Raw genomic sequence first — 113,316 nt, 5'->3', positions numbered from 1 at the left:
TCGATCGCCGGATTGATCGACTGGCCCGCGTCGTGCAGCACGTCCGCGCGCACGAGCTTCCACTCGCCGGTCAGCGTATCGACGACGACCTCCGACACCGCCGCGCCATACGCAAAGTAATAGAACGGATGACCGGTCAGCGTCTTCGCATCCCAATGCACTTTCGGCGTCGCGTAGAAGCCGTCCGACCATAGCTGCACGCGCGCGAGATACGCGGCGTTGACGAGCTGTTCGAACGGCAGCGCGCCGCCGTTCACAGTTACGCTGCCGTGCGCGAACTGCACGTCGTTCGCGTCGCCGCCGAGCTGGCGTGCCGCGACCTCGGCGAGCCGCGCGCGGATCGTCCGCGCGGCGTCTTCGGCGGCCATGCCGTTCAGATCGCTGCCGGTCGAAGCCGCGGTCGCCGACGTGTTGGCGACTTTCGACGTATCGGCGGCCGTCACCCGCACGCGCGATAGCGGCAAGCCGAACTGGTTCGCGACCACCTGCGCGACCTTCGTGTTGAGGCCCTGGCCCATCTCGGTGCCGCCGTGATTGACGAGCACGGAGCCGTCCTTGTACACGTGCACGAGCGCGCCGGCCTGATTCAGGAACGGCACGTTGAACGAGATGCCGAACTTGACCGGCGAAAACGCGAGGCCGCGTTTGAGCACCGGACTTTTTGCGTTGAATTCAGCGAGCGCCGCGCGACGCGCACGGTAGCCGCTCGAATCGAGCAACGCGTCGGTCAGCGCCGCGATGATGTTGTCTTCGACGCGCTGTCCATACGGTGTCGTATCGCGCTCGCCGATGCCGTAGTAGTTCGCGAGCCGCACGTCGAGCGGATCGAGCTGCAACTCGCGCGCGATGCTGTCGAGCAGCACCTCCATCACGAGCGCGCCCTGCGGTCCGCCGAAGCCGCGAAACGCGGTGTTCGACTGCGTATTGGTCTTGCAGCACAGCGCGACGATATCGACGTCGGACAGGTAGTACGCGTTGTCGAAGTGGCACACCGCGCGCGTCGCGACCGCCCCGGACAGATCGGCCGAATAGCCGGCGCGCAAGGCGATTTCGACGCGCACGCCAAGCAGCCGGCCTTGAGCGTCGAAGCCCGCTTCGTATTCGTAGACCGCGTCGTGGCGCTTGCCGGTGATCAGGAAGTCGTCGTCGCGATCGGCGCGCAGCTTGACCGGCCGGCGCAAGCGTTGCGCCGCGAGCGCGGCCACGCACGCGAACAGCGCCGATTGCGATTCCTTGCCGCCGAAGCCGCCACCCATGCGCCGGCATTCGCACACGACGTTATGCGCGGGCCAGTCGAGCATATGCGCGACGACCTGCTGCATCTCGCTCGGATGCTGCGTCGAGCTGTAGACGAGCATGCCGTCCATCTCCTTCGGCACCGCATACGCGATCTGGCCTTCGAGATAGAACTGCTCCTGGCCGCCGACCTCGAACGTGCCGGCGAGCCGATGCGGCGCGGCGGCGATCTTTGCATCGGGGTCCCCACGCCGCAGATGCAGCGGGGGCAGCACGAACTGCTTCGCGGCTTTGGCGTCGGCGGCGGTGAGGATCGCGTCGAGCGCCTCATAACGGATCACGTCGTCGCTTTTCGCGAGCGCGGCCGCGCGGCGCGCGAGTTCATGACTCTCGGCGATTACCGCAAAGACCGGCTGGCCGAGGTACAGCACTTTGCCGTCGGCGAGAATCGGATCGTCGTGCAGCACCGGGCCGCAATTGTTCTCGCCGGGGATATCGTCGGCGCTCAGCACCGCGATCACGCCGGGCGCGTTTCTAACCGAGTCGAGATCCATCGACACGATGCGCGCATGCGCATGGCGCGACAGGCCGAGCGCTGCATGCAGCGTGCCGTGCAGTTCGGCGATGTCGTCGGTGTAGGTGGCTTCGCCGCTCACGTGCAGCGCGGCGGATTCGTGCGGCAGCGGCACAGCGATGGCCGCGTCGCGTGGTGCGGCGTGCTCACCCGCGCGTTCGATAAAGGCATCGGTCCGGTTCATCACGGCGACTCCTTCGCGACGATTGCGTCCGCTTCGAACGCGAATGCGTTCACGTCGCAAAGCGCGAGCGGCGCGTCGTCGCGCGTTTCGAGGTAGAAGCGCCACAACAGGTTGCGCGCGACCTTCAGCCGATACGCGCTCGACGCGCGCATGTCGGTGAGCGGCTGGTAGTCGGCGGCGAGCGCGTCCATCGCGCGTCGGGCGGTCGCTTCGTTCCACGCCGCGTCGTTAAGCATGGCTTCGGCGTGCGCGGCGCGCTTCGGCGTCGCCGCCATGCCGCCGAACGCGACGCGCGCCGCGCGGATCGCGCCATCTTCCGCGACGTGCAGCGCGAACGCCGCGCATACCGCCGAGATGTCCTGGTCGTAGCGCTTGGCCACCTTGTAGGTGCGAAACCGCAGCGCGCCGGTCGGGCGCGGCACGCGCAGCGCGCTCACGAATTCGCCTGCCGCTAGTGCGGTCTTCTGATAGCCGAGGTAGAACGCATCGAGCGGCAGCGTGCGTGTCGTGCGATCGTGGCGCAGCACGACCTCGGCGCCGAGCGCGAGCAGTGCCGGCATCGAATCGCCGATCGGCGAGCCGTTCGCAACGTTGCCGCCGAGCGTGCCCGCATTGCGGATCGGCAGCGAGGCGAAGCGCGTCCACATCTCGGCGAGCTCCGGGTAGTCGGCGGTGAGCGCCGCGTACGCGTCTTCGAGCGTGACCGCTGCGCCGATGGTCAGCGTTTGCGCGTCGCGCGCGATTGTTTTCAACTCCGCGACGTTGCCGGTGTACAGCAGTTCGCCGAGATCGCGGAACTGCTTGGTGACCCAAAGCCCGACGTCGGTGCTGCCCGCGACGATGCGCGCGCCCGGATGCCGCGCGCGCAGCGTCGCGAACGCGTCGAGCGTGAGCGGGGCGTGGTAGGTGGATGAGCCGAACGCGGCGCCGCGTGTGTCGGGCGCGCTGTATTCGAATGTGTCCTTGCGTTGCAGCGTGCGCAGCGTGGCCGCGATCGCGTCGCGGTCGAGCGCGACACGCGGATATCGCGCGTAGTCGAACATCTTCTGCGCGGCCTCGATGATCGGTCGGTAGCCCGTGCAGCGGCACAGATTGCCGGACAGCGCGGCGTCGATTTCGTTACGGCTCGGCGGGCCGGCGTTCGCGGGCTGGTTCTCGTAGAGCGCCCACATCGACATCACGAAGCCGGGCGTGCAGAAGCCGCATTGCGAACCGTGACAGTCGACCAAAGCCTGTTGCACCGGATGCAGCGCGCTGTTCGCGGCGCGCAGGTCTTCGACGGTGAAGAGGGCGCGGCCGTCGAGCGTCGGCAGGAACTGGATGCAGGCGTTGACCGCCTTCAACGCGAGGTCGCCGCGCGCATCGAGTTCGCCAACCACGACCGTGCACGCGCCGCAGTCGCCTTCCGCGCAGCCTTCCTTGGTGCCGGTGCAGCGCAGATCCTCGCGCAGGTGCTGCAGCACGGTGCGCGTCGCCGGGACGCCCGCGACCTCGCGGACAGACCCCTGGTGATAGAAGCGGATGGTTTGCGGTGTCATGGCGATTCGGAAGACAGTGCGGACCGGGCGCGCGTTACGCAGGGGGTCGCAAAAGCCGGCCTCGCGCACGTAGATCGCCATCCATACCCGAAGATAGCACTACCCCGTTCCGAGAATATTTTCCGCGTCACATGAAGCTTATGCGGCAGGGGGCATGACAGAAAAAACGCCGGACTACGGTCGCCCGGCATGGGCAACACGAAGTCCGGCGTGATTGGCAACGCGGATCGGCCAGCAGTCTGGTGGCGGGTTCGGGGCGTCGAACGCGTTCAGAACTCGCTCAGGCCGGCGCAACCGCCGTCAGGACACCCGATGGCGATTGCGCACGAGGCTCAGCACCAGCGCGACGAACGCGACGATAAACGCGACGCCTGCCCACATCGGAATGGTCAGCCCGAGAATCGGCGGATAGGCGGTTTCGCACAGGCCAGCGACCTTGAACACGCTCGGCAGCCATTGTGCGGGGGGCAGGCTGTCGACTACCGGCTGCAGCGTGTCGAAGCCGCAGCTGAAGCCCGGATTCGCCTGGATGTACACGTGGCGCGCCGCGGTCGCGATGCCGGCGAGCGCCGACAGCGCTGCCATCACTTCGAGCAGGCGGACGCCGCGCCAGCTCCTGAAGCGCGCACCGAAGAACGCGAAGATCGCGATCAGCAGGAAGAAATAGCGCTGGATGATGCACAGCGGGCATGGGTCTTCGCGCAACCCAAACTGCAGGTACAACGCGCCGCCCACCAGGGCGACGCAGATCAGGCCCAGCAGAACCAGCAGGGTGCGCTCGCGGCGCAGCATGGCGGAGTCGTTGTTCATGGATCTTCGATTTGTCTGGAGACGAAAGGGCGGGTGCCCGCGATTCTAGCGTGAACCCCCGCCGCGCATTAGCGGATTGCGTTCAGCACCGCCTCGGCTGCGCGGCCGATCGCGAGCAGCGCGTCGTCGGCGTGCGGGGCGCCTGCCAGCATCAGGCCGACCGGCGCGTCTCCGCGCAGATGGCACGGCAGCGACAGCGCGCAGCTATCGAGGAAGTTGAACGCACTCGGGTTGCGCAGGATCAGCGCATTAGTGTGGCCAAACGTGTCGTCGTCGTGCAGCAGGCCGGCGAGGCGCGGCGGCACGACCGGCACCGTCGGCGCGACGACCGCGTCGAAACGCTGCCACAGTGTGCGTGCGGCCTGGTCGAGCATCGCGTCGCGCTCGGCGAGCAGGTCCAGATAGTCGACCGCGCTGGCTGGCTGCCCCTTCATGATGCGCGCGAGTACGCGCGGATCGTACTGCTCGCGGTGCTTGTCGAGGAGCGGCCGATGCCACGCGTACGCCTCGATCGACGCAAAGCCGAAGCGGTTGATCTGCGGCAGGCGGTCGAGCGGCGCGAAGCGCACCTCGCTGACGACTGCGCCGGCCGCCTCCAGATGCTTGAGCGCGGTATCGATCGCGCGCGCGACTTCGGGCTCGACGCTATCGGTCACGAAATTGGTCAGCACGCCGAGGCGCACGCCTTCGAGCGGCCGCGCGGCCGGGATGCGCGGCTCCAGCCCGGCGAGCATCCGGTCGACCAGCGCGCAGCAGGCGACCGACACGCCGATCGGCCCGAACGAATCGAGCGTCGGCGACAGCGGCACGCCACCCTGTTTCGGGATGCGCGCGGCGGTCGGCTTGAAGCCGGTCAGCCCGCACAAGGCGGCCGGAATGCGGATCGAGCCGCCGGTGTCGGTGCCGAGCGCGACCGCGGCCATGCCGTCGGCGACCGAAGCCGCCGCGCCCGACGACGAGCCGCCCGAAATCCGCTCGTCGCCCTTCACCCCTCGCCGGTACGGCGACAGCGGATGACCGTAATGCGGATTGAGGCCGAGCCCGGAAAACGCGAACTCGCTCATGTTGGTACGCCCGACGATCACGGCGCCGGCCCGCTTCAGACGCGCGACCGCGACCGCATCTGCCTTCGCGGCGGGTGCGTCGGCAAGCACGACGGAGCCCGCGCGGGTCGGCTGGCCTTCGATGTCGAACAGATCCTTGACCGACACCGGAATCCCGGCGAGCGGCGACAGCACGGTGCCGGCCGCGCGCAGGCGGTCGTGCGCGTCGGCGGTGGCGCGCGCAGCGTCGGCGTCGACGTGCATGAAGACGGTGGCGCCCTGGCCGGATGGATCGGCGATCCGGTCGAGCGCGGTTTCGACGAGCGCGCGGCTGGTGGTGCGGCCGGTGGCGAGATCGGCGGCAAGCTGGGCCAGCGGCGGGAAGGGGGCGAATTCAGTGGCCATGATGTCGGTAGAAATCCGGTTGAGCGCCGCTCGGGCGCATGAGCGGGGCAGTGTCGAGCCAACGGGCAAGGTCCGTCCGCATTGTAGAGCAAGGTTTTGCGGGCGAGTGGCGTCTGGCGGAGGGCGCCAATCGGTGCGCAAAAGCGGCGTAAATTGCACCAGTTCGTTTGTTACACTTTGCTTTCAACGATTACTCTTTCGCAAGGAAAGCGCTCATGCACCACGGCATTGGCTTCATCCAGGATCTGGCCGTGGTAATGGCGTTGGCCGGCGTCGTCGCCGTGCTGTTCCATCGCCTGAAGCAGCCGGTGGTGCTCGGCTATATCGCGGCCGGCGTGATCATCGGTCCGTACACGCCGCCGTTCCAGCTGATCCGCGACGAACAGACGATCCAGACGCTCGGCGAGCTCGGCGTCGTGTTCCTGATGTTTTCGCTCGGCCTCGAATTCAGCCTGCGCAAGCTGTTCAAGGTCGGCGCAACGGCGATCGTCGCAGCGCTGTCCGAGATCGTGCTGATGCTGTGGATCGGCTACCAGATCGGCAGCGCGTTCGGCTGGAGCCCGATGGACTCGTTGTTCCTCGGCGCGATCCTCGCGATCTCGTCGACGACGATCATCGTCAAGGCGCTGTCCGACCTCGGACTCAAGCGCGAAAGCTTCGCGCAGCTCGTGTTCGGCATTCTGATCGTCGAGGACATTCTCGGCATCGCGATGCTCGTGCTGCTGACCGGCATCGCGCAGACCGGGCAGCTATCCGCCGGGCTCGCCGCCGTCACGCTTGGCAAGCTGCTGCTGTTCATGACGGTGTCGCTGCTGGTTGGCGTACTGCTCGTGCCGCGCGCGCTGAACTACGTCGCGCGCACGGGCAGCGACGAGATGCTGCTCGTCGCCGTGCTCGGCTTCTGCTTCGGCTTCTGTCTGCTGGTCGTCAAGCTCGACTACAGCATCGCGCTCGGCGCGTTTTTGATCGGCGCGATCATGGCCGAGTCGCGCCATCTGCATCGGATCGAGCATCTGATCGCGCCGCTGCGCGACGCGTTTTCCGCAATCTTCTTCGTGACGATCGGCCTGATGCTGGACCCGGCCGTGATACTCGACTACGCGTGGCCGGTCACGGTGATCACGGTGGCGGTGATCGTCGGCAAGATCGTGTCGTGCGGGCTCGGCACGTTTCTGTCCGGGCAGGATGCCCGCACGTCGATGCGCCTCGGCATGACCGTGTCGCAGATCGGCGAGTTCTCGTTCATCATCGCGACGCTTGGCCTGACGCTGAAGGTGACGAGCGGGTTTCTGTATCCGATCGCGGTCGCCGTGTCGGCATTGACCACGCTGACGACGCCGTATCTGATCCGCGTTGCCGATCCGCTCACGCGCCGCATCGCGCACGCGATGCCCGCCACGTTTTCCAACGCGTTCGGCATGTACGGGCAATGGCTGCGCAGCTTGGTCACGGCGCGCGGCGAGCCGACGCTGTTCGGGATGACGCGGCGCATCGTCGTGCAGATCGCGGTGAATCTCGCGCTCGTCGCCGCGATTTTCATTGCGGTGTCGTACAGCGCGCCGCATAGCGGCCGGCTGCTCGCGCACTGGCTCGCCGACGAGCCGCTGCAACGCGTCGTGCAGTGGAGTGTCGCGCTCGTCGTATCGCTGCCGTTCCTCGTGGCCGTGTACCGCAAGACCAGGTCGCTCGCGCTGCTGCTCGCCGAAGTCAGCGTGCAGCCGAGCGTCGCCGGGCGCTTCACGAGCGCGCTGCGTTATGCGATCGCCGACCTCGTGCCGATCGTGTCGATGTTCGGCGTGTTTCTGCTCGTGGCGGCGCTCTCGGGCAGCATCCTGCCGCCGACGGGCCTGCTCATCGCGGTGCTAGTGTGCGCCGCGCTGCTGCTCGCGCTCGTATGGCGCTGGTGCGTGAAGATCCACGCGTCGATGCAGATCGCCTTGCGGGAAACTTTCGAAGAACAGCCGGACCCCTAAGTCATAGGGATTGGTGTGGCGCTTCGCAACAATGTGAGCAATTGTGTGCGGGTTTGCCGGGCCTGCTGCGCTGGCGGATAATCAGGGCATATTCATTCGTTCGCGGGGAAGGCGCCTGTCTGACAGTCATGAGCGAAAACAAACCAGGAAACGCCGGCACGACCGGCAGTCCGCAACCGACCACGCCTTCGTCGGGCAGCGCGCCAGTCGAACCGGCCGAGGCGCTTGCTCCGTCGCATGAAGGTGCCACCCAGTCGGCCGCCAGGGACACGAGCCCGGCCGACAAGGAGGCGACCGTGAGATCGTCGACCGACGATCCGCTCAGCGCGTCGGCGCTCACCTCCGAAGATCCGCGAGCAGCGTGGATGCGCGACGCGGCCGAGGCACGCAGCGCCGCCGCCGCATCGACTGCGCGCCAGGAAGCCGCGGTGCACGAGCGCGAAGCACGGCGTGCCGGTGTGCACACCGCCGGCGCGACGACGGTGAAACCCGATCCGCTCATGAAACCGACGGCGGGCGCCGGCCAGCCGCGCGCGGGCAGCGTCGGCATCGCGGACCTTGCCACCGACGCAGAAATCACCACCGAGGAAGCCGCCGCGCCCGCTTCGCGTGCGCCCGGCTCGCCGCCGCCCGGTTTCGGCGCGGCGCCCGATTTCAGCGCCACCAACCCCCCACCGCCCAACGCGCTGCCGCCGTCGCCGCCGCGCTATTTGCGTCAGAGCGATTCGGCATGGAGCGTGTTCGGCCGCATCATTGCGGCGCGCGCGCGGCAGCTGTTCGATCGCGCGGGGCAGCGGATCACGCAGCGCACACTGCGCATCGGCGTGTCGGCGCGCATCTTCCACCCGGAGCCGGGCGCGAAGGGCTTGCGCGGCAAGACGCTGCAATATCTGGAGGAGTCGGTCGCGCACTGGGTGATGTCGCGCGACGTGCTGGTGTTCATGATCCCGACCGTCGGTCATCAGGGCATGCTGCACCCGAGCAACATCCGTCTGCGCGACTACGCGAAGCATCTCGATGGCCTGCTGTTGCAAGGCGGCGCCGACCTGTCGCCGCAGTCGTACGCGGAAGTCGCGTCGAGTCCCGAGTGGCCCGGCGATCGCGTGCGCGACATGTACGAGCTCGAACTGCTGCACGAGTTCATCGAGTCGGGCAAGCCGGTGCTCGGCGTGTGCCGTGGCTGCCAGCTGATCAATGTCGCGTTCGGCGGGACGCTGTACCAGGACATCGCGACCGATGTGCCAACCGCGAACGCGCACGTCAACGAGAACTACGATCAGCATCGGCACGGCGTGCACTTTCCGGATGGCTCGACGCTGCTGAACATGTTCCCCGGGCGGCGCGACGCGATCGTCAATTCGATCCATCACCAGGCGGTGAAGACGCTGGGCCGTGATCTGAATATCGAGGCGGTGTCGGCGTCGGACGGCATCATCGAGGCCGTGCGCTACCGGCGCGCGCCGTTCGTGATGGGCGTGCAGTGGCATCCGGAGTTTCATCGCGCGGGCGGGCCGGAACTGCTCGATTGCACGCCGCTGCTCGATACGTTCCTGCGGGTCGCGCGGGAGACGCGGTTCTAGGCGTAGGCTATTGCACCGAACTCATGCACTGCCGCGTAATGCGGCAGTGCGTTGTGTTTGCATGGATCGACTCGGTCATCCGGCGTTTATCGCGCGAATTGCTCCGGGATTTCGGTGACGCGACGCTGCGACATGTGGTTCATCCACTCGGAGCTGTTTGCCGGCAGATTGTTCGACACGACGAGGCGCGGCAGCGGGGTGGCGTCTCGCGACGGCATCATGACCGACGTCGTGGGTTCAGCGTATTCGTCTGCGCCGAACCGTACTTCATCCAAAGACTCATTCGCGGCATAGCGATTCGCCCCCGGCGGATGCGTTTGCGCGCGAAGCACACGACGCGGAGGATAGGAGTGAATCTCCTCGCTCGGCGCGGGCTTACGTCGCGTGGCGGTATGCTGAGGTAAAGCCGCCACAGGTGCGGCAGCGGCCATGTCGGCAGGTAATGGCGGGAGCACCGCAGGCGGGGGCACCGAAGCCGGTGTGAAGGCCTCGGCAATCACTGGCGCTTCGGGCCGCGCAATCTGATGCTGCGAACGACGCTTTTCCACCGGCACGTCACGATGCGCCATCAAAGCTTGCCCGGATTTCAGCATCTCGGAAGCCATACGCCGAGGCGCGAGAGGCTGATCGATCATCCACCACGCCAGCACCGCGACGCAGCCGATCGCGCCGGCACTCGCCGCGACCGTACGCCGATTCCACACCGTGCGCCGCTGCGCGATGCGCGGCGTCCGGGTCTTGAGCGCAATTCGCATTGGACCCTGAGGCACCCGCCGTTGCGCAGCGGGACGCGCCCTCGCGGCTGTATTCGCAGGTTCCCCGGCAGGCTGCGCGGCAGTCTCAACGAGTTGCGCCGCCTTATGCCGCACGCCGATCAGTACGTGGTCGATCGACACCCACTGCGCATATGACAACAGATGCTGATCGGTCATGCAGACGGTGCGCAGCAGCGCGGCATATAGCGAATCGAGTCCGGCCCGCCAGCGTTCACCGAGGGGCAGCAACGCCCAGTCGCGGCCGAACGGTTCGGGCAGGTGGTCTAGCGGACGGGGAAGCGCGAATGCGCCTTCGATCAAGGTGAGCGGCGTGCTGATCATCGGTTTCTTCCGGTGTCTCGTGACAGAACCACCGGGGAGGCAGTCACGGAATCTGTAGGGGTCCGATGAACCAACCCATCGGCAACAGAAAATGTTGCCTCGAAACTACTTGGACCAACCTTCAGATGACTCCGAAAAACGGGGACACCACACGTGCGTGGCGTCGCCGCGTCGCTCAAGGCTTCAGCCGGTACACGTAACGCAAGGCGGTGATATCCATGCCGCCGATATGATCGGGCTCCGCGCCGACGAACTGCCAGCCGTGCCGCTCGTAAAAGCCGATGGCCGGCGTATTGCCCTCGAGCACGTACAGATACAGCTGCGCCTCGCCCTGCGCACGCGCCCATTCAATGGCCGCGCGCATCAGCGTTTTGCCGACGCCGATGCCCTGATAGGCGGGCAGCGCATGCAGGTTGTCGAGCAGCACGCCCCACGCGGACTCGGGCTGACGCTCGACACACACGAAGCCGGTCGGCTTGCCGGCCAGCTCGGCGATCAGCACGATGCGGCGCTCGCCGCCCGGCGCCGCAAGACGCGCTGCCCAATAGGCGGCGCGTTCGCGTGTGACTTCGCCATCGAGAAACGCATCGGGCAACAGACCGCGGTAGGCGGCTTGCCAGCTGACGCTGTGAATCGACGCAATCAGCTCGGCGTCCTCGAGCGTGGCGGGGCGCAGGGAAAGAGCAGGGGTGGTTTGCATCGGAGTGATCAACTGAATGGCCTCGCGCGGACAGTCTACCGCGCTGCCCGCCGGTGTCGCGCGTAAGCATACTGTATGCGTTTTGCGGCGACGTTATCAGCAGTAACATTACGTGGCATCGGCTCCGCATCAAGCACAGCGTTTACCCTGGTACCGCGCGAACGATGCGGGCATCAGAATGCGGCGCCCCCGGCGCGCTTCGCCTATACCTGCGAGTGCAGCCGCGGCATCCGCTTGCCAAACGTAGTGGATCGTTTCAACTGCCCGCTCCTCACCGTCCGCGTCGATCCGTCCGACGGGGCGAAGGGCTTATCCGAGAGTGTCATGTCTACTGCGACCCACGCCGCTTCCGCCAAGGAAGAATCCAAGTTCAAGACAGTGTTCCGCGTCGTCAGCGGCAACTTTCTTGAGATGTACGACTTCATGGTCTATGGCTACTACGCCTCGGCGATTGCCAAGACCTATTTCCCGAGCGGCAGCGATTTCGCATCGCTGATGCTGTCGCTGTCGGTGTTCGGCGCGGGCTTCCTGATGCGTCCGCTTGGCGCGATCGTGCTTGGCGCTTACATCGATCATCACGGCCGCCGCAAAGGCCTAATCCTCACGCTGAGCCTGATGGCGCTCGGTACGCTGACGGTCGCGGGGATACCGGGCTACGCGACCATCGGGCTCGTAGCGCCCGTGCTCGTGCTGCTCGGCCGGCTGCTGCAAGGCTTCTCGGCCGGCGCCGAGCTCGGCGGCGTGTCGGTGTATCTGTCGGAGATCGCGACGAAGGGCAACAAGGGCTTCTATTGCTCGTGGCAGTCGGGCAGCCAGCAGGTCGCGGTGGTGTTCGCCGCGCTGATCGGCGTGGTGCTCAACAAGATTCTGCCCGCCGACCAGATGTTCGCCTGGGGCTGGCGCGTGCCGTTCCTGATCGGCTGTCTGATCGTGCCGTTCCTGTTCTTCATCCGCCGCTCGCTGCAGGAAACCGAGGAGTTCACGGCGCGCAAGCATCGTCCGGGCATGGGCGAGATCCTGAAGTCGATGCTCGCGAACTATCCGATCGTGCTGGGCGGCATGGGCATGGTCATCATGACGACCGTGTCGTTCTACATGATCACCGCGTATACGCCGACCTTCGGCAAGGAAGTGCTGAAGCTGTCGGCGATCGACACGCTCGTCGTCACCGTGTGCGTCGGTATCTCGAACCTGATCTGGCTGCCGCTCTCGGGCGCGCTGTCGGACCGCATCGGCCGTCGTCCGGTGCTGCTCGCGTTCACGATCCTGACGATCCTCACCGCGTATCCGGCGCTGCAATGGCTCGTCGCCGATCCGTCCTTCGCGCGTCTGCTCGCCGTGCAGCTGTGGCTGTCGTTCCTTTACGGCAGCTATAACGGCGCGATGGTCGTCGCGCTGACCGAAGTGATGCCGGTCGAGGTGCGCACCGCTGGTTTCTCGCTCGCGTACAGTCTCGCGACGACGATTGGCGGCTTTACCCCGGCTATCGCCACGCTGCTGATCCACGTGACGAGCAACAAGGCAGCGCCGGGTCTGGTCCTTGGCGTGGCGGCGATCTGCGGTCTGCTCGCGACGCTGTTCCTGTACCGCACGCCGGAGTCGCGCAATCAGTATCGGGCGGCCTGACAGGTCTGCCAGGTCTTCTGAAAAAAAACCCCGCTGATGCGGGGTTTTTTGTTGATGACGCCTGTCGCTAAGCGTGCCGCAACTCGTTGGCGACCACCTCGACGACTTCATCCCACGCGTTCGGTCGCGGCTGACGCACGAGCGTCGCACCGGGATACCACGGGCTGCGCGTGTCGCGGTCGAACCAGCGCCAGTCGGCGGCGAACGGCAGCATCAGCCATAGCGGTTTGCGCAGCGCGCCCGCGAGGTGGGCGATCGACGTGTCGATCGACACGACCGCGTCGAGCCGCTCGACGATCGCCGCGGTATCCGCGAAGTCGCCGATGCGTGTGTCGAAGCGATGGATCGCCGCGGCGCGCGGATGCGCGTCGAGCGTCGCGCGTTCGTCATCGGACAGATCAGGCTGCAGCACGATCCAGTCGATGCCGTCGAGCGCGAACAGCGGCTCGAGTGCGGCGAGCGGCATCGTCCGTGTTTCGTTGCGCTGGATGCGCCCCGACCACGCGAGCCCGATCTTGCGCTTCGCCTGACCGCCGAGCGAGCCGCGCCATTTCCGGCCATAGGCCGGCGGCACGGTCAGATACGGCGTGCGTGCGGGAATCGTGTCGTAGTGTGTGCCGAGCGCGAGCGGCAGGCTCAGCAGCGGAATCTGCAGATCGGCGGCGGGGCGCGGCTCGCCTTGCGCGATCAGCGTCACGCGCCATGCCTGCGCGACGGGCGCGAGCAGCGGTAACAATTGTGGCTGCACTTCGAGCACGACGCGCGCGGCGCGAAGCGCTGCGAACGGTACGAAGCGCACGAACTGCAGCGTGTCGCCGAAACCCTGTTCGGCATGGATCAGCAGCGTGTGCGCTTCGATCGATTCGCCGTGCCAGCGCGGCAACGTCTGGATTGCCGCTTGCGCGACGGTCTGCAAGCGCCATTCGTATTCGGGCAGCCCGCGCTCGAAGTCGCGCATCGCGAGCCATGCGAGCGCACGGTTCATATGCGCGGACGCGAGATCGGGACGCAGCCGCAACGCCTGATCGAGCGCGCGCACGGCAGCCGCATGCGCGCCGAGCGCCTGGTGCGCGGTGCCGAGAGCGAGCCACGCGAGCGCGAATTGCGGGTCAAGGCCGACCGAGCGCTCCAGATACGGCAGGGCCTGTTCGGCACGGCCGAGCGCTGCGAGCGCGTTGCCGATGCCGTAGATCGCGGGCGGCAGGTTCGGCTGCAAACGCAGCGCCGCTTCAAAGGCCGCGACGGCTTGCGCATGGCGGCCGGTCGCGTCGAACGTATTCGCGAGATTGAAGTGCGCGGCGACGAAGCGCGGCTCGGCGGCGAGCGCGGCCTCGAAGCAGGGCACCGCCTCGTCCGGCCGATCGAGCGCGTTCAGCGACATGCCCATGTTGTTCAGCGCGCCCGCGTGACCGGGGCGCAATTCGAGCGCGCGCCGGAACGACGCGATCGCGGCCGCGTGGCGGCCGAGCGCGTGCAGCGCGTTGCCAAGGTTGTTGTGCGACGACGCGTCGTCCGGCTGCAGGCGCAGCGAGCGTTCGAACGCATCAGCGGCGTCTTCGTGACGGCCCTGCGACGCATAGGCATTGCCGAGGTTGTAATGCGCCATCGGGAACGTCGGCGCGAGCGTCAGCGCGTTGCGGAACTGCTCGATGGCGGCGTCGATCTGGCCGAGCGCCCTCAGCGCATTGCCGAGGTTCAGTTGCAGCGCCGCGTCTTCGGGGCGCAGGTCGACCGCGCGCCGCACGAGCGCCGCGGCTTCGGCGTGCTGTCCCTGCTGGTGGCGCAGCACGCCGAGCAGATGCAGCGCGTCGACGTGGCTAGGGTTGTGCTCGAGCGTGGCGCGGTAGTCGCGGTCGGCGTCGTCGAGGCGGCCGTCACGATGTGCCGCGAACGCGCGGTCAAATACAGGTTGCATGACGGGGCGGGCATTCGGATCAATCGGATTGAGGCCGCATTTTCCCACACTTGCGCCAGGGGCCCGGTTTTGTGCGGTTCGTGGGTGCATGGCGAGCGGCGGCGTACACTAGAAGCCATTGTTGCCTCCGGAGTTCCGCATGGACGCTGCCGCCTATGACGCGTCGCCGGTGCTGATCGTCGGGGCCGGTCCCACCGGACTTGCCGCAGCGATGAGTCTCGCGCGCGCCCATATCCCCGTGCGTCTGATCGACAAGGCCCCGCGGCCGAATCCGTACTCGCGCGCAATCGGCATACAGGCGCGCACGCTCGAACTGCTCGAGCAGCATCGGCTGATCGAACCTTTTCTCGAGCTCGGCCATCGCGCGCGCGTCGTGAATCTGTTTTCGAACGGCATGCGCCTTGCGCAACTCGATTTCGATCCGCTACACACGCGCTATCCCTATCTGCTGTTTCTCGACCAGTCGGTGACGGAGCGGCTCCTGACCGAGCATCTGGCGACGCTCGGCGTGACGGTCGAGCGCGGCGTCGAGCTGATCGCGTTCATGCAAGGCTCCGCGAGCGTTCAGACGACCCTGCGCCGCGCGGACGGCCGCACGGAAGCCATGCGCCCGTCGTATCTGATCGCGGCCGACGGCGCACACAGTTCGATTCGCCATCGCCTCGGCCTGAACTTCGAGGGCAAGACCTTCGAGCAGTCCTTCCTGCTCGCCGACCTGCACGCCGAAACCGACTGGCCCGACGACGAGTTTCATATCTTCGCGTCGGGCGACGGTCTCGTGGCGCTGTTTCCGCTGGGCCACGGCCGCCATCGTCTGATCGCCGATCACGCGGTCGAGACGTCCGGCAACGCCGCGCCATCGACGCCCGCGGGGTCCGGCGAAGCGCCACTCGACGCGGCGCCGGCGCCTTCGCTCGAGCAATGCCAGGCACTGATCGCGCAACGCGTGCGCGAGCGCGTCGACGTGTCGGATCTCGCGTGGTCGGCCTATTTCCACGTGAATAGCCGAATGGTCGATCGGCTGCGCGTGGGCCGCATCTTCCTCGCCGGCGATGCCGCGCACGTGCACAGTCCTGCGGGCGCGCAGGGCATGAACACCGGCATCCAGGAAGCGCTCAACCTTGGATGGAAGCTCGCGCGCGTGATCGGCGGCGCGGCGCCGGATCGCCTGCTCGACACCTATCATGCCGAACGGCATCCGATCGAGCGCGACGTGTTGCGGCAAACCGGCTTCATCATGCAGATGGCGGAGGCCGATCACGGTCCGCTGAAGCTGCTGCGCGAGCGCGTGATGCCGGTGCTGGCCGCGCTCGGTCCGCTACGCGATGCCGCGCGCGCGACGATCAGTGAGCTGTCCATTCAATACCGGCGCAGTCCGCTGACGCTCGAACGCGTGCTCGACGGCGGCCCACGCGCGGGCGAGCGCGCGCCGGACGCGCTCGTGCATGTGGTCGACGGTCCGCTCGGGCGCGCGCCCGGCGTCGGCTGCATTTTCGATCTGCACGATCCGGCGTTCTTCTCGCTGTTTCTGCTGGTGCCGCCGCTGCCCGTCGACGACGCGCCGCTCGATCCCGCCGCGAAACATGAGCCGCCACCGGACCCCGAAGTTGAAAAGCTGGTTGCAGAGGTCGAGCGGCTGCTGCCGAACGCGGTGCGCATCTGGCGCATCACCGATACGAGCGGCGACGGCGGTCCGGCGCTGGCCGAATCGTATGGGCGTACGCGGCCGTCGTTTTATCTGGTGCGGCCGGATGGCTATATCAGCGCACGCGGACGCACGGGCTCGGACCTCTACGGTCTGGTGCGGCACTGCGAGGCGTGGTTTGCGGTGGGGGGAGAGATACCGGAGCAGGCGACGTTGTGATCAGGGTCGCCCGTTTTGCGGCACGCGCGCGGCAGCGGATCGCGCCGCCGCGCCCGGTGATTGAGCCAACGACTCAGGCCGCCGGCACCTCCGCCGGCGTCAACTTCTGGCGATACCTGACGATCGCCTCGCGCGTGAAGTTCGATAGCGCAATGCCATATGTGTCCGGAGCTTCGTCGAGCGTCGCGAGCAGCGCGCGCCGCATGCGCGGCTCCCAGGTACGACGGATATGCTCGGCGACGCCGGTCAGCGCTTCCTCGTGATCGGGCATCGACTCGAAGAAGTCGCCGATCCGGTTCGCCATGTCGATCAGATTCCGTTTGTCCATCGCTCGCCTCACTTGCCCGCGGTGACGACCGCGGCCGCGTTGGCCAGCTCGCGCCGCTTCAGCAGGTCGAGCTGTTCGCTATTGAAGCGCGAATAGTCCTTCTGCCATTGCGACGGCTGCTCCACCGGCATCACCTGCACCGCAGTCACCTTGTATTCCGGGCAGTTGGTCGCCCAGTCGGAGCTGTCGGTCGTGATGACGTTCGCGCCCGATTCGGGGAAGTGGAACGTCGTATAGACGACGCCCGGCTGCATCCGCTCCGTCACCTTCGCGCGCAACACGGTCTGTCCCGCGCGCGATTCGATGCCGACCCAGTCGCCGGTTTTGATGCCGCGTTCCTCCGCGTCGTGCGGATGCAGTTCGAGCCGGTCTTCGTCATGCCAGAGCGAGTTGTCGGTGCGGCGCGTCTGCGCGCCGACGTTGTACTGCGACAGGATGCGGCCGGTCGTCAGCAGCAGCGGATATTTGCGCGTGACCTTTTCCGGCGACGCGATGAACTTCGTGATCACGAACTTGCCCTTGCCGCGCACGAAGGTATCGACGTGCATCGTCGGCGTGCCGTCGGGCGCGTCTTCGTTGCATGGCCACTGGATGCTGCCCATTTCGTCGAGCTTCTGATACGACACGCCGTGGAAGGTCGGTGTGAGCCGCGCGATTTCGTCCATGATCTCGGACGGATGCGCATAGTCCATCTCGTAGCCGAGCGCGTGCGACAGCAGCACCGTGACTTCCCAGTCCGCGTAACCGCCAAGCGGCGGCATCACCTTGCGCACGCGCGAGATGCGGCGCTCGGCATTGGTGAACGTGCCGTCCTTTTCGAGGAACGACGAACCGGGCAGCAGCACGTGCGCGTACTTGGCGGTCTCGTTCAGGAAGATGTCCTGAACGACGATGCATTCCATCGACGACAGCGCCGCCGCCACATGATGCGTGTTCGGGTCCGACTGCACGATGTCCTCACCCTGGCAGTAGAGGCCCTTGAAGCTGCCGTGCAGCGCGGCATCGAACATGTTGGGAATGCGCAGGCCCGGTTCCGGTTGCAGCGTGACGTGCCATGCGTTTTCGAACTGCGTGCGCACGAGCGTATCGCCGATGTGGCGATAGCCCGGCAACTCGTGCGGGAACGAGCCCATGTCGCACGAGCCCTGCACGTTGTTCTGGCCGCGCAGCGGATTCACGCCGACACCCTCACGGCCGACGTTGCCGGTCGCCATCGCAAGGTTTGCGATGCCGATCACCATCGTCGAGCCTTGCGCGTGTTCGGTGACACCGAGACCGTAGTAGATCGCGGCATTGCCGCCGGTCGCATAGATGCGGGCCGCTTCGCGCACCTGTTGGGCGGGCACGCCGGTCGCGGCTTCGGTCGCTTCGGGCGAGTTCTCCGGCAGCGCGACGAAGTCGCGCCATTGCTCGAACGCGCGCGCTTCGCAGCGCGCGGCGATGAACGCTTCGTTGAGCAGGCCTTCCGTGACGATCACATGCGCGAGCGCGTTGACGACCGCGACGTTGGTGCCGGGCCGCAATTGCAGATGATGCGACGCCTTCACGTGCGGCGTATCGACGAGGTCGATCCGGCGCGGATCGACGACGATCAGTTTCGCGCCCTCGCGCACGCGCCGCTTCAGACGCGAGGCGAACACCGGGTGGCCGTCGGTCGGATTCGCGCCGATCACCATGATCACGTCGGCTTTCTCGACAGAGGCGAACGTCTGCGTGCCCGCCGATTCGCCGAGCGTCGTTTTCAGACCATAGCCGGTCGGCGAATGGCAGACGCGCGCGCAGGTGTCGACGTTGTTGTTGCCGAACGCGGCGCGCACGAGCTTCTGCACGAGATAGGTTTCCTCGTTCGTGCAGCGCGACGACGTGATGCCGCCGATCGAATCGCGCCCATGCTTCGCCTGGATGCGGCGGAATTCCGACGCCGCATACGAGATCGCTTCGTCCCAGCTGACTTCGCGCCACGGGTCGGTGATCTTCGCGCGGATCATCGGCTTCTTGATACGGTCCTTGTGCGTCGCGTAGCCCCATGCGAAGCGCCCCTTCACGCACGCATGGCCTTCGTTGGCCTGGCCGTTCTTGTGCGGCACCATCCGCACGACCTGGTTGCCCTTCATCTCGGCCTTGAACGAGCAGCCGACGCCGCAATACGCACAGGTGGTGACGACCGAGTGCTCGGGCTGGCCGAGCATCACGACGGACTTTTCCTGCAAGGTCGCGGTCGGGCACGCGGCGACGCACGCGCCGCACGACACGCATTCCGAGTCCATGAACGGCTGGTTCTCGCTGGCCGCGACGCGCGATTCGAAGCCGCGTCCGGTGATCGTCAGCGCGAACGTGCCCTGGGTTTCCTCGCACGCGCGCACGCAGCGATTGCAGACGATGCACTTCGACGGGTCGTACGTGAAGTACGGATTCGATTCGTCCTTCTTGTCCTTCAGATGGTTCGCGCCGTCGAAGCCGTAGCGCACTTCACGCAGGCCGGTCACGCCCGCCATGTCCTGCAGTTCGCAGTCGCCATTGGCGGGGCAGGTCAGGCAGTCGAGCGGATGGTCGGAGATGTACAGCTCCATCACATTGCGGCGCAGCGTCTGCAGACGGTCGGTCTGGGTGCGCACCTTCATGCCGGCTTCGACCGGCGTCGTGCACGATGCGGGGTAGCCTTTGCGGCCTTCGATCTCGACGAGACACAGCCGGCACGAGCCGAACGGTTCGAGCGAATCGGTCGCGCACAGCTTCGGCACGTTGACGCCGGCTTCGGCCGCCGCGCGCATCACCGACGTGCCGGCGGGCACGGTCACCGCCTGGCCGTCGATTTCGAGCGTTACGTCGACGTCCGAGTGGCGGGCCGGGGTGCCGTAATCGGTGTCGTCGAAGAAGGGGTTGGCGGCGCGGTCCAGCGCTTGCGACTTGCACGCGCAGTTGCCTGAGCCGCAGCCGCCGGCGGGGGAGTTGAACTGATCGGACATGGTGAACTCCTCGTGTCAGGCCGCGGCCGCTTTGGTGGCGTGGTCGGCAGGGTGATCGGCGGCGAGACCGAAGTCTTCAGGGAAATGATCGAGCGCGGACAGCACCGGATACGGCGTCATGCCGCCCATCGCGCATAGCGAGCCCGACACCATCGTGTCGCACAGATCGCGCAGCAATTGCACCTGACGCGTCGACGTGTCGCCATCGCGAATCCGTGCGATCACCTCGACGCCGCGCGTCGAGCCAATTCGGCACGGTGTGCATTTGCCGCACGATTCGAGCGCGCAGAAGTGCATCGCGTATTGCGCGAGCTCGGCGAGATTCGACGTGTCGTCATGCACGACGAGACCACCGTGGCCGATTACGGCGCCGATCGCCGCATACGCTTCGTAGTCCATCGGAATGTCCCACTGGCTTTCGGGCAGATACGTGCCGAGCGGACCGCCGACCTGCACCGCGCGCGCCGGGCGGCCGCTCGCGGTGCCGCCGCCGAAGTCGTCGAGCAGTTCGCGCAGCGTCACGCCGAACGCGAGTTCGACGAGGCCGCCTCGCTTGATGTTGCCGGCCAGTTGGAACGGCAGCGTGCCGCGCGAGCGGCCCATGCCGAAGTCCTTATAGAACGCCGCGCCGCGCGCAAAGATGATCGGCACCGTGGCGAGCGTGATCGCGTTGTTGATGACGGTGGGCTGGCCGTAGAGACCTGCGAGCGCGGGCACCGGCGGCTTCGCACGGACGATGCCGCGCTTGCCTTCGAGCGATTCGAGCATCGCGGTTTCCTCGCCGCACACGTAAGAGCCCGCGCCTTTCGCGACGAACAGCTCGAAGCGCTGCGGGCTCGAGAGTACGCTGTCGCCGAGCCAGCCGGCTTGACGCGCCCGGGCGATGGCGGCTTCGAGCGTCGCGATCGAGTGCGGATATTCGCTGCGCACATAGATATAGCCGACGGTCGCGCCGGTCACGATGCCCGCGATGATCATGCCTTCGATCAGCACGTATGGATCGCTTTCCATCACGAGACGATCGGAGAAGGTTCCCGAGTCGCCTTCGTCGGCATTGCAGACGATGTACTTCTGTGCGGCCTTCGCGCCGCGCACCGTGCGCCACTTGATCCCGGCCGGGAAGGCCGCGCCGCCGCGGCCGCGCAGGCCGGATTCGATCAGGGCTTCGCAGGCGGCGTCGCCGTCGGTTTGCAGCGCGCGGCGTAACCCTTCGAGGCCGCCGTGTGCGACGTAGTCGTCGATGGAAAGCGGGTCGGTGATGCCGATCCGCGCAAAGGTCAGGCGCTGCTGCTTCTTCAGATACGGAATCTCGTTGACCACGCCGACGCGCCGCGGATGCTCGCCGCCGTCAACGAAGCCTGAGTCGAACAACGCGGCGACGTCTTCCACCTCGACATTCGCATAGCCGATGCGGCCTTCGGGCGTCGCGACTTCGACGAGCGGTTCGAGCCACAGCAAGCCGCGCGAACCGTTGCGGATCAGTTCGATCGCAATGCCGCGGCGCGCGGCTTCAGTCGTGATGGCGTCAACCAGCGCATCGGCGCCGAGCGCAAGTGCCGACGAATCACGCGGAACGTAGATGCGTGTCATGCCGGCACCTCCACACATTTGAGGGCCGCGGCGAACAGCGCGTCGAATTTTTGCGGCGACACGCGCGCGTGCAGGGTGCCGTTGAGCATCAGCGCCGGCGAGAGCGCGCATTGTCCAAGGCAGTACACCGATTCGAGTTCGACCTTTGCGCCGTCCTCATGTCCGGCGTCGAAGCGGCAACCGGTGTGCGCCTCGATATGCTGCGCGAGCGCCTCGGTGCCCATGCTGCGGCACGCTTCGGCGCGGCAAAGCTGCACGGTGACGGGCGCGGCCGGCGTGGTACGGAAATGGTGGTAGTACGTGATGACGCCGTGCACTTCCGCGCGCGACAGGTTCAGCGCGCGGGCGAGCGGTGCGACCGCCGCGGGTGGCACAAAGCCGAGTTCGTCCTGGATCGCGTGCAGGATCGTGATGAGCGAACGGCCCGGCTGCGCGTGACGCTGCACGAGCTGATCCGGTGCCGTGGCGAGGGAATCGTCCAAAGTGGGGCTCCTCCAAAGCGATATATGCACTTGTTATTCATAATGCGTGCACCTATGCTTCGCTTATTCGTTATGGTACAGCCGAACGATATGCGGGCCAACCGGCACATGCAATAGGAAAGAATCAAACATATATGGTCAAGGTCGAATGCCAGGTCGAGCTGGTGGTGAAGGGCGCCGACGGCCGCGAGGCCAGCCTGTCGGACGTGGTGCCGCTGCTCGCGCTCGTCGATGAATCCGGTAGCATCGCGCAGGCTGCGGCGCTTAAGGGTTTGTCCTACCGGCATGCGTGGGGTTTGCTGCGCAGCATCGAGGAGCGGCTTGGCGGTTCGTTGATCGCGAAAGAGCGTGGGCGCGGCTCGGTGCTGTCCGAGCTCGGTCACGCGGTCCTGCGCGGGCAACGGCTCTGCGGCGAGCGGCTCGACGGCAATCTGCAGGCGCTCGCGAGCGAAGTGGCGAGCGATCTGAACCGCTGGCTCGCACCGCCCGCCGATCACGTGCGCATCTACGCGTCGCACGGTTATGCGGTGGCTGCGCTCGTGACCACGCTGGTCGCCAACGATCTGCCGGTCGACATCAAGTACCGCGATGGCGCGGACGCGGTCAGCGCGCTTGCGCGCGGCGAGTGCGATCTGGCGGGTTTTCATCTGCCGCTCGGCGAGTTTCGCGCGGCGTGCGCGGATACCTACCGGCGCTGGCTCGATCCGCAGCGCCATCTGCTCGTGCATCTGACGAAGCGTAAGCAGGGGCTCTTCATCGGCAAGGGCAATCCGAAGCGGATCGGCGGACTCGGCGATCTTGCGCGCAATGACATCCGTTTCGTCAACCGCCAGCCGGGCTCGGGCACGCGGATGCTGATCGATCTTGCGCTGCGAAAGATCGGCGTGGACCCGGATCGGGTCAACGGCTATGCGTCGACCGAGCTGACGCACTCGGCGATCGCGGCGTTTGTCGCGAGCGGCATGGCGGACGTGGGCATCGGCGTGAAGCCGGCCGCGCATCATTTCGGGCTCGAATTCATCCCGATCGTCGACGAGGACTATTACTTCGCGTGCGATCGCGCGCACCTCTCGCGCGCGCCGCTCGCGACGGTGATCGGACTGTTGCGCAGCAGTGCGTTTCACCATAGCGTCGAGCAGCTCGACGGCTACGATCCGCGCGACTGCGGCAGGATCGTCGATCTGGAGGAGGGGCTCGGCGGCACGCTTGCGTAGCGCCGACGTAAGCGCCTGTAACCATTTAAACAGTAGTGCCCGACGCGCGCCGCTGCACGGCGCGCCGGTTTCGGCTACTCTCTTGCCTTCACTTCCGCTTGAACCGCGCGCCAAGCCGCGCTGAACCGACATGAAAGCTCTTCTCCATGCATGTGCCGCCGCTGCCGCGGCTGGTGTGCTCTGTGCCACCGTCTCCGTCGCTTTCGCGCAAAACTCGCCTGGCGTGCCAGGCGGCATCCTGAATGACGAATTCCGCATCAACGAGCATCCGCAGATGCCGTTCGCCGCGTCCGCGCCATCGGACAAGTATCAGCACGGCAATCGTTCGGAAGCGCGCAAACGCGGCGACATGGGCGATCCGAACGGCTGCAATCTGCAGTGCCCGAAAGACTAATGAGAGTCCGCTCGGGCTTTGCTCGAGCTTCGAGGTGTGACGCAACGCCGGCCTGTAGGTCGGCGTTGTGCTTTGTGACTGGCGAGATGCCGGTCCATCTGCCGGCCGGTCCCGTTCCTCAGGGTTTGGCGATGTGCCAGATTTCCTTGAAGCCGTCTCCCTTGGCATCGCCCGCCTGCTTGTCGGCCGCGTAGTGATACAGCGGATGGCCCTTGTACGCCCATTGTTGCTTGCCGTCGGCGCTCGGGATCAGCGTCCAGTCGCCCGACGGCTTGTCGGTCGGCGACGCCGTTGCCGCCGGCCAGTTGCTCATGCAGTCGCCGGTGCAGGCGCTGACGCCCGGTGTGGTGTCCTTGTCGAACGTGTAGAGCGTCATGCCGTCGGCGGCGACGATGCGGCCGCCGGACAGTTTGGGCGGATCGGCGAAGGCGCTGGCGTGCAGCGCGGCGAACACGAGCGGGGCCAGCAAGACGATGGTCTTACGCATGATGCGTGCTCCTGTTTTGACGACATGGTTGACGAGCGGCGACGCGCTTCGAGTATAGGTAGCGGACGCGGATAGGCTGGGTCGCGGAGTGTGTGCCGTCAGGTGAGGGGGGGCTGATTCGGCCGCGAAGCGTTGCGGGCGATGCCGCCAAAATAAAAGACCCCGGCAGCGCTCAGCCCTACCGGGGTCTTTCGAGGCCGTTCATTGCGAACGTTCCGATGTGTTTGGTGGAGGCGGCGGGAATCGAACCCGCGTCCAGAAGTCCTCTACGACCAGTTCTACATGTTTAGTTCTGTCTTTTGATTTAACCGCAGCGACGCGGACGAACACGCTGCGCTACGGCGATTCACTAAGTTTTCGACCCGGGCGTCGTGACGCCGCCAAGGCTTAACTGACGTATATGACCTCTGTCGGTATTGCTACCGGTCTTGCGACACTAGCCCGTCAGTGAACTAGGCAGAGGACGGCGGCCCTTAGGCTGCCAGTGCGAACGTATCGTCGTTTGCAGTTACGTTTTTCCCATTGATTAACGAGGTGACGGGTCCTCGACATGCCCTAGCCGCTTCGCAACCCCTGTCGAAACCAGGTCGCCCCCGCGGTTCGTTGCTCATATTTATGAGCCAAGCGACATTTTACAATAGATCGACGGCCACGTCGTGTGTCCTGGGTGGCCGCCGAATCATGTAACTTGGTTAGCGAGTGTGTCGCACGCGCCCTTCAGCCGATCTGTCAGCTGATATCGCGCAGCAGTGTCTGCAACTCAGCCGGCGATTGCACGACATGCTGCGCGTGCCACCGTGTCGGCGGAATGTCGTTGCCGCAATAGCCGTACGCCGCTGCGACGGTCTTCATGCCGGCGGCAAAACCCGCCTGCACGTCGCGCAGATCGTCGCCGATATAGACGACGCGCTCCGGCGCGACGTCCAGCTCACGCGCCGCGTGCAGCAGCGGCGCGGGGTGCGGCTTCGAATGCGGGGTCGTGTCGCCGCTCACCACGCAGCCTGCGCGCTCCTCGAGCCCGAGTTGCGCGACGAGCGGCTCGGTGAGACGCGCGACCTTGTTCGTGACGATGCCCCAGCGCACGCCGCGCGCGTCGAGTTCGTCGAGCACTTCCGCGATGCCCGGAAAGAGCGTCGTCTCGATGCACAGATCTGCTTCGTAGTTCGCGAGAAACTCCTCGCGCATCGACGCGAATTCATGATGGTCGGGTCCGATGCCGAACGCACCACAGATCAGTCCGCGCGCTCCGGCTGATGCCAGCGGTCGCAGCTTTTCGAGCGGCACCATCTCGAGTCCGCGGTCGTGGCGCATTTTGTTGACGGCAGCCGCAAGGTCGGGCGCTGTGTCGGCTAGCGTGCCGTCGAGGTCGAAAAGCACCGCGAGGCAAAAGCCGAGCAGGTTGTCGTTGTCTTCGCGTTGGGGCAGGGGAGTCGGGTCGCTCATTGTGCGTTTCGGATGCGGCGGATCGGGATGGTTCTGGCAATTCAGGCGTCGCGGCGGCAGGCGAGCAGATAGTTGACGCTCGTGTCGGACGACAGCGTGAAATGCTTGCTGAGCGGGTTGTAGACGATGCCCTTGATGTCATCCGTGCGCAGGCCGGCGACGCGCACGAAGCCCGCGAGCTCAGACGGGCGGATGAAGCGCGCGTAGTCGTGCGTACCCTTCGGCAGCATTCGCGCGATGTATTCGGCACCAATAACCGCGAACAGATACGACTTCACGTTGCGGTTCAGCGTGGAGAAGAACACCCAGCCGCCAGGCTTCACGAGATTCTTGCAGGCTTCGACGATTGCGGCGGGCTGGGGCACGTGCTCGAGCATTTCCATGCAGGTGATCACGTCATAAGTGCCCGGTTCGCGCGCGGCGAGCGCCTCGGCCGCGATTTCTTCGTAATCGACGGATACACCGCTTTCAAGACTGTGAAGATCGGCGACGCCGAGTGCCTGAGTCGACAGGTCGATGCCCTTCACGTGGGCACCCAAACCTGCCATGGATTCAGAGAGAATGCCCCCGCCGCAGCCGATATCGAGCACCTTTTTGCCCGCGAGATGCGCGTGCGCGTCGATCCAGCTCAGGCGAATCGGGTTCAGTTCGTGCAGCGGTTTGAACTCGGCGTTTGGGTCCCACCACCGATGAGCGAGGTCGCTGAATTTCTGTAGTTCGTGGGGATCGGCGTTGGTCATGGCGAAGGCTGCCTCGATGAAAGCGGTGAGCGGACGCTCGAGGATAAACCCTAAGTATATAGGGCAAGAGAAAGGGCGGCAAAAACGCGGCGGGCGGCGAGGCGCTGATGCAAACGGCGGGCCGCTAGCGATGGAGCGGGAGGCGTTTGCCGCCATCGCGCGTCACGCATCGACGCGGCAGCCGTGGATAAAAAAAGCCCCGCCGAAGCGGGGCTTTCGATACTGCGGTAATTTGCAGCTTACTGCTTCGGCGTACCGACAACTTCGACTTCCACGCGGCGGTCCGGTGCGAGGCAGGCGATGAGTTGCTTGCGGTTCTTCTGGTTGCAACCGGTGGTAACCGGGTTGCGACGGCCCTTGCCTTCCGTGTAGATACGGTTGGCTTCGACGCCCTGGCTGACCAGGAAGGCCTTCACAGCTTGAGCGCGACGCAGCGACAGACGGTCGTTGTAGGCGTCCGAACCGATGCGGTCGGTGTGGCCCGTAGCGACGACGACTTCGAGATTGATGCCCTGAATCTTCGATGCCAGTTCGCTCAGACGTTCCTTGCCAGCCGGCTTCAGGATTGCCTTGTCAAAGTCGAACAGCGCATCAGCTTGATACGTAATCTTTTGGCTGGTGATAGCCGGAGCCGGCGGGACCGGTGCCGGCGGGGTCGGAGCCTGAGCAACCAGAGCGCCGTCGCACTTGGCGTTAGCCGTTGCGGGCGTCCAGAATGCATCGCGCCAGCAAAGCTCGTTCGTGCCGTTCATCCACACGTATTCGCCAGTACCATTCACCCAGTTGTCGTTGGTAGCTTGTCGCGACGCCGGCACCGACTGCGCCATGGCGGATGCAGCCATAACTGCGGTAGCTGCAATGAACGCGAGCTTTGAAAGTTTATTCATATTTCTCCTCTCGAAATTGAGATTACCGCAGGTTTACTGCGAGCCTGTTGACGAAGACCAGTCATACATTGCTCGAAGTATAACATTGGTGCTGAACAAAAACTGTCTGTGTAGACTTCGAGCAGTGTCTGACTCTTTGTGCGTTGGCATTTTGCCATATCGTTCCCTTCCGACGAAAAAAAAATCTGCCCCCTATCAATTCCCCCTCCAATTGTGGTGCATGAGCAACAAATGTTTTCGCCTGGGCGGTCCGCCAGCTCTGCCTGAGCGGCGAATTGGCCCCACGCACGAATCGAGCCTGACGGGGCGGAAAATGCGTTTTCGGCGAGGTGTTGGCGGGTGCCCCTCTAATATGTATACGGTGTACGCGTAGCGTCGTCGGGGGCAGATGCGCGGCATGTTAGAATCGCGTGATGCGTTGCGCCTGCAATGCTTACGCGAAGATGCAGCGAACCCCTCGCCTTCGCACGTAAAAGATACGGATAATGGATCAATTCGCCAAAGAGACTTTGCCAATCTCCCTAGAGGAGGAAATGCGCCGTTCGTATCTCGATTACGCGATGAGCGTGATCGTAGGGCGAGCGCTTCCCGATGTCCGCGATGGCCTGAAGCCGGTGCACCGGCGCGTGCTGTACGCGATGCACGAGTTGAACAACGACTGGAACCGTGCTTACAAGAAGTCGGCGCGTATCGTCGGCGACGTCATCGGTAAATACCATCCGCACGGCGACACGGCTGTCTACGACACGATTGTCCGGATGGCGCAGGACTTCTCGTTGCGCTACATGCTCGTCGACGGCCAGGGCAACTTCGGTTCGGTCGACGGCGACAACGCCGCGGCGATGCGTTACACCGAAATCCGCATGGCGAAGATCGGCCACGAACTGCTGGCCGACATCGACAAGGAAACGGTCGACTTCGTACCGAACTACGACGGCAGCGAAAACGAACCGGCCATCCTGCCCGCGCGCATCCCGAACCTGCTGATCAACGGCTCGTCCGGCATTGCGGTCGGCATGGCGACCAACATCCCGCCACATAATCTCAATGAAGTCGTCGACGCCTGTCAGCATCTGCTGAAAAACCCCGAAGCAACGATCGACGAGCTGATCGAGATCATCCCGGCACCCGATTTCCCGACCGCCGGCATCATCTACGGCGTGGCCGGCGTGCGCGACGGCTATCGCACCGGTCGCGGCCGCGTCGTCATGCGCGCGCTCACGCACTTCGAGGAAATCGATCGCGGTCAGCGCATGGCGATCATCGTTGACGAGCTGCCGTATCAGGTGAACAAGCGCTCGTTGCTCGAGCGCATTGCCGAGCTCGTCAACGAGAAGAAGCTCGAAGGCATTTCCGACATCCGCGACGAATCCGACAAGAGCGGCATGCGCGTCGTGATCGAGCTGAAGCGCGGTGAAGTGCCCGAAGTCGTGCTGAACAATCTGTACAAGGCGACCCAGCTTCAGGACACCTTTGGCATGAACATGGTCGCGCTCGTCGACGGCCAGCCGAAGCTGTTGAATCTGAAGGAAATGCTGACGTGTTTCCTGTCGCATCGCCGGGAAGTGCTGACGCGGCGCACGGTCTTCGAACTGCGCAAGGCGCGCGAACGTGGCCACGTGCTCGAAGGTCTCGCGGTTGCGCTCGCGAACATCGACGAATTCATCGCGCTCATCAAGGCCGCGCCGACGCCGCCTATCGCCAAGCAGGAATTGATGGCGCGCGCGTGGGATTCGTCGCTCGTGCGCGAAATGCTGTCGCGCGCCGAGACGGAGAACGCGACTGCCGGCGGCCGCGAAGCTTACCGTCCAGAGGGGCTGAACCCGTCGTTTGGTATGCAGGCTGACGGGCTCTACCGTCTGTCCGATACCCAGGCCCAGGAAATCCTGCAGATGCGTCTGCAGCGCCTGACCGGTCTCGAGCAGGACAAGATCATCGGGGAATACCGCGACGTGATGGCGCAGATTGCCGACCTGCTCGACATTCTGGCTCGTCCGGAACGGATCTCGGCGATCATCGTCGACGAACTCACGTCGATCAAGGCCGAATTCGGTGATGCGCGCCGCTCGAAGATCGAGCTGAACGCGACCGAGCTGAACACCGAAGATCTGATCACGCCGCAGGAAATGGTCGTGACGATGTCGCACGCGGGCTACGTGAAATCGCAGCCGTTGTCCGAATATCGGGCCCAGAAGCGCGGTGGTCGTGGCAAGCAGGCCACTTCCATGAAGGAAGACGACTGGATCGACACGCTATTCATCGCCAATACGCACGACCACATCCTGTGCTTCTCGAACCGCGGCCGCGTGTACTGGGTCAAGGTCTACGAAGTGCCGCAGGGTTCGCGCAATTCGCGCGGCCGGCCGATCGTCAATATGTTCCCGCTGCAGGAAGGTGAAAAGATCACGGTTGTGCTGCCGGTCAAGGAATTCTCGGCCGACAAGTTCGTGTTCATGGCCACCGCGTTAGGAACGGTAAAAAAGACGCCGCTGGAAGCATTCAGCCGGCCGCTGCGCAAGGGTATTATTGCGGTCGGTCTCGATGAGGGCGATTACCTGATCGGCGCCGCGATCACCGACGGCCAGCACGACGTCATGCTGTTCTCGGATTCCGGCAAGGCGGTGCGCTTCGACGAAAACGACGTGCGTCCGATGGGCCGCGAGGCGCGCGGCGTGCGCGGCATGCAGCTTGAGGACAGTCAGAACGTCATCGCGTTGCTGGTGGCCGGCGACGAGCAGCAGTCGGTGCTCACTGCGACCGAGAACGGCTTCGGCAAGCGCACGCCGATCACTGAGTACACGCGTCACGGCCGCGGCACGAAGGGCATGATCGCGATCCAGACCTCGGAGCGCAATGGCAAGGTGGTTGCCGCGACGCTGGTGGATCCGGAAGCGCAGATCATGCTGATTACTACGACGGGCGTGCTGATTCGCACGCGCGTGTCGGAAATCCGCGAAATGGGACGCGCAACGCAAGGTGTTACACTCATCAGCCTTGACGAAGGGACCAAGCTGTCTGGTCTGCAACAGGTTGCTGAGGCCGAGGGCGAGTCGGAAAGCGATTCCGACGGCTCCGCTGAAGGTGACAACGGCGGCGAGAGTGGCGGTGCGGCTTGATCCGTGCCAGTGGCTTTCAGTCTCAGTTAATACGTTGAAGCTACGCTGCGGGTCACCGCGTATCGGGCCGGTACGCTTTCCCATGCAGCGTGCAGTTCAAGTTAATTTCTCTTAGGGAGTAATGATGCAAAAACGATTCAAACAACTGATGTTGCTGGCTGCCATCGTGCCGACCTTCGCCATGGCTCAAGCGCTGCAAAACCAGGCGCCCGCAGCTCCGGCTGCTGCAGCAGCACCGGTTGATCCGGCCAAGCAGGCTGCCATCAAGGATCTGCTCGACGCCATCGACGCGCAGAAGCTGGTTGGTGCAATCGGCAACAGCGCGCAGATGCAGGCCAAGCAGCTCGTGCCGGCAATCCTGTCGGACGCGCTGACCGAGAACAAGACGATGACGGACAAGCAGAAGCAGGCGGCCGTGCCGACGTTGCAGAAGAACTCGGTGCCGAAGCTGGTCGACAGCGCGGGCCAGGTCTTCGCAACCGACTCTTTCCGCCAGGACGCAATGCAGGCTCAGTACGACGCGTACGCGAAGTACTACAGCACGTCGGAAATCAAGGATCTGACCACGTTCTACAAGAGCCCGACCGGCCGCAAGTTCATCCAGGTGCAAGACCAGGTTGGCCGCGACGTCGTGAACAGCCTGATGCAGAAGTACATGCCGGAATCGATCAAGGCAACGCGTGACCAGGCCGACAAGGAAGTCGCATCGGTCAAGCCGGCTGCCAAGTAAGTTCCGCTCGCAAGGCTGCGTTGAGCAGGCAGCCTGACGCCGCGTCCGCCGGGTAAGTGCCCGGCAGGCGCACCCGCTGGACCATACGGCGTGGCGGGTTGGCGGCGACAATGCGATAATGGCCGTTTGCGCACTGGCGCAGACGGTCATTTTCTTTTTTCGGCGAGTAATTTCGCAGATCTTTTCGCCGCTTTTCGCGCGACTCCGCTTTATTCGCACCGCTTCCAGGACCTCACATGCGCGTCTTTAATTTCTCCGCCGGCCCGGCGGCCATGCCCGAAGAAGTGCTGCGCCAGGCAGCCGACGAGATGCTGAACTGGCAAGGCAGCGGTATGAGCGTGATGGAAATGAGCCATCGCGGCAAGGAATTCATGTCGATCCACGAGGAAGCGCTGACAGACCTGCGCGAGCTGCTGCGGGTACCGGCAAGTCACCGCATCCTGTTTTTGCAGGGTGGCGGGCTCGGCGAAAACGCGATCGTGCCCATGAATCTGCTCGGCTCGAAACCGCGCGCGGATTTCGTCGTGACCGGTTCGTGGTCGCAGAAGTCGTTCAAGGAAGCGGAAAAATACGGCAGCGTTCATCTGGCCGCGACCGGCAAGACGGCCGAGGGCTTCACCCGTGCGCCGGCGCGTTCGGAGTGGCAGCTCTCGGACGATCCGGCCTACGTGCACCTGTGCACGAACGAGACCATTCACGGCGTCGAAACGTTCGAGATTCCCGACCTCGGCGACATTCCGCTTGTCGCGGACGCGTCGTCGCATATCCTGTCTCGCCCGATGGACATCGCCAAATACGGCGTGCTATTCGGCGGTGCGCAGAAGAACATCGGCATGGCCGGCGTCACGGTCGTGATCGTGCGTGAGGACATGCTCGATCGCGCGATGCCGATCTGCCCGTCCGCGTTCGAATGGAAGACCGTCGCCGAGAACAATTCGATGTACAACACGCCGCCCACCTACGCGATCTACATCGCCGGGCTCGTGTTCAAGTGGTTGAAGAAGCAGGGCGGCCTCGTGGCGATGGAGGCGCGCAACCTCGAAAAAGCGAAGCTGCTGTACGACACGATCGACTCGAGCAGCTTCTATCTGAACAAGGTCGAGCGTGGCTCGCGCTCGCGGATGAACGTACCGTTCTTCCTCGCCGACGAGTCGCGCAACGAAGATTTCCTGTCCGGCGCGAAAGCGCGGGGATTGGTGCAGCTAAAGGGCCACAAGTCCGTCGGCGGCATGCGGGCGTCGATTTATAACGCCGTCCCGCTCGAAGGCGTCAAAGCGCTTGTCGAATACATGAAGGAATTCGAACAGCGGAGCGCCTGAGTCACACTGACCGGCAGGCGCGCGCACTTTTCCAGCAGTTACCCGGCAGGGCCGTTTTCACGCATGGACGACGAACTCAATACACGACTCAAACCTCTGCGCGATCGTATCGACGCGCTCGACGCGCAGCTGATCGCGCTCCTGAACCAGCGCGCCTCGGTCGCGCTCGAAGTGGGCGAGGTCAAGAAGCATTTCAACGCGCCGGTGTTCCGACCCGAGCGCGAGATGCAGGTGATCGCGCGCCTGCAGGAAATGAGCGCGGGGCCGCTCTCGGACGAACACATCGGCGCGATCTGGCGCGAGATCATGGCGGCGAGCCGCGCGCTCGAAAAGACCATCAAGGCCGCCTACCTCGGACCGGTCGGCACCTATACCGAGCAGGCGATGCACGAGTACTTCGGTCAGTCGATCGAAGGTCTGCCGTGCCCTTCGATCGACGAAGTATTCCGCTCGGTCGAGGCGGGCGCCGCCGACTACGGCGTCGTGCCAGTCGAGAATTCGACCGAAGGCGCGGTGTCGCGCACACTGGATCTGCTGCTGCAAACGCAACTGACCATCGGCGGCGAACTCGCTTTGCCGATTCATCACAATCTGCTCACGCAAAACGGGCTCGCCGGCGTTACGCGCGTGTGCGCGCACGCGCAGGCGCTCGCGCAGTGCCAGCGCTGGCTGTCGACCAACGCTCCGCACCTCGAGCGCCAGGCGGTGTCGAGCAATGCGGAAGCCGCACGGATGGCGGCCGAAGATCCGACTGTCGCGGCCATCGCGGGCGATCGCGCCGCGATCCACTACGGCCTGCAGGTCACCAACGCGCTGATCCAGGACGATCCGCACAACCGCACGCGCTTCGTGATGATCGGCAAGGAGCCGACCGGTCCGAGCGGCTACGACCAGACCTCGCTGATCGCGTCGGTCGCGAACGAACCGGGCGCGATGGTCAAGCTGCTCGAGCCGCTCGCGCGCCACGGCGTGTCGATGACACGTTTCGAATCGCGTCCGGCGCGCATCGGCACGTGGGAGTACTACTTCTATATCGACGTCGAGGGCCATCGCGACGATCCGGCCGTGGCCGCCGCACTCGCTGGGCTCGGTGAGAAGGCCGCGTTCCTGAAGATACTCGGCTCGTATCCGCGCGCCCGCTAGGGGCTGGCAGCGCAGTCTGGGCGGCGTCGCGTGCGCTGCCCGAAAGCAGATTCACTATCCATCGTCGTTCGGAGATTTTTCATGACAGCGTCTTTCGGCCCTTCCTATGTGCGTGCGATCGCGCCGTACATCGCCGGCAAGCCGATTTCGGAAGTGGCCCGCGAGTTCGGTCTCGAAGAGGCGAGCATCGTGAAGCTGGCATCGAACGAAAACCCGCTCGGCATGCCCGAGTCCGCGCAGCGCGCGATGGCGCAGGCGATCGCCGGTCTCGGCCGCTATCCGGACTCGAACGGCTTCGAGCTGAAGGCGGCGCTCGCCGCGCGCTACGGCGTGCCGGCCGAATGGATCACGCTCGGCAACGGCAGCAACGACATCCTCGAACTCGCTGCGCATGCGTTCGTCGAGAAGGGCCAGGCGGTCGTGTTCTCACAGTATTCGTTCGCGGTGTACGCACTCGCGACGCAAGGCGTCGGGGCGCGCGCGATCGTGGTGCCGGCCGTGCGCTACGGTCATGACCTCGCCGCGATGCTCGCTGCGATCGACGACGACACGCGTCTCGTGTTCGTCGCGAATCCGAACAATCCGACCGGCACGTTCGTCGACGGTCCGTCGCTCGAGGCGTTTCTCGACAAGGTGCCGGGTCACGTGGTCGTCGTGCTCGACGAGGCGTACACCGAGTATCTGTCGGCGGACAAGCGCTACGACTCGATCGACTGGGTGCGCCGCTATCCGAACCTGCTGGTGTCGCGCACGTTCTCGAAGGCGTTCGGCCTCGCGGGCCTGCGGATCGGCTTCGCAATCGCGCAGCCCGGGTTGACCGATCTGCTGAATCGTCTGCGACAGCCGTTCAACGTGAATACGCTTGCGCAAGCCGCGGCGATTGCGGCGCTGAGCGACAACGCATTTCTGGAAAAAAGCGCGGCGTTGAATGCGCAGGGCTATAAGCTTCTGACCGAGGCGTTCGACAAGCTCGGTCTCGAATACGTGCCGTCCGCAGGAAACTTTGTGCTCGTGCGCGTCGGCGGCGATGACAAAGCCGGCGCCCGCGTGAATCTTGCGCTGCTGAAGCAGGCCGTGATCGTGCGACCGGTCGGCAACTACGGTTTGCCGCAGTGGCTGCGCATCACGATCGGCCTGCCGGAGGAAAACGAAGCGTTCCTCGCGGCGCTCGAAAAGACGCTTGCCGAGCCTGCCGCAGCGTAAGCATTGATCCTTGACCCCGCGCGTCCGGCCGGCAGGAGCGGCGCGCTTATTGTGTGACCGACGTGGCCGCGTTTTCTTTTAACAAGCTGGTGATTTTTGGTGTCGGCCTGATCGGCGGATCGCTCGCGCGCGCGTTGCGTGAACGTGGCGAGGCCGGCGGGACGCGCGCGGTGATTGGCGTGGGACGGACTTCCGCGTCGAGCGAGCGCGCGTTGGCGCTCGGTGTGATCGACGGCGCCGCGGCACTCAACGACGACGCCGCGCTGCGCGACGCGCTCGCGGACGCGGACTTCGTGCTGCTCGCGGCGCCCGTCGCGCAGACACAGCCGCTGCTCGAACGCATCGCGCCGTATCTCGACGCCGACACGATCGTCACCGACGCAGGGAGCACCAAGTCTGACGTGGTCGCCGCCGCGCGCGCGGCGCTTGGTGAGCGGATCGGTCAGTTTGTGCCGGGCCATCCGATCGCGGGCCGCGAGTCGAGTGGCGTCGATGCCGCGTTGCCCGATCTGTACGTGAATCGCAACGTCGTGCTGTGCCCGCTGCCGGAGAACACGCCGGAAGCGGTCCAGCGCGTCGCGGCGATGTGGCGCGCCACCGGCGCGCTCGTGCGAGAGATGACGCCCCAGCAGCACGATCGGGTGTTCGCGTCGGTCAGTCATCTGCCGCACGTGCTGTCGTTCGCGCTCGTCGAGCAGATCCTCAATTCGCCCGATGCCGCGTTGAAGTTCTCGTTCGCGGCGGGCGGCTTTCGCGACTTTACGCGCATCGCGGCGTCGAGTCCGGAGATGTGGCGCGACGTATGCGTTGCCAATCGCGCGGCGCTTCTCGACGAGCTCGATGCGTACACCGCGGTGCTCGCGCGCCTGCGAACGGCGATCGAAGCCGGTGACGGCGCCGCGCTCGAAGCCGTGTTCGCCCGTTCGCGCGTCGCGCGCAGTCAGTGGCAGGAGCAGCGCGCGGCTGGCGTGGCCGGCAGCGACGCGTCGAAATAACCGGAAACTGGACTCATCATGGAATTCCTCGATCTCGGACCTTTTTCCCGTGCGGTCGGCACGGTTCGTCTGCCTGGCTCGAAGAGCATCTCGAACCGCGTGCTGCTGCTCGCTGCGCTCGCCGAAGGCGACACGACGATCACGAACCTGCTCGATTCCGACGACACCCGCGTGATGCTCGACGCGCTCGAAAAGCTCGGCGTGCGTCTGAAGCGTGACGGCGATACCTGCGTCGTGACCGGCACACGTGGCGCGTTCACCGCGCGCACGGCCGACCTGTTCCTCGGCAACGCGGGCACGGCGGTCCGCCCGCTGACCGCGGCGCTTGCCGTGAACGGCGGCGACTACCGGATCCACGGCGTGCCGCGTATGCACGAGCGGCCGATCGGCGATCTCGTCGACGGCCTGCGCCAGATCGGCGCGAAGATCGATTACGAGCAGAACGAAGGTTATCCGCCGCTGCGCATCCGCCCCGCGCAGATCGCGGCCGATGCGCCGATCCGCGTGCGCGGCGACGTGTCGAGCCAGTTCCTGACATCGCTGATGATGACGCTGCCGCTGCTACGCACGGCGAGCGGCGTCACCACCGTGCAGGTCGACGGCGAACTGATCTCGAAGCCGTATATCGAGATCACGATCAAGCTGATGGAGCGCTTCGGCATCAAGGTCGAGCGTCACGGCTGGCATCAGTTCGTCGTGCCGGCAGGACAGCGGTATCAGTCGCCGGGCACGATCATGGTCGAAGGCGATGCCTCTTCGGCGTCGTATTTCCTGGCCGCGGGCGCGCTCGGCGGCGGCCCGCTGAGAGTGGAGGGCGTGGGTCGCGCGAGTATCCAGGGCGACGTCGGCTTTGCCGATGCCCTGATCAAAATGGGCGCGAACCTGCAGATGGGCGATGACTGGATCGAAGTGCGCGGCGTCGGCAACGACCACGGCAAGCTCGATCCGATCGACATGGACTTCAACCTGATCCCCGACGCCGCGATGACGATCGCCGTCGCCGCGCTGTTCGCTGACGGCACGAGCACACTGCGCAACATCGCGAGCTGGCGCGTGAAGGAGACCGACCGCATCGCCGCGATGGCCACCGAGTTGCGCAAGGTCGGCGCGAAAGTGCAGGAGGGCGAAGATTTCCTCGTCGTCACGCCGCCCGAAAAGCTGATCCCGAATGCGGCGATCGACACCTACGACGATCACCGCATGGCGATGTGCTTCTCGCTCGTGAGCCTGGGTGGTGTGCCGATCCGCATCAACGACCCGAAGTGCGTCGGCAAGACGTTCCCCGATTACTTCGAGCGCTTCACCGCGCTCGCACAACCCTGATTCAACCCAGATTCGCTTGCGAATCGCCTGACGTGCGACTTTTTCGATGAAACCGACCCGTCCCTTTCACCAGACGCCCGTCATCACGATCGACGGCCCCAGCGCCTCCGGCAAAGGCACTGTGGCCGCGATGGTGGCCGCCAACCTCGGCTTTCACCTGCTCGACAGCGGCGCGCTGTACCGGCTAGCGGCGCTTGCGAGCCTGCGCTACGGCGTTTCGGCGGACGACGTCGACGCACTTGTCAAACTGATCGACGACCTCCATATCACGTTCCGCGAGGGGCTGGCGCAGCTCGACGGGGTCGACGTGTCGACCGAAATTCGCGCCGAGGAAGTGGGCAGCCGCGCCTCGGCGATCGCTGTGCACGCGCCGGTGCGATCCGCGCTGGTGGCGCGCCAGCGGGCGTTTCGCAAGGAGCCGGGGCTCGTCGCCGACGGCCGCGATATGGGTACCGTGATCTTCCAGGATGCCGCCCTGAAGGTGTTCATGACCGCAAGCGTCGAGGCCCGCGCGACACGCCGGTATAAGCAATTGATCCAAAAAGGATTTTCTGCTAATATAGATGACTTGCTCCGGGATTTGCGTGAGCGCGACGAGCGTGACAGCCGGCGCTCGGCCGCACCACTCAAGCCCGCGGCGGATGCAAAGCTGCTCGATACCTCCGCAATGTCGGTCGACCAGGCGGTCGAGCAAGTGGTGCAATGGTATGAAGCGCTGGTCCCGCATGCGTAACTGAAAACGGTAACGCAGCAGCGGCCAGACAGCGGCAGTTCCGTTGTTGGTAGGTGCTTCGCGATGGTCGCGAAGCGTTGTTTTTAACCCTTTAACCTCGCGTGGCAGTCGCGTATTTGCCGAAGTTGCTGACCAGTCCGGTGAGCCAGGCGCTGCGAAGACCATGCAAACCTTGATTTTTATGTCCGACCTGCAAACCTCTACCCCGAATACCGAATCTTTTGCGGCTCTGTTCGAAGAGTCGCTGACCAAGCAGGACATGCGCGCCGGCGAAGTGATCTCCGCCGAAGTCGTGCGTGTCGACCACAACTTCGTGGTCGTGAACGCTGGTCTGAAGTCCGAAGCCTACATCCCGCTCGAAGAGTTCCTGAACGACGCGGGCGAGGTAGAAGTGCAGGCGGGCGACTTCGTTTCCGTCGCGATCGACGCGCTGGAAAACGGCTATGGCGACACCATCTTGTCGCGTGACAAGGCGAAGCGTCTGGCTTCGTGGCTGTCGTTGGAAAAGGCGCTGGACAACAACGAACTCGTGACCGGCACGATCACGGGCAAGGTCAAGGGTGGCATGACCGTGATGGTCAATGGCATCCGCGCGTTCCTGCCGGGTTCGCTGGTTGATACGCGTCCGGTCAAGGACACGACCCCGTACGAAGGCAAGACCCTCGAATTCCGCGTCATCAAGCTCGACCGCAAGCGTAACAACGTCGTGCTGTCGCGCCGCGCTGTCATCGAGGCAACGCAAGGCGAAGAGCGCGCGAAGCTGCTCGAAACGCTGAAGGAAGGCGCGATCGTCGAAGGCGTGGTCAAGAACATCACCGACTACGGCGCGTTCGTGGACCTCGGCGGCATCGACGGGCTCCTGCACATCACCGATATCGCGTGGCGTCGCGTGCGTCACCCGAGCGAAGTTCTGTCGGTTGGCCAGGAAGTCACCGCGAAGATCCTCAAGTTCGACCAGGAAAAGAACCGCGTTTCGCTCGGTATCAAGCAACTGGGCGACGATCCGTGGGAAGGCATCTCGCGTCGTTACCCGTCGGGCACGCGTCTGTTCGGTAAGGTCACCAACATCACCGACTACGGCGCGTTCGTCGAAGTGGAATCGGGCATCGAAGGCCTCGTCCACGTGTCGGAAATGGACTGGACCAACAAGAACGTTGCTCCGTCGAAGGTTGTCCAACTGGGCGACGAAGTCGAAGTCATGGTTCTCGAAATCGACGAAGACCGTCGTCGTATCAGCCTCGGCATGAAGCAGTGCAAGCCGAACCCGTGGGATGACTTCAGCCGCAACTTCAAGAAGGGCGACAAGATCAGCGGCGCCATCAAGTCGATCACCGACTTCGGCGTGTTTATCGGTCTGCCTGGCGGCATCGACGGTCTGGTTCACCTGTCGGATCTGTCGTGGAGCGAAACGGGCGAGGAAGCCGTTCGCAAGTACAAGAAGGGCGACGAAGTGGAAGCGATCGTTCTCGGCATCGACGTCGAGAAGGAACGTATTTCGCTGGGTATCAAGCAGCTCGAAGGCGACCCGTTCAGCAACTACGTTGCAATGAACGACAAGGGCTCGATCGTCGACGGTACGGTCAAGTCGGTGGACGCGAAGGGTGCTGTGGTCCAGCTGTCGGGTGAAGTCGAAGGCTACCTGCGTGCTTCGGAAATCGCGCAAGACCGCGTGGAAGACGCTCGCAACGTGCTGAAGGAAGGCGACAAGGTCAACGCGATGATCATCAACATCGATCGCAAGTCGCGCGGCATCAACCTGTCGATCAAGGCGAAGGATTCGGCTGAGCAGCAGGAAGCCATCCGCGGCCTCGCTGCTTCGGATTCGAGCGCAGCCGCTACCGGCACGACGAACCTCGGCGCGTTGCTGAAGGCCAAGCTCGACGGCCAGAACCAGTAAGCCTGAGAGGTCTGCTGCAGTATGACCAAATCGGAATTGGTCGCCCAGCTGGCTACGCGATTTCCGCAACTTGTTCTCAAAGATGCGGATTTCGCGGTGAAGACGATGCTCGATGCGATGTCGGAGGCGCTTGCCAAAGGCCATCGCATTGAAATTCGCGGCTTCGGCAGCTTCGGCCTCAACCGCCGTCCCTCCCGCGTCGGACGCAATCCGAAGTCGGGCGAGAAGGTGCTGGTACCCGAGAAGTATGTGCCGCACTTCAAGCCGGGCAAGGAATTGCGTGAACGGGTGGATCGTCGCGCGGGCGAGCCGCTGAAGGCCGAGGAGCCGGATGACGACCTTTAATGACTGCGCTGTGCGTCTTGCAGCGTGACATAGCTAGCTTCAGCGGCCAAAGCCAGTCGGCAAAAGACCAGAAAGAGCGCCTTCGGGCGCTTTTTTTTTCGTCCATGCTTTGAGTGGGCGCTCGCCAGGGAGCCCGGTGCATGTGGCGAATCGCCCGTAAGTGCCCCATTCCGCCACTTGCTGCCCAGTCGCGAGGGCATCCATTACAATACGGGTCACTTCGGCGCGGGCGACACCGTGGCACGACGCGTCGTCAGGCCGGCTCACCCCGCAACTGCCGTCAAGAGATCTATTCATGAAATTTATCGTCTGGCTGATCCGTGTGCTGGTGTTCGTGCTGCTGCTGGTGCTGGCGCTCTCCAACACGCAACCCGCTACGCTGAATTTCCTCGCCGGCTATGTCTGGTCGGCGCCTCTGATTCTGATTGGCCTCGCGTTTTTCGTGATCGGCTTGCTGGCGGGGCTTGTGTCGGCGATGCCTGCCGTCGTGCGTCTGCGCATGGAGAATGGCCGTCTCAAACGCGAGCTGCGCGTGGCGCGCGAAACCCCGGCCGTCGTCGAGCAGCCGCCGATGCCGCCGCTGATCTGAGCTGTCCTGCGCCGCGCGTTTTGAGCGCGGCTTTTCGTTTCCGCTTTCCCGCACACTTGCATTAATCGCATGGATCTAGACTTCTGGTGGCTGCTGGTCATACCCGTCGCGTTTGCGTTCGGCTGGATGGCAGCACGCTACGACCTCAAGACGCTGCTGTCTGAAAGCGCCAACCTGCCGCGTTCGTATTTTCGCGGCCTGAACTTCCTGCTCAACGAGCAGCCCGACAAGGCGATCGACGCGTTCATCGAAGTCGTCAAGCTCGACCCTGAAACGGTCGAACTGCATTTCGCGCTCGGCAATCTGTTCCGCCGGCGCGGCGAAACAGACCGCGCGATCCGCGTGCATCAGAATCTGTTGAGCCGCGCTGACCTGCCGGTCAGCGAGCGCGACCACGCCCTGTACGAACTCGGTCAGGACTTCCTGAAGGCAGGTCTGCTCGACCGTGCCGAAGAAACTTTCCGCTCGCTGCAGGCGGGTGACTACGCACTGGGCGCTCAACGCGCGCTGCTGACGATCTACGAGATCGAGAAGGACTGGGTCGAGTCGATCGATACCGCGCGCCACCTCGAAACAATGGGCGCAGCGTCGCTCGACAAGGAAATCGCGCAGTTCCATTGCGAACTCGCGCAGGAAGCGCTGCAGCAGAAGAAGCCGGACGAAGCGCGTCGTCAGCTCGGTCTCGCGCTGAAAGCGAATCCGACCAACGTGCGCGCGACGATCCTGTTCGGCGACGTCGACGCGGCCGGCGGCGCACCGGAAGCGGCGATCGAACAATGGCGCCGCGTCGAGGAGCAGAACCCCGCGTATCTGCCGCTCGTCGCCGAAAAGATCATGAAGGCGTACGAAGCGCTCGGCCGCGCGCAAGAGGGCGCCGATCTGCTGACCACGTGGGTCGACCGTCATCCGAGCAACGATCTTCTCGACGTCGCGTATCAGCACGTCGCGGCGCTGCGTGGCGCCGATGCCGCGCATGCGCTTGCTCGCTCGCAGATGCAGAAGTCACCGAATCTGGCCGGCATGACCCGGCTGCTCGAAGCGCAGCAGGCCGTCGCCGAAGAGCCGCGGCGCAGCGAGCTCGAGCTGATGCGCACGCTGATCCGCCAGCGCACCAAGAATCTGCCACGCTATACGTGCCAGAATTGTGGCTTCAGGGCGCGGCTTTTCTACTGGCAGTGCCCGGGTTGCAGCGGTTGGGAAACCTATGCGCCGCGCCGCGTCGAGCCGATTACCGCGTCGAGCTGACGCCGCACGCGCGGCGCTGGCCGCGTCGGCGTCGGTAGCCACGCAACCGCCCGCGAATTTTGCAACGAGTTTATCGCCGGCCTCCTGACCGGCATTCATCACCGGAACCTTCTACCGGAAAGCTTATGAAAATCACCATTATCGGCACCGGCTATGTGGGCCTTGTCACCGGCGCGTGTCTCGCCGAAATCGGCAACGACGTCTTCTGTCTCGACGTCGATCAGCGCAAGATCGACATCCTCAACAAAGGCGGCGTGCCGATTCACGAGCCGGGCCTGCAGGAGATGATCGCCCGCACGCGCGCGGCTGGCCGTATTACGTTCTCGACCGATGTCGCGGCGAGCGTTGCACACGGCGACGTGCAGTTCATCGCGGTCGGCACGCCGCCCGACGAGGATGGCTCCGCCGATCTGCAATACGTGCTCGAAGCCGCGCGCAACATCGGCCGCACGATGAACGGCTTCAAGGTGATCGTCGACAAATCGACGGTGCCGGTCGGCACCGCGCAGCGCGTGCGCGCGGTGATCGACGAAGAACTCGCGAAACGTGGGCTCGCCGGCAGCGCGGAGCATCGCTTCTCGGTTGTGTCGAATCCCGAGTTCCTCAAGGAAGGCGCTGCCGTCGACGACTTCATGCGTCCGGACCGCATCGTGATCGGCATCGACGAAGACGAGCCGGGCGTGCGCGCGCGCGAAATGATGAAGCGTATGTACGCGCCGTTCAACCGCAATCACGAACGCACGCTGTACATGGACGTGCGCTCTGCCGAATTCACGAAGTACGCGGCCAATGCCATGCTCGCGACGCGCATCTCGTTCATGAACGAGATGTCGAATCTCGCGGACAAGGTCGGCGCCGACATCGAAGCGGTGCGCCGCGGCATCGGTTCCGATCCGCGCATCGGCTATCACTTCCTGTATGCGGGCTGCGGCTACGGCGGCTCGTGCTTCCCGAAGGACGTGCAGGCGCTGATCCGCACCGCGAGCGAAAGCGGCCACAACCTGCGCATTCTCGAAGCGGTCGAGGAAGTGAACTACCAGCAGAAGGACGTGCTCGTCAACAAGATCGCCGCGAAGCTCGGCGAGGATCTGAGCGGCCGCACGTTCGCGGTGTGGGGTCTCGCGTTCAAGCCGAATACCGACGATATGCGCGAGGCGCCGAGCCGTCGCGTGATCGGCGAGCTGCTCGCGCGCGGCGCGAGCGTGCGCGCGTACGATCCGGTCGCCGTGGCCGAGGCGCGTCGCGTGTTCGCGATGGATCTGCACGCGGCACCCGAGCAGCTCGCACGCCTCACGTTCACGAGCACCCAGGACGAAACGCTGACCGGCAGCGACGCGCTCGTGATCGTGACCGAATGGAAGGAGTTCAAGAGCCCTGATTTCGTGCATCTGAAATCGGTGCTGAAGATGCCGCTGATTTTCGACGGCCGCAATCTGTACGAGCCGGACGCGATGACCGAGCTCGGCATCGACTATCACGCCATTGGACGTCCCTATGCCCAACCCTCTGAACTTCCGGCCGATGCCTGATGCCATGCCCGCGGCGCCCGCATCCACGCCGGCGCAGAAGCTAACGGTCGTGCCGCGCGCGCAGCTCAACGCGGCGCGCGTGCTGGTGGTCGGCGACGTGATGCTCGACCGCTACTGGTTCGGCGACGTGAACCGCATTTCGCCGGAGGCGCCGGTGCCGGTCGTGCACGTGCAGCGCCAGGAAGATCGCCTGGGCGGCGCGGCAAACGTCGCGCGCAACGCGGTCGCGCTCGGCGCCCAGGCGGGCCTCCTGTGCGTGGTCGGTCATGACGAGCCCGGCGAGCGCATCGTGCAGTTGCTCGACGAAAGCGGCGTGACACCGCATCTCGAACGCGACCCGGCCCTGCTGACGACGATCAAGCTGCGTGTGCTGTCGCGTCAGCAGCAGTTGCTGCGCGTCGACTTCGAAAACTCGCCGGCGCACGAGGTGCTGCTTGCGGGTCTGGCGCGTTTCGACGAACTGCTGCCGTCGCACGACGTGATCCTGATGTCCGACTATGCGAAGGGCGGCCTCACCCACGTCACACAGATGATCGCGAAGGCGCACGCGGCCGGCAAACCGGTGCTCGTCGATCCAAAGGGCGACGACTGGGAACGCTATCGCGGCGCGACGCTGATCACGCCGAATCGCGCGGAATTGCGCGAGGTGGTCGGGCAGTGGAAGTCCGAGGAAGATCTGATTGCGCGCGTCACGAAGCTGCGCGCCGAACTCCAGTTCAAAGCGCTGCTGCTTACGCGTTCGGAAGAGGGCATGACGCTGTTCTCCGACGACGGCATCCTGCACGCGTCGGCCGTTGCGCGCGAAGTGTATGATGTGTCGGGCGCGGGCGACACCGTGATTGCGACGCTCGCCGCGATGCTCGGCGCGGGTCTTTCGCTCGTCGACGCGGTCGGGCTCGCGAATCGCGCGGCCGGCATCGTGGTCGGCAAGCTCGGCACCGCCACCGTCGACTACGACGAACTCTTTTCCTGATGCAGCCCGCGGGGCCCCGTCGTCCTGACGGACCAGCGGACCCCGCGCGGCGTTGACTGAACGAAGCTCACTACCGCAGGATCATCATGACCGTCATCGTCACCGGCGCGGCCGGTTTTATCGGCAGCAATCTCGTGAAGGCGCTCAATGAGCGCGGCGAACAACGCATCATCGCCGTCGATAACCTCACGCGCGCGGACAAGTTCAGGAATCTGGTCGACTGCGAAATCGACGACTATCTCGACAAAACCGAATTCGTCGAGCGCTTCAGGCGCGGCGACTTCGGCAAGGTGCGCGCGATCTTCCACGAAGGCGCCTGCTCGGACACGATGGAAACCGACGGCCGCTACATGATGGAAAACAACTACCGCTACAGCCGCGACGTGCTCGACGTCTGCCTCGAGCAGAACATCCAGTTCCTGTACGCGTCGTCGGCGGCGACGTATGGCGGCTCGAGCCGCTTCGTCGAGGAGCGCGAGGTCGAGCAGCCGCTCAACGTGTACGGCTATTCGAAGTTCCTGTTCGACCAGGTCATTCGCCGCGTGCTGCCCACCGCGAAAAGCCAGATTGCGGGCTTCCGCTATTTCAACGTGTACGGGCCGCGCGAAACGCACAAGGCGCGCATGGCGTCGGTCGCGTTTCACAACTTCAACCAGTTCCGCGCCGAGGGTAAGGTCAAGCTGTTCGGCGAATACAACGGCTATGCGGCCGGTCAGCAGACGCGCGATTTCATCTCGGTCGAAGACGTCGTCAAGGTCAACCTGTTCTTCTTCGATCATCCGGAGAAGTCGGGCATTTTCAATCTCGGCACCGGCCGCGCGCAGCCGTTCAACGACATCGCGAGCACCGTGGTCAACACGCTGCGCGCGCTGAACAACGAGCCGGCGCTGTCGCTGGCGGATCAGGTCCAGCGCGGGCTGATCGAATACATTCCGTTCCCCGACGCGCTGCGCGGCAAGTATCAGTGCTTCACCCAGGCTGATCAGTCGAAGCTGCGGGCGGCCGGCTACGATGCGCCGTTTCTGAGCGTGCAGGAAGGTGTCGATCGTTACGTGCGTTGGCTGTTCGGCCAGGTGTAATTAGTACGGCATCCTCTTTAAACTGGAATCTCCTGGCCGGTGATGGTCGCCGGCCAGTGGCAACAGGGAGATTCCAATATGTTTCGAAAAGTACTGGTTACCGCGGCAATGCTTGCCGCTTTCGGCCACGCGTATGCGGCGGTCGACGTCAACACGGCTAACGAAGACGCGCTACGCGGCATTAAGGGCATCGGTGCGGCGAGAGCCAAGGCGATTCTCGACGAACGCAACGCGCATGGCCCGTTCAAGGACGCGGCCGACCTTGGCAAGCGCGTCAAGGGCATGGGCGGGCATACCATCGAGCGCCTGCAGGCGGAGGGTCTCGCTGTCGGACCGGCTGGCGCGGCTGCTAGCACGCAGGTTGCGACAGCTGCAGCGGGTAAGGAGCCGGCCGCTCCGGTCGCTCCCGCCGCCGCGCAGAAGGGCGCCGCCGCGGTGGCGGTGAAGAAGTAAGCGGTCGCGAGCCTTGCGCGTGCCATGACGCGCGGCTTGCGGCGCACAGGGTTCGCGAACGACCCATTCCTTCGATTGGTACACACGATTTCCCGCGGCTCGCAGCCGCGGGCTTTTTGCATGGCGCTCGGCATGCATCCATGCGGACAATAGGGCTGCAGGGCGGCGCCGGACATCGTGGTTTAGAATCGACAGATTAAAGACATTCATTCGCGCATCGATCGCTAGACCCCATATGGCATACAAAACGATTGAAGACACAGTCGGCAATACGCCGCTCGTGCAACTCGTCCGGCTTCCCGACGACGAGATCCGCAGCCGCAACAACGTGGTCCTCGCAAAGCTCGAGGGCAACAATCCGGCGGGGTCGGTGAAGGATCGTCCGGCGTTGTCGATGATCAAGAAGGCGGAAGCGCGCGGGCGCATCAAGCCGGGCGACACGCTGATCGAAGCGACAAGTGGCAACACCGGCATTGCGCTCGCGATGGCCGCTGCGATCCGCGGCTACAAGATGGTGCTGATCATGCCGGAGGACCTGTCGGTCGAGCGCCGTCAGAGCATGGCCGCGTACGGCGCGCAGATCCTCCTGACACCGGTCAAGGGCGGCATGGAGTACGCGCGCGATCTCGCCGAGCAAATGCAGCGCGAAGGCAAGGGCATCATCCTCGATCAGTTCGCGAACCCGGATAATCCGGCCTCGCATATCGAAGGCACGGGCCCGGAAATCTGGCGCGACACGGAAGGGCGCATCACGCACTTCGTGTCGTCGATGGGCACGACCGGCACGATCATGGGCGTGTCCACGTATCTGAAAACGCAAAACCAGCAGATCGAAATCATCGGCGCGCAGCCGGAAGAGGGCTCGCGGATTCCGGGCATTCGCAAATGGCCGGAAGCGTATCTGCCGAAGATTTTCGACCGTAGCCGCGTCGACCGTGTGGAGAACGTCAGTCAGGCCGCGGCCGAGGCGATGGCGCGCCGCATGGCGTCGGTCGAGGGCATCTTCGCAGGCATTTCGTCGGGCGGGGCGTGTGAAGTCGCTCTGCGCATCGCGCGTCAAGTCGAGAACGCGACGATCGTGTTCATTGTCTGCGATCGCGGCGACCGCTATCTGTCCACAGGGGTGTTTCCCGCGTAAGCGGTTCGCCGGGCGCCTTCATGGGCGCGCGAATCGAACGAAAAGCGCCGGTCGAGCCGGCGCTTTTTTTACATCCTTCAACACGAGGAGCGTGTAGCGACTCGCGGCGTGACTCACTGCGAATCGGAGTTCGTCTGATCCGCTTGACCTTGCGACGCGCCGCCGTTGTTGAGCGCCTTTGCGGCGTTCGCCGCATCAATCGCTTCCATCTGCGCCTTGACCTTCTGACCGAGCTGATACACCGCGAGCGCATAGAAGAAGCTGCGGTTGTAGCGCGTGAGCACGTAGAAGTTCTTCAGGCCGAGCACGAATTCCGTGCCACGTCCCGGAGACGGCAGATCGACCACCGTGACCGGCGTGCCCGCTTCGGACGCAATGTCGACGTTCTGCTCGTTCAGCACGAGCCCGGCGCGCAGCAACTGGTCGAGCGGCCAGTGCGGCTCCGGCTCACCATTGGCCGCCGCTTGCGCGACACCGAGGCTGCCCGCGTCCGAGCCAATTCGCCATACCACCGGGCGGCCGCTTTCCCAGCCGTTCTGCCGCAGATAGTTCGCGACGCTGCCGATCGCGTCGGCCTCGCTCGCGCGCAGATCGATACGCTTGTTGCCTTCGTAGTCGACCGCGTATTGCACGATGCTGCTCGGCAGGAACTGCGGAATGCCAATCGCGCCCGTGTACGAGCCGAGCACCGTGGTCGGGTCGATCTGCGCGTCGCGCGTCCACACCAGGTAGTCTTCGAGATTCTTGCGGAAGGTCGCCTGGCGGTCCGCGCGATTCGCGGTGTTCGGATAATCGAAGCTCAGCGTGGTCAGCGCATCGAGCACGCGGAAGTTGCCCATGTAGCGGCCGTAGATCGTCTCGACACCGATGATGCCGACGATCACCTCCGGCGGCACGCCGAACTCCTGATACGCGCGCTGCAGCGTGGCCCGGTTCTCGCGCCAGAACTGCACGCCGGCATTCACACGCACCGGTTCCAGGAAGCGCGCCTGATACGAGCGCCAGTTCTTGATCGACGGCGTCGGCGACGGCGTGACGAGCTTCACCGCGGTCGCCGAGTAGCTCACGCCGGCAAATAGCGCGTGCAGCGACGCTTCGTCGAAATCGTAGCGCGCGACCATCTCGTTGATAAATGCATCGACGTTTGCGTTGTTCGCGTAGCGCTGCGGAATGATCTCTTCCTCGAACGTCTGTCCTTGCGGTACTGGCTGCTGCGGCTGGCTTTGCGCGACCAGCACCGGCGCTTTCTTCGTGGCGCTTTGCGCGCTCGCGGGGCTCGCTGCGATGAACATGCACGATGCGACGGTCAGTGAGGCGGCGAGGGTGCCGAGGCGAGGCCGGTTGCGTGTGGATCGTGCGGACAGAGCAAGCTTGACGGTCATGGTGAGCAGTGAGCGCGATGCGTGAGAGACTGGAAGCGGCGGGAACGAAACGGCGAGTAACGGGTCGGGGCAGTATACCCGACGGCTTCTGCAAAACCGTGCCGAATGAGCGACAGCGGCGTCGTGTGGTAACTTGACGAATATTGGCGCGCCGGGGCGCGCGCCGCTCGACGGAGACACGCCGCGCGCGCAGTCCATGCGCCGCGCCGTAGAAAAGACGCACAACAGAAACTATGGCAACCGGCTTCTATTCCCACACCGACTGTCTGCTGCACGACATGGGGCAGTGGCATCCCGAGTGTCCCGCGCGCCTGCAGGCGATCGAGGATCAACTGATCGCGAGCCGCATCGACGCGCTGATCGAGCGCGAGTCGGCGCCGCTCGCCGACGAGACCGCGCTGCTGCGCGTGCATACGCAGGCGCACGTCGATTACATCCGCGGCCGCTCGCCCGTCGCGGGCATGGCCGAGATCGATCCCGACACGTCGATGAACCCGCACACGTGGCAGGCCGCGTTGCGCGCGGCGGGCGCGGCGGTCGCCGCCACCGACGCGGTGATCGAAGGCCGTTACGACAACGCGTTCTGCAGTGTGCGGCCACCGGGCCATCACGCGGAGCCGGCGCGCGCGATGGGCTTCTGCTTCTTCAACAACGTCGCGATCGCCGCGCGCCACGCGCTCGACGTGCACGGACTCGCGCGCGTCGCGATCATCGACTTCGACGTTCATCACGGCAACGGCACCGAGGCGGCGTTTTCGGGCGACCCGCGCGTGCTGATGTGCAGCATCTTCCAGCATCCGTTCTATCCGTTCACCGGCGCCGACAATCAGGCGCCCAACATGTGCAACGTGCCGATGCCGGCGCGCTCGAACGGCATGGCGGTGCGCGAGGCGGTCGACCTGCTGTGGTTGCCGCGCCTGCACGAGTTCAGGCCGGAGATGCTGTTCATTTCGGCCGGCTTCGACGCGCATCGCGAGGACGACCTCGGCAACATGGGGCTCGTCGAAGACGATTACGCGTGGATCACCGGCCAGATGTGTGAGATCGCGCGGCGCTACGCGCGCGGGCGCATCGTCAGTTGTCTCGAGGGCGGCTACAACCTGTCGGCGCTCGGCCGCAGCGTGGTCGCGCACGTGCGGGCGCTGGCGGAGATCTGAGGGTACCTGTCCGCGCGCGGCGGCGGTTCGAAGGCCGACGATCGCGGATCGACATTCACGCACCGAGGAGCGAACCATGAGCGCCGGCCCTGCCAGTAGCGACGACACCTCGCTGGTCACGATCGAACACGACGCGTATCGCGTGCCGGGCGTCGTGCGCGTGACGATGAACCGGCCCGATGCGTTCAATGCGCTGTCCGAAGCGCTGCTCGACGAACTGCAGCAGACCCTGACCGATATCGCGAAGAGCGCTGCGCGCGTGGTCGTGATCGCCGGTGCGGGCCGCGCGTTCTGCGCGGGACACGACCTGAAGGAAATGCGTGCGGCGCCTTCGCTCGCGTACTACCAGCAGCTGTTCGCGCGCTGCACGAAGCTGATGATGACGGTCCAGCGCATGCCGCAGCCGGTGATCGCGCGAGTTCATGGCATCGCGACGGCGGCCGGCTGTCAGCTCGTCGCGATGTGCGATCTCGCGGTCGCCGCCGATACCGCGCGCTTCGCCGTGTCGGGCGTGAACCTCGGCCTGTTCTGCGCGACGCCGTCGGTGCCGCTGTCGCGCAACCTGTCGCGCAAGGCCGCGCTAGAAATGCTGCTGACCGGCGATTTCATCGACGCCGCCGCAGCGCGCCAGCAGGGACTCGTGAACCGCGTCGCCCCAGCCGATGCGCTCGACGACGAAATCGCGCGGCTTGCCGCGAGCATCTGCGCGAAGCCGGTCGAAGCGGTCAGTGCGGGCAAGGGGCTGTTCTACCGGCAGCTCGAGATGGGCATCGAAGCCGCGTACCAGCTCGCCGGGCAGACGATGGCGTGCAACATGATGGACGACTCGGCACTCGAAGGCGTGCAGGCTTTTATCGACAAACGCGCGCCGCAGTGGCGGCGGTAGTCGGCGGCGGCCAGCGCCGCGACTGCTCAGCTCCTTCCCAGCGCCCGCTTTTCAATCCATTCGACCAACGCCTCGATCACCCGATCGCGATCGAGGTCGTTCATCGTCTCGTGATAGCTACCCTCGTGCAACGTGAGCGTCTTGTCCGGTGAACCCGCGTGCTCGCCAAACGCGCGGCTGCCATCGGGCTCGGTCAGTTTGTCATCGGTGCCATGAAACACCAGCAGCGGCATGCGCAGTCCCGCGCGACCGCGTTCGATGCGCGCCATCGCGAGCAGCAGCTCGGCGCCCGTGCGCGCCGGTATCGCGCCGTGATGCACGAGCGGGTCGTCGAGGTTGGCCTTTACCACCGGCTGAAGGCGCGAGAGCAGCGCGGGGTCGATCTTCATCGCCGGGAAGCCGGGGTAGATGCGGCTGATCACCTGACTTAGCGCGAGCAGCCACTTTGGTACGTTGCGGCCCGGCACGAGGGCGGGGCTCGACAGGATCAGCCCGCTCAAGCGCCGGCCGGTTGCGTCGAGGCGCTCGATCGCGTACAGGGCGGCGATCGTGCCACCCATGCTGTGACCCATCAGGAAAAGCGGCGCGCAGCTTTGCGCGGCGGCGTCGAGCAAAGCCTGCGCGTCGAGCAGATAGTCGTCGAAGCGTTTCACATAGGCGCGCTTGCCGGGCGCGTGGCCGTGGCCGCGCAGATCGATCGCGACGAGCTCGATGTCCGCCGCGTTGAGCCGGCCCGCGACCGCGGCATAGCGGCCGGCGTGCTCGGCGAGACCGTGGAGCAGCGCGACCGTCGCGCGTGTCGGGCCGCTTGGCCGCCAGCGGTAGAGCGGCAACTCGATGCCATCGCCGGTCGTGACCGAGGCGCGCTGCGGCGCGTCTTGATTGAGGCGGCCGGCGCTCGCGCGCACGGTGTGGCTCGGGGAATTCTGCATGGCGGCGGCCTGTGCGCAAGGTAGGTGGCCCGATCATAGTCGTAGCGGCGCGAGGCGCGTGACCTTTGCACACAAGGCGCGCCTCTAATGCCCTCAGGTTATGAAAAGATCGGAATTGATTATTAAAGGGTATGTCGGCGCTGCGGTAGAATGGCGGCCTCAAATCCCAATAAAAGAGACGGCGGCCGCTTGTCGGGAGCACCATGCTCGCCGGCAGCCTCCGCCGTTTTCGTTTGTCCATGATCGAAATACGCAATGTTTCCCAGCGCTTCGCCGGACCCCGGGGCTGGGTCGAGGCGCTGCACAACATCAATCTGTCAATTCCCGCGGGCGAGGTGTTCGGCATCATCGGCCGCAGCGGCGCGGGCAAGAGCACGCTCGTGCGCACGATCAATCTGCTGACGCGCCCGTCCGAGGGCAACATCCTCGTCAACGGTCTTGATCTGACGACGCTGCCCGCCGCGCAACTGCGCGATGCGCGTCGCGAGATCGGCATGATCTTCCAGCACTTCAATCTGCTGTCGTCGCGTACCGTGTACGAGAACGTCGCGCTGCCGCTCGAGCTGGCCGGCATGAAGCGCGACGAAATCGAAGCGAACGTGCTGCCGCTGCTCGAGCTCGTCGGCCTGTCGGCGCAGAAGGACCGCTATCCGGCCCAGATCAGCGGCGGCCAGAAGCAGCGAGTGGGTATCGCGCGTGCGCTCGCCAGCAAGCCGAAGGTGCTGCTCTCGGACGAGGCGACTTCCGCGCTCGACCCTGAAACCACGCGCGCCATTCTTGATCTGCTCAAGCGCATCAACCGCGAACTGAACCTGACGATCGTGCTGATCACGCACCAGATGGACGTGATCAAGCAGGTCTGCGATCGTGTCGCGGTGCTCGACGCAGGCCGCGTCGTCGAAGAGGGCAAGGTGATCGACGTGTTTCTGCAGCCGCGCCATGAAGTCACGCGCGCGCTGATCGGCGACGTGATCGCGCAGGAGTTGCCGCCCGCCATGAAGGCGCGCGTCGCGCAGCGCCTGAAGACCGGTAGCGGTCATCTGTTGCGCCTCGCGTTCACCGGCTCGGGGGTCGATCAGCCGATTCTGTCGGAGACGATTCGCCGCTACGAGCTCGACTTCAATATCCTGCACGGCCAGATCGACGAGATCCAGGGGCAGGCGTTCGGCTCGCTCGCGGTTCTGGCGGGTGGCGATCCGGCGCAGGTCGCGCAGGCGATCACGTTTTTACGTGAGCAGGGTGTCGTAGTGGAGGAGCTCTCGCATGTTGAGTGAAATGTTCGATATGTTCGTCCAGTCGTTCTGGGAGACGCTCATCATGGTGGGCATCTCCGGACTGATCGGAGCCGTGGTTGGCGTGCCGCTCGGCGTGCTGCTGTATCTGACCGACCGCCAGGGCGTGCTCGAAAACGTCGCGGTGAATCGCGTGATGGGCATGATCGTCAATGCGGTGCGCTCGACACCGTTCATCATCCTGCTGGTCGCGGTGATTCCGTTTACCCGGCTCGTCGTCGGTTCGTCGATCGGCACCGCGGCGGCGATCGTGCCGCTGACGATCGCCGCCGCGCCGTTCATCGCGCGTCTGGTCGAGACAGCGCTGCGCGAAGTCGACCGCGGGCTGATCGAGGCCGCTCAGGCAATGGGCGCGACTACCAGCCAGATCGTCTTCAAGGTACTGCTGCCGGAATCGCTGCCGGGCGTGGTCGCCGGGTTGACGATCACGTTCGTTTCGCTGGTCGGCTATTCGGCGATGGCCGGCGCGATCGGCGGCGGCGGTCTTGGCGACCTCGGCATCCGCTATGGTTACCAGCGGTTCCTGCCGGAAGTGATGCTCGCGGTCGTGCTGATCCTGATCGTGTTCGTGCAACTGGTGCAGTCGTTTGGAGATTGGCTCGTGCGTCGTTTGAGCCATAAATAGACAAGGGTGTTCGGAAGCCCGCCCATAGAGATTCGGAAAAGGTCCATCGTGCAACGTCGCTTCATTCTCAAGCTGGCCGCGGCGCTCGGCGCGGCTTCTCTGTTCGCCACTACTGCGGTGCATGCCGAAGACACGATCAAGGTCGGCGTCACCGGCGGCCCGCACGCGCAGATCATGGACGTCGTAAAGACGGTCGCTGCGAAGAACGGTCTAAACATCAAGATCGTCGAATTCTCCGATTACGTGCAGCCGAATGCGGCGCTCGCGAGCGGTGATCTCGACGCGAACAGCTACCAGCACGACCCGTACTTGCAGGCGCAGGTGAAGGATCGCGGCTACAAGCTGATCCGTATCGCCGATACGGTCACGTACCCGATGGGTATCTACTCGAAGAAGGTGAAGACGCTCGCCGAACTGCAGCAGGGCGCGAAGATCGCGGTGCCGAACGATCCGACCAACGGCGGCCGCGCGCTTCTGCTGCTGCAAAAACAGGGCTTGCTGAAGCTGCGCGCCGATGCGGGATTGAAGGCGACGCCGCTCGATATCGTCGACAATCCGAGGAAGCTGAAGATCGTCGAGCTCGACGCGGCGCAGATTCCGCGTTCGCTGGGCGACGTCGACGCCGCCGCGATCAACACCAACTTCGCGATGGAAGCGGGCCTGAAGCCGAAGCAGGATGCCATCGCGATCGAAGACCCGAAGGGTCCGTACGTGAACATCATCGCGATCCGCGAGGCGGACAGGAACAAGCCGTGGGTCGCGAAGCTCGTCGCGGCGTACCACTCGCCGGAAGTGAAGCAGTTCGTCGACAGCAAATTCGGCGGCTCGGTGATCACCTCCTGGTGAAGCAACGGCCCGCGGATCTCGCAGAACACGACGGCAATGCGAAATTAGAGTTCTGAGTCGGAACCCGGGGTTGTCTCCCGGGTTTTTTGGAGATTAAAATAGAACGATCGTTCGATATTGCCGTCACGCCACTGAGGAGCGATATCCTCCCGCAAAGCACCCGTGACAGGGCTGCCATGAAGGCAGTCGCTATAATGTTCGACGGGTTGACGTATTCGTAACTTTGGAGCGTGTGCATGAAAATTCTGGTGCCAGTGAAAAGAGTGGTCGACTACAACGTGAAGGTCCGTGTGAAGTCGGACGGTACGGGTGTCGATATCGCCAACGTGAAGATGTCGATGAACCCGTTCGACGAAATTGCGGTTGAAGAGGCCGTGCGTCTGAAGGAAGCGGGCGTCGCGACCGAAGTGATCGCTGTGTCGGCGGGTGTGACGCAGGCGCAGGAAACGCTGCGCACCGCGCTCGCGATCGGTGCGGACCGCGCAATCCTGATCGAATCGAACGAAGACCTGCAGCCGCTGGCAGTCGCGAAGCTGCTCAAGGCGCTGGTCGACAGGGAACAGCCTTCGCTCGTCATACTGGGCAAGCAGGCGATCGACGACGACTCGAACCAGACCGGCCAGATGCTGGCGGCGCTCGCGAATCTGCCCCAGGCAACCTTTGCCTCGAAAGTGGTGGTGGCTGACGGCAAGGCAACCGTGTCGCGTGAAGTGGACGGCGGCGCGGAAACGCTGTCGCTGACGCTGCCCGCGGTGGTGACGACCGATCTGCGCCTGAACGAGCCGCGCTACGTCACGCTGCCGAACATCATGAAGGCGAAGAAGAAGCCGCTGGAAACGGTCAAGCCCGTAGACCTCGGTGTCGATGTCACGCCGCGTCTGAAGACGCTGAAGGTCGCCGAGCCGCCGAAGCGCTCCGCCGGTGTGAAGGTGCCGGATGTGAAGACGCTGGTCGAGAAGCTGAAGACCGAAGCCAAGGTGCTGTGAGGAGACGCAAGAAATGACGAACCTGGTAATTGCAGAACACGACAACGCGTCGATCAAGGCCGCGACGCTCAATACGATCGCAGCGGCACAGAAGATCGGCGGTGACATTCACGTGCTGGTGGCGGGTCACAACGCGCAGGCCGCAGCGGATGCGGCCGCGAAGATCGCGGGCGTGAGCAAGGTGCTGCTGGCCGACGCGCCGCAACTGGCTGCAGGCCTCGCGGAAAACGTCGAAGCCACGGTGCTGAACATCGCGAAGCACTACACGCACATCCTCGCGCCGGCGACCGCTTACGGCAAGAACATCGCGCCGCGTATTGCCGCGAAGCTCGACGTCGCGCAGATCAGCGACATCACCGCAGTCGATAGCGCCGACACGTTCGAGCGTCCGATCTACGCGGGCAACGCAATCGCGACGGTTCAATCAGCGGATCCGGTCAAGGTCATCACGGTGCGCTCGACCGGTTTCGACGCAGTTGCAGCTGAAGGTGGTAGCGCAGCGGTCGAAAAGATCGAAGCGGCACCCGATACGGGCATCTCGCAGTTCGTGAGCCGCGAAGTCACGAAGCTCGACCGTCCGGAACTGACGAGCGCGAAGATCATCGTGTCGGGTGGCCGGGGTCTGGGCAACGGCGAGAACTACACGAAGGTTCTGGAACCGCTGGCGGACAAGCTCGGTGCGGCACTGGGCGCATCGCGCGCGGCGGTCGATGCGGGCTTCGTACCGAACGACTACCAGGTCGGCCAGACCGGCAAGATCGTCGCGCCGCAACTGTACGTCGCGGTCGGCATCTCGGGTGCGATCCAGCACCTCGCGGGCATGAAGGATTCGAAGGTCATCGTCGCGATCAACAAGGACGAAGAAGCGCCGATTTTCAGCGTCGCCGATTACGGCCTCGTCGGTGATCTCTTCACCGTCGTGCCGGAACTCGTGCGCGAACTCGGCTAAGCGCCGCGGCGCCTGAAAGGGGCCGCCGACAACACGCGAAGGGCGCAGGACCGACCAAGTCCCGCGCCCTTTTTTCATATCAACGGAGGAGAACCGAAATGAGCTATACGGCGCCCATCAAGGACATGCTGTTCGTGATGAAAGAACTGGCCGGACTCGAAGACATCGCGAAGCTGCCTGGCTTCGAAGACGCCAACCTCGACACGGCGCAGGCTGTGCTCGACGAGTCGGCGAAACTGTGCGGCGAAGTGCTCGCGCCGCTGAACGTCGACGGCGATCGCAATCCGAGCACCTGGAAGGATGGCGTCGTCACCGCGACGCCCGGTTTCAAGGACGCGTTCCGCCAGTTCTCCGAGGGCGGCTGGCAAGGCGTGCAGCATCCGCTCGAGTACGAAGGGCAGGGGCTGCCGAAGCTGATCGGAACACCCTGCGTCGAAATGTTGAACGCGTCGAATCTGTCGTTCGCGTTGTGTCCTTTGCTGACCGACGGCGCAATCGAAGCGCTATTGACGGCGGGTAGCGAAACGCAGAAACAGACCTTCGTGCCGAAACTGCTCTCCGGTGAATGGACCGGCACGATGAACCTGACCGAGCCGCAGGCCGGCTCCGATCTCGCGCTCGTGCGCACGCGCGCCGAGCCGCAGGGCGACGGTTCGTTCAAGCTGTTCGGCACCAAGATTTTCATTACGTGGGGCGAGCACGATATGGCGAAGAACATCGTCCATCTCGTACTCGCGCGCACGCCGAACGCGCCCGAAGGCGTGAAAGGCATTTCGCTGTTCCTCGTGCCGAAGTTCCTCGTCAACGAGGACGGCTCGCTCGGTGAGCGCAACGACGTCCATTGCGTGTCGATCGAGCACAAGCTCGGCATCAAGGCGAGCCCGACCGCGGTGCTGCAGTTCGGCGATCACGGCGGCGCGATCGGCCAGCTGATCGGCGAAGAAAATCGCGGCCTCGAGTACATGTTCATCATGATGAACACCGCGCGTTTCGCGGTCGGCATGCAAGGGGTTGCGATCTCGGATCGTGCGTACCAGAAGGCGGTCGCGTATGCGAAAGAGCGCGTGCAGAGCCGTCCTGTGGATGGCTCCGCGAAGCAGTCGGTCGCGATCATCCAGCACCCGGACGTGCGCCGCATGCTGTCGACGATGCGCAGTCTCACCGAGGCGTCGCGCGCGCTCGCGTATGTCGCGGCATCGCATTGCGACGTCGCGCATCGTCATCCGGACGAGGCGACGCGCGCGAACCACCAGGCGATCTACGAATACCTGGTGCCGATCGTGAAGGGCTGGAGCACGGAGCTGTCGATCGACGTGACGAGCCTCGGCGTACAGGTGCACGGCGGCATGGGCTTCATCGAGGAAACCGGCGCCGCGCAGTACTACCGTGATGCGCGCATCCTGCCGATCTACGAAGGCACGACCGCGATTCAGGCGAACGATCTGATCGGCCGCAAGACGTTGCGCGATGGCGGCAAGATCGCGAAGCAACTGCTTGCTGGCATCGCCGAAACGGTTCAGGCGCTTGGCGCGCAGCAGGGCGCGGCGTTCGCGTCGATGAAGACGCAGCTCGCGCAGGGGCAACGCGCGCTGGGCGCGGTCGTCGATTTCGTCGTCGTGAATGCGAAGGGCGATCCGAATGCGGTGTTCGCGGGCAGCGTGCCGTATCTGAAGCTCGCGGGCATCGTGCTCGGCGGCTGGCAGATGGCGCGCGCGCAGCTTGCCGCGGCGGCCCGGCGCGACGAGGATCCCGCGTTCCATGACGCGAAGATCGCGACCGCGCGGTTTTACGCCGAGCACGTGCTGCCGCAGGCGACGGCGCTTGAAGTGGCGATCGTCAACGCGAAGGGGGGCGAGGGCGTGCTGGCGTTGTCGGAGGATCAGTTCTGAGCGTGCGTTGATGCCGCTGTCGCGGCAGCACGTTTAGCTGAACGCTTCGGCATTGAAATGCAAACGGCGCCTCGCGAGGCGCCGTTTGTTTTTGGTGATTCAGTTTACGGTTTGCGCTGAGGCGAGGGCCGCTTCAGCGTACGCACTCCAACTCACGCATACGCCGGCCGATGCTCGCCCACGGTCTCGCCGAGATAGCGATGGACCGACAGATCATCCGCGCGGATTGCCGGCTGCTTGCCCGACATCAGGTCGGCGAGCAACTGGCCCGAGCCGCACGACATCGTCCAGCCGAGCGTACCGTGGCCGGTGTTCAGGAACAGGTTCGGCACCGGCGTGCGGCCGACGATCGGCGTGCCGTCCGGCGTCATCGGCCGCAGACCGGTCCAGAACGTCGCCTTCGACGTGTCGCCGCCGCCCGGGAACAGGTCGTTCACGCACAGCTCGAGCGTTTCGCGACGCGCCCGGCGCAGCGATTTGTCGAAGCCGACGATCTCGGCCATGCCGCCGACGCGAATCCGGTCATCAAAGCGCGTGATCGCGATCTTGTAAGTCTCATCGAGCACGGTCGATACCGGTGCGGCCGCCGCGTTGACGATCGGCGCTGTGATCGAATAGCCCTTCAGCGGATAAACCGGAATCTTCACGATGCCGTCGAGGAAGCGCGTCGAGTACGAGCCGAGCGCGACGACGAACGAATCCGCGCGCACCAGCTCAGCGCCGCATTGCACGCCGGCGATTCGGCCGCCTGCCATCGCGAGCGCGTCGATCGACGTGTTGTAGCGAAACTTGACGCCCAGCTCTTCGGCGAGCGCAGCGAGGCGCGTCGTGAACATCTGGCAGTCGCCGGTTTCGTCGCCGGGCAGACGCAGGCCGCCCGTGAGCTTTTGCGACACCGCGCCGAGCGCCGGTTCGGCCTTCGCGAGTTCGTCCGCCGACAGCAGCTCATACGGCACGTTGGCTTCCTGCAGCACGGCGATGTCTTTCGCGGCACCGTCGAACTGCTGCTGCGTACGGAACACCTGCAGCGTGCCCCCGGTGCGGCCTTCGTACTGGATACCGGTGTCCGCGCGCAGCGCCTGCAGACAGTCGCGACTATATTCGGCGAGCCGCACCATGCGGCCCTTGTTCACCGCATAGCGTGACGCCGTGCAGTTCTGCAGCATCTGCCACATCCATTGCAGCTGGAACGCGGTGCCATCGAGGCGCATCGCGAGCGGCGCGTGCTTCTGAAACATCCACTTGACGGCCTTCAGCGGCACGCCCGGCGCGGCCCACGGCGACGCGTAGCCCGGCGAGATCTGGCCCGCGTTGGCAAAGCTGGTTTCGAGCGCTGGGCCGGCCTCGCGATCGATCACGGTTACTTCGTGACCCGCGCGCGCGAGGTAATACGCGGTCGTCACCCCGACGACGCCACTGCCCAAAACGACGACTCGCATAGCTGCTCCAGATAATCAGAAAAGTGAGTGAGGGCAAGGTGCTCGTCGCTGGATTCGATCTGATTCGACTCAACGAGCTGCAACGCACAGTGAAATGCTGTTTGCCCAGTGTTAACCGCTATACTATTAACATTGATGCAGGTTTTGTTATCGTATTTTCATCATTTTCAGCAAAAACACCATGCGTACCCAGCGCCAGCCCGTGCGGGCTCTCGACAAGCTCGATCACAAGATCCTGCGGCTCCTGCAGCAGGACGGCCGAATGGCGATGAAGGACCTGGCGGAGCAGGTGGGGCTGTCGGTCACGCCGTGCATCGAGCGGGTCAAGCGGATGGAGCGCGACGGCGTGATCACCGGCTATTACGCGCGCGTGAACCCGGCCGAGCTGGGCGCGGCGCTGCTCGTGTTCGTCGAGATCACGCTCGATCACAAGAGCGGCAACATGTTCGACCTGTTCCGGCGCGAGGTGCAGAAGATCCCCGAGGTGCTCGAGTGCCACCTCGTGTCGGGCGATTTCGACTATCTGATCAAGGCGCGCATCGGCGAAATGGCCGATTACCGCAAGCTGCTCGGCGACATCCTGCTCCAGCTGCCGGGCGCAGTGCAGTCGAAGAGCTATGTGGTGATGGAGGAAATCAAGGAGACGCTGACGATCGCAGTCGGCGAGTAAGTGCCGACTCGCTGACGGCGCTGGCCGCGCATCACGCGACCAACGAAATGCTCGACAAACGGCGTAAACACTGTATATTTATACAGGTGTTTTGCGTCGTCTTCTTTTTGCATTTCCTGTTCGCGTTTCTTAGCGTGGCCCGCCGTGGATGATCCCGACCCTCCTGACATTCCGGAATATCCGATCGCGCCGCCGGCGCCTCGCAAGGGGCGCGGCGCGGTCACGAACCTGCAAGGCCGCTACGAACTCGACCAGCGCGAAGCCGTCGACGACGGCTGGCAGACGGCCGAGGAAGACGGCGAGCCGACGCCCCTGCGCACGCAGGTGTTCGAGGAGCGTGCGAAAACAATCCTCACGCGCAACGCGTCACCGGACATTCCGTTTAGTGTGTCGCTGAATCCGTATCGCGGCTGCGAACACGGGTGCATCTATTGCTTTGCGCGGCCTACCCACAGCTATCTGGGGTTGTCGCCGGGGCTCGATTTCGAAAGCCGCATCTACGCGAAGATCAACGCGCCGGAACTGCTCGAGCGGGAGCTGTCGAAGAAATCGTATGTACCCGAGCCGATCGCGCTCGGCGTTGCCACTGACGCGTGGCAGCCGGCCGAACGCGACTTGCGTCTTACGCGTCGTGTCATCGAGGTGCTCGGCGAGCGCAATCACCCGTTCGCGGCGATCACCAAATCGTCGCTGATCGAGCGCGACATCGACCTGCTCGCGCCGATGGCGGAGCGCGGGCAGTTCATGGCGGCGATCACGATCACCACGCTGGACGCCGATATCGCGCGCACGCTCGAACCGCGCGCGGCTACACCATCGCGCCGGCTGCGCACGATCCGCACGCTAAGCGAGGCGGGCATTCCGGTCGGCGTCAGCATCGCGCCGGTGATTCCGTTCGTCACCGAACCGGACATGGAACGCGTGCTCGAAGCGTGCGCGCAAGCGGGCGCCAGCAACGCGAGCTATATCGTGCTGCGGTTACCTTGGGAGGTCGCGCCGCTGTTCAAGGGTTGGCTGAGCGCACATTTCCCGGATCGGGCCGAACGCGTGATGAGCCGTGTGCGCGACATGCGCGGCGGCAAGGACTACGACTCGTCATTCTCGACCCGCATGAAGGGAGAGGGTCTATGGGCGGATCTGCTCAGGCAGCGCTTTCACAAGGCCGTGCGCCGTTTGGGGCTAAACGAACGCGAGCGCGGCATTCTCGACATGTCGCACTTCCAGCGGATCGAGCCGTCGCGCCCCGAGCACACAACCGCATCGGCGCGCGACAATCCGCAACTTAGGCTTTTCTAGCGGGCTGGACGTTTGCTCGTTCCGCGATGGGTGTCACTGCGAAATCGCTTTGGCCGCTTCCACCTGACTTTCGAAGTAGGTCTGGAACGCGAGCGCGAGACCGGTCATCAGCAGGAACGCACCGATCAGCAGCGAAAAGATCACGACGAAGATGACCGTCCACCCGGAGCGGCTTTTGCGTTGCGTGTGGGAGTTGAATTGCGCATCCCATTTCTGATCCGGACGCAGCCCGTAGACGAGCGCCGCCAGAAACGCGGCAAACAGCGAAACTGCCCCGATCGAAGCGAGTACCCAGCCGAGGATCGAGGCGCGTTCGGTCGAGATCAGCAGCATCACGCCGGGAATGCCGATTAGCGTGCCGAGCAGATGCGCCCAGCCGAATATGTCCCGCGTGCCGTACAAATAAAAGCGGTGGGCGCCGAGGCTGCCGAACAGGAACGCCAACGCGGCGGTGAGCGTCTTGGATCTGAAGCGCGGGGAAGTCGAGGCTACGGTGGACATGAACGCGTGGGCAGAGTAACAGGCGGTCGAAAGGAGCGCCGCGCCGCGGGGCGCGGACCGACGCGCATTCTACGCCTGCGGCGCATTGATGGACATGTCGCGGGTGAACGTGCAGCGAGGGCAGCCGTTCTGCGGAACCTGCTGCATGTATCCGCGCGCTAAGGCGACGAATAGGTGACGCGATAGATCGCACCGGCAGTATCGTCGCTGATCAACAGCGAACCGTCTGGCAGCGGCAGCACGTCGGCGGGGCGGCCCCAGACCGATTCGCCGGGTTGCAGCCAGCCTTCGGCAAAGACTTGCTCGTGCGCGTGGCTACCGTCCGGGTCGGTGATCACGCGCACGACCCGGTAGCCGACCTTCTTGCTGCGGTTCCACGAGCCGTGCTCGGCGATGAAGATGTTGTTGCGATAGTCGGCCGGATACATTGGGCCGTCGTAGAAGCGCATGCCAAGCGACGCAACGTGCGCGCCCAGCTTGACCACCGGCGGCGTGAATTCGCTGCACGGATGATCCTTGCCGAATTCGGGGTCGGGCGTGTCGCCGCCGTGACAGTACGGAAAGCCGAAATTCATGCCGAGCCGTGGCGCGCGGTTGAGCTTGTCGTTGGGAATATCGTCGCCGAGCAGGTCGCGACCGTTGTCGGTGAACCACAGTTCGTGCGTGACCGGGTGCCACGCGAAGCCGACCGAATTGCGGATGCCGCGCGCGACGACTTCGTAGTGGCTGCCGTCCGGGTCCATGCGACCAATCAGCGCAAAGCGGTCCGGATCCCTCTCGCAAATGTTGCACGGCGCCCCTTGCGGCACGTACAGCTTGCCGTCCGGGCCGAACGCGATGAATTTCCAGCCGTGATGCGCCTCCGAGGGCAGCTTGTCGGTGACGACGACGGGTTTCGGTGGATCGTTCAGATGCGAGTCGATCGCATCGAGGCGCACGATTTTCGACACGGCCGACATATACAACGCGCCGTCATGCCACGCGACGCCGACGGGCATCTGCAGCCCGGACGCGATCACGTGGCGACCCGTCAGGCGGCCGTTTCGCAGTTCGAGCGCGTAGACGCGCCCATCCATGCTGCCCACATAGAGAATGCCTTTGGGTGACAGGGTCATCGCGCGCGCGCCCGGCACGTCGTCCGACAACACCTCGATGTGAAAGCCCGGCGGCAGTTTGATTTTCTCGACGGGCAGCGTGGCGGTCGCCGTCAACGCCTGTGCGGCGAGCAACGCGCTCGCGGCCCCACGTAGAATCCGGTTACGCGCGGTGCACGCAAGTCCGGCAATGCGCACGAAAAAAACAAAAAGAGTGGAGAGAAACGGCAGGATCGGCTGGCGTTGCACGGGCGCTCCTTCAGGAAATTCGGGCGTTTGAGCGGGTTCACACACCTCTTGTGGAAGGCCGGGGTAGTCCCGTTCCGCAGTTTATCCCGGTAAGTGTTTGTTATGGCGTCGGTTTCCCGCTATAATCGCGTGTTTCAGTCGTTCCGAACCCCGGTTTTCAAGGATTCTAGTATGGTCATCATCCGCTTGGCTCGTGGCGGCTCCAAGAAGCGCCCGTTCTACAACATCGTCGCCACTGACTCGCGCAGCCGTCGTGACGGCCGCTTCATCGAGCGCGTCGGTTTTTACAATCCGGTCGCTACGAAGGGCGAGTCCCTGCGTATCGCTCAGGATCGCCTGACGTACTGGCAAGGTGTTGGCGCGCAACTGTCGCCGACCGTCGAACGTCTCGTGAAGGAAGCGCAAAAGGCGCAGCCGGCTGCTTGATATGGCGGCCCGCACGCGTATCGTCGTCGGTGTGGCCGACGGCTCGCGCAGCTTGCGTGAGCAGCCCGATGCGCAAATTGTTTTACTGAAGCAGACGCCAAAGCAGGCTGCGAAGTTGTTGTCGAGGTTATTCGATGTCTGAGCGTGATTCCGGCAGTTCTGGTCGCGCCAAGGCGGCTTCGCGCGCAAAGGCGTCTGGTCAGGTGTCGTTCGGCACATTCGTCCGCAAGCCGGTCGAACGAACCGACGGCAAGGCGAAAGAGGCGCAAGTCAATGTCGCGAACGCCGATTCCGAAGCTGCAGAAATGCGCATCGAAACGGCGGCAAGCTGGCCGGCCGATGCGGTCGAGGTCGGCGCAATCGTCGACGCTTATGGTCTCAAAGGCTGGGTCAAGGTGGCCGCGCACGCGGATGCCGGGCAGGGCGGCGAGGCCTTGCTGAGCGCGAAGCGCTGGTGGCTGATGAAAGGCCAGGAGCGCAGATCGGCGCCGTCCTTGCAGGCCAAAACGCATAGCGACAGCGTGGTTGCCCATCTGGGCGGCGTCGCTGACCGCGATGTGGCGCTGGCGTTGCGCGGCTCGCGCGTGTACGTCAGCCGCAGCGAATTTCCGGCGCTCGATGCCGACGAATTCTACTGGGTCGATCTGATCGGCCTGGATGTGGTGAATCTCGCCGGGCTCAACCTCGGTAAGGTCGCCAGCATGATCGACAATGGCGCGCAGTCGGTGCTGCGCATCGCATATCCGGCTACCGACAAAAACGGCAAGCCGGTCGTAGGCGAGCGCATGATCCCGTTCGTCGGCGTCTTTGTCAAAACGGTGGACCAGGCGGCAAAGCAGATCGTCGTCGACTGGGAAGCTGACTATTGAAATCTTTCGTTGAAGGGGGAGAGCGATGCAGTTCGATGTCGTGACGCTCTTTCCAGAAATGTTCCGCGCGCTGACCGACTGGGGCATAACCAGCCGGGCCGCGAAACAGCAGCGCTATGGGTTGCGTACGTGGAATCCGCGCGATTTCACGACCGACAACTACCGCACGATCGACGATCGCCCGTACGGCGGCGGCCCCGGCATGGTCATGCTGGCCCGGCCGCTCGAAGACGCGATCAACGCCGCGAAGGCGGCGCAGTCGGAGCAGGGCATGGGCGCATCGCGCGTCGTGATGATGTCGCCGCAAGGCGCCACGCTGAATCACGAGCGCGTGATGAAGTTCGCGGCCGAACCCGGTCTGATCCTGTTGTGCGGGCGTTACGAAGCGATCGACCAGCGTCTGCTAGACCGTGTAGTCGACGAGGAAGTCAGCCTTGGCGACTTCGTGCTGTCGGGTGGCGAGTTGCCTGCGATGGCATTGATGGATGCAGTCGTGCGTCAGTTGCCTGGCGTGCTGAACGACTCGCAGTCGGCGGTGCAGGACAGCTTCGTCGACGTGCTGCTCGATTGTCCGCACTACACGCGTCCCGAGGAGTACGAGGGCGTGCGGGTACCAGATGTGCTGCTCGGCGGCCATCATGCGGAAATCGAAGCGTGGCGGCGGCGTGAAGCGCTTCGTAACACGTTGAACAAGCGGCCCGATCTGATCGTGAAGGCCAGAAAAAACAGAATGCTGAGCCGTGCCGACGAGGCGTGGCTCACAAGTCTCGCGAAGGAAGAACCGACGGCCTGAGGCCTCGGTCTTTCGAGCGGACACAAGGCGGTGCCGTACATGCGTGTGCGGTGCCAGATGTGAACCCATCCTCTATCGGGGCCGTAGCCGAACGCAGTAACCGCGTGAGGCAGGTACGAACGCCGACAAGATGGATCTAGGAGTCAGTGATGAATCTGATTGCAAAACTCGAGCAGGAAGAAATCGCGCGCGTTCTCGGCGAAAAGACCATTCCGGATTTTGGTCCGGGCGATACGGTCATCGTCAGCGTGAACGTGGTTGAAGGCACGCGTAAGCGTGTGCAGGCTTACGAAGGCGTCGTGATCGCCAAGCGTAACCGTGGTCTGAATTCGTCGTTCATCGTCCGCAAGATTTCGTCGGGCGAAGGCGTCGAGCGTACGTTCCAGACGTATTCGCCGCTGCTGGCAAGCATCGTCGTCAAGCGTCGCGGCGATGTGCGTCGTGCGAAGCTGTACTATCTGCGCGAGCGTTCGGGCAAGTCGGCTCGAATCAAGGAAAAGCTGGTCTCGAAGGACCGCGCTCCTTCCCAAGCGTAAATGCTGTAAGAAAAAGCACCCCTCGCGGGTGCTTTTTTGTTGGCCAGGTCAAAATAGCGACATGTCCCCGCTCATCTGAGAGACCCGTTGATCCGCCCTGTTTTCGAGCCCGAAACCCTGCCTGTCATTGCGACGGGCGCCGATCTGCCACCGGTCGCGGGCGAGCGTCTGACGCCCGATGCACTACGGGCGCGCTTCGAACGGCAGCTTGCCTGGACGCCCGAGAAAATTGCCGATGCGCCGTGGCGCAATACCGAACTCGATCCGCGCGTGGCCGCGGTGCTGGTGCCGCTCGTCGTCCGTGCGCACGGCCTCACGGTACTGCTCACGCAGCGCGCCGACCATCTGAATGATCACGCCGGCCAGGTGAGTTTCCCCGGCGGCCGTCAGGAACCGTTCGACGCCGATGCGACTGCAACGGCGCTGCGCGAAGCGCGCGAGGAGGTTGGCCTCGATGCGTCGCGCGTCGAAATTCTCGGCGCGTTGCCCGACTATCTGACGGGTACCGGCTTTTGCGTGTCGCCGGTCATCGCTCTTGTGCATCCACCGTTCTCGCTGCAAATCGACACGCTTGAAGTGGCCGAGGTCTTCGAAGTGCCGCTCGCGTTCCTGATGGACCCGGCCAACCACGAAGAGCGCCTGTTTCGCTATGAAGGCGGCGAGCGCCGCTTCTTCGCGATGCCGTATCCGCGCGCCGGGCAGCGCGGCACGCAGACGGCGACACCAGCTGCCGTGCAAGGCGGCCATCATTTCATCTGGGGCGCGACGGCCGCGATGCTGCGCAACCTGTATCGTTTCCTCGCCGCATGAGCGACCCGACTCGCATCGACGTGTCGTCGATGCGCAGTTGCGCGAACGACGCACTGGTTGGCGCTTTGTCAGCCGGCGCACTCAGACTCATCCGACCCTGTGCTATCGTTATAAAACAATCGTAAAAACTTAAAAAGCACGGCGCATCGCATGACTTTTTTCTCCGTATTGCTGGCTCTGATCATTGAACAGGTACGCGCGTTGTCGCCGAACAATCCGGTGTCCGCTTTGCTTCAATATCATGCGGAGTCGGCGGCGCAAGGATTCGATGCCGGCAAGCAACGCCACGGTCTGCTCGCGTGGCTCGTGGTGGTGGTGCCCTGGACGCTCGCGGTCGCGCTTGTCTACTACGTCCTGTATCACATCCACTTCCTGCTCGCATTTCTGTGGAACGTCGTGGTGCTGTACTTCACGCTCGGCTTCCGGCAGTTCAGCCATTACTTCACCGACATCCACCTCGCGTTGAACAACGACGACGTGCCGCGCGCGCGCGAAATTCTCAACGAATGGACCGGGCTCGATACGGTCGACATGCCGGTCAGCGAGATCGTGCGTCATACGCTGATCCATGCGGTGGTCGCGTCGCACCGTCATGTATTCGGCGTGTTCTTCTGGTTCCTGATTCCGGTCGGTCCCGCCGGCGCGGTGTTGTACCGTTGCGCGGAGTATCTGGCGCGCGCATGGGCGCGGCCGGCCGACGACCGCACCGTCGCGTTTTCGAGCTTCGCGCAGCGCGCGTTCTTCGTGATCGACTGGGTGCCGGCGCGGCTGACGTCGATGGGCTTTGCGATCGTCGGCAATTTCGAGGATGCGATTTACGCGTGGCGCAATCATGCGCGGCAGTGGCCCGATACGAACGACGGCGTGCTGCTCGCGACGGGCAGCGGAGCGCTCGGCGCGCGTCTGGCCGGCCCGCTCGCTGAACCGTCGAGCCTCGACGCGCTAGCCACCGGTGACGGCGGTCCGATGCAGGTCGGCGACGACTGCACGCCACGCACTCTGCAATCGGCGGTCGGGCTCGTATGGCGCGCGGTCGTGTTGTGGATGATCCTGCTGTTGATGCTGACGATCGCGGTGTGGGTCGGGTGACGTGGGCATGTGGTTAGCGTAACAGCGCGCAAAAAAGCCGGGCGTCCCCCGGCTCTTTCAATTCCCGACCGCGCTTCACCCCGTCAGCGGATTCCGCGCGGTTCCGCATTGCCAGCACACGGTGAATTGCGCCTCGAGCATCTCGCCGCACTGCTCACATTGCCATCCAGGCGTACCCGGCGCGGGCCCTCGCGATGCTGCTTCGATCAGCCGCCGCGCGATCGCCTCGTCGCGTTCATCGACGAGCCATAGCTCCGGCGCGCACTGATCGGCCGGAATCTCGCCGAGCGCGCCGTTCAGATAACGGTTGTGCAACTCGCACGCGATGCCCGCGGTCTCCAGCACATTGACCCAGTGCTGTCCGATGATCAGGTTCGGCGCGCGCATCAGTTTCATCTCAGCGGACGATCTGGCTCGCCTCGTGCACGAGCTGCGCATACAGCGCATGCCGTTCGCGGCGGATGCGGCCGTCGGCGACCGCTTCGAGGATCGCGCAGCCAGGCTCGTGCAGATGATGGCAGTTGTAAAAGCGGCAGTTCGGCAGCAGCGGCCGGAACTCGGGGAACGCGCGTTCGAGCCGGCCTTCGGTCAGATGGTGCAGGCCGAATTCCTGGAAGCCCGGCGAGTCGATCAGCGCGCCGGCCGTGCCGTTCACGGTGACCGCGCCATCCGACTCCGGCAGCGGATAGAGACGCGTGAACGTAGTCGTATGACGCCCGCTGTTCAACGCGGTCGAGATCTCGCGCGTTGCGACTTCGGCATCGGGAATCAGCAGGTTCACGAGCGTCGATTTGCCCATGCCGGACTGGCCGAGCAGCAGCGTCGCGTGTCCGTGCAGATGTTCGGTCAACGTCGCGCGTGCCGCCTCGGGCTGCATGCGGATCGACACTTCGAGCACCGGATAGCCGAGCGCGCGATACGGTTCGAGCCGCTTGCGCGCGCCGTCCAGAGCGGCGGTGACGTCGATCTTGTTCAGCACGATCAGCGGCTTCAACGCGTTCTCCTCAGCGGCGACAAGCGCGCGGCCGAGCAGATCCTCGCTGAAATGCGGCTCAGTTGCGAGCACGATCAATAGCTGATCGAGGTTCGCGGCGAACAGCTTCGACTTGTACTGATCCGAGCGATAGAGCAGATTGCGCCGCTCGCCGATCTCGACGATCACGCCCTGATCCGCCGAGGTCGGCTCGTAGATCACGCGGTCGCCGACCGCGACCTCGCTGCGTTTGCCGCGCGGGAAACATTGCAGCAGCGCGCCGCCATCTTCGGGGGCGACCAGATAGTGGCGGCCATGCGCGGCCACCACGAGGCCGCCAGTGCGAGCGCCGTGCGGGCCGGACGCCGCGGCTTGCGCGCCACGCGACGTTTTCTTCGGAGCGCGGCCGTTCATGCGTGTCGCAGCAGTCGGTCGATCCGCTGCGAGGCCGGTGGATGCGAGTAGTAGAACGCGGTATAGAGCGGATCGGGCGTCAGCGTCGACGCGTTGTCCTCGTACAGCTTGACGAGTGCGTTGACGAGATCCTGCGCGTCGGTTTGTGTCGCCGCGAACGCGTCGGCTTCGAACTCGTGCTTGCGCGAGCTGAGGCTGCCGAGCGGCGTGACGAAGAACATGAACACCGGCAGCGCGAGGAAGAACAGCACGAGCGCGAGGCCGCTGTTGCCGCCGACCAGCGACGGCCGCACGCCGAGCCCCTCGTAGAACCACACGCATTGCGTCAGCCAGCCGAGCAGCGCGAGCATCGCGAGACTGATCGCGAACGTGACGAGCATGCGCTTCATCACGTGACGGCGCTTGAAGTGGCCGAGCTCGTGCGCGAGCACCGCTTCGATCTCGCGGCCCGACAGGCGCGCGAGCAGCGTGTCGAAGAACACGATGCGCTTGCTCGCACCGAAGCCCGTGAAGTATGCGTTGCCGTGCGCCGAACGGCGGCTGCCGTCCATCACGAACAGGCCCTTCGCGGCAAAGCCGCAGCGATGCATCAGCGCCTCGATGCGGGTCACGAGCGCCTCATCCTTCAGTGGCTCGAACTTGTTGAACAACGGCGCGATGAAGGTCGGGAAAATCAGCAGGCCGAACATCTGGAACGCGATCCACACCACCCAGGCCCACAACCACCACAGGTTGCCGGCGCGGTTCATCAGCCACAGCACGACGAACAGCAGCGGCAGGCCGAACGCGATGCCGAGCAGCGCGCTCTTCAGACGGTCGAAGAAGAACAGGCTTTTGCTCATGCGGTTGAAGCCGAAGCGCTGTTCGATGACGAACTGCCGGTAGTAATCGAACGGCAGGTCGATCGCGCTCGTGATGGCGATCACTGCGGCAACCAGCGCGATCTGGCCGACGTAGCCGCGGCCGAGCCAGTCGGAGATCGCGAGATCGAGCGTCTGCACGCCGCCGAGCAGCGTGAGCCAGATCAGCACGGCCGCGCCGACCACGATCTCGACCATCGCGAGCCGCGTGCGCTCGACCGTGTAATCGGCCGCGCGCTGGTGCGCGGTGAGCGCGATGGTGTTCGCGAACTGGTTTGGCACCTGTTCGCGATGGGCGACGACGAAGCGGATCTGCCGCGACGCGAGCCAGAGTTTGGTGCCGACCATCGCGACGACGGCGACGACGAACAGGGCGGTGAAGTACAGGGTAGGCATCCGGGGATTCCGTGGTATCTATGCGAGAATTATATGTTTCTTCCTGTCTCGCGGCAGGAGATACGGTTTAACGCACCGGTTCAACGCAACAGTTCCAGGCAGCGGTCCGAGGCGACGCGTCAGCGCGGCCGGGCCGGCCCGAACCACGCGAATCCATTTCAAACGAACACATGCCGTGTCGCGCGGGTTTCCAGCGAAGCCCGCCGCGCGGCCCTCAGGGTTGCCTTCATGACTGACATCCTCGCATCCACCGAACAGCCGCCGCTCGTGCGCAGCGACATGAATCTCGTCTGGCTGGACATGGAAATGACCGGGCTCGAGCCCGACACCGACCGCATCATCGAGATTGCGGTGGTGGTGACGAATTCGACGCTCGACAGGATGGTCGAAGGCCCGGTACTCGCGATTCATCAGAGCGATGAAACGCTCGCGAAGATGGACGAGTGGAACCAGAACACGCATGGCCGCTCGGGACTGATCGATCGCGTGAAGGCGTCGACGGTCAGCGAGGCCGACGCCGCCGCGCAGATCCGCGAGTTCCTCGGCCAGTATGTGCCGCCGGGCAAGTCGCCGATGTGCGGCAACTCGATCTGTCAGGACCGCCGCTTCATGGCGCGCTGGATGCCGGATCTGGAGAGCTTCTTCCACTACCGCAACCTCGACGTGAGCACGCTCAAGGAACTCTGCCGGCGCTGGCAGCCGGTCATCTACAAGGGCTTCCAGAAGCGCGCGATGCACACCGCGCTCGCCGACATCCATGAATCGATCGACGAGCTGAAGTACTACCGCGAGCATTTCCTCGTGCCGTCGCCGCCGGATGCGGCTGCGAGCGCTCAATAAGCCTCAGTCCTGCCGCGGCGCGCGTTGCGCGCTCTTCGGCCGGAACGCCTTGACCACGTCGGCGTTGGTTTCCACGTAAGGCCCGCCGATCAGGTCGATGCAGTAGGGCACCGCCGCGAAAATCCCCGACACCTTGACCGCGCCGTCATCGCGCAGGCCTTCCAGCGTTTCCCTGATTGATTTCGGCTGGCCGGGCAGGTTGATGATCAGCGCGGCGTGCCCCGCCGTTTCGCGGATCACCGCAACCTGGCGCGACAGAATCGCGGTTGGCACGAAATTGAGGCTGATCTGCCGCATCTGCTCGCCGAAGCCGGGCATCTCCTTCGTCGCCACCGCGACCGTCGCCTCGGGCGTCACGTCGCGGCGCGACGGGCCGGTGCCGCCGGTCGTCAGCACCAGATCGCAGCCCACTTCGTCGATCAATTCGATCAGCGTGGCCGAGATGGTCGGCGCGTCGTCGGCGATCAATCTCGTGACGACCTGCCACGGCGAGCTCAATGCCGCGCCGAGCCACTCCTGTAGCGCCGGAATGCCCTTGTCCTCGTACACGCCCGTCGATGCGCGGTCGCTGATCGACACGAGGCCGATCACGATTTCGTCGGGGTGCGTACGTTGCCTACGTTGATCAGGCGTCGCGGTTGTCATCGTCGTCTTCCGGAGCGAGGCCGGCGTCCTGCGCGTCTTCGGCTTCGTCGTCCGCGCCGGCCGCGTTCTTGATCCACTGGAACAGCTCGCGGAAGTAGCGCGGCGGCTTGCTCTGCTCCGCTTCCTTGCGCGCGTTGCGGATCAGCGTGCGGCCCTGCTGCGGGTCGGCGCTCGGATGCCGGCGGATGAACTCGGTCAGTGCGGCGTCGTCGGCAAGCAGTTTTTCGCGGGTGCGCTCGATCCAGTGGAGTTTCGCCGTTTCCGACTTGTTGATGCCCTTGTAGGTGTCGAGCGCGGTGCGCAGCGCGGCGGTTTCCGTGTCCAGCAGCGAGCGCATTACGCGGCCGACGTACTGGATCTGGCGGCGTTTGCCTTCGAAGTCGGTGATGCGGCGTGCTTCGCGCACGGCTTCGTCGAGCTTTTCGGGCATCGGCATGCGCTTGAGCGCGTCTTTCGGCAGCGCGACGAGTTCCGAGCCCAGATCCTGGAGCGCTTGCATTTCGCGCTTGACCTGGGACTTGCTCGGACGATCGTAGCCGTTTTCGTCGACTTCCGTGACGACGGATTCGATCGTTTGAATGCGGGTTTTGCGTGTCATGCCGGTATTGTAACTTGCCGCGCCAGCCTGACCCGCGGCGGCGCGTACCTTGCTATGATCGCGGGATGCATTTATCCCGCACCCGCGCGCCTGCGCCGAATACGGTGCGCATACCCAGGGCCGCGCGGCCCCAACAGGACGGCAACCACAATGGCAGCAGACATGGACGTCAAGCAGCGCTTTTTTCCGCATACCCAGGATGAACTCAAGGAAATCGCCTCGGACATCCTCCGTCACGCGAAGGCGCTCGGCGGCACCGACGCCGCGACCGAGATTTCCGAGGGCGACGGCCTGTCCGTCTCCGTGCGGCGCGGCGAAGTCGAGACGATCGAGCACAACCGCGACAAGATGGTCGGCGTGACGGTGTTCATCGGCAACAAGCGCGGCAACGCGAGCACCTCGGACTTCTCGCCGCAGGCCTTGAAGGACACGGTCGCGGCCGCCTACAACATCGCGCGCTTCACCGCCGAAGACGATTGCGCGGGCCTCGCCGAAGCCGAGTTGCTCGAAACCGCGCCGCGCGACCTCGATCTGTATCACCCGTGGAATCTGTCGGCCGACGAAGCGGTCGAGATCGCGCGCCGCGCCGAAGACGCCGCATTCGCGACCGATCCGCAGATCAAGAACTCCGAGGGCGCGAGCGTGTCGGCGCAGCACTCGCAGTTCGTGCTGGCAACCTCGCGCGGCTTCCTTGCCGGCTATCCGTATTCGCGCCACTACATCGCGTGCGCGCCGATCGCCGGCAGCGGCCGCAATATGCAGCGCGACGACTGGTACACATCGACGCGCAGCGCCGACGAACTCGCCGATCCGGAAGCGGTCGGCCGTTACGCGGCGCAGCGCGCGCTGGCGCGCATCGGCGCGCGCGGCCTCGACACGCGCAAGGTCCCCGTGCTGTTCGAGGCGCCGCTCGCGGCGGGCCTGCTCGGCGCGTTCGTGCAGGCGACGAGCGGCGGCGCGCTGTATCGCAAGACCTCGTTTCTCGTCGACAGCCTCGGCAAACCGGTGTTCGCACCGCACGTGCAGGTGGTCGAAGATCCGCATGTCGCGCGCGCGATGGGCAGCGCGCCGTTCGACGAGGAAGGCGTGCGCACGCGCCAGCGCTCGGTCGTCAAGGACGGCGTCGTCGAGGGCTACTTTCTGTCCACCTACTCGGCGCGCAAGCTCGGCATGAAGACCACCGGCAACGCGGGCGGCTCGCACAACCTGTCGCTGCTCAGTTCGAGCACGCGTCCCGAGGACGACTTCGAGGCGATGCTGAAGAAGCTCGGCACGGGTCTCCTGCTGACCGAGCTGATGGGGCAGGGCGTCAATTACGTGACCGGCGACTACTCGCGCGGCGCGTCGGGCTTCTGGGTCGAGAACGGCAAGATCCAGTATCCGGTCGAGGAAATCACGGTCGCGAGCACGCTGCAGGAGATGTTCCGCCATATCGTCGCGATCGGCGCGGATACGATCACGCGCGGCACCAAGCAGACCGGCTCGGTGCTGATCGAGCGGATGACGATCGCGGGACAGTGAGCGGGGCGGCTTGCCGTAACGCCGCCCTGTATCAAACGAAAACGCCACGCAACGAAACGTTGCGTGGCGTTTTTTATCGCATGCGTCGCGCGAGCTTTCAGACGTCCTTGCGCTGATACGTGACGAACGCGTAATCGAAGTCGTTCGGCGCGTTTGAGTGATGCGCTTCGCGCGCGATTTCTTCCCACACGTGCCGGTCGATCGCGGGGAAGGTCGCATCGCCAGCGAAGTCGGCGGCGATTTCCGTGACGATCAGCTTGTCCGCGTGGCGCAGCCCTTCGTCGTACAGCTGCGCGCCGCCAATCAGAAACGCCTGCGGCGCCTGGTCTTGCGCGGCGAGCGCGAGCGCGTCGTCGAGATTGGTCGCGGTGTCGCAGCCCTGAAAGCGCCGCGAGGCATCGCGCGTGATGACGATGTTGCGGCGTCCCGGCAGCGGCCGGCCGATCGATTCGTGCGTCTTGCGGCCCATGATGATGGGCGCGCCCATCGTTGTGCGCTTGAAGAACTTGAGGTCTTCGGGTAGTCGCCAGGGCAACTGGTTGTCGCGGCCGATCACGCCGTTGCTGGCGCGAGCGACGATCAGGGTGAGCGTCGTCATCGAATGGAAAGTGGAGGGTAATCGAACGATTCTACCCGATGCGATGACGCAGCCCGCCGCTCACCGCCGCGCTGGCTCGTCCGCCGCGAAAGCCCCCTTGTCGTCGGCGCCACCCGGTTCGCGCAAGCCAAGCGCGCCCATCAGCCGATACAGCGTCACGCGTGAAATGTTCAGATCCACTGCCGCCTCGTTCAACCGATGCCGATGGCGCAGCAGCGCAGCCTCGATCGCGCGTTTCTCGGCGGCCTCGCGCGCCTGCGTGAGCGTCATGCTCTCCTGACCGGCGAAGCCCGCGAGGTCGAGGTCGTCGGCCGAGATCAGCTTGTTCTCGGCCATCACGATCGCGCGGCGCACGCGGTTGATCAGCTCGCGTACGTTGCCGGGCCAGGTGTAGTTGTAGAGCGCCTCGATCGCCGATGGCGTGAAGCCGCGAATCTTGCGCGCGTTGTCGGTCTTGAACTTGTGCAGGATGTGATACGCGAGAATCTCGATGTCCTTGCCGCGCGCGCGCAGCGGCGGCTCGTCGACGCGTAGCACGCACAGGCGATGAAACAGGTCCGCACGGAACTGGCCGTCGCGCATCGCGCCGTCGAGATCGACGTGGGTCGCCGAGATGATGCGCACGTCGACCGGAATCGATTCGCGCCCGCCGAGCCGCTCGATCTTGCTTTCCTGCAGAAAGCGCAGCAGGCTCGCCTGGCTTTCGAGCGGCAGATCGCCGATTTCGTCGAGAAACAGCGTGCCGCCGTCGGCCGCCTCGACGCGACCGATCTTGCGGTGATTTGCGCCGGTGAACGCGCCGCGCTCGTAGCCGAATAGTTCGGATTGCAAAAGGTGATGCGGGATCGCGCCGCAGTTGATCGCCGTGAACTCCGCCTTGCGGCGCGGCGAGCGTTCGTGGATCGCGAGCGCGGTGAGCTCCTTGCCGGTACCCGACTCGCCCGAGATGAACACGCTCGCATCGGTGTTCGCGACCTTGCGGATCGTGCGAAAGAGCTGCTGCATCGCCTCGCAGGTGCCGACCATTTCGTCGTCGCCCGCTTCGCTGACGGGCGGCGCGAGTTCCGGGTCGCACAGCGTGACCATGCCGAACGCGTGGCCGGCCAGATAGTCGATCGTCGCGGGCGCGACGGGCAGCTTCACGAAGTCGAAGCAGTAGTGGCGCACGAGGCGTCGCACGAGCGGATCGTTGAGCTGCTCGCTGGTCGCGAGCGCGATCCAGCCGACCTGCTGCTGGCGCAGACTCGCCTCGAGCCCGCCGAGGTCGCGCGGCGCGAAACTGGCCAGATCGACGATGCCCGCGCACGCGACGCCGGGCTTCACGTGGCGCCCGAGTTCGTGCGCCGAGCGCGCGGCCGCGACCTGCCAGCCGCGGCTCTTCAGATGCGCGATCAGCGTTTCGTCGGGTGCGCGCGCGACGTAGAGCAACTGTCGCTCGCCTCCGCGCGCCGCGGCGTTTGCCGGTGGATCGACGGACCGTGCCGCGCAGGACCCGGCAGACGGCACGGCGGCGCACTCTTTCGGCACCGCGAGCGACAGATGCGATCCCGCTGCCGCGACGGAAGCCACACTGGTCAGATGAGATGTTTCACGCACGTTCGACCTCGCATCGTTGGCACGTCAGAAGGTGTACGGAAAGCGCACGCCGACCACGAAGTTCGGCGCGTCGGGCGTGAGTCCGATCGAGACCGAGCCGTTGATGGTCAGGTGCTTGTTCACGACGTGGTTCAGGCCAAAATTCATCGCCGCGGCCGTGGTTTCGCTGCCCGGCACTCTCTGGTAGCTGCCACCCGGTGCCTTGGTCTGCGATTCGGGTTCGAGCGCCATGGTGAACGACACGCTGGCCGAATCCTTGTCGGAGAACGCGAGTGCGACACCGCCGCCGAACTGCACGATGTCGCCGAGCTTGACCGTCGCCGGTTCGGTCTGCCCCTGCACCGACGAGATGTCCGCGAACGAACGCGCGAAGTTGTAGGTATAGGAAACGCTGCCGAACAACACGACCGGGTCGTAGGTCTTCAGCACCGACAGACCCGCCGTGATGTTCCAGAAGCCGGTGCCGGTCGGCAGTTTGGTCGGCGCGACCAGATTGGTGTTGTTCTGGTCTACCTGCACGACTTTCTCGCCGAACGGCGAGCTGCCGGTCGGCGCCTTCACGCGCAGACTGCCGACCACGTCCGGCATCGCGTTGGTTTCCCTGACGAACTGGTAATAGAGGCCGAAGTTCACGTCGCCGATGTCGTGGCTCGACACAGTCGCGTCCGACAACGTGCTCGCCGCGCCCCCCGCGCCGCCGACGATGAAGTTGCTGCGCCGGTACACGTACGGCACGTCGACGTCGACGTTGATGCGGTCGGACACGCCGTAGCGCGTGTCGAGGTCCGCCATCACCTGGTGCGACTTGGTCTGGCCGAGGTTGATGTTGCCGAGGAAAATCGCGTCGAGCGCGAGGAAGCCCGACAACTGCAACTGACGTCGGTCGTAGTAGGTGTCGCTGATGCCGAAGTCCATCGTCAGCTTGTGATCGAAGAGCGGGGCGTGCTCGCGCTGCACGACCGCCTGCTCGGCCTGCGTGCGTACCGGCTCGTTCGCGCGCTGGGTCTGGCCGACCGCGCCGCTGCCGTCGGTGGCGGGCGGCAGGCCGCCTGAGTTGGTGCTGCCGGCATTGCTGCCGTCCGGCGTCGGCGGATTGACCGGCACGCCGGTCGCGGTGCCGGTCGTGCCCCCTGGCGCGGGCGCGCCCGGCACGATCTGCGCGAGCGGCGGCAGCGGCACGGGCAGGCCGTCGGCGCCGGGCTGCTCGGCCACCGTGTCGCTGCCCGCGGGGGCGCCCGCGCCCGGCACGCCGCGTCCGCGTTGCGCCATCTCGAGTTCGGTGACCTGGCGTTCGAGCGATTGGATCTGCCGCTGCTGCTCGTCGACGACGCGCATCAGCGTGTTAAGACGGTCCTCCACGGATTGACCGGCGAGCGCCTGCGCGCTCGCCGATTGCGCAAGAGCCCATAGCATGGCGGCGGCCGGAATGGCCGCGAGAGTCATGCGCGGCGCCCTGGTCGATGACACTTTTTTCATTTTCTGCTCCCCCGGTGCTTCGGCTGCGCGGATCCTGACTGCGCGGCCGTATCTTTACTGCGTGTGCTGCAGCTGGCGGGTGGCGGCCCGCCTTGTTATCTCCTGTTTTGCAGTGCCTGTAGTACGCCTAACTGACGGAGCATCGAAGCCGACATCTGCTGGGTTTGCAGATGCAGTTGCAGGGCGTTGGAGACTTGCTGGTTATTGCCTGCAATCTGCAGCAGCTGGGCGATCTGACCGTTGCTCGGCGCGATGGTCTGGGTGGCGATCCCAGCGGGTGTCTGCAGCGCGACGCTCACGCCGTTGCTGCCGAACGAAATGCCGGCTTTCACCGAGCTGTTCGAATTGCTGGCCGACGCCGACGGCGCGTTGGCGGAGCCCATCAGCGTCACGGCGCTGTTATTGAAATCGATTAGCGCGGAGTTGGTGCCGCTGTTGCGATCGCCCGCGACCTGGGTGACCTGCGATACACCGTTGACGCCGATGCTCTGGCCGCCGCTCGCCTGGGCATTCGAATTGGCGCCCGAATTGCCTGCGTAGCCGTGCGCGCCGCCGGTCACGCTCGCGAACGTGTTGATAGAGCTCTTGAGCTGCCCGCTGCCATCCTGCACCGCGCTCAGCGAGCCCTGGGCGAGCGCGCCCGCGCCATTGGGCAACTGCCATTGCGAAATGACGTTCAGCACGAAGCCGGAGATCATCGTCGCGCCGGCGTATTTGCCGGTCTGGGTTGCGAGCACGTCGTCGTCGACGAGTTGCACCCGCAGGGGCGCGGCTCCCGGCTCGCGCGGTATCGAGAGTTCGGGGGCCGGTGGCGAGGCGGCGCCCTCCGAAGCGTGGGCGAGGCCGCTTGCGCCGCATGCGATGGCGCAGAGCACGAACCCAAGCTGTGTGAAGTGTGACTTCATGATGGGATCAGAACATGTCTGCCTTGTTCAAGCCGTACTCGAAAAAGGGAGTCGCGGCGGTGCCGGCTGCCAGCGCTGCGGCGCGCAGCTTCAGCGCGAGCGACTCGTTGTCCTGCAACAGCGGTGAATCCTCCCTGAAGGGTTTGCCGAGGACCGCGAACACGAGACCGTTCCAAGTCTTCGCGAAGTCCTCTTCGAGCACGATGCGATTGCCGAGCGCCGGGTCCGCGATGAACACGCGGCCGTCCTGCGCATGCTTGACGATCACGAAATGCTCGTACCCGTCGATGTTCATCAGGACCATCACGGGGATCTGAAGGTGGTGAAGCGCTTCGACGTTGACGCGAAAGCCGCGGCCGCGCAGTCCGATGGTTTCGACGAAGTGCTTCATGTCGAGCATCGAGAAGCCGTTCCTGACGACGACTTCGGGCGTCGAGAAGACCATCATTCGACGAATCAGTTCGGTCTCCGGAATATCGATGCCGTAGCCGTACTTGAGGAGGGTGGCGAGCGCCGCCGCGCCGCAGCTGAAATCGAACTGCTGACTGACGATGTGGTTGTAGCGCAGGTCCTTCATCGAGCGGACCGTCTTCGTCAACGGCACGCCGGCGAACGTCGACGTGTCGATGCTCGATTGCGCGGCCGCGTGGTCCGCGCAGAGCATGCAGCCTGCCAGCGCTACGGCGAACGGTAGCGCCGGGAACCCCTTGCACCCGGTCATGCTGGTCTCCTGCCCGATCCGCGCCGGCAGCTTCTACGGCTGCCGGCGCGCCTTTCCGACTGCTTTGTGCTTCTTCTGCCTGCCTGCGCCCGTCGCTTCGCCGGCTTACTTGCCGCTGTTCAGCGCTGCGATGGCGAGGCCGTTGTGCTGCAGGTTGCCCGCGCCGCCGGCGATGTTCACGCCGATGTTGCCGGAGGCGCCTTTCAGCGTATCGGCACCCAGACTTGCCGTGCCCTGGAATTGCCCGTGAACGGCCATCGTGGCGGATTGCGAGTTGTCGTCCGTCGCATCCATCGCGGTGGTCAGCGCCTTGCCCGGATCGGTCGTCGTCACGGCGCCGGCTAGCGCGTTGTCCTGCGCATTGCCGATACCGGACGCGATGTTCACGCCGACGTTGCCCGTCACGCCCGACAGCGACCCGTTGCCGACCGACGCGTTCAGATTGAAGTTGTGGATCGTCGCGTTGCCGCCCGAGGACTGCACGTTGAAGTCCTGGGCATTGCCGAACACGTTGCCGACGTCGACCGAGGCAAGCGACACGTCGTTGCTCTGCGCGTTGTCGATGCCTTCCGCGATGTTGATGCCGAGGTTGCCCGACACGTTGCTGGCCGCATTGGTGCCGGTGGTCGCGTTCAGCGTGCCGGCCGCTTCGTTGTTGATGTGCTGGGTGATCGAGCCGCGCGTCGTCACGTCGGTCGTCGTCATGCCTTCGTCGATGCCCCATGCGGCGCCGTACGAATTGCTCGACGACGAGCGGCTGCTCGAGTAGCCCGACGATTGCTCGCTGACCCTCGCATAGCCGGAGCCTTCGCTCGCGGTGAAGCCCCACGTACGGCGTTGCCCGGACGCTTCGCTCGCCTCGAAGCCGCCGGCGACGCGCGACGAGTTCGAGTAGCTCGATTCGCGATAACCGGCCTGCAGGCCGCCGCGGGCGCTGAACGAGCCGCTGCCGTGCGAGAACGTGTTGTGGTCCTGATAGCTGTAGCTGCCACCGATCGAGCCGCCCGCCGAGATATGGCCGCCCGAGTTCTGACTCGTGTGCGAGAAGCCGCCTGCGATGCCTGATGCCTGCTGGCTCGTTTCATAGCCGCTGCCTGACGCGCTCGCGCTCTGGCTGCCGTATGCATAGCCGCCGGAGGCTTCGAAACCCTGCGAGCTCGAGCTCGACGAGGTATGGTTTTGCGTCGTGAACGCGAATGCCGTGCCGCTGCCTCTGACCGACGTCCTGTTGTTGTTGAGCGTCGTGGTCACGTTGCCGCTGGTGTAGGTCTGCGCCTGCGGATCGAGCGTTGCATTCACGTTGACCATCTGGTTGTTGTTGATCACCGCGTTGGCCGTGCTGGAGACGTGCACGCAGCCGAACAGTCCGACCAGACCTTCGACGCCGACCATCTCGCCGACGACCGTCGTATTGAACAGGTAGGCCTTCTGCGGCGCGGCAAGCACGCTGCCGGATGCGGCAACGAGAACGGCCGTGGCAATAAGAGTGCGCTTCATGATTCGCTCCGATACTTTAAGTGTGGTCAGTTAAAAAAAGTGCCCGCCGGGGGACGGAGCACAAAACTGTTTGCCGTGGCATTACCGGCGCCGGCGGCCTGGTTGATCTGGACGATTCCGTGGGCGTTGCGCAAGGCATCGCTGGAGATGCTTGCCTCGCGCACGCCGTGGATCGCATTCGATTGCCCCAGACTCCCGCTTTTCGGGGCCGTCGCGGATAGCTCCCCATCAGAGACGGTCTCGACTCCGAGCGCGGCAGACCCGATCTGGGTGCTGTTGCGCTGCAGATTCCCTGCTCCGGCCGACTGGTTCACCAGCACCGCGCCGGATGTGTTCGAAAACGCGTTGGCTTCGATCGACGCTTGCGCGCGCGGCACGTTCGCGGCCACCGACGCGCTTTGCACGCTCGCGGTCGCATTGCCGACCGAGCCGCCGCTCGTCACCGTGATCTGGTTGGCCTGCGCGTTGTCGAGTCCGGCCGTTTCGTTGACCGTGAGCGCGCCCGTCACGCCCATACCCGCGCCGGTGCCGATCGTCGCGGTGGCGCCGACGACCGGCACCCCTTGCGATTGCGCGTGCGCCTGACCCGCGACGAGCGCAGCGGCGCCGAAGCACAGGCACGTGCACACGCGCAAGGCTGTGCGCCTCGAAGTGACTTGCAGTGATCGCAGCGAGGGACGAAGGCGCGTGTTCATTTCAGACCTCCGAGCCCGCCGCCGAGCGCGTTCGACAACGGCGCGAGCGCGCCCGTCACCGATGAGCTGATCGTGCCGCCGATGCCCGCCGCCGGTCCGCCGATGCCACCCGAATTCAGCGGGATCGTGTTGCCGGTCGCCTTGCCGCTCAGGATCTGCGTGACGGCCTGCATGCCGGTTCCGCCGAGCGCGCCGCCGGCGGCGACGCCGGTCGACCCGTGCGCGTTCGTCAGATCGGTGTCGCCGACGAGCGTCGCGATCGCCGGGTCGAACGAGTTGGCCGGGAAAGTGGTGGCGCGCACGGCGACCGGGTCCTGGTCGCGCGGCACGGGGACGAACGCGTCGCGCGGCGTTACGCTGCGCTCGACGATGATGTCGCCCGGGTTGGCGACCTGCTCGGCATACGCGTAGCTCGCGAAGCAGGTGGTGATGAGTACGCTGGCGAGGAGGGTGGCCCTGGTCGAAGCCACGCGCGGCAAGACAGGAGCGCAGCTGAACGACACCGCCGACAGGCCGAAGGCGTGCGGCGTCTGGTGGTTCGTAGTCATGTCCCGGTCCCTTCCTGCTTGTTTCTTGTGTCCCGCCGGCGTGGGGCGCGTTGTTTTGCGCGAGGCAGCCGGTCCTGCATTGCCTGGTTATTTGTTGTCTGCTGGTTGCTTCGTTTTGCTACTTCCGCTGGTACGTCGCGACATTGCCCTGGGCGGCGCGGGCAGCGTCGACCGGCACCGGCAGCGGCGAGGGCGGGGCGATCTCGTCCCACAACGTCACCTGGTTGCCGCCGCCTTGCATCAGCTGCGGCGTCGCGGCGACCATCAGCAAGCCGACCGCGCCGCCGCGTTGGCGTGACAGGATCTGGTCGTCGAGCGAAATATCGTTCACGGTTGCAGCATCGACAGCCGGGTTCGACGCGTTGGCGGAAGTCTGGCTGTTGTCTGCGGCGGGAGCCGGCGCGGTGACTTGCCGGCTGGCGAGGGGCGGGGCAGCGGCATCGCTGGAATCCGCCAGTGTGGCGGATTGAGGCAAGGTGGCCGGCGCCGTCGGGGTGCCGGCACTCGCCGGCGGGACGCTAAATATGAGTGCTGCGCAAATTGCGAAGTACGGTACGCAGCGGCTTGTCAGATCGATGCGCAATGCGAGTCGCATGATGTGTCTCCCTGGTGCACGCCATTTAGCGAAACATGTGCCATCGCTCGCAATCCATTGATGCGTCTGGAGGCAACCAGCAGAAACACAACTAATGCGCATCAAATCGGAAAAAAACGTTTCAGCGCTGAAACGGACCAGCAGAAAATACCTATAATTCGATAATTCGTAAGGTACGCAGTACTGTCGCCCAAGCGCCACGAAAAGCGCTTCCACTAATGTTTTATTTGCCGGCTGAATAAATCATGATCGGCCGCAAAGCCTTGGTGGGTAAGGATTCTGTTGATTACATTCGCATAATTGTTTTCGAAGCGGCGCTCGTATAGTAAGCTCTCGAAAACAGCTTCAAATTTAAAAAAGCCCGTATCGGGCCGTCTCAAACACACACGCCGCTTTCTTGGGGATCAGCTGTCCGCACGGAATGGAATGGCCGTTCGGTTTTTGCGATTTGCGAATCCCGAACGAGTCAGCGTGTCTGAACCTCAGTTTCAGGTGCATGCGTCGTCCTTAACGTTCGTTGACGAGAGGATCTGAATAATGGAACCCGCAACGCGGCAACTGATTTACGTTTCGCGCGATCCGAGCGCGGAACTGAATACGCGTTTTCTGCAGCGCGGCTGGCATGTCGAAGTCGTGGGATCGGCGCGCGATGCGCGCCGGGCTGTGCGTATCGGAGCGGCAGCGGGCGGCCTGCTCGATCTGTCGAGCGATTTCCTGCCGCACGAAATCGCCGCTTTTGAATCCTGTTTGACCATGCCGAACGTCGGCTGGGTCGCTGCCACCACGCCCGGTCAGCTGCAGGACGCTGCGCTGCGCCGGCTCGTGCGCGACTATTGTTTCGATTACGTGACGGTGCCGTATTCGGGCGACCGTATCGTCGATTCGGTGGGTCATGCATACGGCATGATTTCGCTGGGCGAGACCGCGTCGAACGACGGCTCGCAGGGCGCCGAAGGCGAGATGGTCGGCTCGTGTGACGCGATGCTCGCGCTGTTCCGCTCGATCCGCAAGGTCGCGATGACCGACGCGCCGGTGTTCATCTCCGGCGAATCGGGCACCGGCAAGGAGCTGACGGCGGTCGCGATTCACGAGCGCTCGGCGCGGCGCAACGCGCCGTTCGTACCGATCAATTGCGGCGCGATCCCGCCGCACCTTCTTCAATCCGAACTGTTCGGTTACGAACGCGGCGCGTTTACCGGCGCGAACCAGCGCAAGATCGGCCGGGTCGAGGCGGCCAATGGCGGCACGCTGTTTCTCGACGAAATTGGCGATCTGCCGCTCGAAAGCCAGGCGAGCCTGTTGCGCTTCCTGCAAGAGCGCAAGGTCGAGCGGCTCGGCGGACACACCGCGATCGACGTCGACGTGCGCATCATTTCGGCCACCCACGTGGACATGACCGCGGCGATGATCGAAGGGCGCTTCCGCTCCGACCTGTATCACCGCCTCTGCGTGCTGCAGATCGACGAACCGCCGCTGCGCGCGCGCGGCAAGGACATCGAGTTGCTCGCGCGGCACATGCTGGAGCGTTTCAAGAAGGATGCGAGCCGGCGCCTGCGCGGTTTCGCTCCCGATGCGATCGCCGCGCTGCATAACTACGGCTGGCCGGGCAACGTTCGCGAGCTGATCAACCGGGTGCGGCGCGCGATCGTGATGTCGGAGGGACGCGCGATCACCGCGCGCGACCTCGAACTCGCCGAATACGTCGAGATCGTGCCGGTTTCGCTCGCGCAGGCGCGCGAAGCAGCCGAGCGTCAGGCGATCGAGCTCGCGTTGCTGCGGCATCGCGGGCGGCTCGGTGACGCGGCGCAGGAGCTCGGCATCTCGCGGGTGACGCTGTATCGGCTGCTGTGCTCGCACGGCATGCGTCATATGGAAGGCGAGCCGATGGCGCCGCCGCACGGTGATTTGCCGGCGTCGGTGCCGCATCTGTGAGGCGGCGGGCGAGCGGCGCGACTGGCAACGTGGCGTGTCCAGGCTTGACGCGTCGCCGCGAGTTTCGGGTTCTGTTGGTCTCCCTCGCGTTCCGCGGCCTTTTCCTCTCCGTCTGAAATCCCCCTTGGAATTTCCCATGCGGCACGCCGTGGCCCGGCGGCGTGCGGTCGCGCTTGTTAGAATCGAGTTTTGCTCAATTCCGTGGCGTGCCTGGTTGGGTTCGCGCCGCGTCGAAGGAAACCGCATGAAACAATACCTGGACCTCGTTCGTACGATTCTCGACACCGGCACGTGGCAGGAAAACCGCACCGGCATCCGCACCATCAGCATGCCCGGCGCGATGCTGCGCTTCGATCTGCAGCAGGGCTTTCCCGCCGTCACGACCAAGAAGCTCGCGTTCAAGTCGGCGATCGGTGAACTGGTCGGGTTTCTGCGTGCGTCGCGCAGCGCCGCGGATTTTCGCGACCTCGGCTGCAAGGTGTGGGACGGGAACGCGAATCAGAACGCGCAGTGGCTTGCCAATCCGTATCGCGAAGGCCCGGATGATCTGGGCGACGTCTACGGCGTGCAATGGCGCAAATGGCCGGCCTACAAGGTGCTCGACGCCAGCGCGAGCGCGCAGCTCGCCGACGCCCAGGCGCGCGGTTTCCGCGTGATCACGCAGTTCGACGAAGAAGGTCGCTCGAAGGTGCTGCTTTACAAGGCGATCGACCAGTTGCGCCAGTGCCTCGACACGATCATGCAAAACCCCGCCGATCGACGGATTCTGTTCCATGCGTGGAATCCGGCCGTGCTGGACCAGATCGCGCTGCCGGCCTGCCATCTGCTGTACCAGTTCCTGCCCAACGCCACGCGCCGCGAGATTTCGCTGTGCCTGTATATCCGCAGCAACGACGTCGGGCTCGGCACGCCGTTCAATCTGACCGAGGGCGCGGCGCTGCTGCATCTGGTCGGGCGGCTGACGGGCTATACGCCGCGCTGGTTCAGTTATTTCATCGGCGACGCGCATATCTACGAGAATCAGCTCGACATGCTGAACCAGCAGCTCAAGCGCGAGCCGTACGAGAGCCCGCGGCTCGCAATTTCAGAGCGCGTGCCCGAGTACGCGAAGACCGGTATGTACGAGCCCGAATGGCTCGAGAAGATCGAGCCGGCGGATTTTTCGCTGGTCGGCTATCGGCATCACGAGCCGCTGACGGCGCCGATGGCGATCTGATCCCGGTGGAAGCGGGGCGGTAGCGCCGCGACTTCAAATGTGAAAAGCCCCGCGATGGTTTGCATCGCGGGGCTTTTTTATTGCCCGTACGGCAGGCGGCCTGCTCAGCCTTTGTGATGCTCGTCGCGATTGCTGCCGCCCTGGTGCTGCTCGGCGTGTTGCTGTTGCGGCTGCGGTTGCGCCCGCGGCTGCTGGACCGGCTGGGGCCGTGGTTCGGGGCGCGGCTGCTGCACCTGCGGACGCGGTTCGGGGCGGGGTTGTTGGATCTGCGGACGCGGTTCGACACGCGGCTGCTGCGCCTGCTGGAGCTGCGGCTCGGGGCGGGGTTGTTGCATCTGCGGACGCGGTTCGACACGCGGCTGTTGCGCCTGCTGCATCTGGGGTTCAGGACGCGGCTGCTGAGGCGGCGTGGCGCGCGGCGGCTGTTGCATCGTCGGCGGATGCCCTTCCGGTATCCGGGCCTGTTGCTGCGGAGCCCGGTTCTCCTGCGGATGCGGCACACCAGACTGCTGCGCGAATCCCTGCTGCTGCGGCGCGCGTGGCTGCTCCACACGAGGTGCCTGCTGCGCCATCGGCGTATGGGGCTGGGTCCATGCTGGCTCCGACCGGCCGACCGCGCCCCATTGCTGTGGCGCGCCGTGCTGCTGTGCAGCTGCGTTGGCCGGATTGCCACCACCTGCTTGCGGCGGCCGCGGCACACCGTTCGACGGATGGCCCAGATTGCCCGCTGGCCCGGTCTCGCCGGGCTGCGGCGGATGCCCATTGCCCGCCATCTGCGGCGGCATACCCGGACGCGCCTGCGGCGCTTCGCCATGCGGTCCCATGGCACCCGTTTCGCCGGGTCGCTGGCCGGCCTGCTCGACGCCATGTGGCGCGTTGCCGCCTGCCGCGCCAGGCACAGCGGGCGCACCCGCCGCCATCCCCGGTGGACGTCCCGGCACATGCGATTGCACGACCCGCACGTTCGCGACCGGCAGCGCGCCCGGTGTGCCGGTCATATGTGCGGGCACCGAGGTGCGCACGACCGGTTCGCCGCCACCGGGCACCCGACCGCCGCCTTGCGCGAAGCGCTGCGCGAGCTCGTCGTGATACGCGGCCGGCATGACGGGATTGCGGGTCGCGACGACCGGCCGTGCGACGACACTCGCCGGCGGCCGATAGTTCGCGCGCCGCAGATCCGCCCCGAAGCTCTCGCGCACCGGCGCGATCCCCGGTGCGCCAGGGTTGATCCGTGCGTTGCGCCACTGCGCGGGATCGACCTTCTGTGAAAAGCGTGCGACCGGCTGACCATGCACGAACGCGGTTGCCGGCACGGCCGTCACGCAGCCCGGCACGCGATAGTTCACGTACGTGTTGTGGATGTTCACGTTCCGGTGGTAATCGTTGAAGATCGTCGGGCGGTTCACGCGGTCGTAGTACCTGGCGCTCCAGTGGTCGTGATCGCCCCAATGCGGATGCCATGGCTCGCCCGGTCCGAGCGGAAACCACGCGACGCCGGCCGCGATGACCCCGCCGACCGCCAGATTCACGCCCCAGTCAATGCCGCCATTGTCATCACCGACGAACGCAACCAGCGCCGGCGCGTAGACCGGCGGCGCGTCGGCTTCGAGCGGACCGGGCACCCAGGCCCACGTGCCGTCGACCTCGGCCCAGCGACCGTAGTGGTACGGCGCGAAGCCCCAGGGTTGATCGTCGACCCAAGTCCAGCCCCAAGGCGCCTGCCAGACCCAGTGGCCGTCGTGATACGGCGCCCAGCCGGCCGGCGTCGCGTTCGGCACCCAGACTTCGCCGTATTGCGGAGTCGCGCGCCACGTGCCGTTGGCGTCGAGATCCTCGTAGCCGGGGATGTCGCGCGACACGTAGCGTGCCGACTGCGAGCGGTCTTCGGTGGCGTCGCGGCTGGCGGCCCACTGGTCGAGCTCATCGGGAGCGGGCGCGCGGTTGTCGGCGAGCTGCTGCAGGCTGGTGCCGGTAAAGCGGATCTGCTGGCCTGCCTCGACCGGCACCTGGCCGCCGTCGCCGTACGCGATCGCGCTGCCGCTGCGCACGGTGACGGTCGTGCTGCTGCCGTCGGGCGCGACGTCGACGCGGTAGTCGCCGGGGCCGTTCACGCCGAGCGCGAGATTCGGCGTGTCGATTTCATACGACGAGCCCGGCGCGAGTTCGCGCACACGCGTCGACAGCGTGCCTTGCGCGACTTTCAGTTGCGCGGTCGTGTCGTCGAGATTGAGCACGTCGAGGCTCGTGTTCTGGCCGAGGCGCACTGCCGTCGAGCCGATGTGCAGCTCGGAGCGCGCGTTCTGGTCGTTCCACAACTGGTCGCCGGTTGTCAGCGGCCGGTTGATCTGCGCGTACGACCAGTCGGCCGCGCCGGCGGGCTCGGTGGTCACGGCGCCGGCCGTGTAGTTCAGACGCGCGATGCGCCCGGGCGGATCGCCGGCCGCCACAGCGGCCGCGGTTTGCGGCGCGGGCGGCGCTTCCTGCGCAAGGCTCGCTTGCGTGGCGAGCGCGACGACGGCGGCCGCGATCAGCGTATAGCCGGTCATCCGGCGTTTGATCCCGGTTTGCTGCATGGGCTGGTTGGTATTTGTCATGACTGATCTCCGGCGGACGCGGCAATGGGCTGAGTCCGTTCAGTCACTGTACCTTCCGTCCATGTTTCAAGGCCCGCTCATTTGTAAAGTGGATTCGCGGGCATGTAACAAAAGGTCTCGCGGCGTCGCGACGTGGAGGCGTCGAGGCTCTATCCGGCCAGAAACGCATCGAAATGCTGATGGCCGGCGGGCGTGACACGCAGCACGCGCGGCCGCTCGGTCCGCTCGACCCAGCCATGCGACGACCACACCTCGAGCAGCGCCGCGCCGAGCGCGCCGCCCAGATGCGGCCGGCGCATGCTCCAGTCGAGGCAGGTACACGCGAAGCGCCGCCGCCGGGTCTTCTGCGCGGCGAGGTCGATGCCCCAGTCGGCGAAGCGGGCGGCGCCCTGCGCGGTCGCGTCGAGCGATGTGCCGTGCTGCGTCAGCAGTCCGCGCTCGAGCATGCGCTCGAAGATCCGCACCGATAGTTCGCCCGCCATGTGGTCGTAGCAGGTCCGCGCGTAGCGCATGTCGAGCGGCACAGTGCGGGCGGGACGCGGCACGGACCGCTGCGGCGCGCTGGCCTGCGCGACGTTGGCAAGCGCTTCGATCGATGCGGCGATGTCCGGCGACGCGATGCGGAAATAGCGATGCCGGCCGCGCACTTCGAGCGCGAGCAGCCCGCCGTCGGTGAGCCGGGCGAGATGGGCGCTCGCCGCCGATGGCGACAGCCCCGCGATCATCGTCAGCTCACCAGCGGGGCGGGCGCTGCCGTCCATCAGCGCCCACAGCATCGCGGCGCGGCCGGGGTCGGCGAGCAGCGAGCCGATCCGGCTCAGGCCGGGGAAGTGGTTCTGGTTGTCTGCGAGGGGGGAGGTCATGGCGCCTTTCCTGAATAGGTGGTGAAGGGCAGTGCGGCCAATTTGCAAGGCGCACCGCCACGTTCCCTACTCTACGCGCATCAGGTATTCGACGTTTCAGCTTCGGATGAACAATGAATGCAGCGGAGGTGTCCAGCCAGCCCGCGTTCCCACGCCGTCTCATGCCGCCAGGCTAGAATCGAAGTCTGTTCTTGCTGGAATACGATGTGATGAAAACTCTTCTGGCCGTCGCCGCGGCGGTTCTGCTGTTCAGCGCCTGCGCAGGGGGCGGAGCCGGTTCGGGCTCGGCTGGCAGCGGCAGCATCAACATGTACGGCACCATCGACCAAGGGATCAGCGTCCACAACTGACGCTGCGCAACCGTCCCGAAACGACAGTCTGGCCCCGAGCGTCGGGCCATCGACGCGCCCGACCGGCCCATTGCGCCGCGTTCCCCAATCGACTCCGCGCCGCGCGCAATATTGCGCTCGTATAATCGCCTCCTTTCAATGCAGACGATTGACCGGAGTCAAGATGAGCACTGTTCCCGCAGCACCGCTGGACCGTTCGGAGACCACCTTCCGCTTTCTCGCCGAGCCGACCTCGGTCAACTTCGGCGGCAAGGTGCACGGAGGCGCGCTGATGAAGTGGATCGACGAAACCGCCTACGCCTGTGCGGCGGTGTGGTCGGGGCGCTATTGCGTGACGGTCAGCGTCGGCAATATCCGTTTCCGCCGGCCGATCCTCGTGGGCAATCTGGTCGAACTGCGTGCGCGCGTCGTTGCGACGGGCCGCACCAGCATGCATATCCACGTGTCGGTGCAGGCGGGCGACCCGAAGGGCGGCGAGCTGTTGCAGACCACCGATTGCCTCGTCGTGATGGTCGCCGTCAACGAGAACGGCCATCCGGTGGCGGTGCCCGCTTTCGTGCCGCAGACCGATGAGCAGCATCGCCTCGCCAGGTACGCGATGGACGTGAAGGAAGCGCTCGACGCGATCGTCGAACTGAAACCGGAAGAAGTCGCGCAGGGAAAGATTTAAGCGCAGCGGGGCTGCGGGCGGCGCGCCCATTCGCGCGCCGCCTCGCGCACTTAGCCCCCCGTACGCCCGACCATATCCTTCGGTCGCACCCACTCGTTGAACTGTTGCTCGGTGACATAGCCGAGCGCCAGCGCCGACGCCTTCAGCGTCGTGCCTTCCTTGTGCGCCTTCTTCGCGATCTGCGCGGCCTTGTCGTAGCCGATGTGCGGATTGAGCGCCGTCACCAGCATCAGCGATTCGTTGAGCAAGGTATCGATGCGTTCGTGATTCGGCTCGATTCCGACCGCGCAGTTGTCGTTGAAGCTGTGCGCGCCGTCGGCGAGCAGGCGCACCGACTGCAGCAGGTTGTGCGCGATCATCGGACGGAACACGTTCAGCTCGAAGTTGCCGCTCGCGCCGCCGATGTTCACTGCGACGTCGTTGCCGAACACCTGCGCGCACAGCATCGTCAGCGCTTCGGACTGGGTCGGATTGACCTTGCCCGGCATGATCGAGCTGCCCGGCTCGTTCTCGGGAATCGACAGCTCGCCGAGACCGCAACGCGGGCCGCTCGCGAGCCAGCGGATGTCGTTGGCGATCTTGTTCAGGCTCGCGGCCACCGTTTTCAGCGCGCCGTGCGCGAACACGAGCGCGTCGGCGGCTGCCATCACCTCGAACTTGTTCGGCGCCGACACGAATGGCAGACCGGTCAGCTTGCCGATCGCGGCGGCGACACTGTCGGCGAACTTCGGGTGCGCGTTCAGTCCCGTGCCGACCGCGGTGCCGCCCTGCGCGAGCTCGTACAGATGCGGTAGGGACGCCTCGACGTGACGGATGCCGTGTTCGAGCTGCGCGACATAGCCGGAGAATTCCTGGCCGAGCGTGAGCGGCGTCGCGTCCTGCAGGTGCGTGCGGCCGATCTTGACGATGCCGGCGAACGCCTTCGCCTTGCCGTCGAGCGTGTCGCGCAACGTCTTCAGCGCGGGGAGCAGATGCTTGACGATGGCGTCCGCGGCAGCCACGTGCATGGCGGTCGGGAACACGTCGTTCGACGACTGTCCGCGATTCACGTCATCGTTCGGATGCACCTTGCGCGCCTCGCCGCGCTCGCCGCCGAGCAGCTCGCTTGCGCGATTGGCGATCACCTCGTTCAGGTTCATGTTGGTCTGCGTGCCCGAGCCGGTCTGCCAGACCGCCAGCGGAAATTCGCCCGGATGCTTGCCGGCGATGATCTCGTCGGCCGCCTGCATGATCGCGCGGGCTTTCTGCTCGTCGAGCACGCCGAGGCCGAGGTTGACTTCGGCCGCCGCGCGCTTGACCACCGCGAGCGCGGTGATCAGCTCGGGTGACTGCTTCTCGGTCGAAATCTTGAAGTTCTGCAGCGAGCGCTGCGTTTGCGCGCCCCACAGGCGGGCGTTCGGCACCGCGATCTCGCCGAACGTGTCGCGCTCCATCCGTACGTCTTCAGTCATGTTTGGCTCCGCTTCTCAAAGTTCCGAGTTGACCGGCAATAGGGAGAATAGACCGGTTAGCGCGTTCCGGTAAAACCCGGCTTGCGGATCGAAAATGTAGGTGTGCGTCTGGCCGTTCTCGACGTCGGTCCAGACGAGCGGCGAGAGCGGCGCGCCGATCGAGCGCAGATACGCGAGCTGGGCCGCGTCGGCGAGCGTCACGTGATAGCTCTCATCGGGCTGGGTCGCGCGCTCGAAGATCTTCGCGACCTGATTCGCGAGTTCGGCACTGTGGATCACGAGCGCGAGCTCGGTGTTGAGATTCGCCGAGCGCGGGTCGAGGTTCATCGAGCCGATCACGAGAATCTGGTGGTCGATCACGTAGGTCTTCGCATGCAGGCTCGAGCGGGAACGCGAGCCGACCAGCCCGACGTTCGGCGAGTCCTGGTGCGACCTGAATTCGTACAGTTCGACGCCTGCCTTCAGCAGCGGCACGCGGAACGGGCTGTAGCCGGCCTGCACGGCGACCGCGTCGGTCGCCGCGAGCGAGTTGGTCAGCACCGCGATACGGATGCCGCGCTGCGTCAGTGCGCTGGCCGCCTGCACGCCCGAGTCGTGCGGCACGAAGTAGGGCGACACGATCAGAAAGTCATGGCGCGCGTCGTGCACTAGTTCGCGCAGCCGCGCGAGCGGCGGGCTCACGTAGTCCGGCGACGGATGCTCGATCTTTTCCGGCAGGTCGGCCCTGAATTCCGCGCTCGCCCACGTGAGGCCGAGCTGCTCGCTCGTGATCTGCGCGGCGAGCGGCGTCGCGTTCAGCGGTTTCGCGTTATACGGATCGGCGTTGGTGCGCCAGTGCTGGCGCAGCTCGTCGCGCGTCTGGTTGAGTTCTTGCTGGTCGAATTTCTGCCTGTTCAGCGCGCGCAGCGGATAGGCGAGGTCGCTGTTCCAGTAGTCGTCGAAACTTGCGGAGACGTCGGCGACGATCGGGCCCGCCGCGAGCGCATCGAGGTCGCGGAACTGCAGAGTTTCGCTCGCACTGAAGTATTCGTCGCCAAGGTTGCGGCCGCCGACGATCGCGAGCTGGTTGTCCGTGATCATCGCCTTGTTGTGCATGCGGCGCGTGAAGTGGTCGATCTGTGTGAACAGGTTCGTGGTGCGCTCGAACATGCCTTCCTGCGCGCTGCCATACGGATTGAAGACGCGAATCTCGATGTTGTCGTGACTGTTCAATCCCGCCATGGTGCGGTCGAGGTCCTTGAAATTCAGATCGTCGACCAGCATGCGCACCCGCACGCCGTGATCGGCCGCGTACAGCGCGGCGCCAAGCAGCAGCTTGCCGGTGGTGTCCTCGTTGGCGATGTAGTACTGCATGTCGAGGGTTTTGGTCGCCGCGCGCGCGAGCGCGATGCGCATCTGCAGCGCGTCCGTGCCGTTCGGCAGCACGCGAAAACCCGACTGCTGTGGATGCTTCGCCTCGAGCGGCGCAAGCGCTTCGCGCAGCGGTGTATCGGCGGTAGCGGGCAGCGCATGCGTGACCTCGCGGTCGAACGCGGTGGCGGGTAGCTTCGTCGCGCAGGCGGTCAAGAATGCCGTTGCGCAACAGAGCAGCAATAATTGTCTCGTTGTGCTGACTAACGAGCGGCGGTTCGCGGCCCGACGATGTCGTTCGAATTGCCACTGCACGCTGTTTCCCCCTTGTTTTGCAGGCCTTCCGCGTGGCGGCAGCGAAGGCCTGCACGCGCCGTCGAGAAAACCATTCTAAGGGAATTGGGGCGCGTGTTCGTCGTTGGTCTGCAAACCTGGGGGAGTGCCGCGCGTTGGTCAGGAATACCGTTGCGGTATTGGCGGCGCCGCGGTTGGGTGAGCCATCACCTGATGCAAACCGCGGCGCGCGAGCGCAGGATCAGCCGTGCTCCGCCTGTAGCACGCGCTCGCCATCGGGATGCGTCGAGCCTTTCGCCGGGCGACCCGCCCACACACCCGCGAGCAACGAGCCCGACAGGTTGTGCCACACGGAGAACAACGCGCCGGGCAACGCGGCGAGCGGCGTGAAATAAAGCTTGCCGAGCGTCGCGGCGAGACCGGAGTTCTGCATGCCGACTTCGATCGCGAGCGTTCGGCAGACGGCTTCGTCGAAACCGAGCAGACGGCCGCCCCAGTAGCCGCCGAGCAGGCCGATGCCGTTATGCAGGATGACGCCGACCATCACGACGAGGCCGACCGACGCGATGCTCTTCTGCGTGCCGCCCACCACCGCGCCGATGATCAGCACGATCGCGACCATCGATACCAGCGGCAGGATCGGCTCGATCTTACGCACGAGCTTGCCGAACAGACGATTGACGACGAGGCCGACGACGATCGGCAGCGCGACGATCTGCAGGATGCTCATCAGCATGCCGCGCACGTCGACGACGATCGATGCGTCGACGTAAAGACGCGTGAGCAGCGGTGTCGCGAACACGCCGACGAGCGTCGACAGCGCGCTGATCGTCACCGACAGCGCGACGTCGCCGCGCGCGAGATAGATCATCACGTTCGAGGCAGTGCCGCTCGCGACGCTGCCGACCAGCACCATGCCGGCGGTCAGATCGGGCGGCATGCGCAGCGCCTTCGCAATGACCCACGCGGCGAGCGGCATCACGAGGTAATGCAGCACGATCCCGGCGATCACGGGCGCGGGGCGCGCAAACACGCGCAGGAAATCGGCGGCCGAGAGCGTGACGCCCATCGCCAGCATGATGATCGTGAGGAGCGTGGTGACGTGCGGCGCGACGCCGGAAAACGTGGCCGGCGAGAAGTACGCGGCGATCGAGGCGAGCACGGCCCAGAGCGGGAACAGGCGGGTGATGCGGGCAAGCATGGCGGGTGGTCCTTGATTATGTTGTGTCGCGAGAGAGCGGGGGCTGTGGCGGCGCGGCCGGGCGTTGGCCGTGCGGGAGCGCCCGCGTGACGCGGCGGGCATTTTACCTATTGCAGGGAGTGCTTCAGGAGTGGGGCTTGGCGCTGCTTCGCTCAGACTGACCGCGCCGGTGGCGTGACCGATCCCGCCCCCGGTGCCTGCCGCAGACTCAGCCGGTGAAAGCGCAGCGTCATCAGCAGCGCGACGCTCGCGAGGCCCGCCGCGAGGCCCCACCACAAGCCCCGCGCGCCGAGGCCGGCGTGAAACGCGAGCAGATAGCCGGTCGGAAAGCCGATCACCCAGTAGCCGAACGCGGCGGCGATCATCGGCACGCGCGTGTCCTTCAGGCCGCGCAGACAGCCGGAGCCAACCGCCTGCATGCCGTCGACGATCTGGAAAATCGCCGCCACGCCGAGCAGCGAACTAGCGAGCGCAATGGTCGGCGCATTGGCCGGGTCGTCCAGATGCAGATACAGACCGACGATCCAGTGCGGCGCGGTGATCAGCAAAAGGCCTGACATCGACATGAAGCCGACGCCGAGCGCGAGCGCGACGAAGCCCGCGTGGCGCGCGGCAAGCGGCTGACCGGCGCCGGCCCAGTAGCCGACCCGCACGTTGGCCGCCTGGCCGATCGACAGCGGCACCATGAACGCGACCGACGCGACGTTCAACGCGATCTGATGCGCGGCCAGTTGCGACTCGCCGAGCAGGCCGACCATCAGTCCGGTCGCGAGAAACAGCGTCGACTCGACGCCGTAGGTGATCGCGACCGGCCAGCCGATGCCGAACAGCTCGCCCATCAACGGCAGCTTCGGCCGCGTCGCGACGACGAAATGCCGGAAGCGCGGCCGCAGATGCAAGAGCGCCATCAGCACGAGCGCGGTCAGCCATACGGTGATCGTGGTCGCGGCCGCCGAGCCGAGAAAGCCGAGCCGCGGCAGCCCGTAAGCGCCATGGATGAGCCCATAGTTGAGCAAGCCGTTCACGCCGACGCTCGCGATCGACACCCACAACAGGCGTCGCGCCGCGCCGATCGCCGGCAGGAACGAGCGCATCAGGCCGACGCCGATCAGGCTGGCGGGCGCGCCCCAGCGCAGCACGGCCGCGTATTGGCCGACGTTGTGCGCGAGCAGGCCCGGCTCGCCGACCGCAAGCAGGATCCGCGAGGCGAAAGACAGCAGGATGAACGCCGGCACTGACAGCATCACGGACAGCACGAAACCGGTCCAGTAAATATGCGGCACGCGGCCGTCGTCCTGCGCGCCGCGCGCGTGCGCGACGCTCACGCTGACCGAGGTCAGCACGCCCTGCAGCAGCGTGACGACGACGAAAAAGAGGTTCGCGCCGAGGCCGCCGGCAGCGAGCGCATCGGGGCCGAGCGAGCCGAGCAGGATCGTGTCGGTGACGCTCATCGCCATCTGCGACAGTTGCGCGATCGCGAGCGGCGCGGCGAGCCGCGCGGTATCGGCCGCGTGACGGGATAGGGTCGGTGGCCTGCTGGCCGCTCGGGCGAAGCTGGATTGAGTCATTGAATGCGTGGCGGCGAAAAATGGCGGCAGCGGTGGCGGCGGCGAGGGGCGGGCGCAAGCCGCAGCGCGATGCACGGGGTTGCGCGGTACGGGAGTGAGTGGCCTCGCTGTGCAGCGGGCGGGAAAATCCGCGGCGCGGCGGCGAGCCGGTCAGCCGACTCCTCGCGGTGGCGCGGTCCGTCGTTTGCCTGTCGAAACCGACAGCTTATTGCCTCGCCCGGCCAATGTCGATGGAGAATGCACGATCCTGGTGCGTGCCGTCCTGCGAATTTTCGGACTGTCGTCAGCCTTCGTGTACCGCGATCCGCGTATCGCCGAGCAACACGACCTGGCCCGCGCGGATCTTGCAGGTCTTACGCGTCTCGACCCGGCCGTCGACCATCACGGCGCCGTCCGCGACCATCATCTTCGCGGAGCCGCCGCTGTCCGCGAGACCCGTGATCTTCAGCAGATTGTGTAGTTCGACGTATTCGCCGGTCAGCGTGAAATTGAGGTTGGGCATGGCGTTTGAACCTTGGGGACTGGGGCGCGTCGGGGTTCGCATCATAAAGCAAGTCTGCGCGGCGCGTCCGTCGAAGCACGAATCGCACAGACAGGCACCCAAAAAAGGGGCGCTTGTCGCGCAGGGTTGTATGGATATACAGTGTGCGTCGCATCCTGAAATCCATCCTACGCGCAAACCGATCCGTGTCCACCGTCGCCGAATCCGCTCCGTCGTTCGATACCGCCGCATGGCTCGCGAAGCTCAACACCGCCCAACGTGAAGCCGTCGAATACGGGACCGACACGCCCGACGCGCTGCCCGGCGCGCTGCTCGTCATCGCGGGTGCCGGCTCCGGCAAGACCAACACGCTCGCGCACCGCGTCGCCAATCTGGTGGTGAAGGGCGCCGATCCGCAGCGCATCCTGCTGTTGACCTTCTCGCGCCGCGCGGCGCTCGAAATGACCCGCCGCGTCACGCGCATCACGGGCGCTGCGGCCGCCACCGTCGGCGCGCCCAGCGTGGGGGCGGCGCTCGCGCAAGGGCTCACGTGGGCGGGCACGTTCCATAGCGTCGGTGCGCGGCTGTTACGCGAATACGCGGATCTGATCGGCCTCGCGCCCGCGTTCACGATCAACGACCGCGAAGACTCCGCCGACCTGATGAACCTCGTGCGCCACGAGCTCGGGCTGTCCGCGAAGGAACGGCGCTTTCCGGCGAAGGGCACCTGCTTCGCGATCTACTCGCGCGTCGTCAACACGGGCGCATCGCTTGGCCAGGTGCTGGACAGCGCGTTTCCGTGGTGTCGCGAGTGGCAGGACGATCTGCGCCGGTTGTTCGCCGCTTACGTCGAGGCGAAGCAGAAGCAGAGCGTGCTCGACTACGACGACCTGCTGCTCTACTGGTCGCATATGGCCGCCGAGCCGGCCATCGCTGCCGATCTGTCGGCGCGCTTCGATCACGTGCTGGTGGACGAATACCAGGACACCAACCGCCTGCAGGCGTCGATCCTGCTCTCGATGAAGCCGGACGGCCGCGGCCTGACCGTAGTCGGCGACGATGCGCAGTCGATCTATTCGTTTCGCGGCGCGACCGTGCGCAATATCCTCGACTTCCCCGCGCAGTTCGACCCACCCGCGCGCCAGATCACGCTCGAGCGTAACTATCGCTCGAGCGCGCCGATTCTCGCTGCGTCGAACGCGGTGATCGAACTCGCGAGCGAGCGTTACACAAAGAGTCTGTGGACCGACAAGGCGTCGGCGCAGCGCCCGCGCCTCGTCACGGTCGCCGACGACGCCGCGCAGGCGCGCTACGTCGTCGAGCAGGTGCTGGAAGCGCGCGAGCAGGGCGTGAAGCTGAAGTCGCAGGCGGTGCTATTTCGCGCTGCGCATCACAGCGCCGCGCTCGAAATCGAGCTCACGCGCCGCAATATTCCGTTCGTCAAGTTCGGCGGGCTGAAATTTCTCGACTCGGTGCATGTGAAGGACGTGCTCGCAGTGCTGCGCTGGGCCGAGAATCCGCGCGACCGCGTCGCCGGCTTTCGGGTCGTGCAGCTGCTGCCGGGCGTCGGCCCCGCCACCGCGGCGAAGCTGCTCGACGACCTCGTCGCCCGTGCGGACGGTGGCGATCCGGTCGCGACCGCCGGCGGCGTGCTGGCCGCGTTCGCGGCGCCCGCGCGGGCGCAGGAAGACTGGCATCCGTTCGTCAGGCTGATGTCGAGCGTGTACGGGCGGCAAACGCCGTGGCCCGCCGAATTCGAAATGGTGCGGCGCTGGTACGAGCCGCACCTGGAGCGCAATCACGAAGACGCCGCGATCCGTCACGCGGACCTGCTGCAGATGGAAAGCATCGCGGGTACGTATCCGTCGCGCGAGCGCTTCCTGACCGAGCTGACGCTCGATCCGCCCGACGCGACCAGCGACGAATCCGGCGTGCCGCTGATCGACGAGGATTACCTGATCCTGTCGACGATTCATTCGGCGAAGGGCCAGGAGTGGCGCAACGTGTTCGTGCTGAATGGCGTCGACGGCTGCATTCCGTCCGATCTCGGCACCGGCAGCGACGAGGAAATCGACGAGGAGCGGCGCCTGCTCTACGTGGCGATGACGCGCGCGAAGGAAGACCTGCATATCGTCGTACCGCAGCGCTTTTACGTGCACAACCAGACGCATCTGGGCGACCGGCATGTGTGGGCGTCGCGCACGCGCTTCATCGCCACGCCGATGCTGCCGCTGTTCGACGCCTACGCGTGGCCGCGCGTGCCGGTCGCGAGCGCGCCGAGCGCGGCGGGACTCGCCGCGGCCGCGCAGGCGAAGGTCGAGATCGCGGCGAAGCTCAGGAAGATGTGGGATTGAGCGGGTAGCGCCGCGTTGCACCTGACGCTCGGGTCAAGATTCGCTCAGCGCGACTGGCGCTGCTGTTGCTGCGCGACCGGAGGCGGCGGCACGAAAAAGTTGCGCAGCCATGCTGCGAGCCGCGAAAACACGTCGTACGGCTCTTCGACGAAAATCTCCGGCTTCAGGAGCCGCAGATACTCCATGATCTGCTGCGCTTCCTGCTTCTGGAACGTGCCGTGCGAAATGCCGAGCCGCAAGAGGCCGCGCAGTTCGCCGAGCTTCTCGCGCGCGGTGCTGCCCACACTTGTCTCGCACGCGACCTTCGCTTCATAGATGCGCTGGCGCAGCGATTCGACGAGCCGCCACGCCGGCGTCTGCATCACTTCCTCGAGCGCCTGGATGTCCTGCACCGTGTTCTTGATCTGCGCGGCGAGCGGATCGACCAGCGCCGCGTCGCCTTCCGCTTCCTTGACGATCGCGGCCGCCCACTCGCGGCATTGCTTGGTGTGCTCCTCGGGCGTCCATTCCGAGCGCGACGCGAAACCGAAGCCGAACTCGCTCGCCTGCCGCATCAGGATCGAGACGACGTCCGGAAACTCCTTGTCGAGCGTGCGTTTGGCCCACGCGTACTGGCCGCCCTGCAGCATCCGCTGCACCGCGTGCTCGGTGAGCGGCACCATGTTGTCGAGCAGCTTCGCGCGCAAGAAGTCCTCAAACGACGGCGTCGCGAACTGCGGATCGAGCTTCAGCGAGACCCGCAAAAAGGCCTCGAAGTCCTTGCGCAGCGACGCGACAGTCTCGTCCTTGAGCTTCAGGGTGATTTGACCCATGTGTTATCCCGTTTAATGCGGCCGCGCGCGGCGCGCCGTCGCAAGATCGCCCGTCCAGTTGCGGATCGAGGCGACGCGACGCCGGCTGCCGACGCGTTTGATTCCATCCTGTTGCCGCATAACCAGCGGGACGACTCCCGATGAGCGGACCTCGACTGCATATCGGCGGGGTGGAGGGAAACTTGAGGGCGGCCCGGCGACGCGGGGGGCGTTTTGGAGGGAAGCTTCGCGCGCGTGGGTGTCGCCGGGGGAGCGGAAGCGGCACGGTCCGCGACGCGGCGAGGTGTCGACGGACCGCTGATGAGTCGATGAGCGGGGACGAAGCGCGCGCTTACTTCAGCACGACGCCCTGCCAGACGAAGAACACGACGAGGCCGACTGCGATCGTCAGCAGCGGCCGGCGCGTCAGCGCACTGACGACGATCGCGGCGAGCGCGCCGACCAGTTGCGGATTGCGCCAGGTCAACTCGGCGTTGGTGCCGTGCGGCGACACGGCCATCGGCACGATGATCGCCGTCAGCACGGTGACCGGCACGAAGCCAAGCGCGGTGCGCAGAAGCGGCGGGAACACGAGCCGGTCGCCGAGCACGAAGACGGCCGCGCGGATCAACCACGTAATCGCGGCCATGCCGACGATCAGAACGACGTAGCTCATCGCGTGGCCTCCACGGTACGGCGCGCGCCGCGCAGGTTCAGACGCGGCATCGACAGCAGCACGCCGACCGCGACCCCCGCGAACACCGCGCCGAGCAGGCCGAGCTTGTACGGCCATGCCTGCCAGAAAAACGCCAGCGTGCCGGCGGTGACGGCCGCCGCGATATAGCGAAGCGCGACCAGTTGCGGCACGACGATCGCGATGAACGTCGCGACCATCGCGAAGTCGAGACCGAGCGACTGCAGGCCCGGAAAGGCCGCGCCGAACAGCAGGCCGGCGACGGTCCACAGCTGCCAGTTCAGATACATCGCGACGCCGGCGCCAAAGAAGTAGTACGGGCCGACCGTGCCCGGCTCGCGATGCCGGTAGTGCTCCCACGCGACCGCGAAGACTTCGTCGGTGAGCAGCGCGCCGAGCGCCCAGCGCCAGCGCTTCGGCAGATGCGCGACGTGCGGCGCGAGCGTCGCGCTATACAGCACGTGACGCAGATTGACGACCAACGTCGTCGCCCAGATCACGGCGAAGCTCGCGTGCCCCGCGATGAGCCCGAGCGCGATGAACTGTGCGGAGCCGGCGAAGACGACGAGCGACATCAGCTGCCCGTGCCACGGGTGCAGCGGGCCGGACGTCACGAGCGTGCCGAAGATGACGCCGAACGGTGCGGCGCCGACCATCATCGGGATGATGTCGCGCGCGCCGCCGGCGAATTCTTTGAGATGGCCGCCCCGGTTGGGCTGGCCTTGGGTGGAATCGTTCAATCTGAGCCTCCTTGATGGCGGAAGCATAGCGGCTGACCGGTGTTCGGACTTGTACGTTCTTGCGGCGGGATTGCTGGTGGCTGATGGCTGGGCGGATCGCGGCGGAGCGCTCACTGCGCGCGGTGCAAGCGCCGGTGGCGCCGTATGGGGCGTTACGCGCCGCGGTGCGTTCCTTGCCATTGGCCCGGCGGTACGCCGAACATGCGCCGGAAATGCCGCGTGAAATGGCTCTGGTCGGTGAAGCCGCTAGCGGCGGCGACCTCGGTCACCGGGACGCCGGCGCGCAACGGCGCTAGTGCGCGCTGCAGGCGCACCTGATTGCGCCACGCGTGCGGCGGCAGGCCAGTCGATTGAGCGAACAGCCGCGCCGCATGGAACGGCGACAGACCCGCCGCCTTCGCAACCTCGGCGAGCGTCACCGGTTCGACGAGATCGCCAGTCAGACGCTCCTGCATTCGCGCGACACGAGCGTCGTCGGCGGCGACGCGCGTGGATGCGGGGCGCGTCTGTGCGTAGCGCACGAGCAGCGTGGACAGTGCGTCGAGCATCCCGGCTTCGGCCGCGAGCGCGTCGTCGCCGGCCTCGAGCAGACGGTGGGCGTGCGCGAGCCGCGTCGCGAGATCGGCATCGTGGATCACGCCGGGCTCGAACCATGGCAAGGCTTGCGGCTTGCCGGCAATTTCGTCGGCCAGCGCGCGGATGAAGTCGATCGGCGCATACATCACGCGATACCGCCAGCCAGCCTCGACGGCCTTCGAGCCCGTATGCAACTCGCCCGGATTGATGATCGGCACGCTGCCCGCTTCGGCGACATGGTTCTCGCCGAGATACCGGTAGCATTCCGCGCCCGCGACGATCACCGGGATCGTGTAGGCGTCGTGCCAATGGGGCGCGAACTCATGGTCGTGATATTCGGCGGTGAGCAGATCCGCGCCGGGCAGAAGCGGCGTGCGCCAGTAGCGGGCGGAATTGCGGAAACGAGGCGTGGCGGTCATGACGAAAGTCCAGCAGGACCGATCAGTTTAACGCGTCGTGGACGGGGACGGCGGCGGGCGCGCCTGCGCGCGGCGCCGCCTGCCGCTGGTGCCGTCGCTTGCCCTTATTTGAGCGGAATCGTCGTGCCGGGCGGCATCGGCACGGCGCTCACGCCGTTTTTCGCGCTGCCGCTGACCACGCGGTCGCTGTAGGTCAGATAGACCAACGCGTTGCGCTTCGTGTCGACCACGCGTACCACGTGCAGCGACTTGAAGATCAGCGACATGCTGACCGAGAACACGTCGTCCTTCTGCTTGACGGGGCCGGTGAAATTGAGCGGCCCGACCTGGCGACACGCAATCGACGCCTCGGTCGGATCTTCGGCGATGCCTAGCGTGCCTTTGACACCACCGGTCCGCGCGCGTGACACGTAGCAGGTGATGCCTTGCACGACGGGATCGTCGTACGCCTCGACGACCACGCGGTCGGAGCCAGTAACGTGGAAATTCGTATTGACGCTGGCGATTTCTTCGCCGTGCGCCGAAGAAAGCAGCAGTGCGCCGACGGCCGCAAGCGCGATGCGTAGCGAGGTGGTTTTCATGAGTTTGCCGGTTCAGTGTCGGGAGTGGGCCGGCGCCAGCGAGGAGCGAAACGTGCGCCGTGAAGCCGCCATCGTATAACGGCGCGGCGCATGGGTGAGGCTGCCCGGAATCTAAGCCTCGAAAAACAAAAAGGCCCGCACGGATGCGGGCCTTTCAAGATTTTGGCTCCTCGACCTGGGCTCGAACCAGGGACCTACGGATTAACAGTCCGGCGCTCTACCGACTGAGCTATCGAGGAACAGCAGTACAAATTGATCTACATAAAAAAACCCGTCTTGGTTAACGGGCTTTTGAAATTCTTGGCTCCTCGACCTGGGCTCGAACCAGGGACCTACGGATTAACAGTCCGGCGCTCTACCGACTGAGCTATCGAGGAACAGAACAACAACAGCAGAGAAGCGAAATTGTAGGGGCGGCTTAAACCTCTGTCAATACCCCTGCGCTTATCTTGATATTAAATCCGGATCGGCGGGGCAGGTGACAGGCGACGGGCTGCCAGCTGCCAGGCTCAGCGCGCGAGAAGCGCGAGCTTTTCCTTCACGTCCTTGAATTCGTCGGCTTCCGGCAGCGGCGCCTTGGTCTTCGTGATACTCGGCCACGCCTTCGCCAGGTCGGCGTTCAGCGCGATGAAGTTCTGCTGGTCGCCCGGCACGTCTTCTTCGGCATAAATGGCGTTCACCGGGCACTCGGCCACGCACACGGCGCAGTCGATGCATTCATCGGGGTCGATCGCGAGGAAGTTGGGACCTTCGCGAAAGCAGTCCACCGGGCACACATCGACACAGTCGGTATAGCGGCACTTGATGCAGCTTTCGGTCACAACGTGAGTCATTCAGGCAGCTCCTGCATGCGGAATCAGGGAAGGCGCGGACGCCAAAAAAGCTATTGTAGCGTAACGTCAAGAGGCGCATAACGCATCGGCCCGCGCGTCTTATATGTTTTTGTGATTAGTTTATGGGGTGCCGCGAGCCCCCACGGGCGGCCGGCGAAGGTCCGGTGGCGCGCTGAATTCGGACGCATTCGGGTAACATGCGTCAGGTTGGCGCGCCGCTCGGCTCGGCGCGTCCGTCGCAAGGGTGCTGCGAGCCCTTTTCGTTTTTTCAGCGGTCCTGTTCGTACCATCATGATTATTACTTCGCTGCTCGATACCGATCTGTACAAGTTCACGATGATGCAGGTGGTGTTGCATCACTTCCCCGCCGCGAACGTGGAGTACCGTTTCCGCTGCCGCACGCCGAATGTTGACCTGGTGCCGTACATCGACGAGATCCGCAACGAAGTGCGCAAGCTTTGCGACCTGCGTTTCACCGACGACGAACTCGACTACCTGCGGCGCATGCGCTTCATCAAGGGCGACTTCATCGAGTTCCTCGCGCTGTTCCATCTGAACGAGAAGTACATTTCGATCACGCCGTCGCCGAAGGGCAATGGCGAAATCGACATCGACATCAAGGGGCCGTGGCTGCATACGATCCTCTTCGAAATTCCGGTGCTCGCGATCGTCAACGAAGTCTATTTTCGCAACACCCAGCAAACGCCCGACTACCACGTGGGCCGCGGCCGTTTGCTCGACAAGATCCAGTTGCTCGGCGCGCGTCCGGAGTTCGCCGACTGCAAGATTGCCGATTACGGCACGCGCCGCCGCTTCTCGAAGCAATGGCATGAGGAGGTGATCCTCACGCTAAAGGATGGCCTCGGCGAGCAGTTCGCGGGCACGAGCAACGTCTTCTACGCAATGAAGCACAGCCTGACGCCGCTCGGCACGATGGCGCACGAGTATCTGCAGGCTTGCCAGGCGCTCGGTCCGCGCCTGCGCGACTCGCAGACCTTCGGCTTCGAGATGTGGGCGAAGGAATATCGCGGCGACCTCGGAATTGCGCTTTCGGACGTGTACGGCATGCAGGCGTTCCTGCGCGACTTCGACATGTACTTCTGCAAGCTGTTCGACGGCGCGCGTCACGATTCCGGCGATCCGTTCGACTGGGGCGAGCGCCTGCTCAAGCACTACGAAGCCAATCGCTGCGACCCCCGCACCAAGATCCTCGTGTTCTCCGACGCGCTCGACATCCCGAAGGTGCTGCAGCTATACGAGCGCTTCCGCGGCCGCTGCAAGCTTGCGTTCGGTGTGGGCACCAATCTGACCAACGACCTCGGCTACAACCCGCTGCAGATCGTCATCAAGATGGTTCGCTGCAATGGTCAGCCGGTCGCGAAATTGTCGGACTCGCCGGGCAAGAACATGTGCGAGGACAAGGCGTATCTCGCGTATCTGCGTCAGGTGTTCGGCATCGCGCAGCCGGAAGAAGAGGCGGCGAAGTAGCGCGCTTTGCGGCTTGCTTTCCGGTTCATCGCCTGTTCATGAATTGCTCGCGTTTGGGGTGGCGTGGCGAACAGTGTTGCCGGGCTCCCGACGTTCGGCAATATGCGGTTCGGCCAGGGTGTTTGCGGGAAGGGCCGCCGGTATAATCCTCGCCATATCGCACGGCTGTCGACACGAGGATTTCGCCCATGGACACATCGATTGCCCGCCGCAACATTCTGGCGCGCATCCGCGCCGCGCAAGGGCGTGAGCCTGAACCGAGCGCCGTCGAGCGCGAAGCCGCGGCGGACTATCTCGCGCGCCATCCGGCCGGTCCGCGCCCGGACATGCCTGCCGATCTGCGCGCGCGCTTCATCGACGAAGCGCAGAAAATGGCGACCACTGTCGACACCGTTCAAACCCTCGCCGAAGTGCCCGCCGCGGCGCATCGCTATCTGACGCAACACGGCTTGCCGTTGCAGGCCATCGCGTGGCAAACGCTGAGCGAGCTGCCGTGGGTCGAAGCCGGCCTCGCCGTCGAATTTCGCAAACCGCAAGACCATGATGTGGTCGGTCTCACCGGCTGCTTCTGCGCGACCGCGGAGACCGGCACGCTCGTGCTGCTGTCCGGGCCCGAGACGTATGCGTCGGCCGGGTTGTTGCCGGAGACGCATATCGCGATCGTGCCGGCGTCGCGCATCGTCGCGGGTCATGAAGAGGCGTTCGACCTGATCCGCAAGGAGCGCGGCGAGCTGCCGCGCGCGGTCAATTTCGTGTCGGGACCGTCGCGCACCGGCGACATCGAGCAGACCATCGTGCTGGGCGCGCACGGCCCTTACCGGGTGCATGCGATCGTCGTACAGGATGCTTGAACGCGTCGCGCGGCGGCGTGGAAACGCAGATGCGAAACGCGCGGCACCTGTCGTGCGTGCGGTCGCAAACCGCCACCCGGCCTTTAGAGGCATGAGTTCACGGGCGGGGCGCGCGGGCCTGTGGCTCGCGGTTGCATCGAAGCTCGCGCTGTGCTCGCCACCCGTGCTTGCCGCGACGTTCGACGGCGCGCACCTGTCGGCTCTGTGGGGCTTGCCTTTCGCGGGTGTGCTGCTGTCGATCGCGATCTTTCCGCTCGTCGCGCCAGCCTTCTGGCATCACCATTTCGGCAAGATCGCGGCGGCGTGGGCACTCGCGTTCATCGCGCCGTTTGCAGTGAGCTTCGGCGCGAGCGCGGCGCTCGGCGCGCTCGCGCATGCCATGCTCGCCGAGTACATCCCCTTCATCATCCTGCTGACCGCGCTCTATACCGTCGCGGGCGGCATCTGCGTGCGCGGCAATCTGCATGGCTCGCCGCGTCTGAACACGTCGATTCTCGCGCTCGGCACCTTGCTCGCTAGCGTGATGGGTACGACCGGTGCGGCGATGTTGCTGATCCGCCCGTTGCTGCGCGCAAACGACAATCGCCGCCACGTGACCCACGTGGTCGTGTTCTTCATCTTTCTCGTCGCGAACGTTGGGGGTGCGCTGTCGCCGCTCGGCGACCCGCCGCTGTTCCTCGGCTTTCTCGAAGGCGTGAGCTTTTTCTGGACCACCATGCATCTCGCGCGGCCCATGCTGTTCGTGAGCGGCATGCTGCTCGTCGCTTTCTATGCGCTCGACTCGTACTACTTTCACCGGCGCGAGGAGGTGCGTTCAGCGTTCCTCGATCCGACGCCCGATGGCGCGCCGTTCGGCGTCGACGGCAAGATCAATTTCGTGCTGCTCGCCACGGTGATTGCGCTCGTGCTGATGAGCGGGCTGTGGCGCCCGGAAATCGTGTTCGACGTGTTCGGCACGCACCTCGCGCTGCAAAACATCGTGCGCGACGCTGCGCTGATCGTCGTCACGCTGCTGTCGCTCGCGTTGACACCGCGCGCGGCGCGCGCGGGCAACGACTTCAACTGGGCGCCGATCGAGGAGGTCGGCAAACTGTTCGCCGGCATCTTCGTGACGATCGTGCCGGTCATCATGATGCTGCACGCGGGCGAAGCCGGCGCATTCGCGGGCATCGTGCATCTGGTGAACGAGCCGTCCGGCGAGCCGCGCGACATCATGTACTTCTGGGCGACCGGCCTGCTATCGTCGTTTCTCGACAACGCGCCGACCTACCTCGTGTTCTTCAACCTGGCCGGCGGCGATGCGCAGACGTTGATGACCACCGGCGCGACCACGCTCGCGGCGATTTCGGCCGGTGCCGTGTTCATGGGCGCGAATACCTACATCGGCAACGCGCCGAACTTCATGGTGAAGGCGATCGCGCAATCGCGCGGCGTGCGCATGCCGAGCTTTTTCGCGTATCTGGGCTGGTCCGGCGCGGTGTTGCTGCCGTTGTTCGCGCTGACCGGCTGGCTGTTTTTTGGACGCTGATTGTGCAACGCCGAGGCGATCCCTCGACGTGCGATACGGAGACTTGCAATGCAGAAAATCCTCGTTGCGCGTTCGATCTTTCCCGATGTGATCGAGCGGCTCAAGCAGTACTTCGACGTCGACTGGAACGAGGGAGACGTGTTGCCCGCCGACGAACTGAAGCGCCGTCTCGCGGACAAGGACGGCGCGCTGACGGCCGGCGAGATGATCGATGCGGGCGTGCTCGCCGCGGCGCCGCGTCTGCGCGTCGTGTCGAACATGGCGGTCGGCTACAACAACTTCGACATGGCCGCGTTCAACGCGGCGAACGTACTCGGCACGAACACGCCGGACGTGCTGAACGAATCGACCGCCGACTTCGGCTGGGCGCTGATGATGGCCGCCGCGCGCCGCATCGCCGAATCGGAGCACTGGCTGCGCGCCGGGCATTGGCAGAAGTGGAGCTACGACGGTTTCCTCGGTAGCGACCTGTACGGCTCGACGCTCGGCGTGATCGGCATGGGCCGCATTGGCCAGGCGCTCACACGGCGCGCGCAGGGCTTCAACATGCGGGTCATCTATCACAACCGTTCGCGCGTCGCGCCGCAGATCGAGGCCGAGCTGAATGCGGAGTACGTGTCGAAGCAGGATCTGCTGCGGCGTGCCGACCACGTCGTGCTGGTGCTGCCGTACACGAAAGAAAACCACCACACGATCGGCGCGGCCGAACTCGCGCTGATGAAGCCGAGCGCGACGCTCACGAACATCGCGCGCGGCGGCATCGTCGACGATGCGGCGTTGGCCGACGCGCTGCGTGACAGGCGCATCGCAGCGGCCGGCCTCGACGTGTTCGAGGGCGAGCCGAATCTGAATCCGGCGCTGCTCAGCGTGCCGAATGTCGTCCTGACGCCGCACATCGCGAGTGCGACCGAAACCACGCGCCGCGCCATGGCGAATCTCGCCGCGGACAACCTGATCGCCGGACTGGGCGAAGGACCGCGCGCCGGTCAGCCGTCGAATCCGATCAACCCCGACGTGATCGGCAAGGCACGTTCATGACGATGATTCTGGTGGCGGCCGTCGCGGTGCTGGCGGTCGCTCTCGTGATCGCGCTGGCCTTGCTGATGCGCGGTCACGACCGCACGGAACAGCATGAGCAGTTCGAGCTACTGAACGAACGCGTCGATGCCGTCGTTGACGCCCAGGTGCACACCGCCGAACGACTTGAACGGCAATTGCGCAACGACATCGCCGAGACCGCGCGCGTGTCGCGTACCGAGCAGAGCAGCGGCTTCGCCCAGTTTCAGCAAACGCTCGCCGCGCAGTTCAGCAGCATGACCACGGTGCAGGGCGGCAAGATCGACGGCTTTGCGCAGCAGCTCGATGCCGTGCGTCACAGCCTGCTGGCGCAGGCGCAGCAGGCGCGCGACGAGCAGGGCCGCTCGCTGAAGCAGTTCGGCGACACGCTGAGCCTGCAGCTGGGGCAACTGACCGAGGCGAACGACCGGCGCTTCGCCGAAGTGCGCGCGACGATCGAGCAGCGCCTGAAGGACATCGAGGCGAACAATGCGGCGCGGCTCGAGGAGATGCGCCGCACTGTTGATGAAAAACTGCACGCGACGCTCGAGCAGCGACTCGGCGAATCGTTCAAGCTCGTGTCCGACCGGCTCGAACAGGTACATCGCGGCCTTGGCGAAATGCAGACGCTGGCGGCCGGCGTCGGCGATCTGAAGCGCGTGCTGACCAACGTGAAGACTCGCGGCACATGGGGCGAAGTGCAGCTCGAAGCCTTGCTCGAACAGCTGCTCACCGCCGATCAATACGCGAAGAACGTCGCCACGGTGCCGAAGAGCGCCGATCGGGTGGAGTTCGCAATTCGCTTGCCGGGGCGGCCGGAGCCCGGCGGCGCGAATACGCCGGTCTGGCTGCCGATCGACGCCAAATTCCCCCGCGAGGACTACGAGCGGCTGATCGAAGCGCAGGAGCGCGCCGATCCGCTCGCGGTCGAGGAAGCTTCGCGGGCGCTTGAGGCGCGGATTCGCGCGGAGGCGCGCACGATCGCCGAGAAGTACGTGGCGCCGCCGCATACGACCGACTTCGCGCTGCTATTCCTGCCGACCGAAGGCCTGTACGCGGAAGTGCTGCGCCGGCCGGGGCTGACGGACCTGCTGCAGCGCGACTATCGCGTGACGATTGCAGGGCCGACCACGTTGACCGCGTTGCTCAATAGTCTGCAGATGGGTTTTCGCACGCTCGCGATCGAAAAGCGTTCGAGCGAGGTGTGGCAGGTGCTCGGCGCGGTGAAGACGGAGTTCGGCAAATTCGGCGATGTGCTTGCGAAGACCAAGGCGCAGCTCGAAACCGTCACGCGTTCGATCGAGGCCGCGGAAACGCGCACGCGCATGATGAACCGCAAGCTGCGCGAAGTCGAGGCATTGCCGGGCGACGAGGCGAGCGGGTTGCTCGGCGACGCGCTGTCGGGTGTGGAGCCTGATGAACAATGAAAGACGAGGCGCTGGAACTCAAGCCCCTGCAGCCAGCCACTCCAGCGCGTCGCCCGTCACGCGCACGACGCGCCAATCCGGCAACACCGTCGCGCCCATCTTCTGATAGAAGCTGATCGCAGGCGTGTTCCAGTCGAGCACGGTCCACTCGAAGCGCGCGCATTGCCGTTCCACCGCCAGTGCCGCGACGTGTCGCAACAGCGCGGTGCCGAGTCCGCTGCCACGCTGCGCGGGCTGCACATAGACGTCTTCAAGATAGAGCCCGCGGCGGCCCGCGAAACTCGAAAAATTGTGGAAGAACAGCGCATAGCCGACGATGCGTCCCGCGTCTTCGGCAACCAGCGCCTCGATCGAAGGCCGCGCGCCGAACAGCGCGTCGCGCAGGCTTTCCTCCGTCGCGACGAAGATGTGCGTGAGGTTCTCGAACTGCGCGAGCTCGTACGTGAGCGCGAAGATCGCGCCGGTATCCGCGGGCGTGGCGGCGCGGATCGTCGCGGGCATTACGCTTCTTCCGGTGCGTCGGCCAGATGGATTTCAATACCACCGAAGCGCGAAGCGACCCAGTTGTATGCGTGGCACGCGATCCACAACAGCACGAAGCCGAGGATCGCGTTCAGCAGCAGCGCGCTGAACACCGTGCTCAGCTCCACCGAGCCATAGCGCACGAACGCGACCACCACGCCGAGCAGCACGATCGGCACTGAGAACGTCAGATACACGAGGATCAGCGCTTTGGCCGTCTGTCCTGGTGCGATGAACGAGATCTGTTTTTTCATGTAAGTCAAACCCGTGTGTCTTAGTGATAGTGGGTGGAGTGCGGATGCGGTGCCGATGTGGTGCGATCGATGCGCCGCGCGGAACCTCAGATGAGCCCGTCGAACAGCATGATCGACACCGGTTCGCCGACGTCGATGTCGCCCTCGTCGTGGCCGAGCACGATGAAGCAGTTCGCTTCGCTCATCGAACTCAGCACGCCCGAGCTTTGCGAACCGGTCGGGCTCACGTGCCAGTGCCCATGCGCGTCCTGTTCGGCGATGCCGCGCTGGAATTCGGTGCGGCCCGCGCGCTTGCCCAGCGCCACGCGGCTCGTCGCGTGAATCACCGGCAGCGGCCGCGGCGTCGCGCCAGCCATGAGCAGCAGGGCTTCACGCACGATCTGATAGAACGTCACCATCACGGCGACCGGATTGCCCGGCAGGCCGAAGAATAGCGCAGGATTGCCGCGCCCCGGATGCGCGCCGGACCACAGGCGGCCGAACGCGAGCGGCCGGCCGGGGCGCATCGCGAGACTCCAGAAGGCGACGTCGCCGAAGGTCTGCACCAGTTGCTTCGTGAAGTCCGCTTCGCCGACCGACACGCCGCCCGAGGTCAGCACCACGTCGGCATTGGCCGCGGCGCTCTGCAGCGCGGCTTCGAGCGCGGCCGGCTCGTCGCGCACGACGCCGAGATCGAGCGGCTCGACGTTCAGGCGCCGCAGCATCGCAAACAGCGTGTAACGGTTGCTGTCGTAGACCGAGCCGGCATCGAGCGGCTCGCCGAGCGAGCGCAGCTCGTCGCCGGTCGAAAAGAACGCGACGCGCAGACGCCGCCGCACGCTGACTTCGCCGATGCCGAGCGAGGCGAGCAGACCGAGGTCCGACGCGCGCACGATGCGGCCAGCATGCAGCGCGACGTGGCCGCGCACGAGATCTTCGCCGGCGCGGCGGCGGTTCGCGCCGGCCGTAATTGCGCCGGCGGCGAAGCGGATCGACGTGGACTCCGCGCTGTCGCGCACCACCCGTTCCTGCGGCACGACGGTGTCGCAGCCCGCGGGCATGCAGGCGCCGGTCATCACGTGCACGCACTGATCCGCCGCAACGCGGCCCGTGAACGGATGTCCGGCCAACGCCTTGCCGGTGACGGTCAGCTCGACGCTGTCCGCGCCGCCTCGCGTACTACCGGCGAGCGCCGCGTGGTTGAACGCATAGCCGTCCATCGCGGAGTTGTCGTGCGCGGGCACGTCGATCGGCGAGACGATGTCGGCGGCGAGCACGCGGTCGAGGGCATCACGCAATGCTACGCGCTCGACGGCCGCGACCGGTGTCGCCCACTGCCGGACAATCGCCTGAGCGGCCGAGACGGGTAGCGCGTGTGGATCGTACTGCGCGACGCAGCGGGAAAAGTCGTTGAGCGTGGTCATGAAGGGCTGGGCGCCGCGACCGGAGACGGGCGCGGCTGTTGCCGTGCGGCCGGAGCGGATGTCAGCCGGGGCCTCGTTTACGTTCGAGGTCGGCGAGTTCTTGTAACGAGTTGGCATTGTAAAACGCGCGCTCGTCGGTAAAGACGACTTCGACCGTCGTGTGGCGCGCGTACCACGCGCGGACCTTGCGCTCGCCGGCGGACAGAAACGTGACCAGGTCGTCGGCGAGGGCGACGCGCATGAGTGCGAACACCGGGTGCAGCGATCTTTCGCCGCGGGCGTCGACGGTGGTGACGGTGGCGATGTCGGCGTGGCTCGCTTCGAGTGCGTGCGCGAGGCACGCGGCGAGATTGGCGGGCAGCCACGGCGAATCGCAGGGGGCGCTCAGCAGGTACGCGGTGCCGGCGGCGCGTAGTCCGGTGAGCATGCCGGCCAGCGGACCGGGAAAGTCGGGGAGGCTGTCGGCGACGACCGTCGCTCGATAGGGTGCGCCGAGCGCCGCATAAGTGTCGTGATGGCGGTTCGCGCTGATCATGAGCGGGCCAGTCTGCGGCGCGAGGCGCCGCAGCACGTGAGCGGCGAGCGGTTCGCCGTGGAGCGGCTGCAGCCCCTTGTCGACGCCGCCCATGCGCGTGCCGCGTCCGCCCGCGAGCACGAGGCCGGTGATCTGTTCGCGGGTGATGGACATGCGCCGGCCGCTCAGCCGCCGATGTAGGACATTTCGACGCGATGCCCGGCCGGCTCGCTCGGATCGGCCGGCTGGCTGCCGCGCAGCTGCGAGTAGCGGTCGTTGCGGCCCTGCCAGATTTCGGCAATGGCGGTGGCAATCTCGGCATCGCTCGCGGCGCCGCGCAGCAACGCGCGCAGATCGTGACCGGTCGATGCGAACAGGCACAGGTACAGCTTGCCCTCGGTCGACAGACGTGCACGCGTGCAATTGCCGCAGAACGCGCGCGTGACGCTCGAAATGACGCCGATCTCGCCGCCGCCGTCGACATAACCCCAGCGCTGCGCGGTTTCGGCGGCGCTGTGCGCTTCGAGCGGCACCAGCGGGAAATGTTCGGCGATGCGCGAGACGACATAGGCGGAGGGCAGCACTTCGGCCATGTTCCAGCCGTTCGACGTGCCGACATCCATGTACTCGATAAACCTCAGCACCGCGCCGGTGCCTTTGAAATGCCGTGCCATCGCTACGATTTCGCCGTCGTTGGTACCGCGTTTGACGACCATGTTCACTTTGAGCGGCGCGAGCCCGACCGCGTGAGCGGCGGCGATGCCGTCGAGCACGTCGGCGACTGCGAAGTCGGCGTCGTTCATGCGGCGGAAAAGCGCGTCGTCGAGCGCGTCGA

General features: G+C 65.1%; 104 protein-coding genes, 2 tRNA genes and 1 other RNA gene (2 of these 107 only partly in view). 52 read left to right on the top strand and 55 right to left on the bottom strand.

Annotation, left to right across the window (positions count from 1 at the left end):
* The 4 genes from xdhB to L0U81_RS11660 form a co-directional block, all read right to left on the bottom strand.
* Positions 1 to 1,994, bottom strand: the 5' portion of a protein-coding gene (gene xdhB / locus L0U81_RS11675; RefSeq protein WP_233802780.1) for a xanthine dehydrogenase molybdopterin binding subunit. Its footprint begins 445 nt before the window's first position; only the first 1,994 of its 2,439 coding nucleotides appear in the window; its start codon is at positions 1,992 to 1,994; its stop codon lies off the left edge, out of view.
* Positions 1,994 to 3,532, bottom strand: a complete 1,539-nt coding sequence (gene xdhA / locus L0U81_RS11670) for a xanthine dehydrogenase small subunit (RefSeq protein ID WP_233802778.1) — start codon at positions 3,530 to 3,532, stop codon at positions 1,994 to 1,996. The genes xdhB and xdhA overlap by 1 nt, the downstream gene beginning before the upstream one ends.
* Positions 3,533 to 3,832: 300 nt before the next feature.
* Positions 3,833 to 4,342 (bottom strand): disulfide bond formation protein B, encoded by a 510-nt coding sequence (locus L0U81_RS11665; protein WP_233802776.1) that lies wholly within the window; start codon positions 4,340 to 4,342, stop codon positions 3,833 to 3,835.
* 68 nt (positions 4,343 to 4,410) lie between these two features.
* Positions 4,411 to 5,790 (bottom strand): amidase, encoded by a 1,380-nt coding sequence (locus L0U81_RS11660; RefSeq protein WP_233802774.1) that lies wholly within the window; start codon positions 5,788 to 5,790, stop codon positions 4,411 to 4,413.
* A gap of 215 nt (positions 5,791 to 6,005) precedes the next feature.
* Between L0U81_RS11660 and L0U81_RS11655 the strand changes: the two genes are divergently transcribed.
* Positions 6,006 to 7,763: a cation:proton antiporter gene (locus L0U81_RS11655; RefSeq protein WP_233802772.1), complete on the top strand. Its 1,758-nt coding sequence runs from the start codon at positions 6,006 to 6,008 to the stop codon at positions 7,761 to 7,763.
* Between the two features lie 128 nt (positions 7,764 to 7,891).
* The gene (locus L0U81_RS11650) at positions 7,892 to 9,343 is read left to right on the top strand and encodes a type 1 glutamine amidotransferase (protein WP_233802770.1); all 1,452 of its coding nucleotides are present in this window, start codon (positions 7,892 to 7,894) and stop codon (positions 9,341 to 9,343) included.
* A gap of 86 nt (positions 9,344 to 9,429) precedes the next feature.
* Here L0U81_RS11650 and L0U81_RS11645 read toward each other — a convergent pair whose 3' ends face one another.
* Both L0U81_RS11645 and L0U81_RS11640 read right to left on the bottom strand, forming a co-directional pair.
* Positions 9,430 to 10,440, bottom strand: coding sequence for a hypothetical protein (locus L0U81_RS11645; RefSeq protein ID WP_233802768.1), 1,011 nt, complete (start codon positions 10,438 to 10,440; stop codon positions 9,430 to 9,432).
* A gap of 175 nt (positions 10,441 to 10,615) precedes the next feature.
* Positions 10,616 to 11,140, bottom strand: a complete 525-nt coding sequence (locus L0U81_RS11640; protein ID WP_233802767.1) for a GNAT family N-acetyltransferase — start codon at positions 11,138 to 11,140, stop codon at positions 10,616 to 10,618.
* A 324-nt stretch (positions 11,141 to 11,464) separates the two neighbouring features.
* On the opposite strand from L0U81_RS11640, the gene L0U81_RS11635 reads away from it, so the two are divergent.
* Entirely contained in the window at positions 11,465 to 12,766 is a 1,302-nt protein-coding gene (locus tag L0U81_RS11635) for an MFS transporter (RefSeq protein WP_233802765.1), read from the top strand.
* Positions 12,767 to 12,833: 67 nt separating this feature from the next.
* Here L0U81_RS11635 and L0U81_RS11630 read toward each other — a convergent pair whose 3' ends face one another.
* A complete protein-coding gene (locus L0U81_RS11630) occupies positions 12,834 to 14,681 on the bottom strand; it encodes a tetratricopeptide repeat protein (RefSeq protein WP_233802763.1) in 1,848 nt (615 codons plus the stop codon).
* 139 nt (positions 14,682 to 14,820) lie between these two features.
* On the opposite strand from L0U81_RS11630, the gene L0U81_RS11625 reads away from it, so the two are divergent.
* Positions 14,821 to 16,545: an FAD-dependent monooxygenase gene (locus L0U81_RS11625; RefSeq protein ID WP_233802761.1), complete on the top strand. Its 1,725-nt coding sequence runs from the start codon at positions 14,821 to 14,823 to the stop codon at positions 16,543 to 16,545.
* Between the two features lie 73 nt (positions 16,546 to 16,618).
* Here the strand turns inward: L0U81_RS11625 and L0U81_RS11620 are convergent, their stop codons facing one another.
* The 4 genes from L0U81_RS11620 to L0U81_RS11605 are packed head-to-tail and all read right to left on the bottom strand — an operon-like array spanning position 16,619 to position 21,911.
* Positions 16,619 to 16,873: a formate dehydrogenase subunit delta gene (locus tag L0U81_RS11620; RefSeq protein ID WP_233802759.1), complete on the bottom strand. Its 255-nt coding sequence runs from the start codon at positions 16,871 to 16,873 to the stop codon at positions 16,619 to 16,621.
* An 8-nt stretch (positions 16,874 to 16,881) separates the two neighbouring features.
* On the bottom strand, positions 16,882 to 19,839 hold the full coding sequence (gene fdhF, locus L0U81_RS11615; protein WP_233802757.1) for a formate dehydrogenase subunit alpha: 2,958 nt from the start codon (positions 19,837 to 19,839) through the stop codon (positions 16,882 to 16,884).
* Positions 19,840 to 19,854: 15 nt separating this feature from the next.
* Positions 19,855 to 21,429: a formate dehydrogenase beta subunit gene (locus L0U81_RS11610; protein ID WP_233802755.1), complete on the bottom strand. Its 1,575-nt coding sequence runs from the start codon at positions 21,427 to 21,429 to the stop codon at positions 19,855 to 19,857.
* Complete coding sequence (locus L0U81_RS11605) at positions 21,426 to 21,911, bottom strand: NAD(P)H-dependent oxidoreductase subunit E (RefSeq protein ID WP_233802753.1); 486 nt, start codon at positions 21,909 to 21,911, stop codon at positions 21,426 to 21,428. The genes L0U81_RS11610 and L0U81_RS11605 overlap by 4 nt, the downstream gene beginning before the upstream one ends.
* 134 nt (positions 21,912 to 22,045) lie before the next feature.
* Between L0U81_RS11605 and L0U81_RS11600 the strand changes: the two genes are divergently transcribed.
* Positions 22,046 to 23,125 carry a substrate-binding domain-containing protein gene (locus tag L0U81_RS11600; RefSeq protein ID WP_233802751.1) on the top strand — a complete coding sequence of 360 codons (1,080 nt, stop codon included), beginning with the start codon at positions 22,046 to 22,048 and terminating at the stop codon, positions 23,123 to 23,125.
* A 130-nt stretch (positions 23,126 to 23,255) separates the two neighbouring features.
* Positions 23,256 to 23,519 (top strand): hypothetical protein, encoded by a 264-nt coding sequence (locus L0U81_RS11595; RefSeq protein ID WP_233802750.1) that lies wholly within the window; start codon positions 23,256 to 23,258, stop codon positions 23,517 to 23,519.
* Between the two features lie 118 nt (positions 23,520 to 23,637).
* On the opposite strand, the gene L0U81_RS11590 is transcribed toward L0U81_RS11595, so the two are convergent.
* The 5 genes from L0U81_RS11590 to ompA all read right to left on the bottom strand — a co-directional run bounded on the left by L0U81_RS11590 (position 23,638) and on the right by ompA (position 27,076).
* Entirely contained in the window at positions 23,638 to 24,006 is a 369-nt protein-coding gene (locus tag L0U81_RS11590) for a COG4315 family predicted lipoprotein (protein WP_233802748.1), read from the bottom strand.
* 225 nt (positions 24,007 to 24,231) lie between these two features.
* Positions 24,232 to 24,601, bottom strand: a transfer-messenger RNA (tmRNA) gene (gene ssrA / locus L0U81_RS11585).
* Positions 24,602 to 24,735: 134 nt separating this feature from the next.
* On the bottom strand, positions 24,736 to 25,449 hold the full coding sequence (gene gph, locus L0U81_RS11580; RefSeq protein ID WP_233802745.1) for a phosphoglycolate phosphatase: 714 nt from the start codon (positions 25,447 to 25,449) through the stop codon (positions 24,736 to 24,738).
* Between the two features lie 41 nt (positions 25,450 to 25,490).
* Positions 25,491 to 26,189 (bottom strand): bifunctional 2-polyprenyl-6-hydroxyphenol methylase/3-demethylubiquinol 3-O-methyltransferase UbiG, encoded by a 699-nt coding sequence (gene ubiG, locus L0U81_RS11575; protein ID WP_233802743.1) that lies wholly within the window; start codon positions 26,187 to 26,189, stop codon positions 25,491 to 25,493.
* Positions 26,190 to 26,428: 239 nt separating this feature from the next.
* Complete coding sequence (gene ompA, locus L0U81_RS11570; protein ID WP_233802741.1) at positions 26,429 to 27,076, bottom strand: outer membrane protein OmpA; 648 nt, start codon at positions 27,074 to 27,076, stop codon at positions 26,429 to 26,431.
* 485 nt (positions 27,077 to 27,561) lie between these two features.
* On the opposite strand from ompA, the gene gyrA reads away from it, so the two are divergent.
* The 17 genes from gyrA (at position 27,562) to cysM (ending at position 46,886) form a co-directional block, all read left to right on the top strand.
* The gene (gene gyrA / locus L0U81_RS11565) at positions 27,562 to 30,192 is read left to right on the top strand and encodes a DNA gyrase subunit A (RefSeq protein WP_233802739.1); all 2,631 of its coding nucleotides are present in this window, start codon (positions 27,562 to 27,564) and stop codon (positions 30,190 to 30,192) included.
* A gap of 124 nt (positions 30,193 to 30,316) precedes the next feature.
* Positions 30,317 to 30,922: a DUF2059 domain-containing protein gene (locus tag L0U81_RS11560; RefSeq protein ID WP_233804299.1), complete on the top strand. Its 606-nt coding sequence runs from the start codon at positions 30,317 to 30,319 to the stop codon at positions 30,920 to 30,922.
* A gap of 236 nt (positions 30,923 to 31,158) precedes the next feature.
* Positions 31,159 to 32,241 carry a 3-phosphoserine/phosphohydroxythreonine transaminase gene (serC, locus tag L0U81_RS11555; RefSeq protein ID WP_233802737.1) on the top strand — a complete coding sequence of 361 codons (1,083 nt, stop codon included), beginning with the start codon at positions 31,159 to 31,161 and terminating at the stop codon, positions 32,239 to 32,241.
* A 63-nt stretch (positions 32,242 to 32,304) separates the two neighbouring features.
* Positions 32,305 to 33,384 carry a prephenate dehydratase gene (gene pheA, locus L0U81_RS11550; protein WP_233802735.1) on the top strand — a complete coding sequence of 360 codons (1,080 nt, stop codon included), beginning with the start codon at positions 32,305 to 32,307 and terminating at the stop codon, positions 33,382 to 33,384.
* An 81-nt stretch (positions 33,385 to 33,465) separates the two neighbouring features.
* Positions 33,466 to 34,587, top strand: a complete 1,122-nt coding sequence (hisC, locus tag L0U81_RS11545) for a histidinol-phosphate transaminase (RefSeq protein WP_233802733.1) — start codon at positions 33,466 to 33,468, stop codon at positions 34,585 to 34,587.
* A gap of 53 nt (positions 34,588 to 34,640) precedes the next feature.
* Positions 34,641 to 35,582 carry a prephenate dehydrogenase gene (locus tag L0U81_RS11540; protein ID WP_233802731.1) on the top strand — a complete coding sequence of 314 codons (942 nt, stop codon included), beginning with the start codon at positions 34,641 to 34,643 and terminating at the stop codon, positions 35,580 to 35,582.
* Positions 35,583 to 35,600: 18 nt separating this feature from the next.
* Positions 35,601 to 36,905: a 3-phosphoshikimate 1-carboxyvinyltransferase gene (gene aroA, locus L0U81_RS11535; RefSeq protein ID WP_233802729.1), complete on the top strand. Its 1,305-nt coding sequence runs from the start codon at positions 35,601 to 35,603 to the stop codon at positions 36,903 to 36,905.
* Between the two features lie 46 nt (positions 36,906 to 36,951).
* The gene (gene cmk / locus L0U81_RS11530) at positions 36,952 to 37,638 is read left to right on the top strand and encodes a (d)CMP kinase (protein WP_233802727.1); all 687 of its coding nucleotides are present in this window, start codon (positions 36,952 to 36,954) and stop codon (positions 37,636 to 37,638) included.
* A 163-nt stretch (positions 37,639 to 37,801) separates the two neighbouring features.
* Positions 37,802 to 39,535 carry a 30S ribosomal protein S1 gene (gene rpsA, locus L0U81_RS11525; protein ID WP_176381320.1) on the top strand — a complete coding sequence of 578 codons (1,734 nt, stop codon included), beginning with the start codon at positions 37,802 to 37,804 and terminating at the stop codon, positions 39,533 to 39,535.
* A 21-nt stretch (positions 39,536 to 39,556) separates the two neighbouring features.
* Complete coding sequence (locus L0U81_RS11520) at positions 39,557 to 39,880, top strand: integration host factor subunit beta (RefSeq protein WP_006050255.1); 324 nt, start codon at positions 39,557 to 39,559, stop codon at positions 39,878 to 39,880.
* A gap of 295 nt (positions 39,881 to 40,175) precedes the next feature.
* Complete coding sequence (locus L0U81_RS11515; protein ID WP_230562661.1) at positions 40,176 to 40,469, top strand: LapA family protein; 294 nt, start codon at positions 40,176 to 40,178, stop codon at positions 40,467 to 40,469.
* 69 nt (positions 40,470 to 40,538) lie between these two features.
* Positions 40,539 to 41,714: a lipopolysaccharide assembly protein LapB gene (gene lapB, locus L0U81_RS11510; RefSeq protein WP_233802725.1), complete on the top strand. Its 1,176-nt coding sequence runs from the start codon at positions 40,539 to 40,541 to the stop codon at positions 41,712 to 41,714.
* Positions 41,715 to 41,839: 125 nt separating this feature from the next.
* Positions 41,840 to 43,243 carry a UDP-glucose dehydrogenase family protein gene (locus L0U81_RS11505; protein WP_233802723.1) on the top strand — a complete coding sequence of 468 codons (1,404 nt, stop codon included), beginning with the start codon at positions 41,840 to 41,842 and terminating at the stop codon, positions 43,241 to 43,243.
* Complete coding sequence (gene rfaE1, locus L0U81_RS11500; RefSeq protein WP_326489822.1) at positions 43,209 to 44,216, top strand: D-glycero-beta-D-manno-heptose-7-phosphate kinase; 1,008 nt, start codon at positions 43,209 to 43,211, stop codon at positions 44,214 to 44,216. Before L0U81_RS11505 ends, rfaE1 begins: the two co-directional genes overlap by 35 nt.
* Positions 44,217 to 44,302: 86 nt before the next feature.
* Positions 44,303 to 45,295, top strand: a complete 993-nt coding sequence (gene rfaD / locus L0U81_RS11495) for an ADP-glyceromanno-heptose 6-epimerase (protein ID WP_233802720.1) — start codon at positions 44,303 to 44,305, stop codon at positions 45,293 to 45,295.
* Positions 45,296 to 45,373: 78 nt separating this feature from the next.
* Positions 45,374 to 45,748, top strand: a complete 375-nt coding sequence (locus L0U81_RS11490) for a ComEA family DNA-binding protein (RefSeq protein WP_233802718.1) — start codon at positions 45,374 to 45,376, stop codon at positions 45,746 to 45,748.
* Between the two features lie 235 nt (positions 45,749 to 45,983).
* Positions 45,984 to 46,886: a cysteine synthase CysM gene (gene cysM, locus L0U81_RS11485; RefSeq protein ID WP_233802716.1), complete on the top strand. Its 903-nt coding sequence runs from the start codon at positions 45,984 to 45,986 to the stop codon at positions 46,884 to 46,886.
* 113 nt (positions 46,887 to 46,999) lie between these two features.
* Here cysM and mltB read toward each other — a convergent pair whose 3' ends face one another.
* Positions 47,000 to 48,178 carry a lytic murein transglycosylase B gene (gene mltB, locus L0U81_RS11480; RefSeq protein WP_233802714.1) on the bottom strand — a complete coding sequence of 393 codons (1,179 nt, stop codon included), beginning with the start codon at positions 48,176 to 48,178 and terminating at the stop codon, positions 47,000 to 47,002.
* A gap of 323 nt (positions 48,179 to 48,501) precedes the next feature.
* On the opposite strand from mltB, the gene L0U81_RS11475 reads away from it, so the two are divergent.
* Complete coding sequence (locus L0U81_RS11475) at positions 48,502 to 49,425, top strand: histone deacetylase family protein (protein ID WP_233802712.1); 924 nt, start codon at positions 48,502 to 48,504, stop codon at positions 49,423 to 49,425.
* A 76-nt stretch (positions 49,426 to 49,501) separates the two neighbouring features.
* Positions 49,502 to 50,311, top strand: a complete 810-nt coding sequence (locus tag L0U81_RS11470) for an enoyl-CoA hydratase (protein WP_233802710.1) — start codon at positions 49,502 to 49,504, stop codon at positions 50,309 to 50,311.
* A 26-nt stretch (positions 50,312 to 50,337) separates the two neighbouring features.
* Here L0U81_RS11470 and L0U81_RS11465 read toward each other — a convergent pair whose 3' ends face one another.
* Entirely contained in the window at positions 50,338 to 51,243 is a 906-nt protein-coding gene (locus L0U81_RS11465) for an alpha/beta hydrolase (protein WP_233802708.1), read from the bottom strand.
* 239 nt (positions 51,244 to 51,482) lie between these two features.
* On the opposite strand from L0U81_RS11465, the gene L0U81_RS11460 reads away from it, so the two are divergent.
* From L0U81_RS11460 to L0U81_RS11435, 6 genes are all read left to right on the top strand, one after another.
* On the top strand, positions 51,483 to 52,517 hold the full coding sequence (locus L0U81_RS11460; RefSeq protein WP_233802706.1) for a methionine ABC transporter ATP-binding protein: 1,035 nt from the start codon (positions 51,483 to 51,485) through the stop codon (positions 52,515 to 52,517).
* Positions 52,507 to 53,160, top strand: a complete 654-nt coding sequence (locus tag L0U81_RS11455) for a methionine ABC transporter permease (RefSeq protein WP_233802704.1) — start codon at positions 52,507 to 52,509, stop codon at positions 53,158 to 53,160. The genes L0U81_RS11460 and L0U81_RS11455 overlap by 11 nt, the downstream gene beginning before the upstream one ends.
* A gap of 48 nt (positions 53,161 to 53,208) precedes the next feature.
* A complete protein-coding gene (locus L0U81_RS11450; RefSeq protein WP_233802703.1) occupies positions 53,209 to 54,006 on the top strand; it encodes a MetQ/NlpA family ABC transporter substrate-binding protein in 798 nt (265 codons plus the stop codon).
* Positions 54,007 to 54,242: 236 nt separating this feature from the next.
* Positions 54,243 to 54,992 carry an electron transfer flavoprotein subunit beta/FixA family protein gene (locus tag L0U81_RS11445; protein WP_233802701.1) on the top strand — a complete coding sequence of 250 codons (750 nt, stop codon included), beginning with the start codon at positions 54,243 to 54,245 and terminating at the stop codon, positions 54,990 to 54,992.
* Between the two features lie 13 nt (positions 54,993 to 55,005).
* Complete coding sequence (locus L0U81_RS11440; protein ID WP_233802699.1) at positions 55,006 to 55,941, top strand: electron transfer flavoprotein subunit alpha/FixB family protein; 936 nt, start codon at positions 55,006 to 55,008, stop codon at positions 55,939 to 55,941.
* A 98-nt stretch (positions 55,942 to 56,039) separates the two neighbouring features.
* Positions 56,040 to 57,830 carry an acyl-CoA dehydrogenase gene (locus L0U81_RS11435; RefSeq protein WP_233802697.1) on the top strand — a complete coding sequence of 597 codons (1,791 nt, stop codon included), beginning with the start codon at positions 56,040 to 56,042 and terminating at the stop codon, positions 57,828 to 57,830.
* A 152-nt stretch (positions 57,831 to 57,982) separates the two neighbouring features.
* On the opposite strand, the gene L0U81_RS11430 is transcribed toward L0U81_RS11435, so the two are convergent.
* On the bottom strand, positions 57,983 to 59,269 hold the full coding sequence (locus L0U81_RS11430; protein ID WP_233802695.1) for a D-amino acid dehydrogenase: 1,287 nt from the start codon (positions 59,267 to 59,269) through the stop codon (positions 57,983 to 57,985).
* Between the two features lie 181 nt (positions 59,270 to 59,450).
* Here L0U81_RS11430 and L0U81_RS11425 point away from each other — a divergent pair, with 181 nt between their 5' ends.
* Together L0U81_RS11425 and L0U81_RS11420 are read left to right on the top strand one after the other, a co-directional pair.
* Positions 59,451 to 59,939, top strand: coding sequence for an Lrp/AsnC ligand binding domain-containing protein (locus L0U81_RS11425; protein WP_090801287.1), 489 nt, complete (start codon positions 59,451 to 59,453; stop codon positions 59,937 to 59,939).
* A 144-nt stretch (positions 59,940 to 60,083) separates the two neighbouring features.
* Positions 60,084 to 61,235, top strand: a complete 1,152-nt coding sequence (locus L0U81_RS11420; RefSeq protein ID WP_233802693.1) for a PA0069 family radical SAM protein — start codon at positions 60,084 to 60,086, stop codon at positions 61,233 to 61,235.
* Between the two features lie 33 nt (positions 61,236 to 61,268).
* Here the strand turns inward: L0U81_RS11420 and L0U81_RS11415 are convergent, their stop codons facing one another.
* Together L0U81_RS11415 and L0U81_RS11410 are read right to left on the bottom strand one after the other, a co-directional pair.
* Positions 61,269 to 61,736, bottom strand: coding sequence for an NINE protein (locus L0U81_RS11415; RefSeq protein ID WP_233802691.1), 468 nt, complete (start codon positions 61,734 to 61,736; stop codon positions 61,269 to 61,271).
* 158 nt (positions 61,737 to 61,894) lie between these two features.
* Positions 61,895 to 63,079, bottom strand: a complete 1,185-nt coding sequence (locus tag L0U81_RS11410) for a PQQ-dependent sugar dehydrogenase (protein ID WP_442793401.1) — start codon at positions 63,077 to 63,079, stop codon at positions 61,895 to 61,897.
* A 171-nt stretch (positions 63,080 to 63,250) separates the two neighbouring features.
* On the opposite strand from L0U81_RS11410, the gene rpsP reads away from it, so the two are divergent.
* The 7 genes from rpsP (at position 63,251) to L0U81_RS11375 (ending at position 67,602) form a co-directional block, all read left to right on the top strand.
* On the top strand, positions 63,251 to 63,505 hold the full coding sequence (gene rpsP / locus L0U81_RS11405; RefSeq protein ID WP_013090118.1) for a 30S ribosomal protein S16: 255 nt from the start codon (positions 63,251 to 63,253) through the stop codon (positions 63,503 to 63,505).
* A gap of 1 nt (position 63,506) precedes the next feature.
* Positions 63,507 to 63,647: a hypothetical protein gene (locus tag L0U81_RS11400; RefSeq protein ID WP_233802690.1), complete on the top strand. Its 141-nt coding sequence runs from the start codon at positions 63,507 to 63,509 to the stop codon at positions 63,645 to 63,647.
* Entirely contained in the window at positions 63,640 to 64,374 is a 735-nt protein-coding gene (rimM, locus tag L0U81_RS11395) for a ribosome maturation factor RimM (RefSeq protein WP_233802688.1), read from the top strand. Before L0U81_RS11400 ends, rimM begins: the two co-directional genes overlap by 8 nt.
* Positions 64,375 to 64,399: 25 nt before the next feature.
* Positions 64,400 to 65,167 carry a tRNA (guanosine(37)-N1)-methyltransferase TrmD gene (gene trmD, locus L0U81_RS11390; protein ID WP_233802686.1) on the top strand — a complete coding sequence of 256 codons (768 nt, stop codon included), beginning with the start codon at positions 64,400 to 64,402 and terminating at the stop codon, positions 65,165 to 65,167.
* A gap of 149 nt (positions 65,168 to 65,316) precedes the next feature.
* Complete coding sequence (gene rplS / locus L0U81_RS11385; protein ID WP_233802684.1) at positions 65,317 to 65,703, top strand: 50S ribosomal protein L19; 387 nt, start codon at positions 65,317 to 65,319, stop codon at positions 65,701 to 65,703.
* 87 nt (positions 65,704 to 65,790) lie between these two features.
* Entirely contained in the window at positions 65,791 to 66,513 is a 723-nt protein-coding gene (locus L0U81_RS11380; RefSeq protein ID WP_233802682.1) for an NUDIX hydrolase, read from the top strand.
* A 150-nt stretch (positions 66,514 to 66,663) separates the two neighbouring features.
* Positions 66,664 to 67,602 carry a CobD/CbiB family protein gene (locus L0U81_RS11375; RefSeq protein ID WP_233802680.1) on the top strand — a complete coding sequence of 313 codons (939 nt, stop codon included), beginning with the start codon at positions 66,664 to 66,666 and terminating at the stop codon, positions 67,600 to 67,602.
* 75 nt (positions 67,603 to 67,677) lie between these two features.
* Here L0U81_RS11375 and L0U81_RS11370 read toward each other — a convergent pair whose 3' ends face one another.
* Genes L0U81_RS11370 through L0U81_RS11360 form a run of 3 tightly spaced genes read right to left on the bottom strand, consistent with a single transcriptional unit; the run spans position 67,678 to position 70,245 of the window.
* On the bottom strand, positions 67,678 to 67,998 hold the full coding sequence (locus tag L0U81_RS11370) for a putative signal transducing protein (protein WP_233802678.1): 321 nt from the start codon (positions 67,996 to 67,998) through the stop codon (positions 67,678 to 67,680).
* A 1-nt stretch (position 67,999) separates the two neighbouring features.
* Entirely contained in the window at positions 68,000 to 68,989 is a 990-nt protein-coding gene (rsgA, locus tag L0U81_RS11365) for a ribosome small subunit-dependent GTPase A (protein WP_233802676.1), read from the bottom strand.
* Positions 68,986 to 70,245, bottom strand: coding sequence for a M48 family metallopeptidase (locus L0U81_RS11360; protein WP_233802675.1), 1,260 nt, complete (start codon positions 70,243 to 70,245; stop codon positions 68,986 to 68,988). The genes rsgA and L0U81_RS11360 overlap by 4 nt, the downstream gene beginning before the upstream one ends.
* A 228-nt stretch (positions 70,246 to 70,473) precedes the next feature.
* On the opposite strand from L0U81_RS11360, the gene orn reads away from it, so the two are divergent.
* A complete protein-coding gene (orn, locus tag L0U81_RS11355) occupies positions 70,474 to 71,085 on the top strand; it encodes an oligoribonuclease (RefSeq protein ID WP_233802674.1) in 612 nt (203 codons plus the stop codon).
* 3 nt (positions 71,086 to 71,088) lie between these two features.
* On the opposite strand, the gene mog is transcribed toward orn, so the two are convergent.
* Positions 71,089 to 71,730, bottom strand: coding sequence for a molybdopterin adenylyltransferase (gene mog, locus L0U81_RS11350; protein ID WP_233802673.1), 642 nt, complete (start codon positions 71,728 to 71,730; stop codon positions 71,089 to 71,091).
* Positions 71,711 to 72,328 carry a ribosome biogenesis factor YjgA gene (gene yjgA / locus L0U81_RS11345; RefSeq protein ID WP_233802671.1) on the bottom strand — a complete coding sequence of 206 codons (618 nt, stop codon included), beginning with the start codon at positions 72,326 to 72,328 and terminating at the stop codon, positions 71,711 to 71,713. The genes mog and yjgA overlap by 20 nt, the downstream gene beginning before the upstream one ends.
* 150 nt (positions 72,329 to 72,478) lie before the next feature.
* On the opposite strand from yjgA, the gene pmbA reads away from it, so the two are divergent.
* On the top strand, positions 72,479 to 73,849 hold the full coding sequence (gene pmbA / locus L0U81_RS11340) for a metalloprotease PmbA (RefSeq protein ID WP_233802669.1): 1,371 nt from the start codon (positions 72,479 to 72,481) through the stop codon (positions 73,847 to 73,849).
* A gap of 97 nt (positions 73,850 to 73,946) precedes the next feature.
* On the opposite strand, the gene L0U81_RS11335 is transcribed toward pmbA, so the two are convergent.
* The 9 genes from L0U81_RS11335 to L0U81_RS11295 all read right to left on the bottom strand — a co-directional run bounded on the left by L0U81_RS11335 (position 73,947) and on the right by L0U81_RS11295 (position 82,480).
* Positions 73,947 to 74,447: a dihydrofolate reductase gene (locus L0U81_RS11335; RefSeq protein ID WP_233802667.1), complete on the bottom strand. Its 501-nt coding sequence runs from the start codon at positions 74,445 to 74,447 to the stop codon at positions 73,947 to 73,949.
* Positions 74,448 to 74,507: 60 nt separating this feature from the next.
* Positions 74,508 to 76,043 (bottom strand): sigma-54 dependent transcriptional regulator, encoded by a 1,536-nt coding sequence (locus L0U81_RS11330; RefSeq protein ID WP_233802665.1) that lies wholly within the window; start codon positions 76,041 to 76,043, stop codon positions 74,508 to 74,510.
* A gap of 24 nt (positions 76,044 to 76,067) precedes the next feature.
* Positions 76,068 to 77,519: a SlyX family protein gene (locus L0U81_RS11325; RefSeq protein WP_233802663.1), complete on the bottom strand. Its 1,452-nt coding sequence runs from the start codon at positions 77,517 to 77,519 to the stop codon at positions 76,068 to 76,070.
* A 95-nt stretch (positions 77,520 to 77,614) separates the two neighbouring features.
* On the bottom strand, positions 77,615 to 78,424 hold the full coding sequence (locus L0U81_RS11320; RefSeq protein WP_233802661.1) for a peptidase C39: 810 nt from the start codon (positions 78,422 to 78,424) through the stop codon (positions 77,615 to 77,617).
* Positions 78,425 to 78,431: 7 nt separating this feature from the next.
* On the bottom strand, positions 78,432 to 79,145 hold the full coding sequence (locus L0U81_RS11315; protein WP_233802659.1) for a C39 family peptidase: 714 nt from the start codon (positions 79,143 to 79,145) through the stop codon (positions 78,432 to 78,434).
* Positions 79,146 to 79,250: 105 nt separating this feature from the next.
* Entirely contained in the window at positions 79,251 to 80,642 is a 1,392-nt protein-coding gene (locus tag L0U81_RS11310; protein WP_233802657.1) for a hypothetical protein, read from the bottom strand.
* Between the two features lie 26 nt (positions 80,643 to 80,668).
* Positions 80,669 to 81,337, bottom strand: a complete 669-nt coding sequence (locus L0U81_RS11305; RefSeq protein ID WP_233802655.1) for a hypothetical protein — start codon at positions 81,335 to 81,337, stop codon at positions 80,669 to 80,671.
* Positions 81,334 to 81,885, bottom strand: a complete 552-nt coding sequence (locus L0U81_RS11300; protein ID WP_233802653.1) for a hypothetical protein — start codon at positions 81,883 to 81,885, stop codon at positions 81,334 to 81,336. The genes L0U81_RS11305 and L0U81_RS11300 overlap by 4 nt, the downstream gene beginning before the upstream one ends.
* Before the next feature lie 118 nt (positions 81,886 to 82,003).
* Positions 82,004 to 82,480, bottom strand: a complete 477-nt coding sequence (locus L0U81_RS11295) for a hypothetical protein (RefSeq protein WP_233802651.1) — start codon at positions 82,478 to 82,480, stop codon at positions 82,004 to 82,006.
* Between the two features lie 537 nt (positions 82,481 to 83,017).
* Between L0U81_RS11295 and L0U81_RS11290 the strand changes: the two genes are divergently transcribed.
* A complete protein-coding gene (locus L0U81_RS11290) occupies positions 83,018 to 84,412 on the top strand; it encodes a sigma-54 dependent transcriptional regulator (RefSeq protein WP_233802650.1) in 1,395 nt (464 codons plus the stop codon).
* Between the two features lie 244 nt (positions 84,413 to 84,656).
* Complete coding sequence (locus L0U81_RS11285; RefSeq protein WP_233802648.1) at positions 84,657 to 85,628, top strand: thymidylate synthase; 972 nt, start codon at positions 84,657 to 84,659, stop codon at positions 85,626 to 85,628.
* Between the two features lie 104 nt (positions 85,629 to 85,732).
* Here L0U81_RS11285 and L0U81_RS11280 read toward each other — a convergent pair whose 3' ends face one another.
* Both L0U81_RS11280 and L0U81_RS11275 read right to left on the bottom strand, forming a co-directional pair.
* Positions 85,733 to 88,222 carry a DUF6600 domain-containing protein gene (locus tag L0U81_RS11280; protein ID WP_233802646.1) on the bottom strand — a complete coding sequence of 830 codons (2,490 nt, stop codon included), beginning with the start codon at positions 88,220 to 88,222 and terminating at the stop codon, positions 85,733 to 85,735.
* A 149-nt stretch (positions 88,223 to 88,371) separates the two neighbouring features.
* Positions 88,372 to 89,085 carry an ArsR/SmtB family transcription factor gene (locus L0U81_RS11275; protein WP_233802644.1) on the bottom strand — a complete coding sequence of 238 codons (714 nt, stop codon included), beginning with the start codon at positions 89,083 to 89,085 and terminating at the stop codon, positions 88,372 to 88,374.
* A gap of 209 nt (positions 89,086 to 89,294) precedes the next feature.
* On the opposite strand from L0U81_RS11275, the gene L0U81_RS11270 reads away from it, so the two are divergent.
* Together L0U81_RS11270 and L0U81_RS11265 are read left to right on the top strand one after the other, a co-directional pair.
* Positions 89,295 to 89,435 (top strand): hypothetical protein, encoded by a 141-nt coding sequence (locus L0U81_RS11270; RefSeq protein ID WP_233802642.1) that lies wholly within the window; start codon positions 89,295 to 89,297, stop codon positions 89,433 to 89,435.
* Positions 89,436 to 89,598: 163 nt separating this feature from the next.
* Entirely contained in the window at positions 89,599 to 90,105 is a 507-nt protein-coding gene (locus L0U81_RS11265) for an acyl-CoA thioesterase (RefSeq protein ID WP_233802640.1), read from the top strand.
* 50 nt (positions 90,106 to 90,155) lie between these two features.
* On the opposite strand, the gene fumC is transcribed toward L0U81_RS11265, so the two are convergent.
* The 5 genes from fumC to L0U81_RS11240 all read right to left on the bottom strand — a co-directional run bounded on the left by fumC (position 90,156) and on the right by L0U81_RS11240 (position 96,471).
* Positions 90,156 to 91,556, bottom strand: coding sequence for a class II fumarate hydratase (gene fumC, locus L0U81_RS11260; RefSeq protein WP_233802638.1), 1,401 nt, complete (start codon positions 91,554 to 91,556; stop codon positions 90,156 to 90,158).
* 15 nt (positions 91,557 to 91,571) lie between these two features.
* Positions 91,572 to 93,149, bottom strand: coding sequence for a phospholipase D family protein (locus L0U81_RS11255; RefSeq protein ID WP_233802636.1), 1,578 nt, complete (start codon positions 93,147 to 93,149; stop codon positions 91,572 to 91,574).
* A 292-nt stretch (positions 93,150 to 93,441) separates the two neighbouring features.
* On the bottom strand, positions 93,442 to 94,401 hold the full coding sequence (gene panS / locus L0U81_RS11250) for a ketopantoate/pantoate/pantothenate transporter PanS (protein WP_233802634.1): 960 nt from the start codon (positions 94,399 to 94,401) through the stop codon (positions 93,442 to 93,444).
* Positions 94,402 to 94,553: 152 nt separating this feature from the next.
* Positions 94,554 to 95,969, bottom strand: a complete 1,416-nt coding sequence (locus L0U81_RS11245; protein ID WP_233802632.1) for an MATE family efflux transporter — start codon at positions 95,967 to 95,969, stop codon at positions 94,554 to 94,556.
* Positions 95,970 to 96,252: 283 nt separating this feature from the next.
* A complete protein-coding gene (locus tag L0U81_RS11240; RefSeq protein ID WP_013090085.1) occupies positions 96,253 to 96,471 on the bottom strand; it encodes an RNA-binding S4 domain-containing protein in 219 nt (72 codons plus the stop codon).
* Between the two features lie 185 nt (positions 96,472 to 96,656).
* Between L0U81_RS11240 and L0U81_RS11235 the strand changes: the two genes are divergently transcribed.
* Entirely contained in the window at positions 96,657 to 98,804 is a 2,148-nt protein-coding gene (locus L0U81_RS11235) for an ATP-dependent helicase (protein ID WP_233802630.1), read from the top strand.
* Between the two features lie 44 nt (positions 98,805 to 98,848).
* On the opposite strand, the gene L0U81_RS11230 is transcribed toward L0U81_RS11235, so the two are convergent.
* From L0U81_RS11230 to fdxA, 8 genes are all read right to left on the bottom strand, one after another.
* Positions 98,849 to 99,616: a DUF4088 family protein gene (locus L0U81_RS11230; protein ID WP_233802629.1), complete on the bottom strand. Its 768-nt coding sequence runs from the start codon at positions 99,614 to 99,616 to the stop codon at positions 98,849 to 98,851.
* Between the two features lie 331 nt (positions 99,617 to 99,947).
* Entirely contained in the window at positions 99,948 to 100,271 is a 324-nt protein-coding gene (locus L0U81_RS11225) for an AzlD domain-containing protein (RefSeq protein ID WP_233802627.1), read from the bottom strand.
* A complete protein-coding gene (locus tag L0U81_RS11220; protein ID WP_233802625.1) occupies positions 100,268 to 101,029 on the bottom strand; it encodes an AzlC family ABC transporter permease in 762 nt (253 codons plus the stop codon). Before L0U81_RS11220 ends, L0U81_RS11225 begins: the two co-directional genes overlap by 4 nt.
* A gap of 152 nt (positions 101,030 to 101,181) precedes the next feature.
* On the bottom strand, positions 101,182 to 102,024 hold the full coding sequence (locus tag L0U81_RS11215) for a helix-turn-helix transcriptional regulator (protein WP_233802623.1): 843 nt from the start codon (positions 102,022 to 102,024) through the stop codon (positions 101,182 to 101,184).
* A 104-nt stretch (positions 102,025 to 102,128) separates the two neighbouring features.
* On the bottom strand, positions 102,129 to 102,605 hold the full coding sequence (locus L0U81_RS11210) for a CreA family protein (protein ID WP_233802621.1): 477 nt from the start codon (positions 102,603 to 102,605) through the stop codon (positions 102,129 to 102,131).
* A gap of 163 nt (positions 102,606 to 102,768) precedes the next feature.
* Positions 102,769 to 102,844: transfer RNA gene (locus L0U81_RS11205), tRNA-Asn, on the bottom strand.
* 62 nt (positions 102,845 to 102,906) lie between these two features.
* Positions 102,907 to 102,982 (bottom strand) — tRNA-Asn (locus L0U81_RS11200).
* 132 nt (positions 102,983 to 103,114) lie between these two features.
* Complete coding sequence (gene fdxA / locus L0U81_RS11195) at positions 103,115 to 103,438, bottom strand: ferredoxin FdxA (RefSeq protein WP_230562609.1); 324 nt, start codon at positions 103,436 to 103,438, stop codon at positions 103,115 to 103,117.
* 291 nt (positions 103,439 to 103,729) lie between these two features.
* Here fdxA and pncB point away from each other — a divergent pair, with 291 nt between their 5' ends.
* From pncB to L0U81_RS11170, 5 genes are all read left to right on the top strand, one after another.
* Positions 103,730 to 104,926 (top strand): nicotinate phosphoribosyltransferase, encoded by a 1,197-nt coding sequence (gene pncB, locus L0U81_RS11190; protein WP_233802619.1) that lies wholly within the window; start codon positions 103,730 to 103,732, stop codon positions 104,924 to 104,926.
* 188 nt (positions 104,927 to 105,114) lie between these two features.
* The gene (locus tag L0U81_RS11185) at positions 105,115 to 105,777 is read left to right on the top strand and encodes a LutC/YkgG family protein (RefSeq protein WP_233802617.1); all 663 of its coding nucleotides are present in this window, start codon (positions 105,115 to 105,117) and stop codon (positions 105,775 to 105,777) included.
* A 91-nt stretch (positions 105,778 to 105,868) separates the two neighbouring features.
* On the top strand, positions 105,869 to 107,305 hold the full coding sequence (locus tag L0U81_RS11180; RefSeq protein WP_233802615.1) for a sodium:proton antiporter: 1,437 nt from the start codon (positions 105,869 to 105,871) through the stop codon (positions 107,303 to 107,305).
* Between the two features lie 48 nt (positions 107,306 to 107,353).
* Complete coding sequence (locus tag L0U81_RS11175) at positions 107,354 to 108,343, top strand: 2-hydroxyacid dehydrogenase (RefSeq protein WP_233802613.1); 990 nt, start codon at positions 107,354 to 107,356, stop codon at positions 108,341 to 108,343.
* Entirely contained in the window at positions 108,340 to 109,788 is a 1,449-nt protein-coding gene (locus tag L0U81_RS11170; RefSeq protein WP_233802611.1) for a DNA recombination protein RmuC, read from the top strand. The genes L0U81_RS11175 and L0U81_RS11170 overlap by 4 nt, the downstream gene beginning before the upstream one ends.
* Positions 109,789 to 109,806: 18 nt before the next feature.
* Here L0U81_RS11170 and L0U81_RS11165 read toward each other — a convergent pair whose 3' ends face one another.
* The 5 genes from L0U81_RS11165 to moaA all read right to left on the bottom strand — a co-directional run.
* Positions 109,807 to 110,289 (bottom strand): GNAT family N-acetyltransferase, encoded by a 483-nt coding sequence (locus L0U81_RS11165; RefSeq protein ID WP_233802609.1) that lies wholly within the window; start codon positions 110,287 to 110,289, stop codon positions 109,807 to 109,809.
* Positions 110,289 to 110,564 (bottom strand): hypothetical protein, encoded by a 276-nt coding sequence (locus tag L0U81_RS11160; RefSeq protein ID WP_008923126.1) that lies wholly within the window; start codon positions 110,562 to 110,564, stop codon positions 110,289 to 110,291. Before L0U81_RS11160 ends, L0U81_RS11165 begins: the two co-directional genes overlap by 1 nt.
* 86 nt (positions 110,565 to 110,650) lie before the next feature.
* A complete protein-coding gene (gene moeA, locus L0U81_RS11155; RefSeq protein WP_233802607.1) occupies positions 110,651 to 111,967 on the bottom strand; it encodes a molybdopterin molybdotransferase MoeA in 1,317 nt (438 codons plus the stop codon).
* Positions 111,968 to 112,028: 61 nt separating this feature from the next.
* Complete coding sequence (mobA, locus tag L0U81_RS11150; RefSeq protein WP_233802605.1) at positions 112,029 to 112,655, bottom strand: molybdenum cofactor guanylyltransferase MobA; 627 nt, start codon at positions 112,653 to 112,655, stop codon at positions 112,029 to 112,031.
* Between the two features lie 11 nt (positions 112,656 to 112,666).
* Positions 112,667 to 113,316, bottom strand: the 3' portion of a protein-coding gene (gene moaA, locus L0U81_RS11145; RefSeq protein ID WP_233802603.1) for a GTP 3',8-cyclase MoaA. The gene runs 460 nt beyond the window's last position; only the last 650 of its 1,110 coding nucleotides appear in the window; its start codon lies off the right edge, out of view; it ends in the stop codon at positions 112,667 to 112,669.

The sequence above is a fragment of the Paraburkholderia sp. HP33-1 genome (assembly GCF_021390595.1).
GTDB lineage: Bacteria > Pseudomonadota > Gammaproteobacteria > Burkholderiales > Burkholderiaceae > Paraburkholderia.
This window is presented reverse-complemented; position numbering and strand designations above follow the sequence as displayed.

Coding starts and splice junctions, on each gene's coding strand:
- fumC (WP_233802638.1), bottom strand. CDS start 91,556: ATGACTGAAGACGTACGGATGGAGCGCGACACGTTCGGCGAGATCGCG.
- L0U81_RS11360 (WP_233802675.1), bottom strand. CDS start 70,245: ATGCCTACCCTGTACTTCACCGCCCTGTTCGTCGTCGCCGTCGTCGCG.
- rpsA (WP_176381320.1), top strand. CDS start 37,802: ATGCAAACCTTGATTTTTATGTCCGACCTGCAAACCTCTACCCCGAAT.
- L0U81_RS11230 (WP_233802629.1), bottom strand. CDS start 99,616: ATGGGTCAAATCACCCTGAAGCTCAAGGACGAGACTGTCGCGTCGCTG.
- L0U81_RS11160 (WP_008923126.1), bottom strand. CDS start 110,564: ATGAAAAAACAGATCTCGTTCATCGCACCAGGACAGACGGCCAAAGCG.
- L0U81_RS11245 (WP_233802632.1), bottom strand. CDS start 95,969: ATGACTCAATCCAGCTTCGCCCGAGCGGCCAGCAGGCCACCGACCCTA.
- L0U81_RS11640 (WP_233802767.1), bottom strand. CDS start 11,140: ATGCAAACCACCCCTGCTCTTTCCCTGCGCCCCGCCACGCTCGAGGAC.
- L0U81_RS11595 (WP_233802750.1), top strand. CDS start 23,256: ATGAAAGCTCTTCTCCATGCATGTGCCGCCGCTGCCGCGGCTGGTGTG.
- rfaD (WP_233802720.1), top strand. CDS start 44,303: ATGACCGTCATCGTCACCGGCGCGGCCGGTTTTATCGGCAGCAATCTC.
- L0U81_RS11370 (WP_233802678.1), bottom strand. CDS start 67,998: ATGAAACTGATGCGCGCGCCGAACCTGATCATCGGACAGCACTGGGTC.
- L0U81_RS11265 (WP_233802640.1), top strand. CDS start 89,599: ATGAGCACTGTTCCCGCAGCACCGCTGGACCGTTCGGAGACCACCTTC.
- hisC (WP_233802733.1), top strand. CDS start 33,466: ATGACAGCGTCTTTCGGCCCTTCCTATGTGCGTGCGATCGCGCCGTAC.
- pmbA (WP_233802669.1), top strand. CDS start 72,479: ATGGCAGCAGACATGGACGTCAAGCAGCGCTTTTTTCCGCATACCCAG.
- L0U81_RS11600 (WP_233802751.1), top strand. CDS start 22,046: ATGGTCAAGGTCGAATGCCAGGTCGAGCTGGTGGTGAAGGGCGCCGAC.
- L0U81_RS11225 (WP_233802627.1), bottom strand. CDS start 100,271: ATGAGCTACGTCGTTCTGATCGTCGGCATGGCCGCGATTACGTGGTTG.
- pncB (WP_233802619.1), top strand. CDS start 103,730: ATGATTATTACTTCGCTGCTCGATACCGATCTGTACAAGTTCACGATG.
- L0U81_RS11375 (WP_233802680.1), top strand. CDS start 66,664: ATGACTTTTTTCTCCGTATTGCTGGCTCTGATCATTGAACAGGTACGC.
- L0U81_RS11620 (WP_233802759.1), bottom strand. CDS start 16,873: ATGGACAAACGGAATCTGATCGACATGGCGAACCGGATCGGCGACTTC.
- aroA (WP_233802729.1), top strand. CDS start 35,601: ATGGAATTCCTCGATCTCGGACCTTTTTCCCGTGCGGTCGGCACGGTT.
- L0U81_RS11475 (WP_233802712.1), top strand. CDS start 48,502: ATGGCAACCGGCTTCTATTCCCACACCGACTGTCTGCTGCACGACATG.
- moeA (WP_233802607.1), bottom strand. CDS start 111,967: ATGACCACGCTCAACGACTTTTCCCGCTGCGTCGCGCAGTACGATCCA.
- L0U81_RS11520 (WP_006050255.1), top strand. CDS start 39,557: ATGACCAAATCGGAATTGGTCGCCCAGCTGGCTACGCGATTTCCGCAA.
- gyrA (WP_233802739.1), top strand. CDS start 27,562: ATGGATCAATTCGCCAAAGAGACTTTGCCAATCTCCCTAGAGGAGGAA.
- orn (WP_233802674.1), top strand. CDS start 70,474: ATGACTGACATCCTCGCATCCACCGAACAGCCGCCGCTCGTGCGCAGC.
- L0U81_RS11325 (WP_233802663.1), bottom strand. CDS start 77,519: ATGAAAAAAGTGTCATCGACCAGGGCGCCGCGCATGACTCTCGCGGCC.
- L0U81_RS11315 (WP_233802659.1), bottom strand. CDS start 79,145: ATGACCGGGTGCAAGGGGTTCCCGGCGCTACCGTTCGCCGTAGCGCTG.
- L0U81_RS11240 (WP_013090085.1), bottom strand. CDS start 96,471: ATGCCCAACCTCAATTTCACGCTGACCGGCGAATACGTCGAACTACAC.
- L0U81_RS11435 (WP_233802697.1), top strand. CDS start 56,040: ATGAGCTATACGGCGCCCATCAAGGACATGCTGTTCGTGATGAAAGAA.
- L0U81_RS11285 (WP_233802648.1), top strand. CDS start 84,657: ATGAAACAATACCTGGACCTCGTTCGTACGATTCTCGACACCGGCACG.
- rsgA (WP_233802676.1), bottom strand. CDS start 68,989: ATGAACGGCCGCGCTCCGAAGAAAACGTCGCGTGGCGCGCAAGCCGCG.
- L0U81_RS11590 (WP_233802748.1), bottom strand. CDS start 24,006: ATGCGTAAGACCATCGTCTTGCTGGCCCCGCTCGTGTTCGCCGCGCTG.
- L0U81_RS11215 (WP_233802623.1), bottom strand. CDS start 102,024: ATGACCGCCACGCCTCGTTTCCGCAATTCCGCCCGCTACTGGCGCACG.
- lapB (WP_233802725.1), top strand. CDS start 40,539: ATGGATCTAGACTTCTGGTGGCTGCTGGTCATACCCGTCGCGTTTGCG.
- L0U81_RS11180 (WP_233802615.1), top strand. CDS start 105,869: ATGAGTTCACGGGCGGGGCGCGCGGGCCTGTGGCTCGCGGTTGCATCG.
- L0U81_RS11645 (WP_233802768.1), bottom strand. CDS start 10,440: ATGATCAGCACGCCGCTCACCTTGATCGAAGGCGCATTCGCGCTTCCC.
- L0U81_RS11270 (WP_233802642.1), top strand. CDS start 89,295: ATGAAAACTCTTCTGGCCGTCGCCGCGGCGGTTCTGCTGTTCAGCGCC.
- L0U81_RS11165 (WP_233802609.1), bottom strand. CDS start 110,289: ATGCCCGCGACGATCCGCGCCGCCACGCCCGCGGATACCGGCGCGATC.
- L0U81_RS11505 (WP_233802723.1), top strand. CDS start 41,840: ATGAAAATCACCATTATCGGCACCGGCTATGTGGGCCTTGTCACCGGC.
- L0U81_RS11300 (WP_233802653.1), bottom strand. CDS start 81,885: ATGACTACGAACCACCAGACGCCGCACGCCTTCGGCCTGTCGGCGGTG.
- L0U81_RS11560 (WP_233804299.1), top strand. CDS start 30,317: ATGCAAAAACGATTCAAACAACTGATGTTGCTGGCTGCCATCGTGCCG.
- L0U81_RS11460 (WP_233802706.1), top strand. CDS start 51,483: ATGATCGAAATACGCAATGTTTCCCAGCGCTTCGCCGGACCCCGGGGC.
- ompA (WP_233802741.1), bottom strand. CDS start 27,076: ATGAATAAACTTTCAAAGCTCGCGTTCATTGCAGCTACCGCAGTTATG.
- panS (WP_233802634.1), bottom strand. CDS start 94,401: ATGCTTGCCCGCATCACCCGCCTGTTCCCGCTCTGGGCCGTGCTCGCC.
- L0U81_RS11320 (WP_233802661.1), bottom strand. CDS start 78,424: ATGAAGTCACACTTCACACAGCTTGGGTTCGTGCTCTGCGCCATCGCA.
- fdhF (WP_233802757.1), bottom strand. CDS start 19,839: ATGTCCGATCAGTTCAACTCCCCCGCCGGCGGCTGCGGCTCAGGCAAC.
- L0U81_RS11440 (WP_233802699.1), top strand. CDS start 55,006: ATGACGAACCTGGTAATTGCAGAACACGACAACGCGTCGATCAAGGCC.
- rfaE1 (WP_326489822.1), top strand. CDS start 43,209: ATGCCCAACCCTCTGAACTTCCGGCCGATGCCTGATGCCATGCCCGCG.
- trmD (WP_233802686.1), top strand. CDS start 64,400: ATGCAGTTCGATGTCGTGACGCTCTTTCCAGAAATGTTCCGCGCGCTG.
- rplS (WP_233802684.1), top strand. CDS start 65,317: ATGAATCTGATTGCAAAACTCGAGCAGGAAGAAATCGCGCGCGTTCTC.
- L0U81_RS11280 (WP_233802646.1), bottom strand. CDS start 88,222: ATGACAAATACCAACCAGCCCATGCAGCAAACCGGGATCAAACGCCGG.
- L0U81_RS11470 (WP_233802710.1), top strand. CDS start 49,502: ATGAGCGCCGGCCCTGCCAGTAGCGACGACACCTCGCTGGTCACGATC.
- L0U81_RS11415 (WP_233802691.1), bottom strand. CDS start 61,736: ATGTCCACCGTAGCCTCGACTTCCCCGCGCTTCAGATCCAAGACGCTC.
- L0U81_RS11425 (WP_090801287.1), top strand. CDS start 59,451: ATGCGTACCCAGCGCCAGCCCGTGCGGGCTCTCGACAAGCTCGATCAC.
- fdxA (WP_230562609.1), bottom strand. CDS start 103,438: ATGACTCACGTTGTGACCGAAAGCTGCATCAAGTGCCGCTATACCGAC.
- cysM (WP_233802716.1), top strand. CDS start 45,984: ATGGCATACAAAACGATTGAAGACACAGTCGGCAATACGCCGCTCGTG.
- L0U81_RS11210 (WP_233802621.1), bottom strand. CDS start 102,605: ATGAAAACCACCTCGCTACGCATCGCGCTTGCGGCCGTCGGCGCACTG.
- xdhA (WP_233802778.1), bottom strand. CDS start 3,532: ATGACACCGCAAACCATCCGCTTCTATCACCAGGGGTCTGTCCGCGAG.
- rpsP (WP_013090118.1), top strand. CDS start 63,251: ATGGTCATCATCCGCTTGGCTCGTGGCGGCTCCAAGAAGCGCCCGTTC.
- L0U81_RS11305 (WP_233802655.1), bottom strand. CDS start 81,337: ATGAACACGCGCCTTCGTCCCTCGCTGCGATCACTGCAAGTCACTTCG.
- L0U81_RS11625 (WP_233802761.1), top strand. CDS start 14,821: ATGGACGCTGCCGCCTATGACGCGTCGCCGGTGCTGATCGTCGGGGCC.
- L0U81_RS11400 (WP_233802690.1), top strand. CDS start 63,507: ATGGCGGCCCGCACGCGTATCGTCGTCGGTGTGGCCGACGGCTCGCGC.
- L0U81_RS11630 (WP_233802763.1), bottom strand. CDS start 14,681: ATGCAACCTGTATTTGACCGCGCGTTCGCGGCACATCGTGACGGCCGC.
- yjgA (WP_233802671.1), bottom strand. CDS start 72,328: ATGACACGCAAAACCCGCATTCAAACGATCGAATCCGTCGTCACGGAA.
- L0U81_RS11465 (WP_233802708.1), bottom strand. CDS start 51,243: ATGCAGAATTCCCCGAGCCACACCGTGCGCGCGAGCGCCGGCCGCCTC.
- L0U81_RS11290 (WP_233802650.1), top strand. CDS start 83,018: ATGGAACCCGCAACGCGGCAACTGATTTACGTTTCGCGCGATCCGAGC.
- rimM (WP_233802688.1), top strand. CDS start 63,640: ATGTCTGAGCGTGATTCCGGCAGTTCTGGTCGCGCCAAGGCGGCTTCG.
- mog (WP_233802673.1), bottom strand. CDS start 71,730: ATGACAACCGCGACGCCTGATCAACGTAGGCAACGTACGCACCCCGAC.
- L0U81_RS11445 (WP_233802701.1), top strand. CDS start 54,243: ATGAAAATTCTGGTGCCAGTGAAAAGAGTGGTCGACTACAACGTGAAG.
- L0U81_RS11430 (WP_233802695.1), bottom strand. CDS start 59,269: ATGCGAGTCGTCGTTTTGGGCAGTGGCGTCGTCGGGGTGACGACCGCG.
- L0U81_RS11295 (WP_233802651.1), bottom strand. CDS start 82,480: ATGCGACTCGCATTGCGCATCGATCTGACAAGCCGCTGCGTACCGTAC.
- L0U81_RS11610 (WP_233802755.1), bottom strand. CDS start 21,429: ATGACACGCATCTACGTTCCGCGTGATTCGTCGGCACTTGCGCTCGGC.
- L0U81_RS11650 (WP_233802770.1), top strand. CDS start 7,892: ATGAGCGAAAACAAACCAGGAAACGCCGGCACGACCGGCAGTCCGCAA.
- L0U81_RS11655 (WP_233802772.1), top strand. CDS start 6,006: ATGCACCACGGCATTGGCTTCATCCAGGATCTGGCCGTGGTAATGGCG.
- L0U81_RS11170 (WP_233802611.1), top strand. CDS start 108,340: ATGACGATGATTCTGGTGGCGGCCGTCGCGGTGCTGGCGGTCGCTCTC.
- L0U81_RS11665 (WP_233802776.1), bottom strand. CDS start 4,342: ATGAACAACGACTCCGCCATGCTGCGCCGCGAGCGCACCCTGCTGGTT.
- L0U81_RS11175 (WP_233802613.1), top strand. CDS start 107,354: ATGCAGAAAATCCTCGTTGCGCGTTCGATCTTTCCCGATGTGATCGAG.
- mltB (WP_233802714.1), bottom strand. CDS start 48,178: ATGTTCATCGCAGCGAGCCCCGCGAGCGCGCAAAGCGCCACGAAGAAA.
- gph (WP_233802745.1), bottom strand. CDS start 25,449: ATGAGCGACCCGACTCCCCTGCCCCAACGCGAAGACAACGACAACCTG.
- serC (WP_233802737.1), top strand. CDS start 31,159: ATGCGCGTCTTTAATTTCTCCGCCGGCCCGGCGGCCATGCCCGAAGAA.
- L0U81_RS11275 (WP_233802644.1), bottom strand. CDS start 89,085: ATGACCTCCCCCCTCGCAGACAACCAGAACCACTTCCCCGGCCTGAGC.
- L0U81_RS11660 (WP_233802774.1), bottom strand. CDS start 5,790: ATGGCCACTGAATTCGCCCCCTTCCCGCCGCTGGCCCAGCTTGCCGCC.
- L0U81_RS11515 (WP_230562661.1), top strand. CDS start 40,176: ATGAAATTTATCGTCTGGCTGATCCGTGTGCTGGTGTTCGTGCTGCTG.
- ubiG (WP_233802743.1), bottom strand. CDS start 26,189: ATGACCAACGCCGATCCCCACGAACTACAGAAATTCAGCGACCTCGCT.
- L0U81_RS11455 (WP_233802704.1), top strand. CDS start 52,507: ATGTTGAGTGAAATGTTCGATATGTTCGTCCAGTCGTTCTGGGAGACG.
- mobA (WP_233802605.1), bottom strand. CDS start 112,655: ATGTCCATCACCCGCGAACAGATCACCGGCCTCGTGCTCGCGGGCGGA.
- pheA (WP_233802735.1), top strand. CDS start 32,305: ATGGACGACGAACTCAATACACGACTCAAACCTCTGCGCGATCGTATC.
- L0U81_RS11185 (WP_233802617.1), top strand. CDS start 105,115: ATGGACACATCGATTGCCCGCCGCAACATTCTGGCGCGCATCCGCGCC.
- L0U81_RS11490 (WP_233802718.1), top strand. CDS start 45,374: ATGTTTCGAAAAGTACTGGTTACCGCGGCAATGCTTGCCGCTTTCGGC.
- L0U81_RS11310 (WP_233802657.1), bottom strand. CDS start 80,642: ATGAAGCGCACTCTTATTGCCACGGCCGTTCTCGTTGCCGCATCCGGC.
- cmk (WP_233802727.1), top strand. CDS start 36,952: ATGAAACCGACCCGTCCCTTTCACCAGACGCCCGTCATCACGATCGAC.
- L0U81_RS11635 (WP_233802765.1), top strand. CDS start 11,465: ATGTCTACTGCGACCCACGCCGCTTCCGCCAAGGAAGAATCCAAGTTC.
- L0U81_RS11335 (WP_233802667.1), bottom strand. CDS start 74,447: ATGACGACGCTCACCCTGATCGTCGCTCGCGCCAGCAACGGCGTGATC.